Source organism: Nonomuraea sp. NPDC050540 (assembly GCF_044457485.1).
Classification (GTDB): Bacteria; Actinomycetota; Actinomycetes; order Streptosporangiales; family Streptosporangiaceae; genus Nonomuraea.
The window spans coordinates 168,769-282,013 of sequence record NZ_JBITHA010000014.1 but is presented as its reverse complement, the minus strand read 5'-3'; the positions used below and the strand labels follow the sequence as shown (position 1 = coordinate 282,013).

Below are 113,245 nucleotides of genomic sequence, written 5' to 3'. Positions count from 1 at the left end.
TCACCACCCTCAACAAGTGGTTCGACCACGAACTGATGGGCGTCTCCAACGACATCATGCGCCGGCCGCGCGTCGACGTGCAGCTCGGCCCCGACCGGTGGATCAGCCAGGCCGACTGGCCGGCGCCGGCGCGGGAGACGACCCTGCGACCGCGGCGGGACGGCTCACTGGGCCGCGAATCCTCGACCGGAACCGGCGCCTACGTCGACCTCGCCAAGACCGAGATCGCGATGGCCGCCGACCCCGCCACCGCCAACCCGAACCGGCTGGCCTACCTGACCCCGCCGCTGAAGAAGGCGATGAGAGTGTCCGGAACGCCGACGGTGAGCCTGCGCCTCAAGCTGGACAAGCCGACCGCCAACCTGGGCGTCCTGCTGGTCGACTACGGTCAGGACACCCGGATCAACCACCGCGAACGCGGCGCGACGTCCGGGGAAGGCCTCAAGATCATCGGCGGCGAGGACTGCGTCGGCCAGAGCACGGCCGATGACGACGGCTGCTACTTCAAGGCCGCCGACAACACGGCGGTCTCCGGCTTCCACGTGGTCACCCGCGGCGTCCTGGACGCGCAGAACCACAAGTCGCTCAGCCGCCAGACGCCGCTGACGCCGGGCAAGCCGTACCAGATCACCTGGAAGATGCTGCCGCAGGACTACGAGTTCAAGGCAGGACACCGGCTCGGCCTGGTCCTGACCGGAGCCAACGACGACTTCAACCTCGACACCTCCGGCAACGGCTCCGGAACCGACGTCGAACCCGGCACCGGGGCCCGGGTCACCGTCGATCTGGCCGGCACGTCGGTGTCGCTGCCGCTGGTCACCGGCACGTCCGTCAAGTGACGGCAAGACGTGACGCCTACGGCCGCGACCGCAGGCGTCACGTCCTGTGCCCCGGGCAAGAACCAACCCGGTGCCGCGCGCATCTGATCAGGCATGAGTGAGATCGATGTCGAGCGGGCGCCCGCCGATCGAAACCTCGACTGGGACGGCTGCTTCAACGCCCGTGACCTTGGCGGCATCCCCGTGCCCGGAGGCGGACAGATCCGGTGGCGGGCCGTCATCCGCTCGGACAATCCCGAGCGGCTCACCCCTTCCGGCTGGTCGGCGCTCATCGCGTATGGCGTCCGGACCGTCGTCGACCTGCGCAACCACAACGAGCGCGAAGGCGACCGCTGGGCGCGCCCCTCAGGCCTGACCACGGTGCACGTGCCGCTGGACGACGCGGACGACACCCGGTTCTGGACCTACCTGTGGGACAACGAGCTGGACGGTTCGCCGCTCTACTACCGGCTCTTCCTCGAACGCAAGGCGCGGCAGTGCGCCGCCGCCATCGCCGCCGTCGCGCGGGCTCGACCCGGTGGCGTCCTCATCCACTGCGGCCTCGGCCGCGACCGCACCGGGCTCATCGCCATACTGCTCCTCGCCCTGGCCGGAGCCGGACCCGACCACATCGCCGCCGACTATGAACAGAGCATCCCGCGCCTGCCCCGGTTGTTCGCCGCTCTGGGAACCGACGACCAGACAGCCGGCATCCAGAACATCCTGACCCGCAAGAACACCACAGCCCGAGCCGCCATCCACGACGCCCTGGACGGACTCGACGTGGACGACCATCTGCGGGCCGCGGGCCTCTCCACGCAAGACGTCCAAGCCGTCCGCGATCGCCTTCTCCGCGCGTGACCTTCCCCGACGAGCTCGGGAGGTACGGCAGGTGCGCCACCCTGCCCGATGGCCGGCTTCCCCTCGAACCCCGTGATCGTCCGCTGGATGCCGTGCGGGACGACGAAGTCGAGGAAGGTGGTCGGGACGAAGTCGAGGAAGGTGGTCGGGCGGTAGGCCTGGGCGGGTGTGAGTACTCCCGGCTTGGCGGGGTCGGCGACGAGGCGCCGGGTCACGCCTCCAGGGGTGCCGGTTTCAGCAGTTCCTCGCCGCGCCGCAGGGAACGCAGCCAGTTGGCGCGGGCCGCTTCGGCCGCGGCCTTGGCGTCGCCGGCGCGCAGTGCGGCGAGCAGGACGCGGTGTTCCTCGTAGGCTTCCTCGTGAACGGGGACGTAGCCCCATATATGGCGCTCTATCCGGCGTAGCTGCTCGTCGAGTGATTCGAGCAGCTCGATCAGTACCGGGTTGCCGGCTCTTCGGTAGTAGACCCGGTGGAACTCCTCGTCGAGGGCGCTGAGCCGGTCGGGCGCCGTGGTGCGGGCCATCGAGTCGAGCAGGCCCTGCATGAGGTTCAGATCGGCTTCGGTCATCAGCGGGGTGGCCAGCTCGGCGGCCAGCGCGTCGAGTGGCGCGCCGGCCTGGAACAGGTGTGGCGCCCGGTCGAGGGGCAGCCCGGCGACCCGGGTCATCCGGCTGGCGCTGGCCTCGATGAGTCCTTCCTGGCCGAGCCTGATGAGCGCCTCGCGTACCGGCGTGCGGCTCACGCCGAGGAACTGGGCGATCTCGACGTCGCGTACGACCTCGTGGGGCTGCAGGACTGCGTTGAGTATCCAGCTGCGCAGCTCCTCGTAGGCGAACTGCTGAGCGCTCGTGTAGCGCCTTGCTGACTTCACTAGCGGGAGGGGCACCGCTCAAATATATCGGCTACCGCCTCCGGCCGCGATCCCTGGGGCAAATGAACACGATGAGCGGTTGATAACAGGAGTCTTGTCCTAATTTGGCTGACCGATATACTGGCCGCCATTCCGCGACGAACCCCGGTGATCCCCCAGGTCGGCACGGCCACCGCCGGGGCGCGGCCTGGTCCACGCCCGCGAACCCGCGTGCGGCCAGAGCCTCGCGTGGGCACGGAGAAAGAAGGCAAGACGGTGAAACCTCAGACTCGGATCGCCGCGTTGTCCCTGGTCGGTCTGCTGGCCGCGGGGTGCTCCAGTGGTCAGGGCACGGCTTCCCCCGCCGCGGGGAAGGGGGGCGGCGTGCTGCGGATCGGCACCACGTTCACCTGTAACTCGATCAACCCGTTCGCGTCCACGGGGACGACCTGCGCGATGATCTTCCGGTACAACTACCCGTTCCTTGTCCAGTACATCAGTTCCGGCGCCGTGGAAGGCGACCTGGCGACGAAGTGGACCACCTCACCCGACGGCCTCACGTGGACGTTCGACCTGCGTCCGGGCGCGAAGTGGTCGGACGGCAAGCCCCTCACCGCCGCCGACGTGGCCTTCACCATCAACACGATCGTGAAATACCGCAAGGGCGCGACCGCCTCGGAAGCCGCGTCGGTGAAGAACGTCAAGAACGCCTCCGCCACCAGCCCGACCCAGGTGGCCGTCACCTACGACAAGCCGACCGCCAACGTGCTCGGCCGCCTGGTGAAGATCCCCGTGCTCCCCGCCCACGTGTGGCAGCAGTACGCCACCGGCGACGGGATGCGGCTCAAGCAGACCCCGAACGCCGCGCCGCTGGTCGCCGGTGGACCGTTCCGGCTGGCCAAGTACACCAAGGACCAGATCGCGCTCATGGAGCCCAACCCCCACTGGTACGGCGACAAACCCAAGCCGGCCGGCTTCGGCCTGCAGTTCTTCAGCAGCCCCGACGCCATGGTGAACGCGCTCAAGACCAACAGGATCGACTACGCGGCGCCGTTGCCCATCACCGCGGCCAAGCCCGTCGAGCAGGCGGGATTCACCGTGACCCGGCAGCCCGGCTTCCGCATGCACAACCTGATCATCAACCAGTCACCCCACCAGAAGGCCCACCCCGAGCTGCGCGAGCCGAAGGTGCGTGAGGCGTTCGAGGCCGCGGTCGACAGGAAGCGCATCATCGAGGTCGCCTACCTCGGCTTCGGCACGCCCGGCAGCTCCATCATCCCGCCGGTGAGCGGCGACTGGTACGACCCGTCGGTCAAGCCCGACGCCTTCGACCTCACCCGCGCGGCCGCCCTGCTCGACGAGGCCGGATACAAGCCGGGTCCGGACGGCATCCGCGTCGCCGGAGGCGCGACCATGTCGTACGAGGTGATCATCCCCGACGTCGAGGGCGGCGAGGGAGAGCGCGCCCTGCAGATCGTCACCGAGGACTTCAAGAAGATCGGCGTCCAGCTCAAGCCGCGACCCGCCGACAACGCCACCGCCTTCGACCAGATGACCGGCACGGACAAGAAGTACGACCAGTACACCGTCGCGCAGTGGGGCTGGATCGCCCAGCGCGACCCCGACTTCCTGCTCAACGCCATGACCTGCGACCAGTGGGGCAGCTGGAACGACAGCGCCTACTGCGACAAGAAGTACGACGAGATGTACGAGCGGCAGGCGGGCACGGTCGAGGACAGGGCGCGCAAGAAGCTCGTCTGGGAGATGCAGAAGACGGTCAAGGACGCCCGGCCGTACGTCGTCACGCACTACGACGACGTCGTCGAGGCCCACACCAAGAGCTGGAGCGGGTTCGCCACCTCCGCGCTCGGCATTCTCGACTCGCAGTCCCGTTTCGGCCTGTTGTCGTCGAGTTCCGGATCCTGAGGATCGCCCGTGTCGCGTACCAGCCATCTGATCAGGCGCCTGCTGGCGGCCCTGGTAACCGTCTACGCGGTGGTGACGCTGAACTTCCTGCTCTTCCGCGTGCTGCCGGGGGACGCCGTGGCGAACATGTCACGTGTCCCCGGCGGCTCGCCGGAGCTGACCGCCGCGCTGCGCCGGCAGTTCGGTCTCGACCTGCCGCTCTGGGACCAGTACTGGATCTATCTCGGCCGCCTGGCGAGCGGTGACCTCGGCGTCTCCTTCGCCACGCAGGAACCGGTCGGCGTCCGCCTGGCCGAGGCGTTCGCCAACACGCTGCCCCTGGTCACCGTCGGGCTGCTGCTGGCCCTGGTGCTCGGCCTGGTCAGTGGCGCGCTGGCGGCCTGGTACCGGGGCGGATGGGTGGACAAGCTCAGCACCAACACCGCGATCGCCTTCTACTCGGTCCCGACGCACTTCCTCGGGCTGCTGCTGATCATGATGTTCGGCGGCTACCTGCCCGCGCAGGGGATGCGCGACGAGTTCCTGGTCGACCCGACGGGGGCCGAACTCGTGGCCGACCTGGTCAAGCACATGACGCTGCCGGCCATGACGATCGCGCTCATCGTGTTCGGCCAGTACACGCTCGTGGTGCGCTCCTCGATGATGGAGACGCTCGGCGACGACCACGTGCTGACCGCGCGGGCGCTCGGCGCCGGACCCGTCCGCATGCTGGCCAGGCACGTGCTGCCCAACGCCATGCTCCCCATCACCACCCTCGTCGCGCTCTCACTCGGCGGCCTCATCGGCGGCTCGATCCTGGTGGAGAGCGTGTTCTCCTGGCCGGGCGTCGGCCGGGCCATGTACGAAGCGGTGGTCCAGCGCGACTACCCGATGCTGCAGGGAGTCTTCCTCGTGCTCACCGTCTCCGTGGTCACCCTCAACCTGCTGGCCGACCTGCTCTACGTCCGGCTCGACCCGCGGGTGGCCCGATGAGACGCCTGCGCGCCAACCCCAGGGCCACCGCGGGCGTGGCCGTCCTGCTGCTGCTCACCGCCGTCGCCCTGCTGGCGGGATGGCTCGCACCGTACGGCCCGGCGGAGCAGGTGGGCCCCGTCTTCGGCCCGCCGGAACCCGCCCACCCGCTGGGTCTGGACGACGGCGGCCACGACGTCCTCAGCCTTCTGCTGTACGGCACCCGCCCCACGCTGTTCGTCGGCGCGGCGGCGGCCCTGGTCGCCATCCTGGTCGGCGGCGTCATCGGCGTGGTGGCCGGATACTTCGGCGGCTGGATCGACGGTCTGCTCATGAGAATCACCGACTACGCCATCGTGATCCCGGCCCTGCCGCTGGGCATCGTCATCGCGGCGGTGTGGGGCAGCAGCATCGGCCATCTCGTGGTCGTGATCGCGCTGCTGCTGTGGACGACCACCGCCCGCGTCATCAGGGCGGAGACCGCCTCCCTCAGGAACCGGCCCGCCATCCAGCGCGTTCTCGGGCTCGGCGCGAGCCATCTCCGCGTCATCGTCCGCTTCCTGGTGCCGCAGCTCGCGCCGCTGCTCAGCGCCATGGCCGCGCTCACCATCGCGCTGGCCGTCTTCACCGAGACCGCGCTCACCTTCCTCGGCCTCGGCGACCCCGACACCGTCACCTGGGGGACCATGATCCGCTTCGCGTTCCAGCGGACGGCGATGACGCAGGGCGCCTGGTGGGCCTTCGCGCCGCCCGGCGTCGCCATCTCGCTCGTCGTCATGTGCTGCTACTGGGTGTCCCAGTCGATCGAGGACACCCTCAACCCCAGGCTCAAGGTCGCGCACGCGTCCCGGACGTACTTCCAGGTGGTGAACAGATGAGCCTGCTCGGCATCCGCGACCTGGAGGTCGCCTTCTCCACCGGCGGCGCGGAGGTACGCGCGGTGCGCTCGGTCAGTCTCGACCTCGCCCCGGGCGAGCGGATCGCCCTCGTCGGCGAGTCGGGCTGCGGCAAGACCACGACCATGCTGGCCATGATGGGCCTGCTGCCCGCGAGCGCCACCGTCTCCGGGCAGGTGCTGCTCGACGGCACGGACATCCTGGCCGGCGGCGAGAGCACGATGCGGCCGCACCGCTGGACCGACATCGCGATGGTCTTCCAGGGCGCGATGAACGCGCTCAACCCGGTCCGCCGGGTGGGCGCCCAGATCGTCGAGGCGGTCCGCATCAACGGCGGCTCCCGGCAGGAGGGGAAGCTGCGCGCCCGCGAGGTGCTCGACCTGGTCGGCCTGCCGCAGGACGCCGTCTCCCGCTACCCGCACGAGCTGTCGGGCGGCCAGCGGCAGCGGGCGGTCATCGCGCTCGCGCTGTCGTGCCGGCCCAGGATCCTGCTGGCCGACGAGCCGACCACCGCGCTCGACGTGATCGTGCAGGACCAGATCGTCACCCTGCTGAAGGAGCTGAGCGACTCGCTCGGGCTGGCCGTCGTGCTCGTCACCCACGACCTGGCGCTGGTCCCTCGCCTGTGCGACCGGGCCGCCGTGATGTACGCGGGCTCGGTCGTGGAGAACGCGCCGTGCGCCGACATCGTACGCGGCCCGCGCCATCCGTACACCAGGCGCCTGGTCGAGGCGACCCCCGACCTGGCCGGCGAGCGCCCGCTGACCTCCATCCCCGGCGCGCCGCCCAGGCTCGACGGGCCGCTGCCCGGCTGCGCCTTCCAGCCTCGCTGCGGGGAGGCGCTGGAGCGGTGCGCGACCGCCGCGCCGCCGCTGCTCCCACTGGCCGGCGGCAGATCCTGCGCCTGTCATCTGACGGAGGTGCCCGCGTGAGTCTCGTCGCCGACGACGTCGTCGTCACCTACGGCCGCAAGGGGCGGGCCCCGGCACTGGACGGGGTCGGTCTCACCCTCGGCAAGGGGTCCATCGTCGCGCTGGTCGGCGAGTCGGGCTCGGGCAAGAGCACGCTGGCCCGCTGCTTCGTCCGCATGCAGGAGCCGGCCGCCGGCCGGGTCAGCCTGGACGGCACCGACCTGCTCACCCTGCGGGGCAGGCGGCTCAAGGACTTCCGGCGCCGTGTCCAGATGATCTACCAGGACCCCTACGAGTCGCTGATCCCACGCCAGCGGGTCAGCGACATCGTCGCCGAGGGCCTGGCCATCCACGGCGTCCCGAAGGGCGAACGGGACGAACGGGTTCGCGAGGCGCTGATGGCGGTCGGGCTCACCCCGGTCGAGTCCTTCCTCGACCGCAGGCCGTTCGAGCTGTCCGGCGGGCAGCGACAGCGGGTCGCCATCGCCGGGAGCCTCGTGCTGGAACCCGCCTACCTGATCGCCGACGAGCCGGTCTCGATGCTGGACGTCTCGGTCAGAGCGGGCGTGCTCAGCCTGTTCGGCGAACTGCGCCGCACCAGGGAACTGGGCATTCTGCTCATCACCCACGACCTTGCCACCGCCGTCCACGTCGCCGACCGGATCGTGGTCATGCACCGGGGAAAGATCGTGGAGGAGGGCCCGGCCAGGCAGGTGACGGCGGAACCCGCCCACGACTACACCCGTGCGCTCCTCGCGGCCACGCCGGACCTCGGCCGCCCGTGAAGCCACGTCAAGAACGGAGATCCATGCGCATCGCCATGGCCCAGATGTCCTCGGGGGACGACCGGGCCGACAACCTCCGCCGGATGGCGGCCACGATCGACCGGGTGGCCGGCGAGGGGGCGGAGCTCGTCCTGTTCCCCGAGGCGTGCTCCTACCGGGGCGCGCTCGCGGCCGAGCACGTCGAGGACAGGACGGGGCCCACCCTGTCGCTGCTGTCGGAGAAGGCGGCAGGGCACGGGATCGCCGTCCTGGCCGGGGGGCTCTGGCTCGCCTCCGGTGATCCCGGCCGGCCGTACAACGCCTGCGTCTTCGTCGGTCCCGGCGGCGAGCTCGCCGCGGAGTACCGCAAGGTGCACCTGTTCCGGCTGCGGGCCGCCGAGGTGAACGAGGACGAGGGCGCCTACACCACCCCCGGCGAGCACCTGGTCAACGTCTCCTACCGAGGGTTCAGCTTCGGTCTGTCGATCTGTTACGACCTGCGCTTCCCCGAGCTGTACCGGGCGCTGGCACGCTCGGGCGCCGACGTGCTGTGCGTGCCGTCGAACTTCTCCGCCGTCACCGGCGCCGTCCACTGGGAGCCCCTGCTGCGCGCGCGGGCCATCGAGAACCTCTGCTACGTGCTGGCCCCGGCCCAGGAGGGCGTCAGCCCCGACGGGTTCGTCACCCACGGCCACAGCCTGGCCGCCGACCCCTGGGGCCGCGTGCTCGCGTGCGCCCGGGACGGTGCGGGGCCGCTCATGGTCGAGCTCGACCGCGCCGCGCTCGACCAGGCGCGCGGCGCGCTCAACGCGCCGAACGAAACCGTTCCTTCCGTGTACGGCGGGCCGGTCGCGCAGGAGCGGGTCCATGGGTGAGACGGTGAAGGCGGTGCGGGTTCCGGCGGGTCCACGCCGGTTCGCCTACGACAGCGGCGTGCCCGCCGTGGCCGAGGTCGACAGCGGGACCAGCCTGGTCTTCGAGACTCTCGACTGCTTTTCCAACCTGCTGACCTCGCCCGAGCAGCGCTTCCGCACCGAGGCCGAGCTGATCGAGCTGGTCGGCGCGTTCAACCCGGTCGCCGGGCCCGTGGCCGTCCGCGGCGCCGTACCCGGGGACGCGCTGGCGGTCACCGTCGAGCGTGTCAGCCTCGGCGCGCAGGCCGTGACGGTGCTCCACGCCGATCCCGAGCTCGACCTGCCGTCCGGTGACACCCGCGTCTGCCCCGTCGAGGGCGACACGGTGTGGTTCCCGACCTCGCGGGGGCGCCTGGCGCTGCCGGCCAGGCCCATGATCGGCACCCTCGGCGTGGCCCCCGCGGGTCCCGCGTTCCCGTCGCTGCTGTCGAACGCCCGCTGCGGCGGCAACATGGACTGCCAGGCGCTGCGACCGGGAAGCGTGCTCGTGCTCCCGGTCGAGGTGCCGGGCGGGCTGGTGTCACTCGGGGACGTGCACGCGCTCATGGGCGACGCCGAGATCACCGGCACCGCGCTGGAGGCCCCGGCCGAGGTCACCGTGACGGTCGAGCTGCTGCCGGGGCTGGGCCGGGCGATGGCCGGGCCGTACCTCGACGAGCCCCATCGGATCGGCGTCGTGGGCTGTGCCCACGGCGTGAGCGTCGACCACAACCTGCGCTCGGCGATGACCGAGCTCCGGCGCAGGCTGGTCGAGGAGTGCGGCTACCTTCCCGGCGAGGCCTACGAACTGCTCGGCGCGGTCGCCGAGGTCACCGTGAACCAGTGCGTGCACGGCGGCTGGTCGTCGGTCCACGCGGCCGTACCTCGCTACGTCACTTCCTGATACGAGGGATCATGCACCGATCGCGCAAACTCTCCGTGTGGGACATAGGCCGTACCCCGCTGTACGCGTGCCAGTACGACCAGCGCTTCTCCTACTGCCTGTACGTCCCGGACGACTACGCGCCGGAGGGGGACAAGGTCTACTCCCTCGTCGTGCTCGTCCACGGCACCGAACGGGACGTCCAGTCGTACCGGGACAGCTTCGTGGACTTCGGCGGGGCCAACGACTGCATCGTGCTCGCCCCGCTGTTCCCCGCGGGCATCCCCGACCCCGGCGAGCTCGACGGCTACAAGTATCTCGAACACCGGGGCATCCGCTTCGACGAGATCCTGCTGTCCATGGTCGAGGAGATCTCCGCCTGCTACCGGGTCGAGGGGGCCAGGTTCCTGCTGTTCGGCTACTCGGGCGGCGGACAGTTCGCGCACCGGTTCGTCTACCTGCATCCGGAGCGGGTCCGCGCGGCCTCGATCGGCGCGCCGGGCGCGGTGACCCTGCTCGACGAGGATCTGCCATGGCCCGCGGGCTTCGCCGGGGCCGAGGCGGCGCTGGGCAGGAACGTGGATCCGGCCGCGCTCAGCGGTACGGCCATGCACCTGGTGATCGGCGCCGACGACACGGGAACCCAGTCGAACAGCGTGCCCGCGGGCCATCCCGCCTGGATCCCCGGCGTCAACGACGAGGGGGTCCCGCGCACCGCACGGCTGCGGGCGCTGCGGCGCAGCCTGGAACGACACGGCATCCCGGTGCGTTACGACGTCGTGCCGGGCGTCGGCCACTACGGTCCCGGCGTGGTGAGCAAGGTGAAGGACTTCTTCACCCACGTGCTCACCGTCGACGCCGAGCACGGGGTGACCTCTTGAACACAGGCCGCTCACAAAAGGTCACGAACGGTAGCGGACAATGGCTCTATGACACGACTGAGCGCGAACCTGCCGGCCCTCCTGGTTTGCCTGGTGCTGGTCAGTTGTGGTGCGCCCGTCGGGCGGGAGGCCGAGCCGCCCGCCGGGAGCGCGAACCCCACCAGGGAGGAGGCCGAGCCGCCCGCCGGTGGCGTGAACCCCACCAGGGAGGAGGCCGAGGCGCCTGGCGCCCCTACCGGTGGGGGAGGCGATGCGGAGGCGTACGGGGCCCCGATCGAGATCCCCGCGAAAGCGGAGGATTCTGGCAAGACTCTCGATTACATGATGAAGGTGATCAAGGACGGCATACGGCGGCAGTGCCCTCGGCACAACCTGTGCGTCAAGGTGAGGGTCGAGGCGCGCGACAGGGGTTCTCTCTCGGCCTGTCAGTTCGACCAGACGGAGCCCAAGCAGGGGAGCAAGGTCAGGCAGGGCTCCACCGTCGTGATCGTCACCGGCAGAGAGCCGTGCTCGACGCCGTCGACCCCTGACACCGGCGACTCGTCCCCGCCGGCCGTTCAGTCTCCCGCCCCAAGTTCACCCGACGTTCCAGAGCCGACGGTCAGCCCGTGACGAAGGGCTCGCCAGGATCCGGCCCCGCCGCCGATGAGACGGCGAGCCGGCTCGGGATCGACTCCCCGATCATCAGAGTCCTCGGGGCGGTCGTGGCTCCCGCCACCGCGCTCACCGCGATCTTCTTCTACTTCGGCTGGTCCCGCGCGTTCTGGTTCTACGACTACCTCGGCGTGGACTCGACACTGCTGGGCCTGACCACCCAGGACTACGTGTTCCTCAGCGTGGACGGCCTGTTCGTGCCGCTGGTCACGGCCGCCTGCGTCGGGCTGGCCGTACTCGTCCTCCGGTGGGCGCGGACCCGGCTGGGCATCCGCGTCACCCCCGCCCCCAGGGTGCTGATCCCGTTGATGGTCACGGCGGGGCTCTTGCTGTTCCTCAACGGAGTCTCACGCATCTTCGGCGAAACGATCTTCAACAGGCAGCTGGCGGTCGCTCCGCTGAGCCTGGCCGCCGGGGTGCTGCTTCTGGTGTACGCGCCCCGGCTGACCCAGATCGCCCGCCCGCGCTGGGTCACCATCCTGGAACTGGCGACCGTGCTGGTGCTGGTCGGCATGAGCCTCTTCTGGGCCGCCAACGACTACTCCGCCGCCGTCGGCCGTTCCCGGGCCCGCGAGTTCGTCTCCCAGCTCCCGAGAGCGCCGGCGGTCGTGGTCTACAGCGCCCACGGCCTGAGCCTGCAGCACGTGCCCGGTATCCGGCGGTCCCGCTGCGGGGACCCTGACTCCGCCTACCGGTTCCGATACGACGGCCTGAAGCTCGTGCTGCGCGCCGGCGAGCAGTATCTGCTGGTCCCGGCGGACTGGTCACGCGCGGAAGGCGTCGCCCTGCTGCTTTCCCAGAGCGACACGCTCCGCTTCGAGTTCAGCCCGGCCTCCGCCCGCGCCGCCACCCGGCCACCGTCCTGCTGACCCGGCGACGCGCGTCAAGCCTGAGCGACGCAGATGCCGGGCGGACCGCCACCCACGCGCGCGGCATGGATCTCAGAGTCCAGCCGGGGCACGGGTGCCGGCCGGGACCTGAGGACGGCCCGAAGCGGGTCGGGTGGGTGTACCTCGGGTAGTGCTCCATCCGGCCGGGGGGCTCCAGGGGACGCCCTTGACGTGCGACGCCGGGTTGAGCAGGCGGGCGTTCGTGTCGTACCCGCCGGCGTCGAAGTCGCCGAGGTCGCGGGCCGCGCCGCCCGGCTCAGCAGGAGCTGCCGAGCACCCGCCCGTCGAGGATCGAGGCCATCCGGCAGGAGAAGGTCGCCGGTGGATTCATCACTCCGGACAGCAGGGTGATGGTGGCGGGCCCGGTTCCCGACGGGCCGGTGCATCCGCCCGCCATGATGTTCATGGTGCTGGCCAGGGGGTTGAAGTAGTAGATGCCCCAGTCGCACACGTAGGCCCGTTCGGCGGGCGGCGGTGTGGGCGCTCCCGCCGAGATCGTGGCGGCGGCGAGGGCCGCGATCAACGTCTTCACGGCGTCGCCTCCGGCCGGCAGCCGTCGGCTCCGAGGAAGCCGTTCCAGGAGAAGGCGGAGTGGCAGCGGTAGGTGCCCGCGTCCCGTCCGAACCGGAGCACGACGATGACATCGGCGCCGCCCCAGCCGTCGCAGGGGTTGGCCGAGATGTGGCCGCCGTACTGCCCCTGGGTGAGCGTGCCGCTGAAGCAGGTGTGGGTGCCCGCGGCGTGGGCGGTGCCGGCGAGGAGCGGTGAGGCGGCGAGGGCCGCCGCGGCCAGGGCGGCGACGGCGGCGCGCCGGATGAGTGGCACGGTGTTCCCTCCTAGGTATGCTGCGGTTTCCGCCCCACACGCTAGGAAGGCCGCCCGGCACCGCCCAGAGGCATGCGTCACCGGTTGGCATGGATATTTCCCCGCCGGCCACTCATGTCATCACACCCCGGGAATTCGCCCAGGTCCGGGCGGTGCTGACCGCGGATCGCGACTCCCGATGCGAGACGACCTGGATCTCTACGGCGACCTCGACCCGCCTGAGTGGCCGGGTGAGTAGGTAGTGGTCGTCGTCAGAAGGCCACCGGCCGGATCGCCGCTCTCCGATCGCCTTCAGCGCGGGCCGCGCCTGCCGAAGGCGGGCCACCGTCCGGCCGCCCGCCCCGGGCCCTCTGCCATCGCGCTGCGTCTCCGGTCCGGAGGGCGTTGGTGAGCCGTGGCCGCCTATTTCTCTCGTGCGTTCTGACTGGTTGCCGGGCGTCAGATCGTGCACGTTCTCCGGAATGAGTTGCCCAACTGGAAGACCGGCCGATCCCTTTCTTGAGTCGTATTCTTCCGCGCCATGAATGGCGGCTCCACGTCGCGCGTGTCTGAGCTGCGCCGGAGCGCCGCTTGACACTGCGCTGCCTGCGGCAGAGTGTAGAGGTGAAACAGTTAACCACTGAGACCGAAGGAAAAGAAAATGAGAGCGATGTCCGTGGTCATGGCCACATTACTTTCGGCGGGAACCGTGGTCGGCGGCTCAGGCGCGGCCGTGGCGAAGATCGCGGAAGACCGTGCTGTGCCATGGGGAAGCGTGTCCGCCACATGTAGCATCGCCGGCAAACGAGGAAGCATCAGAGCTTATTATCAAATCCTTCGGACAAAGGACTACTTCAACCGATTCAACTGGCATCTGAGCGGCGGCGGCCTCGGGAACAGAAGCAACATCGAAATACGAGTGGTGCACAATCGAGCGCACGCGCCTGACAGAATCCTCTTCGATTGGAACTCGTCGGACAGCGTGCGTAAGGGGTCAGGTGGTATTTCGAAGACCGTGCGTGTGCTGCGCCGAGACCGGATCTACATCACCGCCCGGTTCGTCTTCGATCGCTGGGGACCTGATGTGCGGTGCAAGGCACGATCGAAAGACATCTAGGGCGACAGCACTCCACACGGAAAAGCACGTCGCGGTTGCACAGCGGAATGTCCCGGCTCTGCTGGCGTGAGCACGTCTCGAAGTCGCCGAGGGATGCCGCGAGACGACCGCCATTGCTTCTAGGGCAACGCGCACTTGAGCCCTGTCTTACGTCAAACAGCCTGCTTGTCCTGACGTGCCGCGCCTACCCGGCCTTCCCACGGGCGAGTGAGCCGACGAACGTCTCGGCTTCGACGGGGCTGAGCTGCTTCTGGTCGCGTACGACGAAGACGACCGCTGGAGACGGATCATGAGAATCCGACGCCCGGGGACCGGCGACACGCAGCCGAGGTCGGGAGCGCGCCATGCCGCGGCGCCGGCACCGCGCGGTCACGGGGACCAGGCCTGGGTGACCGCGCGGCCTCACGTCTACAGCGGCCAGCGAACTTCCCATGAGCGACTCCGGAATCGCATCGGCTTGCCGGACGTCAGGTATTCGTCACGCGGCCCCCGGGCGGATGTCGTCAAGCATCTGTGGTCATCGCCGCACTCACCATCGGCTCCGCCGACGGCCGCCTGAACCCCGCGGACCAGCAGGCCCCTCCTGCCTGTCCGAGGGTGGCCGCACGGTGGTCGACTTCGGCCGAGTCTGTCCGAGGACCTGTTGGACACCTCCGCCACCCGGCTTTGCTCATGCCATGCAGCGGTGATCGAACGGACACCCCACCGCAAGCAGAGGTGCGGCGAATCGCCCACCTGCCGACGCACCCCCTCACGCGCCTGAGCCACGGCGCCGGCACCCCTCACACACCGATCACGAGTAGGAGAACTCCCGTGCGCACTCAGCTCAAGGCGGCCCTGCTGGCCGCGACCGCCCTGCTGGCCCTCGGCCCCGCCACCATCTCGCTCCCCGCCGCTGCCACCACCGGCACACCGGCGACCGCACTCCAAGCACCCGTGTGCGGCCACTTCACCAACGCGGGAACGGAGTACTACCGCAACTGCCGGAACGTGAGCGAAAGGATCTGGGTGACCAGGCGATTCAGTCGTAACGAGCACTACTGCGTCCAGCCGGGAACGCAGGTGCAGCTGGGCAACTTCGCGAACGTCTACGGCGTCTATCACGACGGCTGGAACTGCTGACGGTTCAGATCGTCCGATCCGGTGCTCACGGTCCCCGTGAGCACCGGGCCGGTCGGGGCCGCGGGTCAGTATCGGATCCAGAGCGAGCTGGTCCGGTCGTTCATGCGGTCGCCGACGTAACCCACGTTGGGCCCGTCGCCCGTGCCGTCGAACCAGTACTGCCCGTCGCCGTTCAGGTTGTAGCCGTCGTGGATGGTCACGGAACGGCAGTTGCTGTACGTGTAGAAGCCGGAGATTTCGTTGTCCCAGATGAGGTTCGGCCGCAGGCGGTAGCCGGACGAGTCGCAGGGCCCCTCCTCCGCCGACACGATGATGCGCGTGATGTTCGGCGGGTTGTTGTGCGCGTTCCAGAACCACTCCATGAGCAGCACGTCGGGCGCGGCCGCCGCCGTGAAGGCCGGCGAGGCCGGGTCGTCGCTGCACGTCTCCGACTTCACCGGCGAGAAGCCCCCGTCGACCGACTTGCCGACCTTGACCACGCAGAACTTCCCGTCGTGCGCACCGGCTGCCGTGGCGGCCCCGGTCGTGAGACCTGTGATGAGCAGGGCCGAGGCGATCACCGCCGACAGCCTGCGGGCCCCGGCGGCGGCATTTCCCCGTAAGTTGCGGTTCACGATGTCCTCCCTGATCGGATTGCTGTTCGGACCTCCCCGTCGTGAGCGCTGGCACGGGTCGCGAAGGCCTTTCAGCTCCGATCTAGCACGGGGGAGTTTGATCGGGCTCAGAGCCGAGCGCCCGATCAATCAATGGTGAACAACCGGCTCGTTCCTGACGAGCCCGCCTCATATTTGGGTCACTCTGACCAAAAATGACGAACCCCTTCAGGTCACGATGACCTTTTGTTACGGTGGGAAGCCTCCTGAGAGAGGCGTGACCCTCATGAGGCAACACTCACGACCGCCGGCGGCACGCTGATGCCGACCCGGTGGACGGCACATTCGCGGGTCCTTCCGTTACGGGCCGCGAGGCGTGCGGCGGTGACGGTCCGGCGTTCGGAGCTGGGACGAGAGGCCGCGGCCGGGCTGCGGCCCAGGGGGATATACGGCATGCTCAGGGAGCGCGCGCCGCTCTCGCTGATTCTCTACGCGGCGGCTCGGGACGGGCGGCTGGTGTGGCACGGGCCTGAGGCCTTCGCGCTCCTGGAGCCCCCGTACGGCTCCCGCGCCCGGGGCCGCCCGGCGGGCCTGAGCAGGATCGCCGATCGGCACTGGGAACTGCTGACGATGATGGTTCCCCCGGCGGCACTTCTGGGGCTGTCCTTGCTGCTGGTGGCGTTCCGTCAATGGTCCCCGGTGGCGTTGTGGGCGGCCCTTCTGGTGGTCCTGCTGGCGATGTTGCACGTGAGCGTGCTGATGACCGCGATGGTCGTCACGATCCTCGTCCGGTGGGCGGCGGGGCTTCCGCTGCGCCGGGAGCGGGAGTGGCGGGCGGCGGGGGATCTGCGGTTCCTGCACTGGTCCATGCCGTTGTTCCACTGTGCGGACCCCGAGGAGGCGCCGATCTTGCTGGAGCGTGCCAAGGAACGGCTGAGGGACCTGGTCAGGGCCCAGGTGGTCCAGGCCACGGAGGACGTGGCGGCGCGGACGCGCACGGTGGAGGTCAACGAACTGCTGTTGTGCCTGCCGGGTGGCGCGACGAGCGCCGCGGCCCGCGATGAGGTGGTCAGGGCGAGCGTGAACGCCGCGGCGCCCGGCGGCACCGGGGTGCGGTTCATGGCCACCGGGTCGCGGCCGGCCATCAGGCTGGCCAAGCCGTTCGAGTCGGGGTCTTTTCTCGGCCTGTACCTGGTGGGGCTCGCCGTGATCGTGCTGGCCGAGGCGGTGCTGGTGGCGGATGCGGAGCGGGACGCGTGCGGGACGGACTGCGCGGGCCGCCCGGCCGGCTATCCGGAGGCGGTGCGATGGCTGGCCTGGCGGCTGATCGGCGGCAATCCCGCGGATCTGATCCCGGTCACGGCGCAGGCGTGGACGGTGGGCTGGCTGACCACGATCGCCGCGTGGATGGTCCCGCTGATCCTGCTCGTCACGGCCGTGCGGATGGCGGCGGCGCACAAGGAACGGATGGCACGATTCGTGGAGAGGATGAATCCCGTGCTGGGTACGACGACGGTTCTCGTCATGGTGGCCACTCCGGTGGAGAGACAGGCCATGCTGGAGGCGATCGGCCAGGTCACGGGTGAGGCGCCGCGGCGCCGTAACCTGCGCTGGCACACCGCGTTCGAGCTGGGGGTGGTGGGCGGCGCCCAGGTGCTGCTCGCGCAGACCCGGCCCGGTTCGACGGAGCCCGGCGCCGCGACGCTCACCGCGCAGTCCCTCATCGACCAGCTCGACCCGGACTACCTGCTCCTCACCGGCATCTGCTACGGCCTGGTGACGAAGAAGCAGAAGCTCGGCGACATCCTGGTCTGCACCCAGCTGCGGGTCATGGATCACAAGAAGATCGCCGAGCCGGCGCTGGGCAGGCCGGTCGAGCGCCTGCGTGGCGACCGGGTCACGCCGTCGGTGACGTTGCTGGACAAGTGCCAGAACGCCCGCCTGACGCAGGAGGGACCGGCGGTGCACTTCGGTCCGCTGCTGTCGGGCAACGTCCTGCTGGACTCGCCCACCGAGCGCCTGCGCATGATCGAGGCCGAGCCGGAGGCGATCGGCGGCGAGATGGAAGGGCTGGGGGTCTACGCGGCGGCGGCCAAGGACAAGGTCGACTGGATCGTCGTGAAGGCCATCGCGGACTGGGGGATGGACAAGGACGACACGTGGCAGCCGATCGCCGCCAGGAACGCCGCCCAGTTCATCGTCGACGTTCTGCAGACCGGCGGCCTGAATCATCCACCTATATCACGATAAATCCGGGCAAAATATAGCGCGATAAACGCCACCCGGCATATATGGATCTCATTCCGATAACCGTGGTTGCCAATGCGAATAACTGGCATATTCTACTGATCCTTGGCACGTTCCAAAGGAGGCGAAGCGGATGGATCGCCCAAGGCTGCCGGGCAATTCCACCGGGTCCCTTCCGGGCAGGCCGGCCGGCTCCGGCCGGTTAGCCGGCGTGGCGATCGCCGCCGTCCTGCTCCTGGCACTCGGCGCCGCCGGAGTGATCTGGTACCTGAACAGCCGCCAGGACACGCTGGCCGAGGCGGCGCTGGCCGGCGCCAGGCAGACGCCGGGCATCGTCTGCCTGGACGTGGCCGGTGACTTCTCCACCTCGATGAACGACAACATCGAGACCAGGGACGAGGCGCTGGCGCTGCTGCGGCCGTTCATGACACGTGAGATGCGCCCCGACGACCTGCTGACGACGGCCAAGTTCGCCAGTACGGCGGCGCTCACCCTGGCCCCCACCCGCGCCGAGAACCTGGCCGGTGCGGCCGAATCCGATGCCGGCGTCGAACAGAACGACTACACCTTCCTGGCGCCCGCGATCAAGGCCCTCGACCGCGGCCATCGCCAGGCCCGCGCGAAATGCGCGCGGCGGATCCTGGTCGCGGTCACCGATGGCGAGGTAGCCGATCAGGATTCCGACCTCGTGCCTTTGCTTCAACATTATGACCGCGTCTATTTGGCTATTCCCGATGAGGCAGCCGATTACCGGCCGGCCGAATTCTCGCATGCGCAACGAGCCTCTGTCGTTTCCGAGGGGTTCGACGGCGCCGGCGCCCTGAGCCTGCTGTACGGCAAAGCGCTGGCGGCGGCCACCGGCCAGAAACTCATTCGGAAGACCCCGCCTCCCCCTTGAGGAGCGTGCATGGATCAGGAGAACACCTCGGACGTGGCGGCCGCCCTGGCCGCCCTCACCGAGGAGATCAAGCGCGAGCACGACCGCGCCGCCCACCGCGAAGAGATCATCGACCGGCTGCAGGAGGACAACCAGCGGCTTCGCCACAGCCTGCTCCAGGAGGCGCTGCTGCCGATACGCGCCGGCCTCTATCGCCTGCACGACCAGGTGAGCCGCGAAGTGGCCCGGCTGTGCGCCGATCCGCAGGCCGACGGTCACCACGGCGCGCTGATGGCGGCCATCGCCGCGGAAGTGGCCGAGGTGCTGGCCCGTACGGGAGTCGAGCTGATGGAGGTCGAGGCCGGCCAGCCGTACGACCGAGCCAGGCATCGCGCGATCGACGTGGCCGACGGCCCGGACGGCCTGGTGGTGGCGGTGGCGGCGGCCGGTTTCGAGCAGGACGGGCGCACCGTCCGCAAGGCCGACGTGGTGCTCGGCAGGGCGCCGCTCCAGGAGGAGGACAGGTAGATGGCGGTTTACGGAATCGATCTCGGCACCACCTACTCGTGCATCGCGGGCATCAACGAGGCCGGACGGGCCGAGGTGTACCGCAACCAGGACGGCGCGGACACCACGCCCTCCGTGGTCTACTTCGAGACCCCGGGCAACATCGTGGTGGGGCAGGCCGCCAAGGACAGCGCCGTCATCGAGCCCAAGCTGGTGGTCAGCCGGATAAAGCGCGACATGGGGCAGGCCGTCCCCCGGCCGATGCACGGCCGTGACTACAGTCCCGAGGAGATCTCGGCGTTCGTGCTGCGCAAGCTGGCCGAGGACGTGCAGGCGGACGTCGGTCAGGTGGTCTCCGACGTCGTCATCACCGTGCCCGCCTACTTCGGCGCGGCCGAGCGCGACGCCACGCGCAAGGCCGGGAAGATCGCCGGGCTCAACGTCATCGACATCATCTCCGAGCCGATCGCCGCCGCGATCACCTACGGCGTGCTCAACCCTTCCGAGGACTGCCACATCCTCGTCTACGACCTCGGCGGCGGCACCTTCGACACCACCGTCATCACCCTGCGCGGTGGCAACATCGAGGTGGTCTGCACGGACGGCGACCACAGCCTCGGCGGGGCGGACTGGGACGACGTCCTGGTGGAGTACCTGGCCGAGCGGTTCCGGCAGGAACACCCGGACGTGAGCGATCCGCTGGAGAGCGACACGACGGAGCAGGACCTGTGCAAGATCGCGGAGGATCTGAAGAAGACGCTCTCCAGCAAGCTCAAGCACACCGCCCGCGTGATGCACGAAGGCCGCGTGACCACGATCGAGCTGACCCGTGAGTCGTTCGAGGCACTGACGCGGCACCTGATCGACCGCACCGTCTCCATCACCCACCGCACCATCGCGACCGCGCGCGACAAGGGGGCCGCCTCCTTCGACCACGTGGTCCTGGTCGGCGGCTCCTCCAGGATGCCCGTGGTCGCCGAGACCATCCAGAAGGAGTTCGGGATGGAGGCCAAGCCGAAGGACCCGGACCTCGCCGTGGCCAAGGGCGCGGCGCTGTACGCCTTCGAGGAGACGTACCGGCGGCTGATCAGCTCGGGGCAGCAGGCCGAGGCGGAGGCCATGGCCCTGGGGGCGGGCCTGTCCACCACCCAGCAGCAGCAGATCAAGGACCGCACGATCAAGACGGTCGCCTCGCGCTCCTTCGGCATCATCACCACGAACCCACACAACCGCCAGGACTACGTCGCCCACCTCGTCCACGCCAACGACCCCCTGCCCGCCGCGGTGACCAAGGGGTTCGCCACCCTCGACGACAACCAGGACGCCGTGGCCATCCAGGTGATGGAGCAGGCGGGCAGCAGCGAGTCGAGGAACGTCGAGGACAACAGCGAGATCGGCGCGGGCGACCTGCGCATCCCGCCCGGCAAGCCGGCCGGCTTCCCCATCGAGGTGACCTTCTCCCTGGATACCTCCGGGCTCCTCCACGTCACCGCGCGGGAGAACGAACGCGGCCAGCAGCTCGACCTGGACATCCAGATCGGCGGCATGTCCGAGGAGGAGGCCGCCGCCTCGCGCGACTCCCTGGCCGAGATCAACGTGAGCTGACCCATGCCCTTCGAAGAGAGCGGCTACCTCCGGCAGGTGCTCGAACCCGCCCGCCTGTCGGGCGGCGTGCCCCCGCCCGACCTGCGCGAGCGCTACCAGCTGAACGAGTCCATGAGCGCCGCCGAGGTCACCGCGACCGTACGGCAGGTGCGGCAGTGCTGGCGGCGCTCACGCGGGCAGCTGAAGTACCGCAAGCTGATCGACGCGCTGGAGGCCGAGCACGGCAGCAGGTTCAGCGCGATCTTCCAGGCGGCGGCGGAGGGCGACCTCGGCCCGTTACGGGCGGAGATCGAGCAGTCGGCGGAGCGGGCCGGAAAGCGTCTGAGCGACCTGCGGCGGCGCCTGGACGACGCCGCGGGGAAGCTGCGCCTGCTGCCTCCCGACGTCGTGGCCGGGATCGCCAGGTCCGTCGGGCTCGGCGAGGGGGAGGCCAGGCGTCAGGCCGGGGAGCTGGGCATCGAGATCCGCGAGCCGGACCAGCTGCCGCAGGCCCCGCCGTACGCCGCCTACGCCAAGGTGCGCGAGGCGCTCGACACGATGATCCAGCCGAACCTGGCCGTGTACGTCTTCGGCGAAGAGGCCGCCGCCATCAAGGTGCTGGGCCGGATGCCGGAGATCATGAGCAGGGTCGAGCGCCTGGAGCAGGAGGCGCACTCCCGGACGCGCGGGCCGTGGACGGTGGGCGCGGAAACCGTGCTGACCGCGCTGCGTCACGTCACCGACGCGGCCGACCTGGTGCGCTTCGACGTGATCACGCGGCTGCGCGAGCGCGTGCGCGAGCATCCCTACGACGACACGCTCATGCGGTACGCCACCGACGAGCTCAGGCTGGACGAGGGAGACGCCAAAGCGCTGATCTTCGCCATCCGCCAGGAGAGCGGTGTCCTGGGCGGGCCGGGGAGCAGGCTGCGCGAGCTGGTCGAGGCGGGCCAGATCCAGGCGGCCGCCGAGTTCGCCGAGGCGCTGCCTCCGGAGGCGCTGGCCGATGAGGCGGCCGAGCTGGCCATGGACGTGCGTGTCCGGCTGGCCAACGCGATCCGCCTCCGGGACGCCGCCCGCTCCGAACACGATCCGGATCAGGCCTGGATCATGCTGGAGGAAGCTCTTGGCCGGGTGCCCGACCTGGCCGGGGCGACGGCCATGCTCGCCGGGCTCGCCCCGCACCCTGCTGCCGGTGTGCGGGCGGCCGTCAGCGAACGGGCCGTGGTGATCACCTGGCAGCCGTCCGCGTCCCGCGCGGGGGAGATCTCGTACGAGGTGCTGCGCGACGGCTTGACCTGTGCCGAGACCGGACGGGCCAGTGCCCGCGACGAGAACCCGCCGGTGAACACGCCGGTGACGTACGCGGTCGTGGCCAGACGCGGGCAGGCCGCCTCCACCCCCGTGGCCGCGCTTCCGCTGACCCTTCGCCCGGAGCCGGACGAGGTGCGCCTGTCCGGCTCCGACGGTGTCGTCACCGGCAGCTGGCGATCCCCGGCCGAGGCCGTGCGCGTGATGGTCACCCGCGACGGCAGGCCGGTTCACGCAGAGGGCTCGGGCTTCCGCGAGCGCGGGCTGCGCGATGGCGCGACGTACGAGTACGTGATCGCCGCCGTCTACCAGGACGGACCCAGACAGGTCACCACGCCCGGCGTGCGCCGCTCGGTGGTCCCGGCGGCCCGCCCCGAGCCGGTCGCGCGCTTCACGCTCGAATCCGCGCCCGGCGCTCCGGGCGAGGTGCTGATCCGCTGCGCGGAGCCGGCGGCCGGGGTGGTGGAGTTCTTGGCGCTGGCCGCCGAGCCGCGCTGGCCGTACGAGACGGAGGTGCGCCTGGAGGAGATCCGGGCGGCGGGCAGGACGCTGCCCGCCCGGCCCGTGCGTGGCGGGTACGTGGTGCGCCCCGGGGACGGCTCGCAGTTTCTGCTGGCCGTCACCGTCGCGGGTGACCGCGCCGTCGTCGGGGCCTGGCGTGAGCACGTCAACCTGGGCGCGCCCCAGCGGGTGAGCGCCGTCCGCCGGGGGACGGCGGTTCTCATCGGGCTGGAGTGGCCGCCGGACGTCCCGGAGATCGAGGTGCGCTGGAGTTCACGCCGGTTGCTGGTGAGCGCCGCGGCCTACCGCAGCCAGGGCGGCATCCGGCTGGACATCCCCGAACAGGAGGCTCCCGCCATCGAGCTCGTGCCGACGACCGTCGTGAAGGGGACGCGCGTGCACGGCCCCGCGGTGCCGGCGCCCCTCGCCTCGGCTCCGCCGGTCCGCTACGACCTGCGCAGACAGGGCTGGCCGTGGCGACGGGAGCTCCAGGTCGAGGTGACCTCCGACGTCCCGGCGCGGCTGGAGCGGCTCGTGCTGGTCATCAAGGCGGGGCGGATCCAGCCCGCCTCCGCCGCCGAGGGGCGGGTGGTCGGGGAGTGGTCGGCCGTCACCACCCCGGCACTGCTGACGGTGCCCTGTCCACGACAGCGCCGGCCGTACTGGCTGCGCTGTTTCGCCGAAGGGCCGGTCGAGCTCGTCGATCCGCCCGTCCGTGTTCTGAAGGCGGGATGAGCCCGTGATCACGTGCCCCTACTGCTTCACCAAGGTGGCCCCCGGCCGCATCGCCTTCCGTTGCCTGGGCGCCGGCGGGCGGGCGAAAGGGTGCGCGCCCCAGCCCGACACGGTGCTCGGCGCGTTCCGCGGCGGGGCCAACGCCCCCGCGCTGCCGCCGGTCTTCACCGCCAGGCGCGCGGGCCGGCGCGCCACCTGCCCCTCCTGTTCCCGCGAGTCGGCCTGGCGGGTCTGCCCGTCCTGCCACAACCGGCTGCCGGCGGAGTACTGTGCGAACCCTGGCAAGATCGTCGCGCTGGTGGGCGCCAAGCACGCGGGCAAGAGCACCTACATCGCCGTGCTCGTCCACGAGCTGATGAACAGGGTGGGGGAGGAACTGCACTCCTCGATCGTGCCCTGCGACGACCGCACGATCGAGCGCTACAAACAGGACTTCGCCGGTCCCCTGTACGGCGAGCGCAAGCTGCTGCTCAGCACCCAGTCCGCGTCGGCCAGTCCGCGTGACCCGCTGGTCTACCTGTTCACCCGCACGGTGGGGCGGCTGCGGCGGCGTACGGCCTCGCTGACCCTGGTCCTGTTCGACACCGCGGGCGAGGACCTGCGCCAGCGCGAGATGAGTGAGTTGCACCTGCGCTATCTGAGCGCGGCCGACGCCGTCATCTTCCTGCTCGATCCCCTGGAGTTGCCGGGCGCTCACGCCGCGCTCACCGGCGCGGCCAGGGCGCGCTCGGGCACGCTCGCGAGCGACCTGATGAGCGACCAGATGGACGTGGTGGCCCGGGTGACGGAGCTGCTGCGCGGCAAGAGCGGCAAGCTGACGATCCCGGCCGCGGTCGCCCTCAGCAAGATCGACGAGTTGCGGGAGTCCATGGAACGCCAGTCGGCGCTCCACCGCGCCCGCGAGCCGATCGGCGCCCTCGACCTGGACGACAGGGACGCCGTCGACGAGCAGGTCCGATCGTTGCTGCACCAGTGGGAGGCGGGAATGATCGACCGCTACCTGGAGCAGCACTACACCACCTACGCGTTGTTCGGCCTGTCGGCGCTCGGCTCCGTGCCGGAGGGCGAGGCCGTCGCCCGCAGCGGCATCCGGCCCTACCGGGTCGAGGACCCGTTGCTGTGGCTGCTGTACCGCTTCAAAATGCTCAACGGCGTCCGGAGGTAGCCCGATGGCCTGGCAACTCCACTACACCTCGGCAGAGAACGGGCCGTCAGGACGGGCCGGGTTCCAGATCGTCGCCCGGAGCCCGGGCCTTCCTCCCGAGCTCGACGCCCAGGTGACCCCGTACTTCACCTATCGCCCGCCGCCCACCACCCCGACCGCGCCCACCGGCGAGGAAATCGCGGCCATGCCCATCGCCATGTCCTACGGCCCGGCCGGCGACCGACTCACCCTGACCCGCTGCGTCTACCTCGGGCAGGACTACTCGGGCCGCTACGGCAACTTCCTCGGCCAGGCCGTCGTGGCCGACGAGGTCGAGCTGGTGGGCGTGCGGCCCGTCGAGTTCTGGCAGGCGTCCCTGTGGGCCGGGCGTCCCGCGCCGTCAGGCGCCGAGCTGCCCCACCTGGACGATCTGCTGCCGGGCACGGCGCTGGACCCCGAGTCGCTGGGCGAGTGGCTGAACGAGCACGGCGGGCTCGCCTTCGAGTGGCTCGGCGTCCTGCTTGAGCTGGTACGGCGCAGCCTTTCCACCGGCCACGGCCGGATCGTCCTGGTGCACCCCGACGCCGGCGAGATCGTCCGATGGATCGCGGTGATCTCCTACTCGCTGCCCTGGGAGACGGTGCTCCGCCTGTCGTTCGTCACCTACAGCGGCGATCCGGCCGCCAACGCCCAGCTCATCGTCGGCACCACGCCGGACGTGTGGATCCCCGCTGACCTGGACGCCACGGTGCTCCAGCTGACCGGGCCGCCGGAGCCGATCGAGGCGGGCCGCTTCTCCACGACGATGCGCGAGTTGTGGCGTGCCGCCGACTTCGGCGGTATCGACGAGCTCGCGGACTTCGGCCCGGCCGACCCGGAAACGGCGGCGGCCGTGGTCGCGCTCTGCCTGGCGGGCGCCACCCTGTCCGCCGAGGAGCAGTCGGCGGTGGCCGCACTGGCGGCCGGCGGCCTTCCCGACTGGGTGTGGCCGCTGCTGGGCCGGCGGGCCGATCTGCTCGATCACCCGCTCGCCCGGACGGTCGCGGCCCATGGACCCGCGGAGGCGGCGGCGCCGTGCGCGGCCCGTTGCGCCGTCCTGGCGTTGCGCGAGCCGTGCCTGCAGCCGCCGGGCCCGCTGACCGAGGCGTTCCGGCATCGGGTGAGCGAGGTGGCGCGGGCCGAGCTGACGAGCTCGCGCGACCTCGCGCACCTGGTCGGCGTGCTGCGGGTGGCCAGGGAGTGCGCGTTGTCCCTGCCCGGCGCTGAGGTGGAGGTGGCGGTCGCCGGGCTGGCCCGGATGGGGGTGGGCGACGGGCAGGCGTTGCTGGAACGCGTGCCGTACGGCTGGCACGAAGCGGTCTTCGCCGGGCTGCTGGCGGGGCTGGAGGCGGCGCCTCGCCGCACGCGTGAGGCGGCGCTGACGCCGGAGTTCTGCCGGGATCTGGCGGGCCGGGACCTGAGTGCGGCGCCGTCGCTCGCGGCGGCCGTGCTGGCCTGGCAGGTGAGCGCGGGCGAGCTGGACCGGGCCGAGGCGAGCGTGCGGATCCTGTCCCTGGGCGGTGACGGACAGTCGGCGGAGCGGGAGGCGTCGCTGGCGGCGATCTGGAGCGCCGAGCCCACCGCCGCCGAACTGCACCGGCTGCTGCAGGCGCTGGGCAAGCGGCTGGAGGACTTCTACACGCTGGCGGAGTTGCCCGGACGCTTCTTCGTGCGCGCCGGGCTGAAGGACAAGGACGTCAGGGAGGTCGCCGCCCTGACCTCGCGGGCCGGCCTGCGCGGAAGCACCGCCGACGACGCCCACGCGGTGCTGCTGGCCGTGGGAATGGCCGCGGAACGGCCGTTCGCCCGCCTGCTCGCCGACGTCGAGCGGCTGAGCGAGCTGTCGGTGTACGCGCCGCTGCGGGAGCAGGTGCTGAAGTGGGCCGCCAAGCAACTGGCGAGGCACCCGACCGAGGTCCGGATCGACCTGCTGCGGCGCGGCTCGGACCGGGTCAGGCACTGGCTGCTCGCCGTCTGGCTCAACCCCAAGGCCGATCGCGGGGAACAGGCCGCCCTGCTGGAGATCGCCATCCGCCTGCACCGGCACAAGCTGGTGATCGGCGTCCTGGAGGAGTGGGCGCGAGCGCTGGTCAACAGCCGCTCCCGGTTCGGGGCGCTGGAGAGCCGGTTCAAAGCCGACCGCGACCTGTGGGCGGGGGTGCAGCGCCTCGTGGAGCCGCGCCGCCGTACCCTCCTCCCCTGGTGGGGAGGCCGCTGATGTGGGGGTTCCTCTTCCTGGCCGCCCTGTGGCTGGCGGCCGTCATGCTGGCCGTCTTCGTGGCCGTCATGATCTTTCCGGTCGTCCTGCTCGCCGGTACGGTGATCGCCGTCGGCATCCATCTGCTGTACGTGCACGCCACCCTCTTCCCCGACCATGCCGACGGCCCCTCGCCGGTGATGCGGCCCGACGGCAGGGCCGGTCGCGACCCCGCCTACCGGCACTACCTGGTCGGCCAGGTGTGGAAGGACTGGCGGGCGATCGTACGCGGGACCATGCCACGCGTCGTCGCGCGGGCCGAGAAGGCGGTGAGCACCGCCACCCGCGTGCTGGTCGGCGGGGAGCAGGCCTGGTTCCTGTTCCCCCTCTGGATCGGCGTCGTCGCCGGGATCGTGGCGGCCTTCGTGCCCGCCGGGCTGATCGCCCTGTTCGTCGTCGCGATGTACCTCGTGGCGATCGTGCTCGGCCTGCTGGGCTGGCTGGCCTGCGTCGCGGTCCTGCGCGCCCTTGAACAGGTCTTCATGGTGATCCGCCGCATCCTGCAGACCTGCCCCTATCCGGGCTGCTACGCGCGGTTCACCTTGCCGGTGTACGCCTGCTCCACCTGCGGGGCACGGCACGCGCGGCTGACGCCCGACACCAACGGCGCCGCCCGGCACGTGTGCCGGTGCGGAACGCGCCTGCCGACGACCATCCTGCTCGGCCGCTACCGCCTCCAGGCCCTCTGCCCGGTCTGTGACCGGCAGCTGCCCACCAGGGTGGGCAGGGTCAGGATCGAGCCGCTGCCCTTCGCCGGTGGGCCGGACGCGGGCAAGACGACGTTCATGGCGCTGGCCGTGGACGCCGTGCACAGCGCGGTGAACACCGCCGGAGGCAGCGTACTGTTCGCCCAGAAGAGCGACGAGCAGGCCTTCAGAAACCTGCGGAGGGAGCTGTCCGCGGGCCGGGTCAGCAAGACCCTGCCTGATCTGCCCAAGGCGGTGATGCTGGACGTGGCGCTGCCCGGAAGGACGGGCGGCAAGCGCATTCTCTACCTGTTCGACCCCTCGGGCGAGCACTACACCGGCGCCAGCAAGATCGAGGAAATGCGCTACCTCTCGCACGGCGAGGCGCTCATCCTGATCATCGATCCGTTCGCGCTGCCGGAGGTCCAGGACCACCTCCTGGAGAGCGAACGCAAGGCGCTCACCGCCAAGGGCGTCATGTTGTCGCGAGAAGACCCGGCCGACACCTTCAACCGGCTGCGCAATGAGCTGGCCGGCCGCGCCGACGGCGGCAAGCAGCGCCGGGTCGCGGTCGTCCTCACCAAGGCCGACCTGCTGAAGCAGACCACCTCCGGCCGCGGGATCGAAGAAGTGCGGGCGTGGCTCACGCTCATGGGGCTCGGCAATCTGGTCCGTGAACTCGACCACCAGGGCGCTCAGGTCCGCTACCTGTCCTCGGGGCTGCCGCCGGACTCGGGCCGGATCGCCGAGATGCTCGGCTGGCTGACCGGCCTGCGGCTCAGCGCCGACCTCGGTGACGCCTCCGCCCAGGAGCTGACCACGGGCGACGCCCGCCGTCCCTGGGACGTCAGACCGCGACTGGAGGGCCGGCCGCCGCTCAGCTATCTCGTCTTCCGCCGCGCCCTCGCCGTCGCCACGATCGCCGCCTCGATGCTCATGGTGCTCATCTTCAGCGTCCAGATCCTGGCGCAGTGGCTTCCGAGCAGCAGGCCGGTACGGCTGGGCAGCACGTCGGCCGTCGAGTCCGGTACCCCGATCCCGATCACCAAGTCGATGGCGGGACGGTGGGGCGGAACCGTCCAGCAAGGTTCGGGGCGGTATCGGGTGCGACTCACCCTCACCAGGGGAGCGCTGCCGGGAAGCCGGGCGGGCACCGTTTCCTACCCCAAACTCGGCTGCTCCGGCACCCTCACCCGCGAGCCCGACCGGGGTGTGGCCGGCTGGATCGTGGTACGCGAGAACATCACCGACGACCCGAAGAGCTCCTGCGTGCGCATCGGATGGATCAGCCTGGAGCGCCACTCCGGTACGACCCTCGCCTACCGCTGGTACGGCACCGCCGACCTGACGGCCCCGGAAGCCACCGCCGCCCTCACGAAGTAGGCAAGCCGCCGCACGCGGGAGGCTCCCGGCCGATCGTCACCGCCTCCGTGCCGAGCCGGTCGTGGCCGCGCAGGCCGCCACCGGTGGCAGCGGCCTGCGCTTGTGTCCCCGCACCCGCGTCAGGGCCTAAATGCGAGAGCGGCGCACGAAATCGTGGTCAATTAGCGGGCGAAAGCGGCTGAATGTCGACTACCTGTGTGCCCCAGGGACAGAAGCGGTCGCCGGACAGCGTGCCGTTTTCCACATCGGACGGTTTGCCGTCGCAAAGTTCCATCGATATGTCGACGAACTCCACGTCGCTGGGATCCAAGTGCCAGCTCCACCCGACATTGACATCGGTCCCCGTCAGGATCTTTCCATTGATGTGCTGACGGTTTCCCTGGCCGGACAGGTTGCGGTATGCCGCCTCGACGTCGTTGGGCTCCACGAGGCGCACGCGGAAGCTCTCCCCGCCCGTGTTGATGGTCGCCACGTACTGCGCGGCCGCGGTTCCGGCCTGAACCGGGCTGCCGGCGGCGATAAGACCGACGGCGCTGACCGCGACTGCGGCAGCCATGCGAACAGCGTTGAACATGGATTCTCCAATCTTCTGGCTCGGCAGTGAGTAAAGGGATATCGCCCGTCCATCTAACGATGAGATTTACTGGATGTGAATGCCCGGGAGCATGACAAAGATCACAACGCTCAGCGGGTTTGCAAAAGCACGAACGGCGATCGCAACGGAATGTACCCGACCTGTTTCAGCGGACGTGTTTCGCCCGTACTCCAGAATTCTCCGACCAGACGCTGTAGGGGAGGCTCATGGCCGGGCGAACTCGTGGGGCCGGGACCGCCTCAGCGGGCTGATCAAGGAATCTCCGGCCCGGCCGCGCACCTGGTGAGGAGTCAGTCCGAGAAGATCGCTCGGCGCAGTGGAGGGAGTACGCCGCACAGCCGGAAGAACGTCCGTGCGATGGCCCGGACCGCGCGGCTGCGCAGCGTGGCCAGGCGCAGGTACATGGTCGCGGCTCGCACGGCGGCGAAGCCGTTCCTCAGCATCGTGCGCTCGTACCCGGCGACGGCGGGGAGCAGGTCGTCCTCACCCCGGCCGACCGCGATCAACGCGCGGCGCAGCGCGTTGGCGTCGTACAGCGCGGCGTTGCCGCCGAGCCCGCCGACCGGTGGCATGGAGTGGATGGCATCGCCCAGCACGGTCACGTTCGTGGTCGGCCACGGCTTCACCCGCTCGGCGGTGGCGAAGTCGAATCGCTCGATGGTGCCGGCGGGTGTCTGGGCGATCAGCTCGCGCAGGCCGGGATGCCAGCCGGTCAGGCGAGAGGCGACGAGCTCGCGCAGCCGTCCCCCGCGCCCGGCCGCGGGGGCGTCGAGGAGTGCGCGCTTATGGGCGACGTAGGCCCACATGACGTAGTCGTCGTCCTTGGCGTTCTGGACGAGGAGATCCGGGTCCAGGCCGATGGCCCGCATCTGGTCGCCGATACGCTCGATCGTGGCCCGATCGGTCTCCCTGCGGCGGAACACCGCCGTGAACAGGAAGTCCCGTTTCGGCAGGAACATGTTCTTCCCGCTGATCACCTCCTCGGGCAGCCACGACGCGCCTTTACCGAGCGGGAGTTTGCCGCCGATCCCGACGCCGGGTGCGGGGGAGCGCCGCGCGTGCGGCAGCAGTTGCCGGCGTACGCGCGAGTTGGCGCCATCCGCGCCGACCAGCAGGTCACCGGTGGCGGTGGTGTCGTCGGCGAAAAGGGCGGTGACGGTGCCGTCGGCGTTGTGCCGGTAGCCGGTGAACTCCTTGCCGAAGTGGACGATGTCGTCCAGTCCGGCAAGCAGCAGCCGCCGCAACGTGATCCGGCTGACCGCGTGCGTCTGGTCGGACGGGTCACGCTCCGCGGGCGGGGCGTCCTCGCGCATCAGCAGCCGCATCCGCTCGGTGAACACCCCCATCCCGGGGCCGGAATCACCGGCGGTGGCCACCAGGATGTGCCAGAGGTGCGCGGGAAGGCAGTCGTGCAGCGCCCGGCTGCCGACCGGTTCGATGTTGAGCCGGTATCCCTGTAACCGGGCATCGGGCGCGGCGTCGCGTTCGTGGACCGTGACGTCGATCCCGGCGGCGTGCAGGCCCTGGGCCAGGCACAGGCCGCCGATGCCGGCGCCGACGATGACGACGCGGAGCGGATGTGCGGACATGAGGTTCCTCCTGAGAGGGCAGGCTGGGTCAGGCGCGGATCAGCAGCCGGTCGAGAAGGTTGAGGACGTCGCCGGCGTGGCCGGACGCAAGGCTCGCCCCCTTGACGGTGGCGATGACCAACTCCGCTCCCGTCGCCGGGCCGACGCCCGGGGCCAGCACTCCGGCAGCGGCGGCATCGCTCAGCAGGGCGCGCAGCGAGTTCCGCCAGCCCTCCTCCCGGCCGGCGATGATCTCCTGCAGTTGGGGATCGCGCCGGGCCCGCAGATCCAGCTCGCGCAGGACGATGTGGAGCTCGGGCTGGTCGATGATCTTCTGGCGGAGCGTGGCCAGGTGCTGCCGCAGGCGCTCCACCGGGCCGCCGTCCGGCGGTGTGGTCGACCAGAACTGCCGGGTGGCGTGGTCCACGACCGCCACCACCAGATCCTGCTTGGTGGGGAAGTGGTGATGAATCGAGGAGTGGTCGATGCCCACCCGGGCGGCCACGTCCCGCAGTCGCAACCGCTCGAACCCGCCTTCGGCCAGACATTGATACGCCGCCTGCACCAGCGCGTTCCAACGTTCCGGACCGGCGGGCGGCCTGCCTCGTCGCGTCGCCGTCATGTCCACCTCAATTAATTCACCAATCAGTTGGTGAATTAATATCAAGCGTGTGATGGCACGTCAACGATTCTTCTCGTTCAGCGCATCGATCTAGAGATCGACTGCATCGCCCGCCGAGATGTGGGCGTAGTCGGTCTCCTCCTCGAGCCACCCGTCGAAGTACTCCAGGCCGATCTCGCTGAGCTGGATGTCGTGGATCGGGAACGCGCGGGCCGGCCGTACGGCACGGACGAAAATGATGGCCTCGCCGATCTTCAGCCAGGGGCCGGCCGCCGGGACCAGCAGGGTGTCGACCTCGTCCGTGGGGACGAACAGGGAGTCGCCCGGGTGGTAGAGGCCGTCCACGATGTACCCGAGGTTCGGGCAGCCGGGCAGTCCGTCGATGACCTCGGCGTGCACGCCGCCCACGGCCTTCACGGTGAAGCCGGCGGCGGTGAAGCTCTCGCCCGCGGCGACCGCGACGGATCCCTCGCCGAGCTCGGCGGCCAGCGCCGCATGGGTGTGCACGGTCAGCGCCGGATTGCCCGCACGGGCGGCCTTGAGCGCCTCGACGTCGATGTGGTCGGGGTGCTCGTGGGAGATGAGGACGGCCGTGGCTCCGGACAGAGCCGCCTCCGCGTCGGAGAAGGTGCCCGGATCGATCACCAGCACCCGATCGCCGTCCTGGACGCGCACACACGCGTGCCCGAAATGCGTAAGCCTCACCGGATCACCCTATCGACCACCCCCGGCGTCGACGCCAGGATCGGGCTTCAGGTGCCGGAGGCGTCACAGGCGGCACACGCCGCGGGCATCGTGCACCGCGACGTCAACCCGGCCGGCATCCTCCTGGCCGACGCCGGCCGGCACCCGGTGCTGACCGACGTCGGCCTGGCACTTCGTCACGGGGGATCCGGTACGGCCGGCCGACTAGGCCTGATCTGGCTGGGTAGGCGAGACCGTCATGAAACAGGTCATCGCGAAGCCGGCACGGATCGCCGGCGGTGTGCTCGGCGGTCTGGTCGCCGGCACGGTGTTCAAGCATGCGTGGAAGCTCGCCTCCGGCAAGGACGAACCGCCCGAGGCGGACTCGACCCGCTACGGCTGGGGCGAGGTGCTGGTGGCCGCAGCGCTGCAGGGAGCGATCTTCGGCGTGGTGAGGGCGGTCATCGAGCGAGCGGCGGCGCGGGACGACTGAACCGCAAGATCGGCGCGCGACGGCCGGCGGTGGTGCCCGTGGTCCACAACTGCACGAAACTGTCAAACCTGGCAGCAGCCGTCGCATCCACCTGAACCCACGAACGCCTGCCGGGGACCTGTCCATGACGTTCAGCCAAGGGCGAAGGGCGGGCGCCGGGCCGGGTTCGTTCACCTGGCCGCACGGCAGCCGCGGGGATACGAGCAGGTCGGCCGGTGAGGCACACGCGGCTAGCCGGGTGTGTCGGCGAGGGCCGCCTCGACGCGGGCCTCTGCCCATGGCCACATCAGGTAGCCGCGCTTGACCGCCAGCACCTGCACGTTCGCCGTCCACGACTGGATGCCGGGGATGGAGGCGAGGGTCCGCGAGGTGAAGTGGTGGATGTCGGCGGTCGTCGGCATGATCACCTCGCACATCAGCGACGCCTGCCCCAGCGTCGCCGTGATGAGCCGGACTCCGCGCTCGGCGTTGAGCCGTTCGGCGACGCTGTCCAGCATGGCCGGCTCGACCGACAGCCAGAAGAGGATCTCCGCCTCGAATCCCAGCGCGGCCGCCGGGATGAAGGTCGCCACGGTCGCGCAGCCCCGTTCGAGCATCGCCTCCAGCCGCCGCCTGGCCGTGCTCTCGCTGATGCCGAGGCCGTCGGCGATCGACTGGAAGCCGGCGCGGCCGTCGACGCGGGTGGCCGCGAGGATGCCGCGGTCGACCTCGTCGAGGTGGCCGGGCTCGCACGACTGCGGTTTCGGCGGTACGGCCAGCGTCTTGTCGGCCTGGTCCAGCAGTTGCAGGCTCCAGTCGTAGGTCACCTTGTAGGTGTGCAGGACCAGGTCGGCGCTGCTGTTGAGCGTGCCCGGGATGTGGTGGACGTAGTCGACGAGCATGGAGTACAGGTCGCGGGCCTTGGGCGCGACGAGCTCGAAGACGATGTCGTGGGCGCCGGTGACGATGGCGACGAACCGGATGTCGGGGTTGCGTGCCAGCAGCCCCGCCACCTGGAGCTGGCTGCCGGGGGCGCAGCTGACGCGCACCATGAAGACGTGCACCGGGCCGTCGTGCTCCAGGTTCGGCACGACCGCCACGCGGACGGCCCCGGAGGCGAACAGCTGCTGGGCACGCCGGGCCACCGTGGTGGTCGAGGTGCCGATCACCTGCGCGATGTCGGTCCAGCTGGCTCTGCCGTTCACGTGCAGTGCCGCGAGGATCCTGCGGTCGAGCTCGTCGAGATCATTCATCGGAGGCATCATCGCGCGTTCACCGCCCCGCGGGCACCTTCTGGCTGAGGCGAGTTCACCGGGCGCCGAGCGCCTTGCCCAGGAACGGGCGGACGGTCGCCTCCCACAGCTCGGCCTCCTCGACCTGGGGGGAGTGCCCGGAGTGTTCGAAGACGCGCAGTTCGGCGCCGGGTATCAGCGCGGCGATGGTCTCGCTGCACGAGACGGGGGTGATCCAGTCATGGCGGCCCACGGTGACGAGGGCGGGCGCGGTGATGCCCGGCAGCAGGTGCTTGATGTCGTAGTTCGGCTGGTTGTGGGCGAAGGCGTAGTTGTGGGTGCGGTAGTGGTACGGCGTGGCCTCGGCCCGCGCGCGCACGGCGGCCGGGTCGTAGTCGTGGTCGTACAGTGGCAGGATCTCCAGCCAGCACTCACGCAGGTCGGCGTCGTCGCGCACGGTGCCCGCCATGATCCGGTCGAGTTTGGCCCGGTCGATGCTGACGCGCGCGGAGGCGGCGGCGTTGCGGGTGGCGAGCTCCTGGTTGGCGTTGTCGGCCGAGGTGTCGCGCAGCACCATGGCGCTGACGCGCGAGGGGTGCCTGGCCGCGTACTCCATCGCGATGAACCCGCCGTAGGAGCCGCCCGCGATCACGATCCGCTCGGCGCCCGCCCACGCGCGCAGCGCCTCGACGTCGGCGACCCACTGCTCATGCGTGTACGGCCCGGCCTCGCCGCTGGCCCCCGAGCCGCGGGCGTCGAAGACCACGACCCGGTAGGTGTCGGCCAGCCGGCCGAAGCTGGAGCGCGGCTCGGCCAGCGAGCCGAGTCCCGGCGCGCCGTGATGCGCGATGATCGTGTGCTCCCCGTCCCCGAGCACCTCGACGTTGAGCGGGTTTCCGTTGATCTCGACGAACACGTGACTCCTTCAGATGACGACGTCGGACAGCTCGCGCGGGTACGAGGTGAGGCGGCGCGGCGCCCCCTCGGTGACCAGCACGGTGTCCGAGATGCGGTACCCGGCGTGCCCCGGCACGTAGATCCCGGGCTCGCTGGACAGGATCATGCCGGGGGCCAGCACGGTCGGGTCGCCGTCCTCCAGCCAGGGCGGCTCGTGGAAGCCGAGGCCGATGCCGTGGCCCTGGCGGTGCCTGAGGTGGTCGCCCAGCCCGGCGTCCCGGATCACCGACAGGCAGCGCCCGTTGGCCTGCGCGCAGGTGCCGCCCGCGAGCAGCGCCTGGGTGCCGACCTCCTGGGCCTCGCGGACGGTCTCGTAGTAGAGGATCTGCTCGGCGGTGGGCTCGCCGATCACGAAGGTGCGCTCGCTCTCGACGAACCGGCCGCCGACGGCGCAGCCGAGCGAGAGCATGAAGGTCTCACCGCGGCGCAGCCGCTCGCCGCCGGGCAGGCGGTGGGGCTGGGCGGAGTTGGGGCCGCCGTAGACGAGGCCGCCGGTGAGCATGGGCACGACGACGACGTCGGTGTGCTCGGCGTACATGAGGCGGGAGCCGTACCCGATGACGTGGGCGGCCAGTTCGGTCTCCGCGGGCAGCTCGCCGCCGGCGGCCAGGGCGTCGCGCACCAGCTCCACGCCCGCCGCGATCATCGCGTCGGCGATCCTGGCGGCCTCCTCGTGCAGGACGACCTCCTCGGGCAGCTTGCGCTGCCGTACCGGGCCGAGCACGTCGGCCGGCCGCCAGCGGGTGCCGGGGAAGGCCCGCGCGAGCGCGTCGGCGCGGCCGACGCTCGTGGAGGACGCGTACGCGGCCGCACCGGGCGCGGGCACCTGGGCGGCCAGCACCTCGAACGGCGAGCGCACGCCGGGAAACTCCGGGTAGACCGCGATCTCGGCCTGTGCTCCCTGGTCGGCGGCGTACTCGCGCTCCAGGTCGGGCACCAGCAGCACCGCGGGGCCGTCGAGCGGCAGCCAGCAGGCGACGGGCCGCTCGTTCGGGAAGTGCGTGAACCCGGTCAGGTAGGCGACGTCGAGCGGGTCGTCGAGCAGCAGGGCGTCCAGGCCCAGGTCGTACATGGCGGTCCTGACCCGCTCGCGCGCCGTGTCGTAGAAGGAGACGGGCAGGCGCTGGGAGAAGCTCATGAGGCGCTCCGGTGGTTACGCGCGTCGTTGTAGGCCACCGACAGCAGCGTGGTCGACAGGACGAGCAGGAGGATGGCGAGAGAGGGGAAGAGCGTGGTCCACCACGCGGAGGCCAGCGCGCCCGACTGCTGCGCCTTGTGCAGAATGGTTCCCCAGGACCAGCTGTTCGGGTCGCCCAGACCGAGGAAGGAGAGCCCGGCCTCGGCGAGCACCGCCCGCGAGGTGGTCAGCACCACGGAGACGCCGACCACGGGGACGACCCCGGGCACCAGGTGCTTGCGCACGATCCAGAACGCCGACCCGCCGATCACCTTCGCCGCCGAGACGAACGGCATGGGCACGATCGCCATCGCCGACGAGCGCACCACGCGGGCCACCTCGGGCCAGCTGAACAGCGCGATCACCACGACCAGCGTCCGCACGCTGGGCCCGGCCAGCGCCGCCACCAGGATCATCAGCGGCAGCACGGGCAGCGACAACGACAGGTCGACCAGCACGCCGAGCGGGGTGTCGAGGCGGCGGAAGTAGGCGGCGCAGATGCCGACCACCAGGCCGATCACGATGGCGAGCACGGAGGCGCTGAGGCCGACCGCCATGCTCACCCTGGTGCCCCAGATGACCTGGGCGAAGACGTCCTGGCCGATGTCGTCGGTGCCGAACCAGTGCTCGGCGGAGGGCGGCTGGAAGGTGTCCTCGCCGTACCCCTCGGGGAAGGGCGCGATGAGCGGCGCGCACAGCGCGATGACCGCCAGCGCGAGCAGGATCGCGGCGCTGGCCAGGCCGAGCGGGTTGCTCCGGAAGGCGGTCCAGGTCCGCCGGCGGGGAGTGAGGTCGGTGACGACGGCCGTCATGAGGTGCGCACCCGGGGGTCGAGGATTCCGTAGGCCACGTCGGTCAGCAGGTTCGCGGCCACCACGGCCGCCGCCAGCAGCACGAACGCGCCCTGGAGGACGGGGAAGTCGAGCTGGCCGACCGCCTCGTAGATGGCCCGGCCGATGCCGGGATAGGCGTAGATCGTCTCGGTCAGCACGGCGCCGCCGACGAGCGTGCCGAGCTGGAGGCCGGCGATGGTGGTGGTCGGCAGCAGCGCGTTGCGCAGGGCGTGCTTCCACACCACCGCGCGCGGTCTGACCCCCTTGGCCTTGGCCAGCGCGACGTAGTCCTCGCCGAGCGCCTCGATGAGCGTCGAGCGCATGGTCAGCACGTAGCCGCCGAGCTGGATCAGGACCAGCGACAGGCAGGGCAGTACCAGATGGTGCAGCATGCTGAGCCAGGCGGCCGGGCCGGTGGCGTCGAGGTCGACGGCGCCGCCGATCGGGAACCAGCCGAGCGTGACGCCCATGACGTACATGAGGAAGATGCCGACGCTCGGCACGAACAACGACTGGGCGGTGATGCCGGTCAGCTGGATCACGCGGTCCACCCAGCCCTTGGCCCGGGTGGCGGCCAGCACGCCCAGCGGGATGCCGAGCACGATCGTCACCAGCATCGCCGAGCCGGTGAGGATCAGCGTCCACGGCAGCCGGTCCATGAGCACCGTGGTGACCGGGATCGACTGCCTGAAGGACATCCCGAGGTTGCCCTGGACGAGCTGGGCCAGATAGTTGAGGTACTGCACACCGAGCGGCTGGTCCAGGCCGAAGTCGGCCAGCAGCTTGGCGCGCAGTTCCTCGGTCATGTTCGGGTCGGCCACGGCCAGCACGGGATCGCCGGGCAGCAGGCGCACCAGGAAGAAGGTCACGGTGACCGCGAACCACAGGGTGAGCAGGCCGCGCAGCAGCCGGGTGACGACGAACCGCATCGGGATCAGCTCGCCGGCTTCACTGCGGCCAGCGAGAGCGGGTTGACGATGGACAGCAGCTCGCTGGGCATCGGCTTGAACCCGGTCCACTTGATCGAATGGGCGATGTTGAAGGTCTCCACGTACAGGACGTTGTCGTAGACCTGGTCGTGGATGATCTTCGCGGCCTCCTGGATGGGCGCCTTGGCCTCCTGCCGGGTCAGCGCGCGCTGGCCCTCATCGATCAGCTTGTCCAGCTTGGGGTCGCTGACCTGGGCGTAGTTGATGAACCCGCCGGTCTTGAAGGCCAGGCCGAGGTTGGCGGGAGGGTTGTCCATGATCGCCCAGGAGCCGGCGTAGATGTCGAAGTCGCGCTTGAGGGTCTTGTCCAGGTAGGTGTTGCGCTCCAGGCCCTGCAGCTTGATCTCGATCCCGGCCTGCTTGGCCGCGTCCCTGACCATGGGCGCCCAGCGGGCGATGTTCGGGTCGGCCTGGTCGTAGATCATGCTCAGGCTCAGGTTCGTGACTCCGGCCTCCTGCAGGAGCTGCTTGGACTTGGCCGGGTCGAAGGCGTACTCCGTCACGCTCGGGTCGGCGTAGTCGGGCTGGGAGGGGGTGAGCACGCTGGAGTTGGCCGACTTGGCGTAGCCCTTGAGGGCGATCTTCCTGATCGCCTCGTAGTCCACGGCGTGGGCCAGCGCCTGACGGACGCGTACGTCGTCCATGGGCTTGCGCTTGGTGTTGTACTGCAGGTGCGCCCAGCCGAGCGAGGGCACCTGCACCAGCCTGAGCTTCGGGTCGTTCTTCAGGTCGGCGGCCGTCGAGGGCGGCAGCACGTTGCCGATCAGGTCGATCTCGCCGTTGCGCAGCGCCAGCACCTCGGTGTTGACGTCGGGGAAGACCCGGAAGACGATCTCCTTCACGGTCGGCTGTCCCGGCCCGAAGGGCGCCACGCGCTCCATGATGTAGCGCTGCCCGCGCTCGACCTTGGTCAGCTTGTACGGCCCCGCGCTCACCCAGTTGGCGTCGTTGGCGAACTTCTGCACGCTGGGCGCCTTCTCGAAGACGTGCTTGGGCACGATCGGCAGCCAGAAGCCGACGTTGTCCAGGAAGGTGCCGTCCGGCCGGCTGAGCGTGAACCTGACCTCGGTCGGGGAGACCGCCTCCGCCTTCTCCATGGCGGTGATGAGCCCGGCGACCACGCCGAACTTCTCCTTCTGCACGGCCGTCACGGCGAACACCACGTCGTCGGCGGTGACCGGCTTGCCGTCCGACCACTTCATGTCGTCGCGCAGCCTGACCGTGGCGGTCTTGCCGTCCTCGGAGTAGGACCACTCGGTGGCCAGGTACGGGATGCGCTTGCCCGCCTCGTCCATCTGCGTCAGGTGCGGGTACATCAGGTTCGTCACCCACGAGTCGGTACGGCTGTTGCCGACCAGCGGGTTGTAGTTGACCACGTCGGCGGTGGTGCCGATGGTCAGGCGGTCACCCGTCGCCGGCGCCTGGGATCCGCCCTGGCCGGTGGAGCCGGGCACGCTGGGGGTGCTGCACGCGGTGAGCAGGGCGATCGCGGCCGCGGCCGCCAGGAGGAATCCACGTCGCATCAGATCCAGACCTCCTCGAGGACGCGCATGACGTTCCCGCCGACCACCTTGGTGATCTCCTCGTCGGAGTAACCGTGGGTGACCAGCCAGCCGATGATGTTCCAGAAGCACTCGGTCGGGTTCTCCAGGCCGTCGACGTACTCGACCTTGGGGTAGGTCGTGCCCGCGTGCGCCTCGTTGATCGACAGGTGCTGGGCGAAGGCGTCGTGCAGCCCGACGTGGTCGCCGAAGAGGGTGTCGGGGCCGAAGGCCACGTGGTCGATGCCGACCAGGTCCACGCAGTAGGTGAAGTGGTCCATGACCGACTCCAGCGAGTGCCTGGGGTGGTCGGGCGAGAGCGTGGTGTGGGGGGCCGCCTCCAGGCCGATGACGCCGCCGCGCTCGGCCGCCGCCTTGATGACCGAGTCCGGCTTCATCCGGTTGGTCGGCCAGACGGAGCGGGCGCCGGCGTGGGTGATCAGGATCGGCTTGGTGGAGTGGCTGATGGTGTCGAGTGAGGTCTGGTCGCCGGAGTGGGAGACGTCGATGGCGATGCCGAGCTTGTTCATGCGGCGCACGGCCCGCTCGCCGAAGGTGGTCAGGCCGCCGTCACGGCGTTCCTTCAGGCCGCTGCCCAGGGTGTTGGCCTCGCTGTAGGCGATGCCCATCTGCCGTACGCCGAAGCCGTACAGCATGTCGATCCGGTCCACCTCGTTCTCGATCATGGTCGCCGCCTCCAGGGCGAGCACCAGGCCCATCCGGCCGCTCTCGTGCGCCTCGCGCACGTGGGCCAGGCGCTCGACCTTGAGGAGGTAGTCCTGGTGGGCGAGGTCGGACAGGCGCATGCCGATGTCCGCCACCACGTCGGTCCACTTCCAGCCGGCCTGGCTGGTGATGCAGCAGGTGCCGTCCATGAGGTTGTCGAACACGACCGTAATGCCGGAGTGGGCCAGACCCTTGTATCCGGTGTGGTGGCGCGCCGTCCGGTTGTAGTCGACGGTCTGGCCGATGTCCTCGGGGAAGACCGAGGGGTGGTCGTGCAGGGAGACGACGAGGCTGTCGGTCAGCAGGCGGCGTACGCGTGTCTCCTGTTCCGCGCTCAGCTCCAGCCCCTGGTAGGCCGGGACGCGGCCGAGCTCGGGTGCGAGGTCGAAGACCCGGTAATCGGGACCCGCCTCCAGATATTCGTACGAACGGTAGCCGGTGTACCCCTTTGCCGCTTCTAGCACCCTTTGTCTCCTCTCGGCATTTTTCTTGGAGCTTGCCAGAATCATTCATAGAGGTCAATACTGAAGGTGTTTTCGTGCATGAAGCGTCGTTGACATGCAAAGTTTCGTCACTGGACAGAGGAGGCGTTGTGAGCGACACGGTTCTTGAGGTGCGTGACCTCCAGGTCACGTTCACCGCCTCGGGACGCCTGCTCCCCGCGGTGCGCGGCGTCGACCTGGTGATCGAGCGCGGCCAGACCCTCGCCCTGCTGGGCGAGTCCGGATCGGGAAAATCCGTCACGGCCAAGGCGATCATGGGGTTGCTCGACCACCCCGGGGTCCAGGTCGGCTCGCGGGTGGCCCGCCTCGGAGAGCACGACCTGCTGACCATGAGCGCCGAGCAACGGCGCGCGCTGCGCGGCAACGACATGACGATGGTCTTCCAGGACGCGCTGTCCGCGCTCAACCCCGTCCTGAGCATCGGCGACCAGCTCGGCGAGCTGTTCCGGGTCCACGTCGGCGCCACGCGCGCCGAAGCCAGGGCACGCTCGATCGAAATGCTGGAGCTCGTCGGCATCCCCGCTCCCGGCAAGCGGATCGACGACTACCCCCACCAGTTCTCCGGCGGCATGCGCCAGCGCATCCTCATCGCCATGGCCGTCGCCCTCGAACCCGACCTGATCATCGCCGACGAGCCCACCACCGCCCTCGACGTGACCGTCCAGGCGCAGATCCTCGAGCTCATCGAACGGCTGCGCCGCGAGCTCGGCACCGCCGTCCTGCTCATCACCCACGACCTCGGCGTAGCCGCTGAGGTCAGCGACCGCGTCGCGGTCATGTACGCCGGGCGGATCGTGGAGACCGGCGACGTCTACGAGCTGTTCGAACGGCCCGCGCACCCCTACACCCGGGCCCTGCTCGGCGCCATCCCCGACCTGGAACGCCCCGCCAGCGAGCTGCGCGCCATCCCCGGCCAGCCGCCCAGCCCGTCCTCGCTGCCCGCCGGCTGCGCCTTCGCGCCCCGCTGCGACCGGGTCACCGCGCTGTGCACCGGGACCCGCCCGGAGCTCACCCTCCTGGACGGCGGCTCCGACCGGGCCGCCGCCTGTCACCACACCAAGGAGCTGCTCGATGTCGGCTGAGCCCGTGCTGCGCGCGGTGAACCTGCACAAGACCTACCGCGGCGGCCTGCTGTCCAAGGGCGGCGCCGTACACGCGGTGTCAGGGGTGAGCCTGGAGCTGCACGCCGGTGAGACGCTCGGCACCGTCGGCGAGTCGGGATGCGGCAAGTCCACGCTGGCCAGGATGCTCGTCGGGCTGGAGAAGCCCGACAGCGGCGAGGTCACCTTCCGCGGCCGCCCCTTCCCCGCCCGCGACGTGCGGCGCAGCGTCCAGATGGTCTTCCAGGACCCGCTCACCTCGCTCAACCCGCGCATGACCGTCCAGGACCTCGTCGCCGAGCCCCTGCAGGTGCACCGGCTGGCCGGCGGAGCCTCCGGCAGGCGGGCGCGGGTCGGCGAGCTGCTCGACCTCGTCGGCCTCGACCCCGACCGCATGAACCGTTTCCCCCACGAGTTCTCCGGCGGCCAGCGTCAGCGCATCGGCATCGCCCGCGCGCTGGCCACGGAGCCCGACGTCATCGTCTGCGACGAGCCCGTCTCCGCGCTCGACATGTCCGTCCAGGCGCAGGTCGTGAACCTCCTCGCCGAGCTCCAGCGCACCCTCGGCGTGGCGCTGGTCTTCATCGCCCACGACCTCGCCGTCGTCAGGCACGTCTCGCACCGCGTCGGCGTGATGTACCTCGGCCGCGTGGCCGAGATCGGGCCCGCCGCCAAGGTGTACGGCACGCCGGCACACCCCTACACCAGCGCCCTGCTGTCGGCCGCGCCGGTGCCCCGGCCGACGTTGAGGGGGCGTAAGCGCATCATGCTCGGCGGCGACCCGCCCAGCCCCGTCGCGCCGCCGCCCGGATGCCGCTTCCACACCCGCTGCTGGAAGGCCACCGACGAGTGCTCAAGCCGGGAACCCGTCCTGGAACCCGCCGGCGACCACTTCGCCGCCTGCCACCACGCCACCCGGCCCGCCTAGAAGATCTCGGCCTCTATGGCCTGGGCGTGTTCGCGAGAGGGCGACCTCAACCCCCGGGGCTCGAGCGGAAGGTTTCTGATCTTCATCGTCTCGCCGCAGACGATCTCGTTCGCCCGGCTCGCGAAGTCGAGCAGGACCGGGTTGCTCATCATGACCGCGGCGGTCGTCACGCTGATCGTGCTCCAGCTCGGTGCGGCCGACGGCTCCGCGAGAAGCCGGGACCCGAGTACGGCTCTGACCCAGGCCGGGCCTCCGCTCAGCGCTCGCCCGGGGTGACGACGCCCGATTCGTAGGCCAGAACCACCGCCTGGACCCGGTCGCGCAGTCCAAGCTTGGTCAGGATGCGCCCCACGTGGGTCTTGACCGTGGTCTCCGACAGGAACAACCTGACCCCGATCTCGGCGTTGGACGCGCCACTGGCCAGGTTGAGGAAGACTTCACGCTCGCGCTCGGTGAGGACCTTGAGCACGGCCTCCGGGTCGGTGTCGGTCTTCGCGACGAGCCGTCCGATGAGCCGCCGGGTCGTGGCGGGCGCGATGATCGAGTCGCCGCGGTGCACGTGCCGGATCGCGGCGATGATCTCCTCTCCCGGCGCGTCCTTCAGCATGAACCCGCTCGCACCGGCCCGCAGCGCGGCCAGGGCGTGCTCGTCGAGGTCGAACGTGGTCAGCGCCAGCACCTTCGGCGGGTCGTTCAGCCGCTGGATCTCCCGGGTGGCGGTGACACCGTCCATCCGGGGCATGCGGATGTCCATCACCACCACGTCGACGCGCCGCGACTCCAGCGCCTTCAGGGCCGCCAGGCCGTCGGCGGCCTCGGCGGCCACCTCCATGTCGGGCTGGGACCTGACGACCATGGTCAGGCCGTTGCGCAGCAGCTCCTGATCGTCGACGATCATGATCCTGATGATGGGAGACTCCTCGGCTCATAGGGCACGGTGGCCGACAGGACGAAGCCGGCGCCGGTGCGTCTACCGGCCTCCAGGGTGCCTCCCACCATGCCGAGCCGTTCGCGCATCCCGGTCAGCCCGACGCCGGCCCCTTCGGCTGGCGGGCCGTCGCCATCGTCGGTGATGGTGATGTGCAGTCCGTCCGGGCGCCACGCCAGCGTCAGGTCGGCCGCGGCCGTCGCCCCCGCGTGCTTGATCACGTTGGTCAGCCCCTCTTGGACGACGCGATAGGCGGTCAGGTCCGCCGCGGGTCGCAGCGGGTGGGCGTCCCCGATCTCGTGTACGGCGACGCGTACCCCTGTATCGCGCACGTGGCCGAGCAGGTCGGGCAGATCGCCGAGGCCCGGTTGCGGAGCGGTGCCGCCGTCGGCGCGCAGCACGCCCAGGAGCCCGCGCATGTCGCGCAGGGCCTCGCGCCCGACCCCGGCGATGGTGGCGAACACCTCCGCCCTGGGCGCGTCCGGAGCCGACAGCCTGCCACCCTCCGCCTGACTGACCATGACGGCGAGCGAGTGGGACACCACGTCGTGCATCTCGCGGCTGATGCGGTCGCGCTCGGCCCGCGCCGCCTCCTCCCGCTCCCGCGCACGGTCGGCCTCGGCCCGCTCGGCCTTGGCTCGCAGCTCGGACAGGAACAACACCCGCATCCGGCTGAGGCGGCCCAGCGACCACAGGCACGCCGTCACGGCGACCAGGCCGGCCGACAGCCCGATCCGCCAGGCGGCCAGCTCGGAGGAACCGGACGATCCATCCCACGAGGCCGGATTCCACAGCCGCGCCAGAAGCAGGCCCACACCCGCCAGGGCGACGGCCAGGCAGACCAGGCCGGGCAGCAGGCCGAGCCGGCCGGCCGCCGTGTAGAGCAGCAGCCCGAAGACCAGCGTGCTCGGCAGTAGCACCGCCGGATAGTAGGCGCCGCCCGGATCGTGCAGGGGGGGCAGCGCCACCAGCAGCAGCATCGCCGCCGCGGCCAGCCCGTACGCCGCCAGCGGGCGCAGGCGGCGCGCGACGACGCAACCATGCAGCACCAGGACGCAGAGACCCGCGAGCAGGCGGAGCGGCAGGGGACTGTCCGAGGCCTGGAGCAGGCCCCACGAGACCAGGCCGAGCGGCAGGAGGAGCAGGACGGCGAGCACGGCATCGGCGCTCACCTGATGCCGGTTGAGAAGGGAGTCCACCGCGGCGCCGGTGGACCGGGACTCTGGCACGCCCACCATTATGGTCGGAGCGCGTGAGCGGGGTGCCGGCGGCGTGCGAGGTAGGCCAGCGCGGCCACCGCCAGGGCCACACCCCACAGTGGCCACAACATCTCCGGAAGCCAGGCGCCCAGCTCGTCGGCGGCGCCCGCCGGGCCGACCTGCTCGCCGGTGAGCTTCTTGCGCGCGTACATCAGTCCGGCGGAGGTGATGGGGAGGGCAGCGGCCAGAGCCGCGCAGACCGGGAGCCGCGCCGGAATCGGACGCCCGCGCAGGAACGGCACCCAGCGCGGCCAGTTCTCACCCCACGGCCGTACCAAGCCGACGGTCAGGAACGCGCCGAGGAGACCGAGCGTGCTGAGACCGGCGCCGATCGGGGTGATCTCGGCGATGTGGGCCAGGAACTGGTCGCTGATGCCGACGGGCACGCCCAGAAGCCAGCCGAAACGGGTGACGGCGTAGACGACGGGGACGGCGACCGCGACGGCGGTCGCGTACCGCCCGATCCGCAGCGCTCCGGCGCCGCCGCCGGGCCGGCCGAACCCTCCGATCAGCGCGCGTGTCCCCAGAAACATCAGGCTGACGCCGGCCGCCATCAGAATGAGCAGGTTGACGGTCGGCCACGTCAGCATGGTCGCGATCATCGAGAACTCGGCCTGACCGGCGAGCGCGGCGACCAGCATCACCGGCAGGTAGCCGGCGGTCATCATGACGCGCACGTCCGGCAGGAGGACCGCCAGGCCGACGCCGGCCACGACGGCCACGACGGCGAGGGCCCGGTGGAGCGGACCTCTGGTGGCGAGCACGGCCACGGCGCCCGCCACCAGCGCCGACATCGCCAGCAGCCCCCCGCCGGCCGCCGCCGGAAGGGGATCGAGCAGGATGTCGCCCGCCCCCGCACGTCCGGCGTCGAACGGATATCCGGGCCCGCCGAAGGCCCAGAGCAGGCCGAGGGCCAGATAGCTCACGGACCAGACGACGAGGATCAGGACCGGCACGATCGTCCGGCGGCTTCCTGGAGGAAAGGTGTTCACCCGCCCCAATCTGCCGCCGCGGCGATGCCCCGCACATCGTCACCGGGTCTCACCCGCCTCCTCCGGAGGTCGCGAGGCCGTCGTCCCGGCGGAGGACCTCTCAGTTCGGTAGGTCAGAGAGGGTAGGGGCCGAATCGGCCCCACGCGACGAACGCGGCCATCGCCAGGAGCACCAGATTGACGGCGAGGGCCGCCGGCTCCTTGCGCCGCGTGTGCGTGGCGGCGGCGCCGAGCATGGTGAGGGCCAGGCCGACGGCGGCCGCCGGGGTCAGGATCGGGACGACGCCGGTGACGGAGGGCAGGATCAGACCGAGGGCGCCGAGCAGTTCGGCCGCGCCGATCAGGCGGATCCGGAGCAGGGGGAAGTCGTCCACCCAGGGCGCCATGGGGCGTAGCTTCTCCTTCGGCTGGGTGGCATGCATGATCCCGGCCAGTCCGAAGACGGCGGCCAGCACGGCCTGCAGTACCCACAAGAACACATTCACGTCGGTTGCTCTCTTTCTTTCTGTCAGTAGCGGCCGAGGGTGCCGCGGCGCCGGGCGAGGTGTTCGAGCCGGTTGAACAGGATCACCCCGGCGGACACGATGAGCAGCGGCTGGGCGAGCAGCCAGGACAGTCCCCAGCCGGTGGGCAGGGCGGCGAGTGAGTGTCCGCCGAGCAGGATGTCGCGCATCGCCTCGATGCCCGGCGCGATGGGGACGATCAGGCGGCTGAGGAAGGCGATCGGGTCGGGCATGGCGGTGAGGGGGACCAGGGTGCCGCCGGCGATGGCGTAGAGGGCGACGGACAGCTGAGTGATGATCTCGATGCGTTTGAACACCAGGGTCAGGCCGCACAGGATGAGCGCGAGTCCGCAGGTGCCCAGCACGATGGCGGTCAGCGGCACGATCACCTGCGCGTCGAAGGGCACTCGCCCGCCCTGGACGACGATGGCGGTGGCCCCGGTGGCCAGGACCGCCAGCGCGGTGGGCGCGGCGGAGATCACGGCGGCGACCTGCCGGCCGAGGATGCTCGCGGCCGAGGGCAGCGGGGTCAGATACGTCTGCTCCAGTACGCCGGACTGGATGTCGCCCAGGTAGCTCCAGAACACCCGGTTGACCTGCTCGTGGATGAAGGTCAGCGCCACCATGCCGAGCAAAACAGGCAGCAGCAGGTACGCGTGCAGCTGGCCTCGTCCCATGAAGAGCACGACGAGCAGATAGAACAGCGGAAAGGTGATCATCTGGATCAGGCCTTCGCGCCATCCGGCGAGCAGGTTGAGCAGGCCTTTGCGGACTTCGGCGGCGAACCCGCGGGCGAAGATCAAGACGACTCCAGGGCTCGGCGGTGGTTGCGCGCGAACAGCAGGCCGGCGACGGCGGTGAGAACAAGGGTGTGGGCGATCAGCCAGGGCAGGGTGCCGCCGCTCCAGAGCCGGGACAACGTGCGGCCCTCGAACAGCGTCTGGGTGAGCGCCTCGACGCCGAGCGTGGTGGGCAGGGCTCTGGCCGCCGTGGCCAGCCACTCCGGGTACAGGGCGAGCGGCAGGAACGAGCCGTTGAGCAGCAGCACCAGCGAGGAGAACAACGACTGCAGGGCGCCGACCATCGGGGACACCAAGGCGAGGGCGGCCAGCAGGAACGTGAAGGCCAACGCGTTGATCCCCAGGAGCGCTGCGGGCAGGATCGCCGCCCAGCGCACGGGGATCGTGATCCCGGCGACCAGCATCGGGACGATGGCGGCGACGGCGGCCACGGCCAGCCCGAACAACGACGCGGTGATCAGCCGGCCGAGCATCGGCAGCCAGGGCGGCGCCGTGGCCATCTGGGCCTGGGCGAAGGTGCCCGCGCGCTTCTCCTCGATGAGGTCGGCCACCATCACCAGGCCGGCGTACTGCAGGAACCAGTAGCCGCCGATCGCGACCAAGGTCTGCGGCAGCAGGTCCTGCCGGAGTTCGCCCTGGCCCAGGACGAACTGCAGGCCGAGGTACATCATGGTGCTGATCAGCAGCGTGATCACATGTCCGGCCGGGTGGGCGAGCTGGACGCGCAGGCCCTTGCCGATCTCCGCGCGCAGGATGTCAAGCGACATGGGACGGCTCGTTCACCAAGGCGAGGAACACGTCCTGCAGGTCGGGCTGGACCTGGGTGAGCGATTCGAGAACGGCTCCGTGCGCGCGCAGCCGCTCGACCACGTCGTAGATCTCGCGCGGACCGCCCACCCGCGCGCTGATGGTGGTGACGCCATCACGGGTGACGGCGTCGAAGCCCGGCGGCGCCGCGCCCTCCAGGCGGATTTCGTAGCGGTCGCGTTCGCGGAAGCGTGCCAGCAGGTCGCGCGTGGGCAGGTCGGCCACGAGCCTGCCCTGGCGTATCACGGCCACCCGGTCGCACAGTTCCTGGGCCACGTCGAGCTGGTGCGTGGTGAGCAGGACGGTGGTGCCCAGCTCGCGGGCCTGCTCGGCGATCCAGTTCTTGACGGTGCGTACGGCCTCGACGTCCAGGCCGAGCGTCGGCTCGTCCAGCAGCACGATCGGCGGGCCGGCGATCAGGGCGGCGGCGATCGCGACCTTCTGCTGCATGCCGCGGGAGAAGCCGCCGACCTTCTCGTGGCGCCGCTCCCACAGGCCCAGATCGGTCAGCAGGTCCGTGGCCCGTTCGGCGACCCGGGACTTGCGCAGGCCCTTGAGCCGTCCGAAGTACATCAGGTTCTGCCAGGCCGACAGGCTCCAGTAGACGTTGCGCGAGCCTTCGAGCACGGCGCCGAACTGCGCCATCGCGGACGGACGCTGCCGGGCCACGTCGAAGCCGCCCAGCAGGACCCGGCCGGAGGTGGGGGTCAGCAGCCCGGCCAGCATCTTGATGGTCGTGGTCTTGCCGGCGCCGTTGGGGCCCAGGAATCCGAAGACCGATCCGGCGGGTATGCGCAGGGACACCTCGTCGACCGCCCGGCTCTGGGCCGTGCCGTACACCTTGGTCAGCGCGTCAAGTTCGATCATGTCACTTCCTCGTTCCGGTGGTTCCCGTCAGTGCTCGTCCAGGACGTGAGTGAGTCCGGGGAAGGCCGGTCCGGGAGCACCGACATAGTTAGATCTGCTCTCTAGAGTTGACTTCTAGTGAATGAATCTAGAGATAGACTCTAGCCATGAGCGATGTCAAGCCACCCAGCAAGCGGACGCAGAAGGCGCGGGAGACGCGCGGGCGCATCCTCCAAGCAGCGCTGGAACTGTTCGTCCTGGACGGCTACGGTGCGACGAACCTGCAGGACGTGGCCGCGAAGGCCGGGGTCGCGGTGCAGACGATCTACTTCGTCTTCGGCAACAAGCGCGCTCTGCTGAAGGAACTGGTCGACGTGACGATCGCGGGCGACGACGAGCCGGTCGCCACGATGGACCGGCCGTGGTACGTCAATGCCCTCAGTGCCGGGACCGCCCAGGACATGCTGCGCGCGTACGTCGCGGGCACGGCCTCGGTCCTGGAGCGTGTCGCGCCGATCGGCAAGGTGCTGGACGGAGCGTGCGCGAGCGACCCCGAGGTCGCCGCCTTGTGGCCCCACGACGTCGATCCGCGCTACGTGGTCCAGGAGAGGGCGGCCAAGGCCCTCGCCGGCAAGCCGGGCGCGCGGGCGGAGGTATCGGCCGAGGAGGCCGCCGACGTGCTGTACGGCCTGCTCAGCCCCGAGCTCTACCTGCTGTTCGTGCACGAGCGCGGCTGGCCGCGCGACCGCTGGGAGCGGTGGGTTCTTCGGACTCTGATCGCGCGACTCTGCGCGGAGTAGCAGTGCTGCCGCTTCATGAGCGTGCCCCGCCGCTACGGCTCGTGACTCATCCTCTGGAGAGGTCAGACGCCGAACGGCGCTGGGTAGACGATGGTGCCGCTGGGCACGGGGATCGTGTCGTCGAAGACGAATGCCATCATCGCCTCGTCGGGCACCTCGAAAGACGGACGGATCCCCAAGGTTGACGCAGGGATGAAACCGAAGCGGGGGTAGTACTCGGGATGGCCGAGAACGAGGTTCGCGCCCTTGTCGCGAGCGGCGAGTCGAGCCGCGTGGATGGCGGCCCCGCGGGTGGCCCGGGTGGAAGACATGGCGGGTCAGCCCGATCGCCGTGGTGAGTGGATGGCCCAGGCCGGCTGGGCGAGCCGGCTCCGCCACTCGTCCGGGTTGTCTTCCAGGGCGTCGGGCTTCAGGCGGTGACCGGAAGGGAACAGAAGCCGCGGATCGATGCCGACGACCGTCGTCGCGGGTCGCCCGTCTGGCGCAGCCGGGGCAGCCGTTCGGCGAGAGCCCGCAGGGCGATCTCTCCTTCGATGCGGGCGAGCTGAGCCCCCAGGCAGTAGTGGATCCCGCTGGAGAAGGCGAAGTGCTCGGGGCCGCCGGTACGGGTGATGTCGAACCTGTCCGGTTCGGCGTAGACCTCCGGATCGCGGCTGGCCGCGGCCAGGACCGTCAGCACCTGCGTGTCCTTGCGCAGTAGCCTGCCGCCCAGCTCCACCTCATGCTGGGCGACACGCCCGGTGACCGGTACGGGCGGGTCGTACCGGAGGATCTCCTCCACCGCCCCGGCGGCCAGGTCCGGGTTCTCCCGCAGTGTCCGCCACTGTTCTGGATGGCGCGCGAGCTGGTACGCCCCGTTGCCGATCAGGTTCACCGTCGTCTCGAATCCGGCGATGAGCAGCAGCAGGCAGGTGGCGATCACCTCTCCGACGGTGACCTGCTCGCCGTCGACCGCGTTGACCAGCACACTGATCACGTCGGCGCCCGGCTCTCGCCTGCGCTCGTTCATCAGCTCGGTGAACAGCTGGGTCATCGCCGCGAGGGCCGCTTCCCACTCGGCCCGCTGGCGCGAGGTCAGCTGCCCGTCCAGCGCCTGGCCGGTGAGGGTGCCGTAGCGGGCGAACTCCCCGCGCCGGTTCTCGGGGATGTCGAGCAGCTCGCTGATCACCGTGATCGGCAACGGCGTGGCGAACTCCCCGATCAGGTCGAACGGCCCGTCACCGATCCGGTCCAGCAGGCGCGCCGTGGCCTCTTCGATCCGGGGGCGGTACTCATTGATCAGCTTGGGGCGGAAGGCGGGCGCGACCAGGCGCCGCAGCCGGCTGTGGTCCGGCGGATCCAGCTCCAGCAGTGAGGGCGCCAGCCCCAGAGGAAGTTGCTGCTCGCTCGGCAACCGGCCCGCGGAGTCCCGCATTCCGAAGCCCTGGCCGCGCAACACCTGGCTGCACAGCTCGTAGGACGTAACCGCCGCATAACCCATCATGCTCCGATAGACCGGTCCGTGCCGCCGGATTCTGCCGTAGACCGGCCACGGATCCTCCCTCGGCAGGTACAACTGGGCGACGTGATCGCCACACGCCGCCAGCGTGCGGGTCGCCGCGCGGACGGCCAGACCTCTGATCGCGGACATGCTTCCTCCTCGATGAGTGGTTCTTCGGTACGGCGGAGCCCGCGGCCTCTACGACGGCGTGACGCCGATGCCGCCCAGCAGAGTCGCCATCACCAGGCCCGGCGCGTCCAGTGGAGCCAGCCGTCCCAGCGAGATCGCTTCCCAGGCGCTGTAGATGAGGCCGTTGAAGGTGAGGTTCGCCCACCACATGGGCACCTCGGCGCGGAAGATCCCGGCCTGCTGACCGCGCCGGATCAGCTCGTCGAGTGGCTCGTCTATGGCGGCGACCCGGGCCACGAGTTCCTCGTCCAGGTCCAGCGATGGCTGCCGCACCAGGAACTCGATCCGCGGGCCGAGCGGGATCACCAGGGTGACCAGTCGGCGCAGCGCGTCGAGCACCTGATCGCCGGGAACGTCCAGCTGCGCCTCGGCGATGGCCTTGTCCAGGCGATCGACCGCGTCATGGGCGATCGCGACCAGCATCGCCTGACGGGTCGGATAGCGCTTGGTCAACGTGGTCCGCCCCACCCCCGCGGCGGCCGCGACGTCGGCCATGGAGGCGGACGGGTTGGACAGGAGCACCTCGGTCGCGACATCCAAGATCGACTGCCTGGTCCGGTACGCGCGCGGCCCTTCATGACCTCTCACGCTCATAAGAGTACATCGATGTCCATATAAGAACGCAAGAGTCCCTATACGGATTCCGCGGTACGCCAGGCAAGGCGCCCCTCCCGGCGGACGAAGCAGCGGGGTCGAGAGGGGCGGCGGCCTCCGGATCGGGGACGAGCCCCTGATCCCGGATGCCCGTCACACCGGATCAAGCCCGGGGATCACCGGCAGGATCAGCCGGGAGGGACGCTCCGGACCGTGCCAGATCTCGTTGTGAGCCACCCGCGGCTCGGCGCCGTGGACGATCGATCCGCCGGTGTTCTGGTTCCGGTCGTACTTCGGGAAGGCACTCGACGAGATCTCCAGCCCTACCCTGTGCCCGACGCTGAACTCGTGCGCGGTGCTCCACATGTCGACCTCGACGCGGTACACCACGCCCGGCCGCAGAGCGAGCTCCATGGCGAAGCCCTCCCGGTAACGTGCGCGGACGATGCCGTCGCAGAGCCGGCGCCGTACACCGTCGGGCCCGACGTCGACGAGCTTCGCGGTGAAGTCGGTGTCGGGCGCGTCGCTGCCGACGAACAGCTCGGCGCGTACGGGACCGATCACCGTCAGCGGCTCCCCGAGCTCCGGCCCGAGATAGACGAGCACATCGTCGCGATCTTCGACCTCGGCGTAGTCGTCGGGACCGCCGATCTGCATCGACGTCGGCTCGGTGAGGAACGGCACCGGATCGGCGGGGTCGTATCGGTACGTGTCCGTCGGCTCCTCCGACGCAGGGGCGTCGATGGTCAGCCGCCCGCCGCCGCCACGAGTATTGGCGTCACCCGCGCTGCGCAGGTACAGCGATGTCCACACGGTTTCCGGCAGCGGCCATTCATCGGCGTCACGCCACTCCCCGCGACCCATCAGGAACAACCGTGCGCGCGCCTCCCGGTCGACGCCGTTGTCGATACCCCGCAGGTGGTGGTCAAGGAAGCGCAACTCCAGGTCGGTCACTTCGACGTCCTCGGCATGGTCGCCGAAGTCGACGTCGCCGATCCTCCGGCCGCCCGCGCGACCGGCGTCGTGCCCCCAGGGGCCCATCACCAGCCGTTGCGCGCGCCGCGCCTTCTCCGTGGGTGCCTTCGAGACCATAGCCGCGAAGTTCCGCAGCGTTCCCGGTTGGACGTCGTCGTACCACCCGGTGATGTGCAGCGCCGGAACGTCCACTACGGACAGTTTCTGCTGGTAGGCGAGCGGGGCCCAGTACTCGGTGTCGCCGGGGGCGTGTCCGATGTCCGCCCGCCAGGCGGCGCTGACGAATCCGGCGGCCTCGTCCATGGTGTACAGCGGAAGGTGGCTGTAAACGGCGTTCCAATCGATTCCGGCCACATTCTGCAGGGCACGACGATCGACCATCCGGTACCAGCAGACCTCCTGCGGAAGCCGCGTTCCGGTCGGGAAGTCCACGAAAGGATCCGAGGGTGTCGCGTACGCGACGATCGCCCGCAGGTGCGGAGGCTTCTCCAGCGCGGTCAGCCATTGGGCGTGGCCGGAGTAGGAACCACCCCAGCTCGCGACGTTGCCATCGCACCAGTCCTGCGCGGCCACCCACTCGATCACGTCATAGCCATCCCGGCCTTCGTTCCGGTACGGCTCGAACACGCCGTCGGAATCGCCGCGGCCGCGGACGTCGTAGATCACGACCGCGTAGCCCCGCTCCGCCATGAGTGCCGCCTGCGCGGGCCGCCTCGGGTCGTTCTTGCCGTAAGGGGTGCCGAGAACGATCGCGGGCGCCGGTGCGTCGCCGGCCGGGCCGTACCGGTCGGCCGCGAGGGTGATGCCGTCACGCAGCGGGACCGTCAGGTTGTACAGGTTCTTCACGTGAGCTCCCCGAGTACTCGGACCAGGGTCCCGCCGACGTGGTGAAGGCCGGTCATCTCGCCTCCTTCAGAATCCGCCGCAGGGCGACCAGTCCGGCGCCCACCTGCACGGCGACCACCTCACGCAGCGGAAAGGGATTCCCCTCCGACACCATGCCCGCGGCCTGGCAGGCCTGGTCGAACAACGCATCGGCTTTCCGGACGGTCGCCCGGAGGACCGGCGCCTGGTTGCCGGTGGCGAGTTCGGCCCGGAGCAGCCGTCGCAACTGCCCGAGACCGCGCATCCGGATCATGTGCGGGGTTATCGCGCCGACGAAGGCTTCGCCGACCGCGGCGGGCCGCTCGTCCATCGCTTCGGCCGCGGCCCGCATCCCCTGCCCCAGCAAGGGAGCGAGCCGGACGAGTGACTCGGCCGAGGCGGCGAGGGGTGACCCGCAGCGCAGCGCCGGGCGGACCGCCGCCATCAGGTCGGCGAGCAGGTCCGACGCCTCGGCCATCTCCGTGGCCGCCTGACCGAACACCTCACCCACCGTCCGGCCGGAATCGGCATCGTCCGCCGCACACGGGTCGTTCCACATCGGAATCTCGGTGACCAGGGTGGTGGTCCCGTACTGGGCGGCCCAGTGCCCGCTGGTCGCGCCGGCTTCGGCGATCCCGCCATCGATCAACTCCGCGGGCGGGAGGAGGTAGACCCCCTTACCGGGGGTGTCGAGCCCCGCCACGGCCGCGGAGTCCATCGCCAGGGGAACGGCGGTCTGGCCGGTGAACGCCAGCAGATCCTCGGCGAGCCCCGGTACGTCATGGTCGAGGACGTAGAAGACGCCGCCGAAATCGCAGTTGTGCAGGGAGTACTGGAACACCGGACGCAGGTCTTCCAGGATCCGCATCACCGCCTGGGTTTCCGGCAACGGCCTGTCGTAGTAACCATTCTCGGAGAAATGGGGGAACGTGAAGTCGACGTCGTCCACCGGCGCCGGGCGGTGGAGATGCTGGTGATAGTCCCGAATGGAGCGTGGCCCCGCGAACCACCCTTCGTTCATCCTGGCGGCGTCGGGGTTGGCCCAGGGCAGGAAATGCCAGGTCAAGTCGTCGCGTAGTTCGGCGTGCTCGATCACGAGCCGGGCGAGGTGGCTGACCGTCAGAGCGCCATACGGCTCGTTCGCGTGCGGGCCGCCCAGGATCAGGACGTTCCGCTCACCGTGCCCGATCGACAGGACGCGGAGTGGATCGCCCAAACGGCTCGTCCCGTAACGGCGCCACCGGCACAGGTCTCCGTTCGCGGCCCGCAGCTTCTCGAGTTGGTCAATCAGGCCGTCGACCGTGGGGATCTCCGTCCAGTCCGGGATCGTGGTGAGGTATTTCGTGAGGTCGTCGGGGATCATGTGTCTCCCTGTGAATGGTTGGTGGTCCAGGAAGGCTGAGGGCGGCTGCCCCTCAGGGAGAAGAAGGTCACAGAATGCGGGAAGACGTGCCGGCATCGCCTTTCCACGCGGACGCCGGAAGCCGCGCGACGATCCGGCCGGTGGCCGGGGCGAGGGTCATTCCGAGCGTTCCGCAGAACCCCGGGGTTGGACATGGCCAGGCTGTAGCTCGGCACGACCAGCCCGGCACTCCCCGCCGACGCGCCGCGCCCCGGAGCCGGGTCCACCACCAGGACGTCGGCGCCGGAGCGGGCGAGGTAGGAGGCAGCCGCGCTGCCGATGACCCCACCACCCACGAGGGCGACGTCCACCTGATTCGAACCCATGCCCCACCTCACTTGGCGTTGCGGGTTAGGTGTAATACCTTACACCTCAGGTGTCAAGCATTTACGTGGCCTTCGGCAGCTCCACGACGAGAAGGGACATCGGAACGCGATACCTTATACCTCAGACAGGCGGCTTCGACGATCAGGGAGTCCTCTATGTCCCGTCCCGGCCCCACGGTCGCACCCGGCACCGGGTTGCGGCGACAAAGTCTTCGCGACGATGCCGGCCAGGTGATCCGCGCCCAGATCGTAGCGGGCGAGATCCGCCCGGGGGCGCTGTACGCGATCGGCCAGCTGGCCGAACAGCTACAGGTGTCGATCACCCCGGTGCGGGAGGCGCTGCTCGACCTGGCCAAGGAAGGCTTGATCGAAATGGTGCGCAACCGGGGCTTCAGGATCCGAGTCATGACCGAAGCCGATCTCGATCAGATCATCCAGATCCGGTTGATGCTCGAGGTCCCGGCCGTCCGTGAGATCGCCGCTCGCGGGCTCGTCGACGACTTCGCTCCCTTGCGCGACCTGGCCGCGCGTACCGAAGAGGCCGCGATGACGGGGGACTGGGTCGGTTTCCTCGGCACCGACCGGGAGCTCCACCTCACCCTGCTCGGCCATCTGGGAAATCCCCGGCTGGTCGACATCGTCGCCCAGCTACGCGACCAAGGCCGCCTGTACGGCCTGGACCACGTCGCGGGCACGCAGGACTTCATCGAGTCCACACGAGAGCACGATGCGCTGCTCGACGCCGTCGAGTCCGGAAGGGCGGACGAGGCGGCGGAGCTGATGAGCACGCACCTCAAACACGCGCGGGGGATCTGGGCGGGTACCGCGGAAGCACGCTCGGAGCTTTAGGAGTACGTCGTCGGTTCGCCATGGCGACGTTCTGGGCAGGTGGCCCAACAGCACCCGGTCGCTGTTGGGCTGGTCCAGCGCAGCTCGGTGGGGCGCCGTGACGATGCCGGCCGGTCTTGAGTTCGCGTTGATGGCTGTCAATGCTCATGTGCTGAGCAGGAAGCCGGTCAGCAGCGGCGCCAGCACCTGCGGTGCGGCGACGTGGGGCTGGCCCGGCATGACGTGATGGCGTCCGTCGGGCATGGCGGCGGCGAGCTGGGCGCCGGTTTCGACCATCCAGGCGAAGCTGTCGCCGCCGCACAGCAGCAGCGCGGGGATCGTCACCGTGGCGGCCTGTTCTGCCGGGGTGGCGCCGCCTCTGCTGCTCGCGCTGACCACGTCGAACGGATCATGGGGCAGGGTGTGGGCGACGGCCTGCACGGCGGGGTCGTTGCTCATCTGCTCGACCATCTGCCGCGGCATCCCGGTGGGCGTCAGGAACGCGGCGACGGCCTCGGCCCTGCGGTCCTGGGCGAGCAGGGCGCGGATGGCGGTGGCTTGCTCGCGTCCGGCCCGCTCCTCGGCGGCCTGCCGCTCGCGCTGGTCTTCGCCGTCCTGGGCGGGGGTGAAGGGCGGCTCGTGCAGGACGAGCTTGGTGATGGGCAGGCCGGCGGCGGCCGCGTGCAGGGCGAGGGCCGCTCCGGAGGAATGGCCGTAGACCGCGGCGCTGCCACCGGCTCCGTCGATGAGGGCGGCGAGGTCCTCGATCTCCCGCTGGACGCTCCAACCGGCGATGCCTCCGCTGCCGCCGCGCCCGCGCCGGTCGTAGGCGATCGCGGGAAGGCGGGGCGCGAGCTGCTCGGCCAGCGCGGTGACCGAGGTGCGGTCGCACAACGCCGCGGTGATCAGGATGAGCGGCGGGCCGTCGCCGCCGAAGCGCTGGTAGGCGATGGGTGTGCCGTCTGCCGAGATCACCTTGGTCATCATGATCCTCTGGTGTCGATGGGGTTCGGGACATGGGGATGCACTGATCAGGAGCGCTGTCACTGCGAACGGTCACCGGCGCCCGGCGTTCCGGCCGGCCTGCTGGGCCGGCTCACGCCGTAGGCGGCCAGGAACACCCGGGTTCCCTCGTCGGCGTAGTGCTCGAGGGTGGCGGGGGTGAGGTGGTCGTCTGTGTGGAACATGGCCTGGTTCAGCGGGATCGAAAGGATCAGCCAGTTGAAGTGCTGGGCCGCCAGTGCCGGGTCGTCCGCTCGCAGCAGGCCGCGCCCGGCCAGGGTGGTGAACACCCGTGCCAGGGTGGTGTGGCCGCGTCCTGGGCCGTTGGCGTACCAGGTGCTCGCCAGGTCGGGGAAGCGCTCGGCCTCGCCGATGACCAGGCGGCGCAGCCGCATGAGGTGCGGCTGGATGACGTTCACGACATGCCGTCGGGCGAAGGCGCGCAGGTCCGTGGCGAGGTCCTGACTGGCCGCCAGCGCCTCGACGCTGTCGTGCGAGCGGTGTTCGGCGGCCTCGATGTCCTCGGTGATCACCGCGGTGAACAGCCCCTTCTTGTCGCCGAAGAGCCCGTAGACGGTGCGTTTGGAGGTGGAGGCGAGCGCCGCCACCTCATCCACACTGGCCCCGGCGAAACCGCCCGCGAGGAACACCGACCGCGCGGCGTCGATGATCGCCTGACGCTTGGCGGCCGACCTGAGCTCCGCCGGGCTGACCATGGGCATCTCCTTCGCCAGCGAAAGGGAAACGGCTACTCTGGTACGGTACCGTACCGTACCAGACAATGCGAGCCAGGAGATGCCCACGCCCGAAACGGTCGTCCACCACACGCACCTGCTGACCCACGCCGAGCCCGGCCGCAGGAACGGACCATCGAAACGACAAGATCCCGCCTGACCACCAAGATCAGACGGGATCTCTCGACTCCAGCCCGGCCGGCATGCGGCGCTGTGGGGCTTCACGACGAGCGGCAGGCGTCACTTTCCGCGGGCTCCCGCCGGCCTGGGCGCTTCGCCGGCTCCGGGCCCGCCCAGATCCGCACCTCGCCAAGGGCATGCGGCGTGACGTCCTGGACGAACCAGTTGTCCGGCACCTGCATAGCCGTGACCTTCCGCGACTCCCCGCCGACCATGATCCTGAAGTCGGTGATCGAGCCGTCGCGCTTGGCCAGCACCTTCCGCAGTTCACCGACCGTGATGTTCTCGAAGGCGACACAGTGCAGCAACTCGCCGGGAGCGTTCACGAAGCCCATCGTGTCGTACTTCTCGCCCGCCCTGGCAGGCCGCGCCAATACGATGGCCGCCTTTTCCGACAGCTTCGCGGGGATGCGCAGCGAGATCGTGCAGCCTGTCGGGTCTGCCGCGCACGCATTCGTCAGGGAGACGATTTCCGTGGTCGACAGGTAGACGACTGACCCGACCACGCTGGGCGAGCCCGGGGTGAAAGACAGCTCGATGTCCAATCCTCGTGCGCGGAACTCCTCCCGATACCGTTCAGGATCGGCGTAGAGGTCGCTGACGGTGACGATCCAGTCGTCGCCCGACCGCTGGAACGCCAGCGCGGCACTGGGGGCGATCGGCGCCTTCTTCGGCAGGAACGCCACCCCGACGACGGCGGCCAACGCGATGACCGCGGCCAGGGGCAGCAGGACGGGCCAGCTCCACCGCCTGCGTACCTCGGCGGGCGTCGCCACGATCTCCTCCATGAGCTCCCGCGCGCCCCGCCCCTCCTGCGGCGCGATGGGAGCGGGATCGATGGTCCTCAGCATGCGGTCGATCTTGCTCACAGGTTCTCTCCCCTCAGTTCCGCGGTCGGGTTTCCCTCTTCGGCCACGCCCAGCTCTCTGGCCAGCCGTTTGCGTGCCCGGTGCAGGCGGATGCGGACGGCTGTCGCCGTACAGCCGAGGACCTTGCCGATCTGCTGCCCGGTCAGACCTTCCCAGCAGGTCAGCGCGAGCACTTCACGGTCACGCGCGGACAGGCGGTCGAACACGTCCCTCACGTGGTCGAGGTCCGCGGGGGCCGCGCGGCGCTCGGCTGTCAGTTCCTCACGAAGCCGCTCGGCCAGTACGGCCCGGCGGGAGGCGCCGCGGCGCTGGTTGGACAGCACGCGGCGGGCCACGCCGTACAGCCACAGGCGCGCCCCATCGCCCTCGGGCACATCGCCGATGCGCCGCCACGCGGTGAGGAACGTCTCGGAGATGGCGTCCGCGGTGTCGTCAGGTGAGTCGGTACGGCGGGCGACGTATTGATGGATGGCCGGGTAATACGCATGGTAGATCGTCTCGAAACGATCCCGCGCCCCCAGTGGACGGGTCACGGATGGGTCTCCTCAAGCCGAAGGTGCCAGACATAGGAGTACATGTCCGGCCCCGGTGGCGACTGTTTCACCCCTCCAGACCCTTCACCGGAACGCCATCCACCGGCCAGAGCAGGCCGCCCAACCGCAAACTCCGGCCCGCCGTGGGACATACCTGGCGGTCCGCTTCACCGAGCAGCCGGCGACGCCTGTTAGGTGACGGACTCGCCCGCCGGGAGCTCATCCTGCCGTGCCGCGCGGACACCACCGCCACTTTCCGGGGGCAACGTCAGCGCACGCGGTTCCGCTCAGTCCATCCTGCGGTGCTTGGTGTACTCGACCTTGGCCGGTCCCTCCGCCTCCAGCCGTCGGCCAGGTGACCAGCCGCATGCCTCGTAGAAGGCGTTGGCCGCGGTGTTGCCGGCGAAGCTCTCCAGCCGGATGGCTGCATGATGCGCGAACAGGGTCGACTCCGCATGCCGGAGCAGGACTCGGCCCAGCCCTCGACGGTGATGGTCGGGGTCGACCATCATCACGTCGATGGTGGGGCCGTCGAGGATGGAAACTCCGACGATCCGCCCATCGTGGCTCAGGTGGTACACCTTGCCCTGCTCCAGATAGGTCTTCACGTGGGCGTCCGACGCACCGCTACCCAGGAACCAGTCCACCGCCTCATCTCCCAGAAACGCGCGGTAACAGGCGTCGATCGTCCGGCGGGCAAGGGCTTGAAGGGCGTCAAGGTCCTCTGCGGCCGCGACTCGGATGACGTGCTGATGTCCTGCCGACATGGTGGTTCCCGGTGCGAAAAGGGGGTGTCTCCTTCACCTTAGCCGCTCCACACGTCCTTGCCCGCCAGCCACGGCGCCCCTGCTCAAGGCCACGCTCGCCGACGGCGGTCCGTTGCTGAGGATGGCTGATGTGCCGGCCGTAGGGTGCAGAGGCTAAAGCCTGACCGGCTTCGGCGGCTAGCCCGCGCTGGGTTGAGACGGTTGTACCTCGTCCTTCACCGCCAGTAGCTCCGCGTGGCGCTGCAGCTCGGTCAAGATGGTGTCGGGCCGGGCGGTGAGGGCCGGATTCCGGCGTAGCGCTTCGACTTCAAGCTGGCTCAGCTCACGACGTACCACCGACCCGCCGTACTTGACCACGAGCAGCGTCCCGTGGTGGATGATCGCCGAGTCCATATCCGCGATGGCTTCCATCACCTTGGCGAAGGCTTCGGCTTCCTGGACGTTCACCTCGGCCTGGCGAGTGTCGAGCCCGTACAGTCCTGCGGCGCGGGCGGCGATGGCCATACCGTCGTCGAGATGATCCTTCTTCGCCCGGGTCAGGAAGGTCTTCCAGAGGGACCCGATGATGGGAATGCCCTCGTAGATGACCTCTGCGCCTTGCGCGGCGAGCCACTCGGTCACCGCCGATTCGACGTACTCCTGCTGGTGCTCATGGCTGAGGAAGATCGTAAGAACTTGCGCCTGCGGCTCCTCCTCAGCCGAACGATCGCGCAGCGCCGCCTGCTGAGCGATGTTGAAGCGCATCCGTTCCTCGTTGGCCGTGACGACGGCGTGCACGGTTCTGCTGTACCCGGACGGGAGGGGAGGCTCGTGCTGGGCTGGAGGGGAGAACGGTGAGCGAGGATCCACCCAAGAGTCCGGTGGCGCTGGAACACCGTCCTCGCCGGCCACCCGCAGGAGCTGACGTGCGAAGTCATGAGCCATGCGCCATGGCGCACGCCGCCAACCGGGCTCGAACCTTCGCCGTAGAAAGAGCTCAAGATCCGGCAAATCAGGAAGGCCGGCCTCGGGCCGGAGCAGAGTGTGCCCCACTCCCCGTCCAGAAGCCAGGTCCTCCAAGGGATGCAGGATGCGCAGAACCTCTTTCACCGGATCGCCCCGATAGCCGGTTGGGCTCATCAGCGCGCCCACGAATCGCAAACAGGTCTGCCAGGCGGCGATCTCGGCCCCTGTGATGAGCGGGTCGAGCGTGACCAGCAGCACCGTGAGTTCCGCAGGGTCTGGTGGGGCTTGCCCGGTGAAGATCTCGTGCACCCGGCTCTCGGAGGTCTCCAGCCGGCCCGCCAGCGACTTGAGCGGAGCAGCCTTTTCCCCCGAGACCCTTCCCAGCTCCAGGGCGAACTCCTGAAGGGGCCGGATGCGGTCGAGGGCGGACATGGTTCCGGGCATGACTGGCTCCTGCCGTCTGGAGGTGTCCACCCATCTTGAACCGCCACACATCGGCGTGCCATCGAAAGTTCCTCAGGCGACGCGAAGGGCTGGTCGGTCTGCGGAAACGGGCCCAATGCACACCGTAGCGTTCAAGCCGTGCCAATCCGGACCTGCTGGAGGGGTGGCGCATCTCGTCATACGGCCGCCTGGTGACGATGGCGGCCGTGAACGGCGATGCCGTCTAGTGCCACGCGTAGATTCTCCAGTACGCCCGCTCGTCAACCCCGGCCTTGATCGCGTCCATCTGTGGTCTGCTGAGGAGTAGCCCGACGTACTCCACCATGTAGCTGGTTATGTTGATCGTCCATTTCTCATAGGTCATGGTCGTATGGTCGCCGGGGGCGGCGGCGTCCATGCAATATTTGGCTCTTTTGAGCGCGTGTCCCAGTTCTCGGTCGCCTGCGATTCCCGCTCGCCTTTCCAGTGATTTGCATGCGTCGAGCATCGATTCGACGCGGCTGTAGAACTCGCGATGGGCTGTCATGTACTTGCGGGGCAGGGCGCGATTCTGTGCATGCCATCGGAGCGCACTGGTGAGATTTTCGTGTCCGTCTCCTCTCAGGTCGATGGCTGTTGTGAACCGGCCCAGCTGAACCTTTGAGGCCGTTCTCCAAAACTCCTCCGGGACTTCTCGAAGGAGGCCCATCATCGAGCCGGTGACGAAGCAGTAGGCTTTTTCTTGCCGTGCGGATCGATGAACGTCCGTGTACCAATTGATTCCAACGACCACGCATCCGCCGAGAAACGAGTATCCAATGACGCCCGAGAGAAGATTGACCATTATCGGATGCTTCTGAAGAAGCTCTAGATAGTACATCTCCATATAGCAGGCGATGGTGATGCTGGCTAAGAACGTTGCGATGAGGACGGCGACCACGGTCTTCGGCAGGCGCGGCATCAACCTTCTCCAATCGTGCCTCAGCATCGCCAGGGGTGAGTATTCCCAGGACACGATAACGACCCGCAGCGCACCCGCGTTCCCGATTGGCGCTGGTTGTTCCGAGGGGATTTGTCCTACTGGGCTGCACAATCCACTCAGGTGGGCATTGGAATGGCAAACCGTACGAAAGGAGTGGCTGTGGGTCGCGTCTTAATGGGGAATTTCGATGACCCAATACGCCCGATTCGCGAATCAGTCTCACGTTCAGATCGGAGAGTGCACTCGGCGTCGAGGCCGCCCTCTCCGACGAGCCCATTGCTCACGGCGCGAGGTGCCGCTGGGCCTCCTCGAAGCCCGCCGCCTGAAGGGCGGGTTCGATCTCGAGCTTGCTCAGGACGAGTCGCGGATCAGCGAAGTAGCTGGGGTTTCTCTGCATCCGCGCCACCTGCTCAGGTGTCAGTTCGCGTACGAGAGGCACGCCGTCGACCTTCACGATCAGGATGTTGCTGAACGTGAGAAGCGCGTTGTCGGTCCCCTTCAGCGTCTCCAGCAGCGCGGCGATCGCTTCCCCCTGTGCTTTGGTGATCTGGGACTGGGGCTCGCCGTACCACCGTGCTGTGGCGCCGGCGGTGAGGGCGTCGGCGGTGGTGTTCAGGTTGCCGGGTTCTCCCTGCCGTTTGACCGCTGAGACGAACGCCTGCCAAATGGACCCGATGACGACGTTGCTCGCGAGAATGATCTTTTGGCCGAATGCGTCGAGGACCGCGCCCAGGGCCGTTCGGACTTCCTCGAAGTCGGCTGGATTCTCCAGGTAGATGACCACCGGATTGGGGGCTACATCCGAATCGGGTGTTCGCATGGCGATGATGCGTTGCATCTCGACGATCTGTGACTCGGGAGAGACTACTTGTTGCTGGCTGTGAAGGTGGATCGTGTCGCCGTGGATGTTCGCCGCTTGCACGAAGTACCCACCTTGACTGACGTCCACTGGTCCGCGTTCGCTGCTCATGGTGGCTCCTTCTGTGTGAGACGCTGCCAGTGCGGATCGCGCCCGCCGCCTGCTCGATGGGCGCGGAAGCGTAGCCGGTCAGCTGTCACTGATGGCGAAGTCTGCGGCTGTATAGACTTTTTGGGCTTGCGCGAGCCTATTGGTCGATTCGTCGTATTTGACGAGTTCCAACCGGTGAGTACGCGCGACAGGCCATGCTATCGCGGGACTTATGGACGTCCCGCTAGCGTGTCGGCCCTCTCACCCTGAAGTGAGGACTTGCGAGCGAACCGTCCGGTGCTGACGACAACCAGGACGGCGACAGGCTGACACCTCGTTCCATGCGGAAACACACCCCGCCGTATGTGAGAGTCACAACTTTCGTGATGTGCGCATGCTTCACCGTGGGCATCATCGGCGATTCCCAGAAGTGCCGGCCCCGGCGGAATGCCGCCTGAGGTCAGGGAACGGATCTCTCCGTACCATGCGCGTGATATCCAGATGAGCTTGTCGCGGTTACGCGGAAACCAGACCTTCGCCAAGACGGCCGAGCCAGCCCGACTGGTCAGGGTGATTCAGCACGGAACCGTGTTCCCGAACGGCAGAGGATCACCTCCACGGGCGTGGAACGGCTTCGCGCGGCGGGGACCGGTCTACTTGGCGGCGGGCACGATGGGCGGTACGGGCGTGTCGGACGAGCGGACCAGGCGGGGTCCGGCGGGCCCGAACACCTCGCGGGGTTCGGGGAACCACGACAGCAGCGCCAGGTAGAGCAGTGCGGCCAGGGCCAGGCCGATGGGCAGGGAGACGTCCACGCCTCCGGCCAGGCCACCGAGCGGGCCGACGAACTGGCCGGGCAGGTTGACCGACAGCAGCGCCACCAGGGCCGAGACGAGCCAGGCGGTCATGGCCCGCCAGTTCCAGCCGTGGGTGAACCAGTAGCGCCCGCCCCGCTGGCGGCGGTTGAAGACCTGCAGCGCCTCGGGGTCGTACCAGCCGCGGCGGGTGACGTAGCCGATCATCATGATCACCATCCAGGGAGCGGTGCAGGTGATGATCAGGGTGGCGAAGGTGGAGATGCTGGCGGTCAGGTTGGCGGCGAAGCGGCCGATGAAGATGAAGACGATCGACAGGGTGCCGATGAACACCGTCGCGCGCACCCGGGAGAAGCGCGGGAAGACGCTGGAGAAGTCCAGGCCGGTGCCGTACAGGGCGGTCGTGCCCGTGGACATGCCGCCGACGAGCGCGATGAGGCAGACGGGGACGAAGAACCAGCCGGGGGAGACGGCCAGCAGCCCGCCGACGTAGTTGGGGGCGGCGGGGTCGACGTACGGCGCGGCCTTGACGGCGATGATCGAGGCGGTGGCCAGGCCGAAGGTGAAGGGCAGGAGGGTGGCGATCTGCGACAGGAACGCCGCGGCCATCACGCGGCTCTTGGGCGCGGAGGCCGGGATGTAGCGTGACCAGTCGCCCAGGAAGGCGCCGAACGAGACCGGGTTGGACAGCACGATCAGCGCCGCGCCGATGAACGAGGGCCAGAACAAGGGGTCGCCGGAGGCGATGGGGCCGACGTACCCGGAGTCGAAGTCCCCGGCGAAGGCGACGGCTCCCACGGCGAACAGCAGGGACGCGGCCACCACGGCGATCTTGTTGACGAACAGCATGAAGCGGAAGCCGTACACGCAGACGACCAGGACGAGACCGGCGAAGATCGCGTAGGCCAGCCCGCGCATGGTGTTGTTCTCCGGCAGCCCGGCCAGGCGGTGGGCGCCGCCGACGAGCGCGTCGCCGGAGGACCACACGGAGATCGAGAAGAAGGCGATGGCCGTCAGCAGCGACAGGAACGACCCGATGATGCGGCCGTGCACGCCGAGGTGGGCGCTGGAGGAGACGGCGTTGTTGGTGCCGTTGAGCGGGCCGAACAACGACAGCGGCGCCAGGATGAGCGAGCCGACGACCAGGCCGAGCACCGTCGCGGCCAGGCCGTCCCGGAAGGACAGGCCGAACAGGATGGGGAAGGCGCCGAGCACGCAGGTGGAGAAGGTGTTCGCGCCGCCGAAGGCCAGCCGGAACAGGTCGAAGGGTGTGGCGCTGCGATCGGCGTCGGGGATGCGGTCGACGCCGTAGGTCTCGATCTCGGTGATGGTGCTCACGGCGACTCCCGGGGGGTGTTCAGGGCGAGGAGGCTGACCAGGTCGTAGGCGACGTGGGCCGCGGCCACGGAGGTGATCTCGGCGTGGTCGTAGGCGGGGGCCACCTCGACGACGTCGGCGCCGACGATCGCGCGGTCGGCCAGGCCGCGCAGGATCTCCAGCAGTTCCCTGCTGGTCAGGCCGCCCGCCTCGGGGGTGCCGGTGCCGGGCGCGTGGGCGGGGTCGAGCACGTCGATGTCGACCGAGATGTACAGCGGGCGGTCGCCTACGCGCTGGCGCAGGATGTCGACGACCTCGTCGACGCCGCGGCGCATGACGTCGGAGGAGGTCAGGATGCCGAAGCCGAGGCGCCGGTCCTCTTCCAGGTCGCGCTTGCCGTACAGGGGACCGCGGATGCCGACGTGGCTGAGGGCGGAGGTGTCGAGCAGGCCCTCCTCGACGGCGCGGCGGAACGGGGTGCCGTGGGTGTAGGCGGCGCCGAAGTAGGTGTCCCAGGTGTCGAGGTGGGCGTCGAAGTGCAGCAGCGCGATCGGGCCGTGCCGCTCGGCGGCGGCGCGTAGCAGCGGCAGCGCGATCGTGTGGTCGCCGCCGATGGTCACCAGGCGGGCGTCGAGGGCGGCGGCCGAGGCGGCGATGGTTTCCACGGCCTCGCCGATGTCGAAGGGGTTGCAGGCGATGTCGCCGGCGTCGGCGACCTGGACCGTCTCGAAGGGGGAGAGGTCCAGGGCCGGGTGGTAGGGGCGCAGCAGGCGCGAGGCCTCGCGGACGGCGGCCGGCCCGAATCGCGCGCCGGGCCGGTAGGAGACGCCGCCGTCGAACGGCACGCCGATCACGGCGACGTCGGCGCGGCCGACCTCGTCCAGGCGGGGCAGCCGGGCGAAGGTGGCGGGTCCGGCGAAACGCGGGATCTTCGAGGAGTCGAGCGGCCCCCGGGGCATGTGGTGGTCCTTTCGCGTGACAGGTTCTTTCCGCAGAGTGTGCAAGCCCCGCGCCGGACCGGGCAATTGTGGCCGCCATGGAATGGCTGCCTATGCTTTGTGGGTGACCACAAAAGTCTCCGTGGAGGATCTGGTCCGCTCGCCCGCCCTTCAGCTGCGGGTGCTGGCCGGGCGGGCGGGCCTGTCGCGGTCGGTGTCGTGGGCGCACGTCAGCGAGCTCGATGACCCGACGCCGTGGCTGCTGGGGGCCGAGGTCATCATGACCGCCGGGATCGGCGTGCCGCGCGGGGCCGCCGAGCAGAGGGCCTACCTGGAACGGCTGGACGACGCGGGGGTGTCGGCGCTGGCGTTGTCGGCCCAGCTGCATGTGCCGCCGTTGCGTCCGGAGTTCGTGGCCGCGGCCGAGGAGCGCGGGATGCCGGTGCTGGAGGTGCCGCTGGCGGTGCCGTTCATCGCCATCGCGCAGGAAGTGGCGGCCGCCGTGCAGGAGGACGCGCGCCAGCGGCTGGGCGCCCAGTTGCAGGTGTTCGGAGCGCTGCGCTGGCTGGCGGCCGAAGATCTCGACAGCGCGACCCTTGTGCGGCGGCTGGAGCGCCTATCGGGCTACGACGTGTACGCCTGCACGCCGCAGGGACGGCCGCTGCTGGACGGCGTGCCCGTCCCCGACCTGGGGGTCATCCCCGCCGAGCCCGACGCCCCGCCGACGATCGCCGGCGGGTTCGTGTTGCCGGTGCCCGCGCCCGGTGGGCCCGCCGGCTTCATCGTCGCCTTCGAGCGGGAGGGCGCGCGGCCCGCCGGGCTGGCCGTCGCCCAGCACATCGCCACCGTCGCGGCCCTGCGGGTGGCGATGGAGCGCCACGACCGCGAGACCCTGCGCCGCGAAGGCGCGGAGACGCTGGCCGAGCTGCTGCAGGACGTTCTCGATCCGGCGACCGCGCGCCGTCGCCTGGCCAGGCTGGGGCTGACGGGCGAGATGGTCCTGCTCGTGGTGCGCGGCGTGCCGGGCGAGTCGCTGCTGCGCGCCCTCGACGAGGTCCCGCACCTGCTGCTGCGCCGCGGAGAGGACCACCACGTGCTCGGTCCGGCAGATGTCTGTACGGCGGTGGCCGCGCTGCCGGGCCTGTCCGCGGGAGCCTCCCGGCCCTTCCCGGCGGGGGAGTCAACCCGCGTGGCGCAGCGGGAGGCGGGCTGGGCGGCCTCCCGCTCCGGCGAGTCCGGCAAGCCGCTCGTGCACTATGGCGAGGACACCACCGGCCGGTGGCTGCCCGACGACCCCTGGACACTGAACGCCCTGGTCGAGCATGTGCTGGGGCAGGCGCTTGCCTACGACGCGGCGCACGGCTCGCAGCTGGTCACCTCGGTGCGTACATGGATGGAGCGGGACAGGCGTACCGAGGAGGCGGCCCAGGTGCTGCACATCCATCCGAACACGCTGGCCTACCGGCTGCGCCGGTTCGCCGATCTGACCGGGCGCGACCTGTCGTCCAGCGCCGCGTTCACCGAGGTGTGGATGGCGATCCGGGCGGCGCGGGAACTGGACATGTGACCGCCTGGGTCGTCATGGACGCGGGATCTCCACCAGGCCGGCGCACACGATCCCGGCCTCCGTTGGTACAGAGGCCGGGATCGCGTCGTATCTCGCAGTGAACTGCCGGGCCGGCTCTAGAGGGGCAGGCCGCCGCCCGCCGCGCCGCCGAGCAGGCCGCCCAGCAGGCCCAGGAGCACGTTGGAAGCGGGCGCGTCCGCCGAGGACGTCGGTGCGGGCTTCTGCGCATCGGCGTGCGCCGACATCGCCGGCATCACTGCGATGGCGGTGCCGAGCAGCCCGATGGCCGTCAGCCGCGCTGTAGCCTGCATGATCGTCATGTGTTCTCCTCATGGTGTTGTGCATGGAGGCGCTGATCTGGCGACCCACAGTTCAGCTCAGAATGTGGTCGCCGGGCTCTCCTGCAACGCCCGCGTTGATACGACCCAGGCCAAACACCGACCTTCCACTGACCCCAGCGCCCAGATCGAACATCGGCTAGTTGAAACAGTCCTGCTTGTTGAGGGCGATGCCGTACTCGGTGACCTTGCCGCGCGTGAGGCCGAAGGTGTAGTAGGCCTTCTTGTTGCCGGGCACCGTGGTCACATAGAAGCCGTGGACGTCCTTCTTGACGCGTGGGTAGGCCGCCTTCACCTGCTTGGTGGTGGAGCCGATCCTGATGCCTTCCGGGGTTTTCATGCCCTTGGCGGCGAAGATGGCGGCCAGTCCCACCTTCGGTGAGATGTAGACGCCCACCGAGTCCTTGGGCGTCGGGAAGCTCTTCAGGTCCCAGCCGGAGCAGCCGCCGTTGCCCGGCAGCTTCTTGACGACGGCGCCCGTCGCCGTGGCCTGCTTGAGGGTCATGCCGAGCTTGACACTGCCATATCCGTGGGGGCCCAGCGCCGGCCTCGTCTGGGCGTCCGCCGCGGTGGCGCCGGCGATCAGCAGGGAACCGGCAAGCAGCGAGGCCGCAGTCATCGTCTTCATCATGTTCTGCTTTGACTGCGTGTCGCCGGAAAATGTTGCGCGTAGAGCGATCTTTCTCGGCTCGGCGACGAGTCATGGCTTGGACCCCGAGCATCTGGTCACATGGGCGGACGACCTGCCCGGGTTGTCCGCCCACGTGGCCTGAACCGAGGCTTTGGGCCTCAGCCGACCGGCAGCCCGTTGATCGGCAGTCCTTGGGTCAGTCCGGCGAGCAGGGTGCCGGGCATGCTGTGGCTCTCGCCGGGCGGTGCCGGTGCGGCTTGGGCGGGAGAGGCCAGAAACAGGCCCGCGGCGGCAACGGGGATCAGGACCAGGTAGCGCATCGTGCTCCTTCAAAGGTCGGCATGGACCTCTGCATCCTGGGCCACGACCTGGGCGGCTGCCATCCGCCTAGCGCGACCTTGACCAACCCCAGACTGGCGGCCGCCCCTTGCCCGACGCTCTCACGGCTCCGTCGTCGTGATGTCGGATGGCCGGGCGGGGCGGCGTTCCAGAACCTCGATCGAAGCCAGGTAGCCCGCCCCGGTCACCCGCGCCCGCACCAGGTCCCCGTCGGCGACGCCGGTCAGCCGGCTCGCGAGCGCGCGAATCGCCCGTACGCGCCGCGGTCCGTGGTCGATGGCCAGGTAGTGCAGTTCGCCGGTGATCCCGGCCGGGTGCAGTCTGATCACCCGGCCCTCCAGCGTCCGGCGCGGCTTGGCGTTCCTCGCCCGGCTCTTCCACACCGCCCTGGTGACCAGCCCGATCGGCAGGATCACGATCAGCATGAACACGACGGTGACGAGCCCACCCCCGACGATCATGATCATCGAGATGACGAACGGCGCCGGGTCGTCGGGAGCCAGGGTACGCAGGCCGTACCAGATGCTCACCCCCAGCGCGCTCCCCACCCAGACGCAGAAGATCAGAGAGAGCAGCAGCCCGGTGATCACCTTGCTCTGGCCGGGGTAGGTGACCCGGACCCGGTGCCAGAGCCCGCCGTGGTCGGACCAGGCGTGCTCCTGATCGCGCGGCAGCAGCACCGGAAGGCTGGCCAGCGCGGCGCGGGTGAGCCCGAACGCGGCGGCGTAGGCGAGTTGCCTGCCCCAGATCGTCACCGCGGCCGACGGCAGGCTGTCCACGTGCGCGATCCCGCGCAGGTGCGCGCGCACGCCCAGCCAATGCCCGGCGGCGGCCCGGCCGCGCCCGGTCAGTCGTTCGCCGCCCAGGCGCTTGTCGAAGGCGGTCGTCGCGACGAGCCCGATCAGGAGGATGTGCGGCGTGAGCGCGCCCACCGGCCTGGGCATCAGCGTCAGGTCGGCCAGCACGCCCCACAGGAGGAAGGCGAGCAGCCCGGTGATCGACATACCGGTGCCGGGGCCGCCCGCCTTCCCGGTCAGGCCCAGCGCACGCGCCTCCGCGATCACGCTCTTCTCGAATCCGTCCTGCCATCGCCGCAGGTCGCGGCTGCCCTCGGCGATCGCCTCGGTGGCGACCACGCCGGTGCCGCCCAGCGTGGTGAGATGGTCCAGGACCATCGTCTCGTACGGCTTGAGCCCGTCCCTGGCACGATCCCGGCGCAGCCGTACCAGGCAGAGGTGGGGCCCGACCTCCTCGATCCCGGCGTATCCCCGCGCCGCCAGATCCAGCACGGTGGCCGCGGCCGCCTCGTGGGTGAGCGTGCCGTTCTCGGTGATCAGGTCGACCACGGCGGGCGAGAGCTCCTCGAACTCCGGCGCCGCCGCGCCCCGTCCCACGCGTGGCCCCTTGGCGGCACGGATGCGCCGGATGACCTGCAGCGACCACAGCAGGGTGAAGGCGGCCGCCGCGATCGCGAGCGCCGGAGCCAGCGTGACGAGCTTGTCCTCGACCGCCACGCTCAGAACCTGACCTCGACCGGCCCGCGCTCGGGGTCGGCGGTGCGGAAGTATTCGCGTTCCCGGTGCCCGGTCAGCCCGGCCACGAGGTTGGACGGGACCGTGTGCAGCGCGTTGTTGTAGGCGAGCACGGCGTCGTTGTAGTACTGCCGGGCGTAGGCGATGCGGTTCTCGCCGGTGGCCAGTTCCTCCTGCAATGCGGCGAAGTTCTCGCCGGCCCGCAGCTGGGGGTATGCCTCCGCGATCGCCATGACGCCGCCGATGGCCGCGCTGAGCGCGGACTCGGCCTGCGCCCGTCGCTCCGGACCGGCCGGCCGCACGGCTTCGCTTCTGGCCGCGAGCACCGCCTCCAGCGTCCGGCGTTCGTGCGCGGCGTAACCCTGGACCGCGCGCACAAGGTTGGGGATGAGGTCGTGGCGGCGTTTGAGCTGCACGTCGATCTGCGACCAGGCGTTGTCGACGGCGTTGCGCTTGACCACGAGGCTGTTGTAGATCAGGACGACCAGGAGCACGCTCAGCAGGAGCAGGGCGAGCAGCGTCAGGTAGAGGGCCACTTTCTTCATTTACCGCCCGTCGCTTGCAGGCGGCATGACGATTTCATAAAGCGACCACACCGGCGTACGGCGTAAACCATCATGGTTTACTGTGTACACCATGAGCCTTCCGACTACGGCGGAGAAGATCGCCGACGCCGCGCGGGGCATTCTCGTGAGTGAGGGAGCCGCGGCCGTCACCATGCGGCGAGTGGCCGTCCTGGCCGGAGTGTCGCCGATGGCGGCCTACAAGCATTTCCCCAGCCGTCAGGCGCTGCTCGACGCGGTGGCCGAACGGGCCTTTCGCGAACTGGCCGGAGGGTGGGGGGCCAGAGCCCCGAGCGGTTCCTGGGAGGACCGGGCGTTCGGTCTGCTGGAGGACTTTCTCGATTTCGCCCTGGGGCGGCCCCATCTGTACACGTTCCTCATGACCGACCGCCGTGAGCGGGCCCGGCGTTTTCCCGAGGACTTCGAAGGTGGCGCGCCGCCGTTCGGGCTGCTCGTCGAGCTGGTGAAGGAGGGCATGCGCGAGCGGGTGCTGCGTCAGGACGATCCGCTGGAGGTGACGCTGGCGCTGACGGCGCCCGTCCAAGGGCTCGTGCAGCTCTACCTCGGCGGCCGCATCGGCCTGGAGGAGGACGGCTTTCGCGAGCTGTGTAAGCGTACGGTGCGGAGGCTTTTCGATGGCGTCCAATAGCTGGAGGCGGCGGGCCTGGATCGCGGGCGCGGCCGTCCTGGTCCTCGTGGTCGCGGCGGCGGGAGCCGGAGCCTGGTACGGCAGCGATCAATCGATCAAGGTCGTGCACTACGGCACGAGCGACACCCGGGTGCTCGCCGTCCAGGGCGACACGGTGACGCTGACGCGGACGCCGCAGTCGGCCAAGCCGGGCACGTACTGGCTGGAGTGGAGCGGCGCGTACTCGATGCTCGGAGACGTCGTGTCCGACGCGCCGGGCGGGGTCACGCGCAAGGTGCTGCGCGGTCCGGTCCCCTCCGTGGGAACCCCCGGCTTCTTCGGCAACGTGCCTCCCGGCGATCCGAAGGTCGCCTGGGGAATCGGCTACACCGAGATCATGGTCCCCACCGAACTCGGACCCGCCCCGGCCTGGTACGTGCCGGGCGACGGCACCACGTGGGTCGTCGCCGTGCACGGGCAGAACGGGCGGCGCAAGGCCGAGCTGAAGATCCTGCCCGTCGTGCACCGGCTGGGGCTCCCCTTCCTGGACATCACCTACCGCAACGACGAAGGCGCCCCGCCCTCACCCGACGGCCTGCTGCACCTGGGCGACGCGGAGTGGCGCGACCTGGAGGCGTCCCTGCGTCAGGCGCGGACCATGGGAGCGCGCCGATTCATCCTGTACGGCACGTCGATGGGCGGCCAGATCGTCGGGCAGTTCCTCGGCCGCTCGCCGCTCGCGAACCTGGTCGACCGCGTCATCATGGACGCGCCCATGATCGACGTGCGGATGACCGCGGAACAGGGCGCCAGAAACCTCCACCTGCCCACCGTCACGGCAGGGCTGGCCGGCCAGGTCACCGAGTGGCGCACTGGCGTCGACACCGACCGGCTCAGCCTGATCCGCCATCCGCCGCGGATCAGGCCGCCCCTCCTGCTGATCCACACCGTCCCCGACACCGAACACCCGATCCAGGAGGCACACGGCCTCGTCGCCACGGGCGCGCGCCTGGGCTGGAAGATCCAGTTCGAGCCGTTCGCGCAGGGCGGGCACACCGAGGCCTGGAACGTGGACCGCGCCCGCTACGACCGGCTCGTACGTGACTTCCTGTCTCCGGCCACAACCGCACCCTAGCGGCGCGTTGTCCGGGGCTCACGGACTCGTGCCCTGCCGTTCGGGCAGGGACCAGCTCGCCAGCAACCGCAGCGCCTCCTGCGAGGGCGAGCCGGGCTCGGCGGCATAGGCCACCAGCACCTGGTCGGCCTCCCCGGTCACCGTGAACGACTGGAAGCTCAGCGACAGCTCGCCCACCACCGGATGGCGAAGCAGCTTGGTCCCGCGCGTCTTCTCCAGCACGTTGTGATCGGCCCACCAGCGGCGGAAGTGCGCGTTCTTCACCGACAACTCGCCCACCAGCGCCGCCAGCCGGGCGTCGTCCGGATACTGGGCCGCCTTCAACCGCAGGTAGGCGACGATCTCCCTGGCCTTCTTCGTCCAGTCGACGAAGACCTCCTTGCTCGCCTCGTCGAGGAAGCAGAAGCGCGCCCAGTTACGGTGCCCGTCCAGGCCGGTGTAAAGCGCGGAGGCCAGGCGGTTCCAGGCCAGCACCTCGCTCCTGTGGTCGATCACGTAGGCGGGCACGCCCTCCATGGCGTCGAGCAGGTGCCGTAGCCGGGGGCCGACCGTGCGCCGGACGTGCCGCGGGCGCTGGGGCGCGCGCACCGGCCTGGCCAGGCTGAACAGGTAGGTGCGCTCGTCCTGGTCCAGGCCGAGCGTCCTGGCCAGCGCGTTGAGCACCTCTTCCGACACCCCGCCGCCGCGTCCCTGCTCCAGCCGCGTGTAGTAGTCGGCGCTCATCCCCGCGAGCTGCGCGAGCTCCTCCCTGCGCAGGCCGGGCACGCGACGGCGTCCGCCGTACGACGGCAGGCCCGTCTCCTCGGGACGGACGCGCGCGCGACGCGACTTGAGGAATTCGCCCAGTTCGTTCACCCCGCCATTATCGGCCCGCCCGGCCGCGCGAGCCTGGCCCTGTCAGACCCAGGAAAAGCAGGTCCCTGGGTACGGCATGCGGCGGGCGGCAGAGTCGGCGCCATGACCAACAACCTCGCGGGCCGTACCGCCGTCGTCACCGGAGCTTCCAGCGGCATCGGAGCGGCGACCGCCGCGCTGCTGGCCGCCAGGGGCGCCAGGGTCGCGCTGCTGGCCCGGCGCGAAGAGCGGCTGACCGGCCTCGTCCAGGAGATCAAGCGGGCCGGAGGGGAGGCGATCGCCGTCGCCGCCGACGTGGCCGGCTCCGCTTCGGTGGCCACGGCCGTCCGGCGGGTGCTCGGTGTCTTCGGCGGAGTGGACCTCGTCGTCAACAACGCCGGGATCATGCTGCCCGCCCCCGCCGAACAGGCCGACCTCGCCGACTGGGAGCGCCAGATCGACGTCAACGTCACCGGCGCGCTGCGCGTCGTCCACGCGCTCACGCCCTCCCTGCTGCGGGCGGCGGCCACCGGACCCGCCGACCTGATCAACATCTCCTCGATCGCCTCGCACGTGCCCTTCCCCAGCTTCGCCGCCTACACCGCGAGCAAGGCCGCCGTCACCCACCTGTCCACGACCCTGCGCGCCGAACTCGGCGGCCGCGGGGTGCGGGTCACCGCCGTCGAACCGGGGGTGGTCGCCACCGAGTTGCAGGGGCACGTCACCGATCCCGCGGCCAACGAGTGGCTCGACGGGCTGATCGGCAGCATCGAGGTGCTGACGGCCCAGGACGTGGCGGAGGTGATCGCGTTCACGGCGGCTCGGCCGGCACATGTCAATCTCTCGCGCATCACCCTGTATCCGACTCGGCAGACGTAACTCCCAGGAGGCCGTCTCGGAGCTGATGGCGGTCGAGGCGTTGATCTTCCTCGTGGCCGGCATCTCGGTGATCTCGGTGCTGGCCGACGCCTTCACCGGCTCGTACGCGCGGTCGTTCGCGTTGGTGAAGGTCAGGGTCGCCGCGTCGGTGATCTCGGCGCCCGGCAGGAACAGCAGGCTCGGCGGGCCCAGCAGGTCCGGCTCCTGAACAGCGTTGGCTCCGGTGCCCGCACCGGGTCTGAACTCTGCCTGCCAAAGCGCGCACCGGTCAGAGGGTGAGGCTCCAGGACATAAGGGTTCCCGTATCTCCCTTGTAGGCGTCGCGCACCCTCAACCGCCACGTCCCGCTCCTGGTCTCCGCGCTCAGGTCGACGGGGAAGTCGGCGACCAGGTCGGCGGCGGAGTCGTCCGGGCCGGCGCCCTTGAGCGAGTAGACCGTGCCGTCCGGCGCGATCAGGTCAAGGACCAGGTCGCCGCGGTAGCTGTGCCGGATGTTGACCGAGACCTTGGAGGTGGGGGAACCGTTCCCCGCACAGCCCGTCACCTCCAGGCTGCGTTCGACGGTCGTGCGGTCGGGTAGCTCGGCGCCTTGGCCGTCGGTGAACGGACCACAGGGCGGCGTCGCGGGCGGGATGTGCAACAGCCGGTTGGGCGATCCGGAGCCGGCATCGGTCACCTTGCCGGTGGTCGCGGAACTCACAAGGGACTCCTGAATCTGCGCGGGCGTGATGCCCGGATCGGCGCTGAGGAGCAGCGCGGCGGCGCCGGCCACGTGGGGCGAGGCCATCGAGGTGCCACTGATGGTGTTCGTCGCGTTGTCGGAGGTGTGCCAGGCCGAGGTGATGCCGCCTCCCGGCGCGAACAGGTCCAGGCAACGTCCCCAGTTGGAGGTGCCGCGCCGGCTGTCGTCGGAGTTCGCCGCACCCGCCGTGATCACCTCGGGCACGGAAGGAGGCCCGACTCCGCACGCGTCGGCGTTGTCGTTCGCCGCGGCCGCGACATAGGTGTAGCCGCGGCGGATCGAGGACTGGATCGCGGTGGTCAGCGCCGAGCTGACCGCGGTCTTCACGCTCACGTTGACCACCGCGGGCGCGGTGCCGTTGGCCGCGATCCAGTCGACCCCCGACAGGACGCCGGAGCCGGGCCCCCTGCCGTCGCAGCCCAGCACGCGCACGGCGATCAGCGACGCCTTCTTGGCCACCCCGTGCAGGGTTCCTCCGATGGTGCCGGCGACGTGGGTGCCGTGGCCGTTGCAGTCACTCGCCACGTCGTCGCCGTCGTAGAGGTCGCGCCCGTATGCGGCTCTGCCGCCGAAGTCGGCATGGCTGATCCGGATGCCGGTGTCGATCACGTAGGCGCGGACCCCTTCGGCCGTGCCCGCATAGGTGTAGGAGCGCGACAGCGGCAGGTCACGCTGATCGATGCGGTCCAGGCCCCAGCTCGGCGGGTTGTCCTGGCGGTCGGCGACGGTCGTCATCTGGTCCTGCTCGACGTAGGCGACGGCGGGGTCGGCCGCCAGGCGCCGCGCGTCCCGCTCGCTCATCGCGGTGGAGAAGCCCGTGATGGCGGTGGTGTAGGTACGCTCGACCCGGCCGCCGTAGCGCTCGGCCAGCCGCCTGGCCGCCGGTGGCACGCCGCCGCGCAGGTCCGCGGTGTTCTTGAGGATGACGATGTACTGGTCGGGGATGGCCACGGCGGGGTCGGCCGCGACGAGCCGGCCCGGTGGTGGATCTGCGTGGGCGACGCCAGATGGTACGGCTGCCGCGGCCACGGCCAGGCCGAAGGCGCTCGTCGCGCGTAAGGCCAGGGTGCGGATGCGTCGTCTCATGGCCACAACGTCGCGCCAAACACCGCACTTGTGGGACATCCAGTGCCGCTGGCACTAATGCGCCACGATCAAGAGATTAAATATGGGCAAATCCGGATAAATCAGGACCAGGTGGGCCATGCCGGAGGCGTCAAATCACGGAACGGCCAGTGTTGAGCCGGGCAGGACCCCGGCCTCACCTTGGCGAAGGGCATCCAGCCTGGTCGCGGCATTCACTGAATGAGGTCACGCGCCATTGACTCGGCTGTCATGGCGGGTAGTTTCCGTACCGCCGTGGGCCTACGGAGTCACACCCCCCATCCGAGAGGACCCATTCCGTGATTCATCACAAGCATCGGCGCCGGCTCATGGCCGGCGCGACATGCCTGGTGATGCTGGTGGCGCTCGGCGCGGGCACCGCGCACGCCGAGTCCCGCATCCCCGCGACGGCACCCGCGCAAGCCGTGCCCGTACAAGCCGTGCCCGTACAAGCCGTGCCCGTACAAGCAGAGGCCGTACAAGCAGAGGCCGGCCACGTGCCGCAGCTGGCGGAGGTCGGCGCGGTCATCCAACCCGCCTCGGTGTCGGGCAAGACGGCACGCGAGGTGTGCGGCCGCGGTGCCACCTGGCTGCGCCTCCGCTTCACCGAGCTGGATCTGCGCGGCGACGACAGCCTGACCATCACCGGCGCGAAAGGCGGCGGCTTCCGTTTCACCGGCCGCCAATGGCGCGGACGGGCCTTCACGACACGCGCGTTCCCCGGCGAGTGCGTCAAGGTCGAGCCGCGTTTCGCCGACCCGGCCAGCACGTACGCCGTGGACGGCGTCCAGACCGGCACCCAGCCGCTCGAGTCGGCCGAGGTGGTCGTCGCGGGCGCGGGCGACATCTGCGGCAGCGCCTGCTCAGAAACCGGCAAACTGATCACCGCCATCAACCCCGCGGCCGTGTTCACCACCGGCGACAACGCCTACGACAGCGGCACGCTCAGCGAGTACCGCGGTGCCTACCATCGCACCTGGGGCCCCTTCTTCGGCAAGACCTACCCCACGGCGGGCAACCACGAGTACAACACCAGCGGCGCCTCCGGATACTTCGACTACTTCGGCGCACGTGCGGGAGCCCGCGGGAAGGGCTACTACAGCTGGGACATCGGCGACTGGCACTTCATCGCCCTCAACAGCAACATCTCGATGAGCGCGGGCTCGGCCCAGGAGCAGTGGCTACGCGCGGACCTGGCCGCCAACACGAAGCCGTGCACGGCCGCGTACCTGCACCACCCGCTCTACAACGTCGGCAACCACAGCCCCTCCACCGGCACCCGCCCGCTGTGGAAGGCGTTGTACGACCACAAGGCCGACCTGATGCTGGCCGGTCACGACCACAACTATCAACGCTGGGCCCTTCAGGACCACCAAGGCAACGCCAAGGCGGACGGCGTCAGAGAGATCCTGGTCGGCACCGGCGGCAAGAGCTTCTACGGCCTCAGCTCGAGCAACCCCGCCAACCTCCAGGCCAAGAACGCCAACACGCACGGCGTGCTCAAGCTGACGCTCTCGGCCACCGGCTACAAGTTCGACTTCGTGCCGATCGCCGGCCGTACCTTCACCGACTCCGGTTCGGCCACCTGCCACAAGGCCGGCTCGACCGAGCCTGGCTTCACGATGAGCGCCGACCCGGCCACGCTCACCGTCGCGCCCGGCGCCTCCGGCAGTTCCAGCGTCAACGTGGCCGGAGTCAATGGGTTCTCGGGCACCACCAACCTGACGGTCACCGCGCCGTCCGGTGTGAGCGCGAGCCTGTCGCCGTCATCGGTGACGGTCCCGAATGGAGGTACGGCAAGCGCCGCCCTCACCATCTCGGTGGCGCAGTCCGCCCCGGCGGGCACCCACACGCTGACCGTGACCGGCACGTCCGGCACGATCACCCGCACCACCACCGTCCGGCTGGTGATCGGGATCCCCCCGGCCTTCGCCGATGACTTCGAGCAAGACCATGGCTGGACCGTCAACCCCGCGGGCACCGACACCGCCACCGGCGGACGATGGGAGCGCGGCGACCCCGAGGAGACCGCAGAATCCGGCATCAAGCAACTCGGCAACGCGGTCAGCGGCGCCAATGTGCTGGTCACCGGCAGGCTGGCCGGGTCGGGGCCTGGCGCGCACGACGTCGACGGCGGCCTCACCAGCGTGCGGTCACCCGCGATCGAACTGCCTTCCGGAGCCTCCACGCTGAAGCTGTCCTACACCTTCGCCCACCGAGACAACTCCTCCACCAGCGACTACCTGCGTATCAAGGTGATCGGCTCGACCACCGTCACGGTCCTGGAAAGGCTCGGCACCGCATCCACCGACCTTGACGGCGCGTGGACGCCGGTCACCGCGGACCTGTCGGCCCTCGCGGGACAGAGCGTGCGGATCCTCGTCGAAGCGGCCGACGCCGGCACAGCCAGCCTCATCGAGGCGGCCGTCGACGACGTGAGCGTCACATCGGCGGTCTCGGGCGGGACGACGTTCGGCAACGATACCGACATGCCCGTCGCGGACCAGGCCACGGTGGAGAGCCCCATCGAGGTCACCGGCCGCGAAGGCAACGCCCCCGCCGCGCTGCGAGTCACGGCGCGGATCACCCACCCCTACCGCGGCGATCTCGCCGTGGAGCTGGTCGCCCCCGGCGGGCGCGTCTTCCCGCTCAAGGCGGCACGCAACAAGGAGGACGGCGCCGACGTGGCCATCGACACCACCGTGGACGCCTCATCGGTGATGGCCAACGGGACGTGGCGGTTACGCGTCAAGGACACTCTCGCGCAGGACAACGGCGTCCTGACCGCGTGGAGCCTGACCTTCTGACCGACACGCGGGGTGCGGGGAGCATCGGCCCCGCACCCCTTCCCGGAGGTGTGCTGTGTATCTGTCCTCGACGTACGTGTCCTCCACGGGACCCCGGCGGCGGCTACGCGTGGGCGGCGTGCCCGCGACGGTGTTCGCGCTCGGCCTGGTCAGCTTCTTCACCGACGTGTCAGCGGAGATGGTGGCCGCGTTTCTGCCCATGTACGTGATGTACGGGCTGGGCGCGGGCCTGCTTCAGCTCGGCCTGCTCGACGGCCTCTACACCGGGGCGAGCGCACTGCTGCGGGTGGCCGGCGGCCACCTGGCCGATCGGTGGTCGCGGCCCAAGGCGGTGGCGTTATGCGGCTACGGCCTGTCGGCGCTGAGCAAGCTGGCCTTCCCACTGGCAGGCGGCGCGCTCGGCGGGATCGGCGCGGCGATCGCGGTGGACAGGGCCGGCAAAGGGCTGCGTGCCGCCCCGCGCGACGCCCTCATCACCGCCGCCACCCCGCCGCGGTTGCTCGGCGCCGCCTTCGGCGTGCACCGGGCCTTGGACACGGCCGGCGCGCTGCTGGGCCCCATCGCGGTTTTCGCGCTGGTGGGCGCGGTCGGCGACGCCTACGACGCGGTGTTCGTCGTCAGCTTCTGCCTGGCGCTGGTCGGCATCGTGATCCTTGCCGCCTTCGTGCGGAATCATCCGATACGGCCTGCCGTACCGGCGGAGGCTCACCTGCCCGGACGGCAAGCCGCACGGGCAGGGGCCGGTGTGCGTGAGGGGCTGCGGCTGCTGGCCGAGCGCCCCCTCCGCCGGGTGACGCTCTTCGCGTCGCTCCTGGGCCTGGCCACCGCGGGCGACGCGATCCTCTTCGTCGCGGTACAGCGTCAAGCCGGGCTCCCGGCCTCCGCGCTGCCTCTTCTCCCTCTGGCCACCTCGCTGGTCTTCCTGGCCGCCGCGGTCCCGCTGGGCAGGCTGGCCGACAAGGTCGGCGGATGGCGGATCTTCCTGATGGGCCACGCATTCCTCGCACTGTCGTACCTCTTCGTGGCCCATCCGGGCACCGCCGCCGCCGCCCTCCTCCTGCACGGCCTGTTCTACGCCTCGACCGACGGCGTGCTGATGGCCCACCTCGCCGGCATGCTCCCCGCACATCTGCGTGCCACCGGCCTGGCCGTCACCCAGACCGGGCAGGCGTTGGCCCGCATGGCAGGAGCGATCGGCTTCGGGTTCCTGGCCACCGGACTCGACCTGCGCTGGTGCTTCCTGATCTGCGCCACGCTCCTCCTGTCAACCCTGCTCGCCGCCTGGAGGTCGGGCACATGAGACGCATCCTCGTCGCGATCGCCTCGATCGCTACCATCCTCCTGGCCGGCGGGGGCTATGTCGCCTGGGCGATCAGAGGCGATGACCGCCTGGCCGAACCGGCCGCCGCGGCGCCAAGACAGCCCCTGCTGGTCTTCCTCGACGGCGGGCGCACCCTGGCGGAGGTCCCGCTCAGCCGGCCGGACGCCACCCCGGTTCGCCGCGGGCCGAGTTGCCTGCGATCCCACACCTCGGGCGGAACCACCATCTGCCTGCGTCCTGTCGCCATACCCGCCGGATTCGAGGCGGTGATCCTGCGAGGTGGCGAGCCGGTGGCCGGGCCGATCCACGTCGACGGCACGCCCAGCCGGGCCCGTGTCTCACCCAGCGGGCGGCTGGCCGCCTGGACCGTCTTTCGCACCGGCGACTCCTATGATCCAGGCGCCTTCGCCACCACCACCGGCATCTACGACACCGTGACCGGCGCGCACCACGGTTCGCTCGAGGACTTCTCCGTGGTCGTGAACGGCAGGCCGTACACGCGAGAGGATCGCAACTTCTGGGGCGTGACCTTCGCCGACGACGAAGCCTTCTACGTCACGATGAGCTCGGCCGGGCGAATCTGGCTGATGCGTGGCCGGTTGTCCAGCCGGGTACTCACCGCCATACGGTCAGGCGTGGAGTGCCCCTCGCTCTCTCCCGACGGCACCCGCCTGGCCTTCAAGAAGCGGGCCGGCGACCGGTGGCGGCTCCATGTCCTCGACCTCGCGAGCGGCAAGGAGATCCCGCTCGCCGAGCGAGCCGGCATCGACGATCAGGCGGCCTGGCTCGACAACGGCACCGTCGCGTACGCGCGGCCGGTCCGCGGCGAGCGCCCCTCGCTGTTCGCCGTCCCGGCCGACGGCAGCGGCGCACCCCGTCTGCTGCGCGCCGACGCCACCTCCCCGGCGCCGGTCAGTCCCACTCCCAGATGACGCTGTGGATACCGGGCTCCGGATCGAACACGATGTGGGCGGCGACCAGCGTGCCACCGATCCACAGCTCATCGCCGGCCGGCCGCGGGCGATCGATCGACGGCTGGAAGCAAGCCCGGCATTTCGCCGGCCGTGCCTCCCTGTCGAACTCGACCTCCATGGTCAGCTCGCGCATGCCGGGTTCCACCCGAAAGCTCGCGTAGGGGTCCAGATGTCCGGGTGGGAAGGCGAGGGTGTACTCCATCACCGCCATCCCACCCTCGGGCAGCACCCGGTCCAGGATCATCTCGTGCACCTCGAAGCCCGTCTCATGGTCGCTCCTGATCCTGCCGGGGCGCCAGCCGCGGGCGCGCTCGACGACCGGGCCCTGCACGCCCGCCATGTAGGAGCGATGCACCATCAGGTCCCGGCCCACCCGCGCCGCGCGAGCGCGTACCACCACCTGTTTGGTGATCGTGCGGATCTGCCGGTGTGCGTCGAGCTGAACCAGCATGCTGTGGCGCAGCCGTACCAGCTGAGAGAGGTCGTCGGGGGTGGCCTCGACCTGGGCCAGCACGCGCCGCAGCCCCTCGGGTCTGGCCCAGCTCTGGTCGGGCCTTCGCGAGGCCGCGGCCTGCTGCCCGATCCACCGGCCCCTGGGCCGAGGCGGGCCGAGCAGCCCGACCAGCGAATCCGGCGGTACGGCGAGCACCTCCTCCAGCACGTGCACCGCACGAAGCGAGTCGGCTCGCTCCGGCTGAGTACGTCCAGACTGCCAATAGCTCAGCGCGGTCCTGCTCACCGAGAGACCCTGCTCGCGCAGGTGGTGCTGGAGCCGGTCAAGGCTCAGCCCACTCTCCTGTACGGCCAGCCGTAACGCCGCGCTGAACGGACCGTTCGCCAGCGCCCCACGTAACTCCTCCCGCATCGCTACAGCCACCCTCTGCGCGCGGCCGCGGCCGCCAGCTGAAAGCGGCTGGTCGTGGCCGTCCGCGCCATGAGCTGCTCAAGGCGGCGGTAGAAGGTCCGGCGGCTCAGCCCCAGCGTCTCCGCCGCCCTGTTGTCGCTCACGCCCGCGTTGAGCAGGACGAGCAGCTTGCGATCCGCGGGGTTGATGGACCCGCTTCCGCCGTCCGACAGGTGCAACGGCACGGACATGGTCCAGCACGTCTCGAAAAGCCCGATCAGCGCCTCCAGCAGACCTCCCGCATAGACAATGGTGAGCGTGGCCGCAGGTCCCTCGGCCGGCCTGGCGAGCCAGGCCAGGTCGTTGTCCAGGATGGTCATGTTGACCGGCAGCACGGTCGTCACCCGCGCCTGCTCGCCCGCCTCCATACAGGGGTTGACGTTGTCCTCCAGATAGCCGGGCAGTTCGAGACACTCACGTGAGTAGACCACCCGGTAGCGCATCCCGCGGCCGAGCTGCTCGATCTCGGTCCTGTTGGCGGCGCCGAACAGATGCGGCGGCCGGTCGAGCCGGCGGATCTCGTGCCGGGCACTGTTCACAAGCTGCCTGATGCGAACTTTGACCGCCACGCCTGTGACCACTTCGACCGGCGATTCGACGTCAGCCTTACGTGCGGATCTGCGGTGCGTCTCGAACGCCTGGCTCACGGCGATCCTCGCCTGTTCCAGGTCGGCCTGGTGCCGATGCACCAGCGCTTCCAACCCGGTTTCCGGAACGACCGCGCGCACCACCCTGTCGGTGCCTTGGATGTCGTGCCGGGCCACCAGGCCCCAGGTGATCAGGTCCTTCAGCGCGACGCGCACGGCCTCGTGGCCCATGCGCAGTGCCGCGGCCAGCTCTCCTTCACTCGCCTGCTGGACCCAGAGCAGCCGCTCGTAGACCTGGGCGGTTTCAGCCCGTAGGCCTAAGAGCAGGAGCTGATGGCGCAGATCACTCTGTTCCACTCCGTCACTATAGACAGCCGGATGACCCCTTCCTAGGAGCCCGCAGGCGGCCGGGCAGCGCGCCCGCTCCACGATGACCAGGTGCCGTGCGGACCGTATGGGCGCCCTCCAGGACCGGACGCGCTTGACCAGCCGGCTCGCCGTCCGCCCGGCTTCCCGTGAAAGCGCGACCGCACCCACCTCAAGGCCGCTCCGTGTAGGCGGGGGAGCGGCCGATTCGCGGCCGCGCTCGGCGCGCCGGCCCATCCATGCGCTATAAATGTAGCGATACATGTGTAGCGAATGGAGAAGCGTCATGCACGACGTCGTCATCGTGGGAGCCGGTCCCACCGGGCTCATGGCCGCCTGCGAGCTCGCACTGGCCGGCATTCCCTGCACGATCGTGGACAAGCGCGGCAGCGAGTCCAACGTCACGCGGGCTTTCGGTCTGCACGCCCGAGCCCTGGAACTGCTCGACGCCCGAGGCATGGGCGACCAACTGGTCGCGGCAGGCAACCCGCTCAAGACGGTGTATCCCGCCTACGCCTCACGGGTCGACTTCGGGCGGCTCGACACGCGGTACCCGATGCTGCTGCTCGTGCCCCAGAACGGCACCGAGAAGCTCTTGCGGCGGCGTGCAGCCGAACTCGGCGTACAGATCCGCCGCGACGCCCACGTGGCCGGCCTGACCCAGGACGCCGAATCCGTCCGGCTGAGACTTCAGGACGGAGGCGAACTGGAGGCCAGATACGTCATCGGAGCCGACGGCGCCCACAGCACCGTCCGCGACCTGGTCGACGTGGGCTTCGCCGGCGCGGCCTACAGCCTGCCCATGCTGCTGGCCGATGTGCGCATTCCCACCTCAGAACCGCCGCCCATCACCCAGGTCGGCACGCGGGGCGTGGTGGTGACCCTCCCGTTCGGCGACGGATGGTTCCGCGTCGGCGCATGGCTGCGCGACGGACAGGAGAACGCGGGCTTCGCCCAGATCCGCGAGGCCTTCCGCCGGATCGCCGGCACCGACTACGACATGAGCGAGCCGCGCTGGTTCTCCCGCTTCACCGCCGAACGCCGCCAGGCCCGCACGTACCGATCGGGGCGGGTGTTCCTGGCCGGAGACGCCGCCCACGTGAACTCGCCCATCGGCGGCCAGGGCATGAACACCGGCATCCAGGACGCCATCAACCTGGGCTGGAAGCTCGCCGCCACGCTGCACGGCTGGGGGCCGCCCCGTCTGCTCGACACCTACCACGCCGAACGGCACCCCGTCGGCTCCGCCGTCCTGGCCATGACCGACCACCTCACCGGGCTGGTGCTCAGCGGTTCACGCGTGCGCCTGGAACTCAACCGGCGCATCATGGCGACCCTGCTCCACACCGCTCCCGGCCGCCGCCATATCCTCGGCAGGCTGTCCGGCCTGGAGTTCGCCTACGCGCCCGGCGAGCCGGACGCCCACCCGCTGGCCGGGCGCCGCGCGGCCGACGGCCCGACAGACGCGGGCCGCCTCTACGAGGTGCTGCGCGCCGGCGCCTTCGTCCTGCTCTCCGGCAAGGACGTGCCGGCCCCCTGGCGCCATCGCGTACGGCACGCCAGACCCCTGGGCGGCACCAGACCCGAGGCCACGCTGATCCGCCCGGACGGCTACGTTGCCTGGGCCGGGGATCACACCGGCATCGAACCGGCTCTGGTGAAATGGTGTGGCCCCGCCGACCACACCGACAGGAAACGAAATCGTGCCACCGCCTAACCCACAGCGCCGCGACCACCTGGCAGACGCGGCCATCACGGTGCTGGCCGAGCAAGGCTCACGCGGACTGACCCACAGAGCCGTCGACACCGCCGCCGCCGTACCGGCCGGCACGACCTCTCGCTACTTCCGCACCCGCGACGCGCTGCTCAACGGAGTCATCGAGCGGATCACCCGCCGGCTCGGCGAACACGTGGACGCCCACACCATCCGGCCGATCTCGCCCGCCGATCTGGAGGAAGCGCTGGTCGCCGTCCTGACGACGATGCTGACCGACGACCAGCACGACCCGCTGGCCCTGTTCGAGCTGCACCTGGAGAGCACCAGGAACCCCCGCCTGCGGCACACGCTGACCGACGCCCTGCACGGCCGAAGCGACCTCATCATCCGCCAATGCCGCGCCGCCGGAATCGACATCAGCCAGGACGACGCCATGCTCCTGGAGATGAGCGTGCTGGGCATTCTCTTCACCGCCCTCACCACCGGCGTGCCCGAATCCCCCGGCGAGCTGATCCGCACCGCCGTACGGGCTCTCCTGGCCCACCACCCAAAGCCGACGGCGACATAGCCCACTTCGGGGGCGCTCACACGAACCCGATGCCCCCATAGGGCCTTGTCCCGTATGGGTCTGGCCTTCCCGCGGCCCTGTGTGGGCTTCTTGCGGGGCTCTCCCCGGTCGCCGGGAAGGTGCCCCTGAAGCGGTGGTGCTCAGCGCCTGTCCAGCGGGCCGTCGCCTGGTCGCGGCTCATTCGTCTGACGCGGTACCGCTCCTCCGGAAGGCGCGGGTCGCCGCACCTGGCCTTCGCGGGGGACGATGAGATATGGGCCTTCGCATAGTGGTGGGCATGGAACGCGGCGCCGTCCCAGATGAACTGGCCGGCGCATTGCGGCGGGAGGGGGCGGTGGTGCTGCCACCGCGCCCGGAACTGCCGGATGTCCTGATAGCGCTGTTCCCCGACACGATGAGCGCCCCGGAGGCGGCCGAGCGGGCCGCGCGCCTGCGCGGCGTGGCCTACGCGGAACCGGAGGAGTTCCGCTTTGGCGGCTGAGGCGTCACGACCAGCTGACCGGCGACAACGGGATCGCGTCGCGTGGGTCGTGGAGGCGAAGCAGGGTCAGGCCGATCCCGGCGGTGCCCAGGAACAGGTCGGGCGTCTCGCCCCGATGGAGCTCGTGGGGCAGGCCGCACGGCCAGGTACCCATCCGGTCCCGGTGTTCGATCATCAGCGTGCCGATCTTCCGCGCCGCCCGTAGATGCGCGTCTTCCTTCAGGACGGTCGCGGCCGTGATGAGCAGCTCCGCGGCTCCGGACAGGCCGTGGCAGAGGGACAGATCGACGGGCTGGTGCTCGCGGGAGGCCGTTCCAGCGCGGATGGTCAAGTCCCGGACGGCCTGGATCGCGAGGGAGGCTTCGGCCAGGGCCGTGGTGTCCCGGGTCAGTTCGTGGGCGCGGAGTCTGCTCAGGCCGATCCCTACCGCGCCGTGACACCAGAAGGCGGGATAGCCGGGAGGCCGCGCGCGCAGGTCGGGCCAGTTGCCGTGGAAGGGCGAGCACCAGGAACGTTCGTAGCGCATGGCGGCGGTGGCCGCCTCGATGTCGCCGGTCTCCAGCAGGGCGAGGGCGGGCCCGGAGGCGCCATGGGCCAGGCCGGTCAGGTGAGGCGGCCAGGATCGGCCCCAGGGCTCCGGGGCCGAGGCGGCTTTGAGGTCACGTGCCAGGGACAGGGTGGCGTCGCGGAGGACGGGGTTTCCGGTGATCCGATGGGCGTGGGTGAGCCCGATGATGATCCCGGCGGTTCCGCTGATCAGGTCGTGGCCGCCGGAGGGGCAGGGCGTCCGGGTGATCGACAGGCAGAGTTTCTCGCCCTCGGTGACCAAGCCGTCGTCGCCCAGGAGCCGCCCGGCGAGCAGTGCTGCGAGGGCGATGCCGGTGGCGCCGTCGTACAGGCCCAGCCGGCTCTGCCGTACCAGGTCAGGGGCTTGAGTGAGGGAGCGGGTGATCGCTTCCGCGGCCAGGTTCGCGAAGCGGCCGGTGGGGTCGTGCCGCGCGGCGCAGCTCAGGAACAGGCCGATGCCGGCCGACCCGCTGTACAGGTCGTCGCCGGTGTCGCCGATCCGCACGTGTGGGTCGTCGTCCGTGCCGCCGACGATGGCGCCGTGCCAGTGGCCGCCTGGGCGCGCGCTCTCGGCCAGGTCGTGGGCGATGGCGATCGCGCTGTGCAGGAGCGCGCTCACGCCGCCGCCCATGGCCGGTGGAGAGCGATGCCCGCGGCGCTCAGGCCGTTCAGGAGGCTAGCGCGCAGATCCTTCCGATCGGTGTCCGCGCGCAAGGCCGCCACCAGCGCGGCCGCCAGCACCCGGCAGCGGCTCTGCCCGAAACTCTCGCCGCCTGCGGGTTGCTCGGCGTGGGCGAGGCCGGGAGCCAAGCGCAGGCTCAGCGGGGGAACGGCGGGCCGCAGCAGGGAGCCGATGTCCAGGTGGACCTCCTGGAGCGCGGTGTGCGCCTGTTCCTCGCGTTCGCGTTCGTAGTAGATGACGAGGCTGTCGACACGGGCGTAGCCGTCCGCGGCCGACGGGCACTTGAGCGAATGCCGCAGCCCCTCTCGTTCCAGGCACGCGGTGACCGCGTGCAGCACCGGCGCGGCGGCGCCGGCGGGCAGGTTCAGGTAGGCCCGGTTGATGGGAGGTTCGGGCTCGTCGGGGGAGCGGGCGCACCAGAATCCGCTGTCCTGATCCGTCCAGTCTTGGCGGCGTACGACGTCGAGCAGGTCACCGGGAGCCGGCGGTACGGCCGGGCGCAGCGGCAGGACGTAGTCCCCCGGCTGGACGGCCCGCGAGCGCCCCTGCCGGGACACCACGCAGCGCCCGTCGGGCGAGGCGGCTGTGACGAGCCAGCCACCGTCGAACCGCTCGGCTCCCGCGTGCGCGGCGCGCAACAGCGCGGTGAGGTCGCCCATTCTGGCCGGGGGGTCGACACCGAAGGGCGGCAGGTACCAGCCGGTGTAGAGGGCGTCGGTCACGCGTTCGCAGGCGTCGGCGGCGGCCGGATCGCACCGTTCGCCCGCCACGCGCACACCGTCGTCGTCCGCGATCTCCACGAGGTTCACCAGCCGGTCCAGCGCGATCAGCACGGAATGCCTCATGCGGGTCTCCGCGTCGTGGCCAGGCGCAGGGCCAGCTCGACAGCCGGCTCGGCGGCGCGGGGGTCGGCCGTGTGCTCGGCCTGTTCCAGGGCGAGGTGCGCGAGCCGGGCGATCGTGAACAGCTCGCGACGCCGGGTGGAGTCTCCCGACGCTCCATAAGCGTCGACGAACGCCGGGATATGGGCACCTGTGTGGAAAGCGAGTTGGTCGGCGATGACGCAGGCGACGTCCCAGGCCGGATCGCCCAGCCCGGACAACTCCCAGTCGATCACACGAATCCGATCGCCGGCCACCACGCAGTTGTCGGCCTTGAGATCCCCGTGCACCAGGCAGCCGGCCCGCCACGCGGCGGCGCCTTCCCGGAGGACGTCGCTCAGTAGCGGGTCCGCAGCCAGACGGGCGCCGAGATCGCGCGCGGCGTCGGTGGTCAGCGCCCACTCCTCGGGCGAGGTGTCCGGCAGCCGCAGGATTCCCGCCGACCTGGTCGGCGGGATCGGCAGCCCGGACGTCGCGCGATGCCAGCCCGAACACAGCTCTCCCAGCGACGCGGCGCTCTGGGCGGTGAAAGCCGTCAGCGGCCGCCCGGCCGCGCCGATCACGAGGACCTGCGCGCGCTCGTCGAGGAGGACGGCCCGCGGAACGGCGGCCGCCAGCGCGTCGTTCCATCCGGCCAGCCGGTAGGCCAGCAGTTCGGCCGCCAGATCCCGCCCGCTGTCCCGGGCGCTTCTGCTCAGCCGTTTGACCACGTGCCCGGCGGCCAGCCGTACGTCATGGAAGCGCGACAGATCGACGATCTCGGCGCCCGCGGCGTCGATCCCCGCCGCCGCGAGCGCCTGAACCGCGGACGGCGGATCACGCCAGGCCGCAGCCGTCACTGTCCGTAGTCGATTCCGTAGGGGTCATCGCCATATGGGTCATAGCTCTCATAATCCTCGCCCATACCCAGCGGCGATCCTGGTCCCGTCGGACAGCGGATCTGGACCGACCTGCACGGAATCTGGATGGATGGGCAGGGAAGCTGAACGGTGACCCGGCAGATCACCTCACGGGTCAGGGGTACGCACGGAATTCGGATGGACGGGCAGGTGAAGATGGGCAGGGACGGGCGGCACGGGACGGGCGTCAGCGTCCTCCTCGGCGGGCAGGCGCGATCCAGCGCGGCCCTGGCATCGACCAGACCCGAGCCGTACTGCTCGTTCGGCAGCGGATCACCGGGATTGTCCCGCAGCGGCCGTGCGGTGTCCCGGATGATCTGCCCGACCTGCGCGCCCGGCAGTCCGGGGTTGCAGGAAAGGATCAGCGCCGCGACGCCCGCGACATGCGGGGCGGCCATCGACGTGCCGTTCGAGATGGCGTAGGTGTCGTCCCAGTAGGTGCTGAGCACGTTGACCCCGGGCGCCGCCACGTCGATGTGCGGTCCCGTTTGCGAGAAGGCGGCCCGGCGATCGGTGGCCTCGATCGCGCCGACGGCGATCACATCGGGGAAGGCTGCCGGGAAACTGGGATTGTTCGTCCCGTCGTTGCCCATGGCCGCGACCACGACGACGCCCCGGCCGATGGCGTAGGCGACGGCGTCGCGCTCCACGAACGTGTTGGCGCTCCCGCCCAGGCTCAGATTGATCACGTGGGCGCCGTGGTCGGCCGCCCACCGGATGCCGGCCGCGATATCGGCCGAACTGCCCATGCCCCTGATACGGCCCGTCGGCGTGTGCCTGACACGGGCCAGCACCCGGACCGGCAGCAGGCGGCAATTCCAGGTGACCCCGGCCACGCCGACGCCGTCGTTGCTCAGGCAGGCGATCGTGCCCGCCACGTGGGTGCCGTGCCCCACTTCGTCCTGCGGGTCGTTGTCCCTGCCGAAGAAGTCGCCTTCCAGTACGAAGCCCGGGGGAAGGCCGGCCGGTGTGGGATTGGGTCCCAGATCGACCAGGTCACTCCCGGGCAGCAGCAGCGGGGCCAGCTGAGGATGATTCAGATCCACGCCCGAGTCGACGACCGCGACGGTGACGTTCGCACTGCCCGTGCTGCGGTCCCACGCCGCCGGACAGTTGATCTTCGCCAGTCCCCACTGCTGCGCGTAGTCCGGATCATTCGGTACGGCGAAGCTCTCGCGATACCGGTTCGGTTCGGCCGCCTCGACCTCCCCCAGCGCGGCGAGCCGGTCGACCACGTCGCCGACCTCGTTGGCGGGATCGAAGCGCACCTTGTACGTCGCGGTCATCGGGGTGAGCTCCGCCGCGACCGCGAACCCCCGCTCGACCCGCGGGGGAGGCGGCGGATGCACCGCGGTGACGGAGGTGACGCCAATGCCATTGAGGACGCCGTCCAGGTCGTCGACGCCGAAGCCGGCGGAGAAGCCCGTCAGGCCACGGGAGGGTCCCGCCGGGATGCTCACCGTGAGGCCGGCCGCCACTTCCGTCCGGAGCTGCACCACCACCTCCCCGGGGACGACGTTGCCGGCGTCCGGGCCGAAGATCGGAAGGTAGTCGTCGCCTGAACCGTGCATGGCGCCTCCGTTTCCGGATGAACGGCCCTCAGCGTCTCACCGCGTCAGGGCGTCAACAAGGCGCGGAGGGTGTCCTGATGCGGCCATGACCAGGACAAACGGGCTCTTGGCCGGGATACTGCAGCTCCGGCGTCGACTCGGATGCCGGTCGCGACCGGCTCTGGTTCGCGGCCTTCGCCGTGACTGATGCAGCGCGGCCGACGTGCTTCCGGGATCGGCTACTTCAAACTCTTCACGCACCCGGCGAAACGCGCGGTGGCGGATCCACGGCTAAGGTGCAGTGCGTCTCCGCCTGGAAGCCCTCCAGGTAGGCGATGGCGGTCACACTCCAGGCGTACACGCGAACGGTCCGGAGGAATCTGATCTGGAATGAACGCACCCAATGACCCTGCCGGCTCCGCCAGGTCCTCCCGGGATCCGGCGTCGGCCGGCGCGTCACCTCCCCGCATCGCGGAACCCACCCAGGAAGAACTGGACGGGTTGCCAGTCGAAAAGCGACTGGAACTACTGGAGGCCCAACGGCAGCGCGATGACCAGGAGCGCGAACGCCGACGGCTGAACCGCCACCAGTGGTTCAACAGCGTAGGGATCCTGCTGGGCGCCCTCTTCACCGCCGGCAGCCTGATCGTGACCGCAGTTACGTTGCGCAACGGGCAGGAGGAGCTGCGAACCGCACGCGAGGGACAAATCACCGATCGGTACACCAAAGCAGTCGAACAACTTGCTTCGCCCGCGACCGATGTGCGGTTCGGTGGGATCTACGCCTTACAGCGGATCGCCGCCGATTCCCCTAGGGACCGCCTCACCGTGCGCAGCGTGCTGGCGGCGTTCGTCCGCAACCACGATCTGTGCGCGCCACGGCCCGCGCCGCAATGTACCGCCTCAATCGCCGAACTCGCCGTGGTCCGGAACATCGCGGACGTGCCGCCAGATGTCCACGCGGCCCTCACCATCGCCTCTGGCCTGACTGTCCCGGGGGACCCGCTCACCGACTTCTCCCAGGTCCGCTTCCCCCGCGCGGCGCTCGAGGGCATCCGGCTGAGCCGTGCGGACCTGGAGGGGGCCGATCTGACGTGGGCCGGGTTGCGGGGCGCGGACCTGAGTGGTGTGAACGCGCCGGAGGCGTGCCTCACCTACGCGCGGCTACGTGGCGCAGACCTGAGCAAGGCGAACCTGAGACTCGCCGAACTGTCCGGAGCCGATCTGACAGGAGCGAACCTGTCCGGCGCCGATCTGCGCGGTGCCGATCTGCAGGGCGTGACCGGGATGACCCCAGACCAGATCCGGGCCGCCGCCAGCACCGACTCAGCCACCCGGTTTGGCGAGAAACGGGTCGGACCACAATCATGCGGACCGCCCAACAAGCTCGGCGGACCGCTCGAAGGAGACCCCGAACCTCTCCACTCCGGGTAACGCCGGAGAGCGGACCATGCCTCAACGCCGCACCCATCCACCTCCCGCCACCTCACGGAGGGGGCCAACGTCGCCGAGCCGGTCTGGGGCGGGTGAAGGCTTCACCATGGGCATGCGGTTCTGCGGCCGAGGCGTAACGCCCCTTCGATCATGGCCACGTGTCATCAAGATCATGGCCAAGTACAGCCAGGACATCGGCCCGAATCCGTTGATGCGCGGGGAGACCGCCGTCCACGTGCTGAGTGCGCCGGTGCTCTTGGGAATGCCGACACCTATCGTGTCGTCATTTCGGAACGTTTTCTGATCTTGCCGAGGGTGAGCTGGCTGGCCCGGATGTCGGAGATCAGCACGTACGCGACCAGCAGGAGGCCGAGACACAGGGCGGCGGCGCCCCACCAGGGGATCTCGGCGAGCAGCAGGTTGCCGTCGCGGTCGCTCAGCGACCTGATCACCATCGTGACCGCGGCCACCACCACGGTGCCCATCAGCCAGCTTCGCAGGCGTGGCAGGCTTTCCATGTTCCACAACCGGACCCGCCACGTCATGAACACGGCCAGGACGCCGAGCAGCGCGCAGAATCCGATCAGCCACCAGGGCAGCGCGAACGACTGCTGTTCGGCGATCTGTGCCTGGGCGGCGCGCAACCGGGCCTCGGCCTTGCGCTGGGCCGTGACGGCGGCGTCGAGCTGCTTCTGGAGCTGCGCCACGCTCTTGTCCTGACGCGCAGGCGGCGTGGCGGCCTCGGTCGGCAACATGCGTGCCACGACGGTCAGCATGATCGCGACGAATGCCAGCGCCAGCACGATGGCCATGAACAGGTCGATGAAGCGCAGGTCGAGCGGCGGCGCGAACGACCTGGCCGGGCGCCTTCTCACGGCTCCCTCACCAGCGTGTACTTCTGCGGCCTGCTCTCGGCGGCGCTCAGTCGTTCCACCGCCGTGCGCAGCGCGTCGAGGCCCTTGACCAGCTCCTCCGTCCTGCCTCTGGACTGGGCCAGCTCCTGCGTCAGCCCCTGCATCGCCGGGGCCGCCTGTTTCGCGGGCAGCCGCGCGACATAGGTCAGGAACACCTCGTCCGCGGCCACCACGCCGGCCCGCTCGGCCCGCTCGACCAGCGCCATCGCGCCGAACGCGAGCACGCTCAGGAACAACGCGATCAGCGTGACGCCGAAGGCCGACGCCAACTCCGGCAGCACGTGCTGCTTGAGCGCGGTGATCAGCACGGAGGGGTCGCCCTGGCTGTCCAGGGCGCTGGAGAACGAGCTGACCATCTCGGCCATCGTCAGCGCGGTGCCGATGAATCCGAAGACCGGCAGCGCCCAGATCAGCGTGTGGTCAAGGTGATGCTTGTTGGCCATCTCGCCGTCGTCCAGAGCCGAGCGCGCGCTCAGCACCGCCTCGCAGTCGTTGCCGGCCTCGGCCGCCTCACGGAACAGCTTGAGCCGCCGCGCCACGAGCGTGTCCTCGTTCGCCTTCACGGCCTGAACGTTCACCCTGGCCCGGGTGATGGCGGCGTTCTCCCGCCGGATGTCCGGCACCGCCCGCGCGATCCTGAGCACGGTGGTCAAGAACACCCCGATGATCACCGTGACCACCAGCTCCGCCGCCGCCGGGGCGGTGGCCGCCCCCACGGACACCAGCACCGCTTCCACCGCTCCGGCCACCATCAGCAGCACGGAGACGATCAGGGCGACCACCGGCGCGAACACCGAGTGATGCCAGTCGTACCTTGACACTCGTCAACCTCACTCCGGCACAAGAATTGTCAAAGCAATACCCAAGCACACGTAAAGCGATTAAAGGTGACGGTGAGGCATCGGATCTCTGGGAGTTCGGCGATGGGACGCCGGTCGGTGAAGCGCCTGGAACTCCGCTTCGGACAGGACCCGCATGTCGCGGCCCTGGGTGGATCCCCTCCGCGAGGAGCTGCGTGATCAGTGGGTACGCGTCTTGCGGCTCCTCGATCCAAAGCCGCGACGCCACGATGAAGACCTTGGTCCGGAGAATGATCCTGCGCAGCGTCATCCGCGCTCGAGTCGCGTGACGTGACCTCCAAGGATGGAAGCCGAGCACTCGGACGAGGGCGGTCGCCACGTGAATGGCTCCTGGCCGGACTTGGCGGATGGATTCGGCCCTCACGGGATCCACGGAGAGGTGGCAGCCATGGGTAGGAGGGGTCAGGCCAGTCCGCCGGTGACCATCAGCCTGGGGGTGGCCGCGTGGTTGGGGGAGGGGGCGTGCAGGAGGTGGGGGTGCATGAAGACCACGTCGCCCGGCTCGCCCGTCAGCTCGACCACCCGCACGGGGATGCCGGAGATCCGCGCTCCCCGCTCGACGAACCGCGCGACGCGTTCGGTCGCGGGCCCGGGGCGGCGGATGCCGTCCAGCCAAGGATGTGCGTTGAGGATCGCGTCGCGGACGGTTGGTGAACGGCCGAGCTCCGCCTCTCCTGCCCGCCGGAGGAAGTTCGCGACCAGCCGGTGTGAACCGGCCAGGACCACGGTGCCGCCTCCCGCCGGCTCGACGGGGGCGAGGTAGCCCAGCCACTTCAGCAGCAGGGCGCCTCTGGCGGGGAAGTCGATGTGCCAGCCGCCGAGCGGCACGTCCCACACGCCCGGCGTCGGGAACGTGACGAGTGGGTCACCCCAACTGAACGGCTGAGGCCAGTCCGCGCGCCCCAGCAGCGCGTCGATCGCGGCTACGACCGCTGGGGAGGCGAGCCGGTCGAAGGCTCCGGCTTTCCGCAGCGCGCCCAAGCCGCGAGGTTCCGCGATGGTCCATGTGCCGGGCCGTTCGCGGAAGATGCCGTGCTTGCGCGCGAGCTCGGACCACAGGGCCCGCGCCATGTCGTCGACGGCATCGGCGAAGGCGCGAGCTTGGGCGCCTCACGGGTGTCTGGAGGGCTCGTCCCGGGCGGAGAGTGTGCCGCGGACGGTGCGCAGCATCCGGGTCAGTGCTTCGGCGTCCTGGCCGGACAGGCCGATCGCCTGTGGAGCGTTGAAGGCCACCACCGCGGGAAGGACGCGGTCCAGAACCGCCTGGCCGGCCGGGGTGATCCGCAGCCTCGCGCGCCGGCCGCGGCCGCCCGGCCCCTCGCGTTCGACGAGGCCCCGCTCGATCAGCGTCACCGCCACCTCGCCGAGGCTCTGTGGCCGCACCATGATCACTCGGGCGAGTTCGGCCTGGTTGAGGTCTTCGCCTGTGGCGAGCGAGGCCAGCACGCCGAACTGGACCGGGGTGAGCCCGACCGTTCCGAAGACCTCGGTGAAGCCTCGGGCGACGACGTAGGAGGTCTGGATCAGTTCCCAGAGCGGCAGGTCCGGCGCACCCGCCTGTTTATCGGCGTGCGTCTCGGAGTGCTCAGGCACCGCGGGCTCCGGCCAGGGTACGGCCCAGCCGGGCGGCCGAGGCGAGGACCGGCAGGCCGAGGCGGGCCGCCCGCGTCCCCACGGGGGTGGCGAGCAGGTTCATCCAGCCCAGAGGCCTCAGCGACGTGCGTACGGCCTCGGGGGCGTAGCCGGCCATGCGGGTCTGGAAGCGGCGCACCGCCAGCGGGATCGTGGACGTGCCCTCGCGTACCTGGATCAGTTCTTGCGCGAGGATGTCGGCGTCGCGGATCGCCGTGGCCGCGGCCATGCCGCCGGTGGGTGGCATGGCGTGCACCGCGTCGCCGAGCGCGGTCACGGCGCCGGCCGGCCACGGGGTGAGATCGGTGTCCGCGGTCGCGGCGTGGAAGCCGAAGAAAGCAGCCGTGGCGGGGTCGGCGGCGCGCACCAGCGCCCGTACCGGCGCGCTCCAGCCGCGCAGCAGCCCGTCGGTGAGCCGGATCAGCCCGGCGCCGGCGAGTTCGCGCGGGCGCCCAGGATAGATCCCATCCGGCGCCATCAGCCCCCAGACGAGCGCGGGCGGCTCGATGATCGGCTTGACCCGCGCGCAGGCCGCCGGATCGACCATGGAACCGGCGCCGGGGTCGTGGAGACTGAGGAAGAGCCCGGTGCCGCCGGGACCGAACGCCAGCGCCGGGCCCTGCGCCAACAGTGCCGGAACCAGGGGCCTGGTATCGGCGCTCAGCGGCGTGCGAGCGGCGATGCCGCTCACCCCCACGGGGGCGGACGTCGGGCGCCCGGCAAGCGCCGCCGCGACCCGCGACCCCACGCCATCCGCGCCGACCAGCAGGTCAGCGGTCTCCGTGCGGCCGTCGGCGAAGGACACGGTGAGCGTGCCGCCGGGGTTGGCGCGGTACCCGGTGAACTCCGAGCCCAGCCGCAGCGCCTCCCCCAGGCCGTGCGCCAGCAGCCGGCGCAGCGGGATCCGGCCGATCATCAGCGTGTCCGTGGCCCCGTCGCGCGACTCCTGAAACAGCAGCCGCATCCGGTGGTCGGTGACCGCGAACCGAGTGAACGACCGCGACCCCGCTGAGCTCGCGAGCAGCGCCTGGTAGAGATCTGGCGCGAGGCGGCGGCGCAGCGCCCGGCAGGCGCGCTCGTCCAGATGGAGCCGATAGCCGCCGGTGGATTCCACAGTCTGATCCCGCTCGTGCACGACCACGTCGATCCCCTCGCCACGCAGCGCCTGGGCCAGCGTCAGCCCGCCCATCCCGGCTCCGATGATCACGACTCTCACGGCTCACCTCGAATCAGGAACCTGATACTTAAGAATAAGGTACCTGATTGTGGGTGCTGCCGGACATCGTGTGTGGTCCCGCGTGGACACTCGGCGTCCGCGCCCCGGCGGGCCGCGCGGCGAGGAGAGCGCCGCTCAGGCGACGCTGATCAGCTTGATCAGCTGCCGTCTGAACTGCTCGTAGTCGTCCACGGCGCCGAGCAGTTGCTCCGAGGTGCGTTCGGCCTCGTGGGCGAGTGCCAGGGTCGCGGTGCCCGGTTCGGTGATGGTCACCGAGACGCGCCGGCGGTCCCGCTGGTCCGCGTGCTTGCCGACGTACCCGGCGCGCCGCAGGTGCTCGATCGTGCGGCTCATCGTCTGGTCGGTCACGCGGCACAGCCCCGCCAGTTCGCGCTGGGTGAGCGGCCCCTCGGCCAGGTGATGCAGGGCGATCAGGCCGGCGTGCGTCAGTCCGTGCGCGGCGAGGAACTCATGGAAGCGCCCCTCCACCAGGCGTGCGGCCACCGACAGCAGCCGGCCGGTGGGCCAGGAGTCGATGTCGGCCACCCGTTCATTGTCCCACCTCGCGATCGTGAACCGGCTCAGGAGATCGCAGCCTTTTCGCGATCGCCAGGCCGAGCCAGATCATCCCGGCGAGCACGGCCACCACGAGGTATTCGATGGCCGGGATCCGGCCCACGGCCAGCACGCCGGACAGGTCGTGGCGCAAGCCGTACACCAGCAGGGAGCCGAAGGCGTAGGCCAGCCCCAGCGACCAGCGCACCCCGCGCGGCAGGCCCAGGCCGTGCATCTGGGTGATGACGAAGACGCCGAGGAAACCGAACAGGAACATCGGCCAGATCCCGTCCGGCCCGCCGCTCATCACGGCGACGAGCGTGCCGTGGACGGCGACGGCCAGTTCCAGGGTGAGCGTCCACCAGCGGTTGGTGTGGGCGCGGGTGAGGAACAGGCTGCCCTGCAACAGCAGCAGGAACATGTAGAAGAAGCCGATCAGGTGGCCGCTGGTGGCCTCCATGGGGTGGTACCAGAAGGTGTAGACGGCGGCCCAGCTGAACAGGTAGCCGTGATAGCGGCGGGCGAACCGCACCACCTGTGCGCCGATCGGGGCCGGTTTGCCGAAGAACATGCCGCGCCGGCGGTTCTCCATGAGCAGGACGACCACCAGCAGCAAGATCACCGAGCCCTGGGAGCTGAAGATCGACACGTCCTGGGCCAGGCCGTCGTAGAACAGCTGCGTCTGGGCCATGTGCAGGGCGATGAAGACGGCGTTGACGCCGAGCGCGACGACGTTGACCGGATGCAGGCCGGGCGTGTGGCGGCCCACCCTGGTCTGCGCGTAGTAGATGAGGCCCCATAGGGCGAGTTGGTGGGCCGCGTAGGGGAGCCAGGCCGACAGCCGGGTCCACAGGGTCGGCTCAGGAAGCTTCCAGTAGTACCAGGACGCGCCCTGGTCGGGCAGGAGCGTGACGCCGTGCATGCGCTGGCCGAGCAGCCAGACCAGGGCGGTGATGATCGCGCCGGCCAGCACGCCCGCGGCGAGGGTCCGGCCTGGGCCCCAATTGTTCAGCATGCTGACTATTGTGCTTATGCTCAGCCTGCTGAACAAATTTCTCCAGGAGGGCAACCGCCGGCCCGTCGGCTCCGAATAGGCGTATGTGGAGCTGTTCGACCGGTTTCCTTTCTGGGGAAGTGATCATGGAACGACGCAGGATCGCGGTGATCGGCAGCGGCATCGCCGGTCTCACCGCGGCCTACGTGCTGCAACGAGACCACGACGTGACCCTGTTCGAGGCCGACGAGCGGCTCGGCGGCCACGCGCACACCCACGACGTGCCGACCGGGGCCGTGGACAGCGGCTTCATCGTGCACAACCGCCGGACCTATCCGCTGCTGACGCGGCTGTTCGCCGAGCTCGGCGTCGAGACCCGCGCATCGCAGATGAGCCTGTCCGTTTCGTGCGCGGGCTGCGGGCTGGAGTACGCGGGCGGCAAGGGACTGACCGGGCTTCTGGCCCAGGGCCGGGTACGGCCGGCGTACCTGCGCATGCTGGGTGAGGTGCCGCGCTTCCGCCGGGCGGCGCGGCAGGCCCTGGCCTCGGGCCAGGATCGGACGCTCGGTGAGTTCGCCAGCGGCTTCACCCCCTACTTCGGCACGCACTTCCTCGCGCCGCTGATCTCGGCGGTCTGGTCGTGCACACCGGCCAGGGCCTTGCAGTATCCGGCCCGCCACCTGTTCACCTTCCTGCGTAACCACGGGATGCTGGCGGTGGGCGGATCTCCGCGCTGGCGCACCGTCGTCGGCGGCTCGCGCGCCTATGTGGAGCGCATCGCCAAGCACCTGCCGGCCGTGCGCACAAGCTGTCCGGTGATCCGGCTGCGCCGCTCGGGCGACGGCGTGGAGCTGGTCGCCGATGGCCGGCACACCTTCGCGGCCGCGGTCGTGGCCACCCATCCCGACCAGGCGCTGCGCCTGCTGGCCGCGCCTACGGAGGCCGAGCGTGAGGTGCTCGGCGCCTTCACCTACTCGCGCAATGAAGCCGTCCTGCACACCGACACCACGGTCCTTCCGCGGGCCGCCGGGGCGCGGGCGTCGTGGAATCTGCGCATGGACTGCCGTGCCGCCGCCGTGCCGAGTGTGCGGGTGAGCTACGACATGAACCGCCTGCAGGGCCAGCCGTACCTGGTCAGCCTGGGTGAACCGATCGCCGCGCACCATGAGATCGCGCGCATGGTCTACCGGCATCCGGCATACACCCCCGAGTCGGTCGCGGCGCAACGGCGCCTGCCCTGGCTCAACGATCGGCGCATCGCCTTCGCCGGCGCCTACCACGGTTGGGGATTCCACGAAGACGGCTGCCGCTCCGGGCTGCTGGCCGCCCAGGCGCTGGGCGGTGACTGGTGATCCTCTACGAGTGCGTGATCACCCACGCCAGGGCCGAGCCGGTGCGCAACACCTTCCGCTACCGCACGGCACTGTGCCTGGCCGATGCCGACGAACCACCACGCGGATCGCTGGTCGCGCCGCCCGCGGGCCGTGGTGACCTCGACGCGTTCCTTGCCCGCCATGAGCTGGCCGCCGACCGGGTGCTGACCCTGGCCCACCACCGGCTGCTGGGCTGGGCCTTCGACCCCTTGCGGGTGCACTGGTGCTTTTCCGGCGGCCGGCTCGCGGCCACGGTCGCCGAGGTGCGCAACACCTACGGCGGGCGCCACCGCTACCTTCTGCGGCCGGGCGCGCGCGAGGCCGCCAAGGAGTTTCACGTCTCGCCCTTCAACGAGGTCGACGGCTTCTACCGCATCGATCTGCCGATCCCCGATGAACGGCTCCGCCTGACGGTCACCCTGCACCGGCAGGGCAGGCCCCCTTTCGCCGCCAGTGTGCGCGGACGCAGGGTGCCGGCCATGAAGGCGCGTCACGTCCTGGCTCCGGTCTTCACCAGCGCCCGCATCCGCCGCCAGGGGATCGGCCTGTATCTGCGTGGGCTCACGATCCAGCCGCCTGGAGTGGACCGATGACCGCCTGGTTGCGGGCCCAGCTGGCCCGGCAGCTGTTCCTGCACGTCGCCCGCCGCATGGGCCCCGCCTTGACCGGACTTCGACTCCATCGGCCCGACGCGTTCTTCCGCCGGGTGGGCGCTGATGGGCTGATCGGGTTCGGCGAGTCCTACACGGCGGGAGACTGGGACGCCGACGACCTCGTCGGCGTGCTGACCGCGCTGGCCGGCGAGGTCGGCACGCTCGTGCCGCCGTCACTGCAGCGGCTGCGGCGGCTGGCCCTGCCGAGGGCTCCGCTGGCCGTACGCGGCAGCCCGGAGGGGGCGCGCCGAAACATCGCGCGGCACTACGACCTGTCCAACGAGCTGTTCGCCGCCTTCCTCGATGAGGGCATGACCTACTCGGCGGCCTGGTTCGCCGACCCGGCCGCCGCGACGTGGGCCGACCTGGCGCCCGCGCAGCACCGCAAGATCGACCGCCTGCTGACGCAGGCCAGGGTCGGGCCGGGCACGCGCCTGCTGGAGATCGGCAGCGGATGGGGCGAACTGGCCATCCGCGCCGCCCGGCGAGGCGCCGACGTGGTCTCGATCACCCTGTCCGAGGAGCAGGCGCAACGGGCCCGCGAACGAGCGAGCGCCACCCGCTTCCCGGGAAAGCCGGACTTCCGGCTCTGCGACTACCGCGAAGTCGACGGAAGCTACGACGCGATCGTCAGCGCCGAGATGATCGAGGCCGTCGGCGCCCGGCATTGGCCGGACTACTTCGCGGTGCTCCGGCGGCGCCTGGCCCCGGGCGGCCGGATCGCGCTGCAGGCCATCACGATGCCGCACGATCGCATGCTGGCCACACTCGGCACGCACACCTGGGTGCAGAAGCACATCTTCCCCGGCGGCATGCTGCCCTCTGTCCCCGCGATCGAGAGCCTGCTCGGGCCGCTGCGCATCGTGGAACGGCTGTCGCTACGCGAGCACTACGCCCACACCCTGAGACTGTGGCGCGAACGCTACACGCAGCAGCACGACCTCATCACCAAACTCGGCTTCGATGAGACCTTCCACCGCATGTGGAGGTTCTATCTCGCCTACTCCGAAGCCGGATTCCGCTCCGGCTACCTCGACGTCTGGCAGCTCACCATGGAAAGGGGACGCCCTTGACGACGATCGCGGCCCGAGCGGGACACTCGATCGACGCGCTCTTCGGCGGAAGGCCGCCGGTGACGATCCGGTTCTGGGACGGCAGCACACACGGCGACGGCCCGGCGCTCGAACTGCGCAGCCCCGTCGCCGCCCGGCACCTGCTGTGGAGTCCGGGCGAGCTCGGCCTGGCCAGGGCCTACATCAGCGGCCACCTCCGTTTCCACGGTGACCTCACCCAGACCCTGCGCCGGGTACGCGCCGCGCCCGCCTTCCGCCCACGCCCGCGCGACCTGCTGGCGCTGATCCGGTTGCCGGGCGTGCTCGGCCCCCGGCCCGCGGTCCCGGCCGCGGAGGCACGGCTGCGCGGCCGGTTGCACACCCGCGGACGCGACCGCGCCGCCATCGCCCACCACTACGACCTGTCCAACGCGTTCTACCAGCTCCTCCTGGATGATTCGATGGCCTACTCGTGCGCCGTCTTCGGACCCGGCGACGATCTGGAGCGGGCGCAACGCCGCAAACTCGACCGCATCTGCGACGACCTGAACCTGCGGCCCGGCATGCGCATCCTCGACGTCGGCTGCGGCTGGGGATCACTGGCCCTGCACGCGGCGCGCGAGCGGGGTGTGGCGGTCGTCGGCGTCACGCTCTCGGCCGCCCAGCGGCGGTTCGCCCTCGACCGGGCCGCAGGACTACCGGTGGACATCAGGTCGCAGGACTACCGCGACCTCGCCGACGGCCCCTACGACGCGATCAGCTCCATCGAGATGGGCGAGCACGTCGGCCAGGCCGGCTACCCCGGCTACGCGGCCGCGCTGTACCGGCTGCTGCGCCCCGGCGGCAGAGCGCTCATCCAGCAGATGTCGCGCGATCGCCGGCCCGGCGGCGGGCCGTTCATCGAACGCTACATCGCCCCCGACATGCACATGAGACCCCTGGCGCGGACCACCGCCATGCTGTCGCGCGCCGGATTCGTGGTGGATCACACCCGCTCGCTCGGGCACCACTACGTGCGGACCGTCCAAGCCTGGCAGGACCGGTTCAATCAACGCCTGGCGGAGGTCAGGACACTGATCGGCGAGGAGCGCGCCCGCGTGTGGCAGCTGTACCTGGCCGGCGGCCTGCTCGCCTTCGAGCAGGGCCGCATGGACGTTCATCAGATCGTGCTGAGGAGACCACGGTGAACGTCTTCCTGTCCTGCGCGGCCACGGTGGCCTTCCTCATGGTGATCACCTTTGGAGTGGCGATCAAGGTGGGCAAGCACGCCGTGATCGACGCGGCCTGGGGCCTCGGCTTCGCCGTCATCGCGCTGGCCGCCTTCCTTCAGGGCGGCGGCGATCCGCTGCGCGGTTCGCTGCTGCTCGCCCTGACCTGCCTGTGGGGGCTACGACTGGCCCTGCACCTCGGCCGGCGGGTCGCCGGCGGCGGCGAAGACCCCCGCTACGAGACCCTCCTGGCCAAGGCCCCGGGCAGCCGCGACGCCTACGCCTTCCGGACGATCTACCTCACCCAGGGCCTGATCATGTTGTTCGTCTCGCTGCCCGTCCAGGTCGGCATGACCACGACCGGGCCGGTCGGCCGGCTGGGCTGGGCGGGCGTGGCGCTGTGGCTGGTCGGGTTCGTCTTCGAGACCGTCGGCGACCGGCAACTGGCCCGCTTCCGCGCCGACCCCGCCAACAAGGAACGCGTGCTGGACACCGGTCTGTGGCGCTACACACGCCACCCCAACTACTTCGGCGACGCCGCCATCTGGTGGGGACTCTTCCTCATCGCCGCCGAACGCCGGCCCGGCGTCCTGACCCTCCTCTCTCCGCTCGTCATGACGTACTTCCTGCTCGCCAAGACCGGCAAGCCCCTGCTGGAACGGCGGCTGTCGGCCACCCGGCCGGGATATGCCGACTACGTCCGCCGCACCAGCGGCTTCATTCCTCTGCCGCCCAAGCGCCGATGAGCGTGCGCCAGGCGAGCGCTCGGCGTCTGCCGTGAGGTCATGCGTCGTTGGTCCCCTTTGACGCGGTACGCTCTTGCCGCCCTCCCCGGATCGGGTTGCTGCGACGGCCCAGCGGAGAAAGGTGGCGGACCCGTGAGTGCTCCGCCACCTGGTAGCCATCCGGCAGACCATGACCCGGCCCCGATGAGAGGGCACGAAGTCACGCGGGCGTGAGGCGTACCTGCAAGGGGCGTCCGTCGACGGTCTCGAAGGTGATGATCGTGCGATCGCCGTGCGCGCGGGCGGTGCAGGGCTGGTCGTCGTCCGCGCGCCACCGGCCCGCCACGGTGACCCGCAGCAGGTGGGGGTGGCTCGCGCTGGTCAGCCACCGCCGCGACCACGGGCTGAAGTGGCCGACGTAGCGCCCGCGCTCGTACTGGTCGTGGTCGATCCCGGAGTAGAGCCGCAGGTCGGGGTCGCTCACGGCGACCACCAGAGCCTCGCCGTCCCGGCGGGTGAGCAGCAGCGCCGGGGTGTCGACGCGGCGGATCACCCCGTCCAGGCCGGTCGGCTCGAAGACGGCGTAGCCGGTGATCCCGGTCTGCCGGTCGGTGACCACGTGGGCGCGGGTGTCGGCCCGCTCCACCGTGTACGGCGCCCGCTGCGCCTCCGCCATCCCGGCGGCGAACGCGGCCATCCCCTCGGCGGTCGCGCCGACGACCATGGCGTAGTGGTAGGCCCCCTGCCGCGGCGCGGTCCCATGTTTGATCCAGGCGGTGGAGAAGTCGCCGGCGGTGGCCGCCTCCGTGGCGTTGTGCCGGGAGGACTGGGGCCCGCGCGACACCCCGACCCGCTGGCCGGGGGGCAGGTAGTAGCCGATTCCCTTGTCGTCCAGCAGCCACCGCGCCCCCGTCTCGGCGGCCGGATGGGGATACGGCAGCGCGGTCCCGTCGGCCAGCACGTCGCCCACGTGCCGGGTCTGGAAGAGCGTGGTCTCGGTGTCGTTGACCGCGTCGTCGTTGGTGATGCCGGTGCCGAGCGCGACCACTCGCTCGTCGAACAGGAACACCGACTTGCGGGCCCGGTGCGAGCCCTCGTACCTGGGGTGCTCGCGCAGGTCCATGGCGAACAGGCCGTGCTTGTCGTCGATGCTGCACGAACCGGCGAAACGCGAGTCGGTGAGCAGCATCTCCTCGATCGCCCCGGTGAGATCCCCGCGGAGCCGGTCGAGCGGCTTGTGGATGGTGGTGGTGCCCGGCCGCCGGTTCCAGTCGTAGCCGTTGTGCGCGTAGCCGCTGTCGAGGTTGGTCACCGGCTCGCCGCGGTGCAGCACCTGGATCTGGCCGTAGGTGTTGTAACGGCCGTACCAGTTCGCGCCGACGTAGATCTCGGTGCTCCACAGGTAGCGGTTGTGCCCGCGCACGCTGACCTGCCAGTCGCCTCGCCGGTGCACGTTCAGCGCGGCGTAGTTGAGCGTCCAGTTGCCGGTCGGCGACGCCTCCGCGGTGATGCCGCGCGCGGCCAGCCGGGCGGCCAGCGCCTTCTGCGCGCCGCTGGGGGAGGCGGGCAGCAGTCGCAGGAACGCCGCCGCCAGTTCCGGGTCGGGCTCCCCGGCGGCGTCGACGGCCAGCCACTGGTACGGCACGACGGACAGCCCGGTGGTGCCGATCGGGTTGCGCCCGCTGATCGAGATCGGCCAGTGGTTCTTGTTGGCGTAGACGCGCATGGTGAGCAGCGCCTTCTTCAGCCAGCCGTACGCCTCGGCGGACAGGGCGAAGGCGCCGCCGCTCATCACGTGCACGATCGGGGCCAGCCCGCCGAACCCGTCGCGGACGTAGTCGGGGAAGAAGCCGACGTGGTGGAAGGCCGTCCCGTCGGCCTTGAGCCCGTCCTGGATGCCGGTCGTCGGCAGCAGCGACTCGCTCAGCCAGTCGCGCAGCACCCGCAGGTAGGCCACCTGTTCGGCCTCGGTGTCGCGCAGCAGCACGGCGGCCAGCATGCCGCGCGCGGTGGTGTTGTGGATGTCCATCGTGCTGCCGTGCGCCATCCGGTGCTTCCAGCCGCGGAAGATCCGGCCCAGGCCGGTCAGCCAGTCCAGGTCGGCGCGGATCTCCTCCAGCATCCCGGCCTGGCGCAGCGCCTCGCGCATCAGGTACACCGAGTCGTAGTAGCCGCGCGCGTCGTAGCCCAGGTGATGGATGGTGCCCTGGCAGCTTCCCCTGGTCCAGCCCTGCTCGCGCAGGTGGCCGACGATCCTCAGGTAGAGCGCGGCCAGCGCGGGCCGGTCGGCGGGGCCGGCCTGGTGGGCCTGGGCGACGCTCTTCATCAGGTCGGTGCAGACGCGCAGGGTGACCGGGTTGACGAACGCCTTGAGCTCGGCGGCGATCTCCACCGGGTAGATCTGCGCCTGGTAGGAGTGCACCGGGCGGCCCATCAGCGCCTCGGTCTGCGCGGTGAGCGCGGCCACGTCCACCTTGACCGGCGCGATCAGGTAGCCGTCGTGGTAGCGGGTGTGCAGTGCCCGCAGCGAGGCGGTCTCCTCCGCCGTGGGCGGGGCCGAGTCCGGTTCCGCCTCGGACAGCAGCTTGTCGAACAGGTAGAGCGCCTGCCAGTGCTGGTTGTCGTAGTCCGGGCCCTCCTTCGCGATGCCGGGCACCTGCGCGTCGCCGCACGGCGCGTCCGGCCGCAGCGGCACGTTGAGCATCAGCTGGTCGAGGTGCAGGACGCCCGCCCGCTTGGGCGCCACGATGCGCAGCGTGTCCATGTCCCGGTGCGGGCGGCCGTGCATGTCGTAGGCGTAGCGCACCCATGCCGTACGCCAGCCGGTGAAGCCGAGCCTGAACGCGAACCAGGCGTCGGTCCGTTCGCCGCGCCCGAACTCGAAGCGGACCACGTCGTCGACGGGCGTCTCGTTGTGGATCCACACCGCGAACGCGTCCACCAGCCCCTGCCAGGCCTGGTCGTCTCCCGGCCGGTAGGGGTCGGGGGCCCAGCGCAGCGGCGCCTTCACGGTGATCGTCGAGCGCTCGCCGTACTCCCAGCGCAGGGATCGGGTGCCGCACACCGCCACCTGTTCGCTGATCGTCAGCGTCGAGCCGCGGCCCGCGGTGAAGTGCGGCGGCACGGCGGACTCCAGCAGGAACACGGGCGGCCGCATGGCCATCGCCCGCTGCTCCAGGTCGCCGTCGACCACGGCGCCCGCCCGCCCAGGCGGCAGCAGTACGGCTCCCGCGGCTCCCGCCGCCCCCGCCATGAGCGCGGTCCTACGAGTGATCTCCGGCATGCGGCCTCCCTCGGCTCGGTTGGCCGTATCCAACGGGACGACTAAGGGATGAATAAAGACGTAATCCCGAGCAGTTCCACGAGAAGGTGGCAGCATTCGCGCAGGTCCGCAGATTCATTCCTAATTCATGGTGTTGACTCTGTAATGAACGGGCGAGCAGGATGACCGAAACCCCTCCCCACCCTCCCGGAGTGTTCGATGAACGCATCCCTGCTGAAAACCGTGACCGCGGTGGGCGCGCTCGCTCTCGGCCTCGCGGCCTGCGGCGGCTCGTCCAAGGAGGCCGCCGACGAGCTCGTCTACTGGTCCATGTGGAAGGCCGGCGAACCCCAGGCCAAGGTGCTGGAGTCGGCGATCGCCTCGTTCACCAAGGAAACGGGCGTCAAGGTCAAGGTCGAATGGAAGGGCCGCGACGTCGCCAAGCAGCTCGCCCCGACCCTCAACACCAGGAACGTGCCCGCCGACCTGGTCGACTCCGCCGACCGGTTCGTCAAGTCCACCTTCGTCGCCACCGGGCAGGGCCGCGACCTGACCGGCGTGTACGCGCGGGAGATCCCCGGGGAGACGGGCAAGAAGGTGGGGGACGTCATCGACCAGAAGTACCGGGACTACGCCACCCAGGACGGCAAGGCGTGGCTGGTGCCGTACGAGGTGCTGGCCGAGCAGATCTGGTACGACGGCAACGCCCTCAAGGACGTGGCCGCCGCGCCGCCGCAGAACTGGGCGGATTTCGTCGCCCTGCTGGACAAGCGCAAGGCCGCGCGCGGCGGAGGACCGCTGGCGCTGGACGCCGACATCGCCGACTACTCCGCCTTCTGGACCTACCACGCGGTGCTGCGCGACCTCGGGCCCGGCGCGTTCGGCGCCGCCGCCACCGACAAGACGGGCGCGAAGTTCGACGACCCCGCGTTCGTGACCGCGATCCAGAAGATCGAGCAGATCGTCAAGGGCGGCTACTTCGTCAAGGGCTACGACGGCAGCAAGTTCCCCGCCATCCAGCAGAAGTGGGCCGGCGGCGACGCCGACTTCCTGCTGCTGGGCACGTTCGCGCCGAGCGAGACCAAACCGTCGGCCAAGGAAGGCTTCGAGTACCGCTCCTTCCCCTTCCCCAAGGGCGCCACCGGGCAGCAGACCCAGGAGATCTCGCTGATCGGCTTCGCCATCCCGGCCCAGGCCCGAAACGCCGACGCGGCGGAACGGTTCATCGCTCACTTCATGAACAAGGACCGCCTGTCCAAGATCGCCTCTGAGGCGAACAACATCACCCCGCGCGCCGACATCGACGTGCCCTCCGTCCTCGCCGACGTCAAGAAGACTCTGGACACCGCCGAGACGCACGCCGCGCTCGACGGGGTGAAGATGGACCACGCCGACTGGTACACCAAGGTCTTCCAACCGGTGAACACCGACCTGATCACCGGGAAGCTCTCCGCCGCCGAGTTCGTCGCCAAGCTCAAGAGCACCTCCGTCGACTTCTGGAAGCTCAACGCCTGATGACCGTCACCGCAGTCAGGCGATCCAAGACCACCGGTCCCGCGCCCGCCGCCCCCGCCGAGCGGACCAGCCCGCTCGCCCGCCGGCGGCGCCGCCTGTTCTGGCCGTTCGTCGCGCCCGCGCTCGTCCTGTACGTCGTCTTCTACATCCTGCCCACCCTCGCCACCGCCTGGATCAGCCTGAACACCTGGGCGGGCGCGGGCCCGATGGAGTTCGCCGGGATCGACAACTACCGGCGGCTGCTGCTCGACCCGATCTTCCACGACTCCTTCCTGAACACGCTGACCATCCTGTTCGTGGTCGGCGGCGCCACCTTCGCGCTCAGCTTCCTGCTGACGATCATCCTGCGCGAGATGACGGGCCGTAAGGCGGTCCGGGCGATCATCTTCTTCCCGAACATCGTCTCCGGCGTCGTGCTGTCCATCCTGTGGGGCTTCCTGTTCCAGGCCGAAGGCGTCGTCAACCAGGCGCTGCGGGCCTTCGGCGTGGACCAGCCACCCAACTGGCTGGGCACCGAGAACCTCTTCACCGTCATCATGATCGGCCTGGTATGGGTGCAGACCGGCTTCTTCACCACGATCCTGATGGCCGCCGTCGACCGCATCCCCAAGGACCTGTACGAGGCGTGCGACCTGGAGGGCGCCAACGCCTGGCAGCGCTTCAGGCACGTGACCTTCCCGCTGATGTGGGACGTCGTCGGAGTCTGCGCGGTGCTCTGGAGCATCAGCGCGATCAAGATCTTCGAGTTCATCTACGCGTTCGCCGGAGCCGCCGGGCAACTCCCCCCGACCAAGGTCTGGAACACCGCGCTGTACGCCTACGCCGAGGCCTTCTCCAGCGGCGTACCCAAGTACGGCTCCGCCGCCGCCACCGGCATGGTCATGCTCGCCCTGGTCGGCGTGCTGGTCGTGGTCCTGCGCCGGCTGTTCCGCCGCGACACGGTCCAGTTCTGAAAGCAGGCCCCGATGAACGCACTCCGCCGGCTCCCCGGCCCGGCCAAACTGCTCGGCTCGCCCTTCGCCTGGCTGTTCGCCCTGTTCAGCGTGGCCGTAGCGATCTGGATGCTGCTGACCTCGCTCAAGTCCACCCGCGACATCTTCGCCGCCCCCTGGGCGCTGCCCACCGACCCTCACTGGGACAACTACTCGCGCGCCTGGACGGCCAGCGACTTCGGCGGCGCCACCGTCAACACGCTGCTGCTGACCGTCGGCACCGCCGTGGCCACCATCGCTCTGGCCGCCCCCGCCGCCTACGCCCTGAGCCGCATCCTGACCCGCTGGAACAGCGGCATCACCGCCTTCTTCGCCCTCGGCCTCGGCATCCCGTCCCAGGTCATCGTGCTGCCGCTGTACGTCATGATGAACCAGCTCTACCTTGTGGACAGCCTCACCGGACTCTGGATCCTCTACGTCGCCACCTCGATGCCGTTCACCGTCTTCTTCCTCACCGGCTTCTTCGGCTCGCTGCCCAAGGAACTGGAGGAGGCGGCGGCCCTCGACGGGGCCACGCCCAACCGCACGTTCTGGCAGATCATGCTGCCGCTCGCGCGCAGCGGCATCATCACCGCGATGATCCTCAACATCATTCAGCACTGGGGTGAGACCCTGTTCGGGTTGATCTTCCTGCAGAGCGAGGAGAACGCCACCCTCTCCCTCGCCCTGCTCGGCTTCCTGCAGCGCATGCAGTACAACGGAGCCGACTGGGGCGGCCTGTTCGCCGGAGTCTGCACGGTTGTGCTGCCCGTTCTCGCCTGCTACGTCTGGCTGGGCAGAAGGATCATCGAGGGCATGACCCTGGGGTCGGTGAAATGAGGACGGACGTCGTGCACATGGCTCGTGAGCTCAAGTTCCAGCGGCTGGCCGCCGAGCTGCGCGCGGAGATCCGCTCCGGCGTCTGGCCCACCGGCGCGAAACTGCCCACCGAGCAGGAGCTCGCCCGCACCCACGAGGTCAGCCTCACCACTGTCCGGCGGGCGGTCGACGAGCTCGTCGGCGAGGGTCTGGTGATCAGGCGGCAGGGCGCGGGCACCTTCGTCGTCGAGCACGCCTCCGCCGTCAGAGGCGAGGCCGCGCTGGTCGGCGTCATCGTCCCCGACACCACGCTGTACTACCCGCGCGTGCTCGAGGGCATCGAGGAGACGCTCACCGGCGCGGGCGCCAGGCTGATGCTGGCCTGTTCCCGCTACGAGCCGACCGAGGAGGAGGCGGCGCTGCGCCGCATGCTCGACTCCGGCGTCGACGGCCTGCTGGTCGTGCCCACCCTCATCGGGCGGGGCGATCCGGCGGCCGTGGTCGGCAGGCTCACCGCGCTGCCCGTGCCGGTCGTGCTGATGGAACGCGGCCTCGACGACGGCGACGACCCCAGCGAGCACGTCCGCACCGACCACGAGGCCGGCGGCCACCTGGCCGTACGCCACCTCGCCGCCCTCGGCCACACCCGCCTGGCCCTGCTCACCCGGTCGGGCAACCCGACCGCCGCCCCCGTCACCAGAGGGTTCACCACCGCGGTCGCCGCACTCGGGCTGGGCGCCGCCGAGCCGTTCGCCGCGCCGCAGAGCGAGTGGAATCCGCGCGTCGCCGACGAGCACGTGCGGCGGATCACCGCCGACGGCGTCACCGCGGTCGTATGCTTCGGCGACCGCGAGGCCACCTTCGTGGCCTCGGCCGCCCGGCGGCTTGGCCTCGACGTGCCCGGCGACCTGGCGATCGTCGCCTACGACGACGAGATCGCCGACCTGGCGGAGATCCCGCTCACCGCGGTCTCCCCGCCCAAGCGCCACCTCGGCCGCCATGCGGCCGAACTCCTGCTACGCCGCCTGCGCGAACCCGGCCTGCCCCGCCACCAGGTACGGCTTCGCCCCGGCATCGTCGTGCGCCGCTCCTGCGGCGCCTCCTCGGGGGAGACCACCATTGACTGAACTCCGTCTCGGACTGGTCGGCGCGGGCGCCGTCGGCGCTCTGCACGCCGAGGCCGCGACCGCCGTGCCCGGCGTCCGGGTGAACGCCGTCTGCGACCCGAACCTGGAGGCGGCCCACCGCCTGGCCGCCCCGCACGGCGCCCGCGTACACGCCACCCACCACGACCTGATCGCCTCCGGCGAGGTGGACGCGGTCCTCGTCAACACCCCGCACGCCCTGCACACCGCGATCGTCCGCGACGCGGCGGCGGCGGGCCTGCACGTGCTCGTCGAGAAGCCGATGGCCACCACGCTCGCCGACACCGACCTGATGATCGACGCCTGCGCCCGCGCCGGGGTACGCCTGGCCGTCGGCCACATCCAGCGCTTCCTGCCCGCCAAGGCCGCCGCCATGGCCGCCCTCGCCGAGGGCGAGATCGGCGCACCGCTGCTGCTCTCCGACCGGCGCGGCTCCGACTACCGTCCCGGCTCACGCCCCGCCTGGTTCCTCGACCCGGCCGTCTCCGGCGGCGGCGTGCTGATCAACATCGGCGCGCACTGCGTGGACCGGCTCCTCTGGCTGACCGGCCGCCGAGCCGAACAGGTCGAGGCCACCGTGCACGGCTCACCCATCGAGACCGACGCCCTGGTACGGCTCTCGCTCACCGGCGGCCTCACCGCCCAGATCACGGTGACCAGCACCGGCCCGCCCCCCGCGCACGACGAACTCACCGTCGTCGGCGAGCGCGGCTCCCTGGTCGTCTCCGCCTCGGCCGGCGCCGCCCTGCACCGCGACGGCGCCACCACCTGGCTGCACCGGACCGCCCCCGGCGACATCGCCGCCGCCTTCGCCGCCCAGCTCACCGACTTCGCGCACGCCGTACGGCACGGCGTCGAGCCCGCCGTGACCGGCGCGCACGGGCGGCACGTCGTGCAGGTCGTGCTGGCCGCCTACGCCTCGGCCGCCGAGGGCCGCCCGGTCGCCACGGAGGTGCTCGTTGGCCAGCCGTGACCCGCTCCGGCCCAATGTCCTGTTCATCCTCAGCGACGACCAGGGGCCGTGGGCGCTCGGCTGCGCGGGCAACCCGGAGATCAGCACCCCCCACCTCGACGCGCTGGCCGCCGAGGGGGTGCGGTTGCCGAACTTCTTCTGCGCCTCCCCCGTCTGCTCGCCCGCCCGCGCCTCGCTGTTCAGCGGGGAGATCCCGTCGCGGCACGGCGTGCACGACTGGATCAGCCGGGGGCACGCGGGGCCGGACGGGGTGGACTTCCTGGCCGGGCGGCGGCTGTTCACCGACGAC

General features: G+C 70.1%; 110 protein-coding genes (2 of these 110 running past the window's edge). 50 read left to right on the top strand and 60 right to left on the bottom strand.

Annotation, left to right across the window (positions count from 1 at the left end; all coding sequences use genetic code 11):
• Together ACIBI5_RS38540 and ACIBI5_RS38535 are read left to right on the top strand one after the other, a co-directional pair.
• A protein-coding gene (locus ACIBI5_RS38540) for a CocE/NonD family hydrolase (protein ID WP_397254232.1) crosses the window boundary here: on the top strand, positions 1-839 show its 3' portion. Its footprint begins 1,054 nt before the window's first position; 839 of the gene's 1,893 nt are visible here — the last part of the coding sequence; the start codon falls outside the window, past its left edge; it ends in the stop codon at positions 837-839.
• Between the two features lie 93 nt (positions 840-932).
• A complete protein-coding gene (locus tag ACIBI5_RS38535; RefSeq protein WP_397254230.1) occupies positions 933-1,679 on the top strand; it encodes a tyrosine-protein phosphatase in 747 nt (248 codons plus the stop codon).
• A 211-nt stretch (positions 1,680-1,890) separates the two neighbouring features.
• On the opposite strand, the gene ACIBI5_RS38530 is transcribed toward ACIBI5_RS38535, so the two are convergent.
• A complete protein-coding gene (locus ACIBI5_RS38530; protein ID WP_397254228.1) occupies positions 1,891-2,565 on the bottom strand; it encodes a GntR family transcriptional regulator in 675 nt (224 codons plus the stop codon).
• Positions 2,566-2,805: 240 nt separating this feature from the next.
• Between ACIBI5_RS38530 and ACIBI5_RS38525 the strand changes: the two genes are divergently transcribed.
• The 10 genes from ACIBI5_RS38525 to ACIBI5_RS38480 are packed head-to-tail and all read left to right on the top strand — an operon-like array spanning position 2,806 to position 12,157.
• Positions 2,806-4,455, top strand: a complete 1,650-nt coding sequence (locus ACIBI5_RS38525; RefSeq protein WP_397254226.1) for an ABC transporter substrate-binding protein — start codon at positions 2,806-2,808, stop codon at positions 4,453-4,455.
• Between the two features lie 9 nt (positions 4,456-4,464).
• The gene (locus ACIBI5_RS38520) at positions 4,465-5,427 is read left to right on the top strand and encodes an ABC transporter permease (protein ID WP_397254224.1); all 963 of its coding nucleotides are present in this window, start codon (positions 4,465-4,467) and stop codon (positions 5,425-5,427) included.
• A complete protein-coding gene (locus tag ACIBI5_RS38515) occupies positions 5,424-6,284 on the top strand; it encodes an ABC transporter permease (protein WP_397254222.1) in 861 nt (286 codons plus the stop codon). Before ACIBI5_RS38520 ends, ACIBI5_RS38515 begins: the two co-directional genes overlap by 4 nt.
• Positions 6,281-7,234 (top strand): ABC transporter ATP-binding protein, encoded by a 954-nt coding sequence (locus ACIBI5_RS38510; protein WP_397254220.1) that lies wholly within the window; start codon positions 6,281-6,283, stop codon positions 7,232-7,234. The genes ACIBI5_RS38515 and ACIBI5_RS38510 overlap by 4 nt, the downstream gene beginning before the upstream one ends.
• Positions 7,231-7,998 (top strand): ABC transporter ATP-binding protein, encoded by a 768-nt coding sequence (locus ACIBI5_RS38505; protein WP_397254218.1) that lies wholly within the window; start codon positions 7,231-7,233, stop codon positions 7,996-7,998. Before ACIBI5_RS38510 ends, ACIBI5_RS38505 begins: the two co-directional genes overlap by 4 nt.
• A gap of 23 nt (positions 7,999-8,021) precedes the next feature.
• Positions 8,022-8,852 carry a nitrilase-related carbon-nitrogen hydrolase gene (locus ACIBI5_RS38500; RefSeq protein ID WP_397254216.1) on the top strand — a complete coding sequence of 277 codons (831 nt, stop codon included), beginning with the start codon at positions 8,022-8,024 and terminating at the stop codon, positions 8,850-8,852.
• Positions 8,845-9,774: an acetamidase/formamidase family protein gene (locus ACIBI5_RS38495; protein WP_397254214.1), complete on the top strand. Its 930-nt coding sequence runs from the start codon at positions 8,845-8,847 to the stop codon at positions 9,772-9,774. The genes ACIBI5_RS38500 and ACIBI5_RS38495 overlap by 8 nt, the downstream gene beginning before the upstream one ends.
• Before the next feature lie 11 nt (positions 9,775-9,785).
• Entirely contained in the window at positions 9,786-10,634 is an 849-nt protein-coding gene (locus tag ACIBI5_RS38490) for a hypothetical protein (protein ID WP_397254212.1), read from the top strand.
• A 48-nt stretch (positions 10,635-10,682) separates the two neighbouring features.
• Entirely contained in the window at positions 10,683-11,246 is a 564-nt protein-coding gene (locus ACIBI5_RS38485; RefSeq protein WP_397254210.1) for a hypothetical protein, read from the top strand.
• Entirely contained in the window at positions 11,243-12,157 is a 915-nt protein-coding gene (locus ACIBI5_RS38480) for a hypothetical protein (RefSeq protein WP_397254208.1), read from the top strand. Before ACIBI5_RS38485 ends, ACIBI5_RS38480 begins: the two co-directional genes overlap by 4 nt.
• Before the next feature lie 277 nt (positions 12,158-12,434).
• On the opposite strand, the gene ACIBI5_RS38475 is transcribed toward ACIBI5_RS38480, so the two are convergent.
• On the bottom strand, positions 12,435-12,710 hold the full coding sequence (locus ACIBI5_RS38475; RefSeq protein WP_397254206.1) for a hypothetical protein: 276 nt from the start codon (positions 12,708-12,710) through the stop codon (positions 12,435-12,437).
• On the bottom strand, positions 12,707-13,003 hold the full coding sequence (locus tag ACIBI5_RS38470; protein ID WP_397254205.1) for a hypothetical protein: 297 nt from the start codon (positions 13,001-13,003) through the stop codon (positions 12,707-12,709). The genes ACIBI5_RS38475 and ACIBI5_RS38470 overlap by 4 nt, the downstream gene beginning before the upstream one ends.
• Before the next feature lie 649 nt (positions 13,004-13,652).
• Here ACIBI5_RS38470 and ACIBI5_RS38465 point away from each other — a divergent pair.
• Positions 13,653-14,099, top strand: a complete 447-nt coding sequence (locus ACIBI5_RS38465) for a hypothetical protein (RefSeq protein WP_397254203.1) — start codon at positions 13,653-13,655, stop codon at positions 14,097-14,099.
• A gap of 813 nt (positions 14,100-14,912) precedes the next feature.
• On the top strand, positions 14,913-15,221 hold the full coding sequence (locus tag ACIBI5_RS38460; RefSeq protein ID WP_397254201.1) for a DUF6355 family natural product biosynthesis protein: 309 nt from the start codon (positions 14,913-14,915) through the stop codon (positions 15,219-15,221).
• A 65-nt stretch (positions 15,222-15,286) separates the two neighbouring features.
• Here the strand turns inward: ACIBI5_RS38460 and ACIBI5_RS38455 are convergent, their stop codons facing one another.
• Positions 15,287-15,835 carry a hypothetical protein gene (locus ACIBI5_RS38455; protein WP_397254199.1) on the bottom strand — a complete coding sequence of 183 codons (549 nt, stop codon included), beginning with the start codon at positions 15,833-15,835 and terminating at the stop codon, positions 15,287-15,289.
• Between the two features lie 432 nt (positions 15,836-16,267).
• On the opposite strand from ACIBI5_RS38455, the gene ACIBI5_RS38450 reads away from it, so the two are divergent.
• The 8 genes from ACIBI5_RS38450 (at position 16,268) to ACIBI5_RS38415 (ending at position 29,085) form a co-directional block, all read left to right on the top strand.
• Complete coding sequence (locus ACIBI5_RS38450; RefSeq protein WP_397254197.1) at positions 16,268-18,064, top strand: hypothetical protein; 1,797 nt, start codon at positions 16,268-16,270, stop codon at positions 18,062-18,064.
• 208 nt (positions 18,065-18,272) lie between these two features.
• Complete coding sequence (locus tag ACIBI5_RS38445; protein ID WP_397254195.1) at positions 18,273-18,959, top strand: hypothetical protein; 687 nt, start codon at positions 18,273-18,275, stop codon at positions 18,957-18,959.
• Positions 18,960-18,968: 9 nt separating this feature from the next.
• Entirely contained in the window at positions 18,969-19,466 is a 498-nt protein-coding gene (gene grpE / locus ACIBI5_RS38440) for a nucleotide exchange factor GrpE (RefSeq protein ID WP_397254194.1), read from the top strand.
• On the top strand, positions 19,467-21,050 hold the full coding sequence (locus tag ACIBI5_RS38435) for an Hsp70 family protein (protein WP_397254192.1): 1,584 nt from the start codon (positions 19,467-19,469) through the stop codon (positions 21,048-21,050). It begins immediately after the preceding gene.
• 3 nt (positions 21,051-21,053) lie between these two features.
• The gene (locus ACIBI5_RS38430; protein WP_397254190.1) at positions 21,054-23,576 is read left to right on the top strand and encodes a hypothetical protein; all 2,523 of its coding nucleotides are present in this window, start codon (positions 21,054-21,056) and stop codon (positions 23,574-23,576) included.
• A gap of 4 nt (positions 23,577-23,580) precedes the next feature.
• On the top strand, positions 23,581-24,741 hold the full coding sequence (locus ACIBI5_RS38425; protein WP_397254188.1) for a hypothetical protein: 1,161 nt from the start codon (positions 23,581-23,583) through the stop codon (positions 24,739-24,741).
• Positions 24,742-24,745: 4 nt separating this feature from the next.
• Positions 24,746-26,977, top strand: coding sequence for a hypothetical protein (locus ACIBI5_RS38420; protein WP_397254186.1), 2,232 nt, complete (start codon positions 24,746-24,748; stop codon positions 26,975-26,977).
• On the top strand, positions 26,977-29,085 hold the full coding sequence (locus ACIBI5_RS38415; RefSeq protein ID WP_397254184.1) for a hypothetical protein: 2,109 nt from the start codon (positions 26,977-26,979) through the stop codon (positions 29,083-29,085). The genes ACIBI5_RS38420 and ACIBI5_RS38415 overlap by 1 nt, the downstream gene beginning before the upstream one ends.
• A gap of 157 nt (positions 29,086-29,242) precedes the next feature.
• Here ACIBI5_RS38415 and ACIBI5_RS38410 read toward each other — a convergent pair whose 3' ends face one another.
• The 4 genes from ACIBI5_RS38410 to ACIBI5_RS38395 form a co-directional block, all read right to left on the bottom strand.
• Positions 29,243-29,659 carry a hypothetical protein gene (locus tag ACIBI5_RS38410; RefSeq protein WP_397254182.1) on the bottom strand — a complete coding sequence of 139 codons (417 nt, stop codon included), beginning with the start codon at positions 29,657-29,659 and terminating at the stop codon, positions 29,243-29,245.
• A 311-nt stretch (positions 29,660-29,970) separates the two neighbouring features.
• Entirely contained in the window at positions 29,971-31,269 is a 1,299-nt protein-coding gene (locus ACIBI5_RS38405) for an FAD-dependent oxidoreductase (protein WP_397254180.1), read from the bottom strand.
• Between the two features lie 28 nt (positions 31,270-31,297).
• Positions 31,298-31,870 carry a TetR/AcrR family transcriptional regulator gene (locus ACIBI5_RS38400; protein WP_397254178.1) on the bottom strand — a complete coding sequence of 191 codons (573 nt, stop codon included), beginning with the start codon at positions 31,868-31,870 and terminating at the stop codon, positions 31,298-31,300.
• 90 nt (positions 31,871-31,960) lie between these two features.
• Positions 31,961-32,575, bottom strand: a complete 615-nt coding sequence (locus tag ACIBI5_RS38395; RefSeq protein ID WP_397254176.1) for an MBL fold metallo-hydrolase — start codon at positions 32,573-32,575, stop codon at positions 31,961-31,963.
• 238 nt (positions 32,576-32,813) lie between these two features.
• On the opposite strand from ACIBI5_RS38395, the gene ACIBI5_RS38390 reads away from it, so the two are divergent.
• Positions 32,814-33,047 (top strand): DUF4235 domain-containing protein, encoded by a 234-nt coding sequence (locus ACIBI5_RS38390; RefSeq protein WP_397254173.1) that lies wholly within the window; start codon positions 32,814-32,816, stop codon positions 33,045-33,047.
• A 230-nt stretch (positions 33,048-33,277) separates the two neighbouring features.
• On the opposite strand, the gene ACIBI5_RS38385 is transcribed toward ACIBI5_RS38390, so the two are convergent.
• The 7 genes from ACIBI5_RS38385 to ACIBI5_RS38355 are packed head-to-tail and all read right to left on the bottom strand — an operon-like array spanning position 33,278 to position 40,945.
• On the bottom strand, positions 33,278-34,279 hold the full coding sequence (locus tag ACIBI5_RS38385) for an Lrp/AsnC family transcriptional regulator (protein ID WP_397254171.1): 1,002 nt from the start codon (positions 34,277-34,279) through the stop codon (positions 33,278-33,280).
• A 55-nt stretch (positions 34,280-34,334) separates the two neighbouring features.
• Positions 34,335-35,174, bottom strand: coding sequence for an alpha/beta fold hydrolase (locus ACIBI5_RS38380; RefSeq protein WP_397254169.1), 840 nt, complete (start codon positions 35,172-35,174; stop codon positions 34,335-34,337).
• Positions 35,175-35,183: 9 nt separating this feature from the next.
• Positions 35,184-36,353, bottom strand: a complete 1,170-nt coding sequence (locus ACIBI5_RS38375; protein WP_397254167.1) for a M24 family metallopeptidase — start codon at positions 36,351-36,353, stop codon at positions 35,184-35,186.
• A complete protein-coding gene (locus ACIBI5_RS38370) occupies positions 36,350-37,204 on the bottom strand; it encodes an ABC transporter permease (RefSeq protein WP_397254165.1) in 855 nt (284 codons plus the stop codon). Before ACIBI5_RS38370 ends, ACIBI5_RS38375 begins: the two co-directional genes overlap by 4 nt.
• Positions 37,201-38,154 carry an ABC transporter permease gene (locus tag ACIBI5_RS38365; RefSeq protein WP_397254163.1) on the bottom strand — a complete coding sequence of 318 codons (954 nt, stop codon included), beginning with the start codon at positions 38,152-38,154 and terminating at the stop codon, positions 37,201-37,203. Before ACIBI5_RS38365 ends, ACIBI5_RS38370 begins: the two co-directional genes overlap by 4 nt.
• Positions 38,155-38,159: 5 nt before the next feature.
• A complete protein-coding gene (locus ACIBI5_RS38360; protein WP_397254161.1) occupies positions 38,160-39,737 on the bottom strand; it encodes an ABC transporter substrate-binding protein in 1,578 nt (525 codons plus the stop codon).
• Positions 39,737-40,945, bottom strand: coding sequence for a dipeptidase (locus tag ACIBI5_RS38355; protein ID WP_379615983.1), 1,209 nt, complete (start codon positions 40,943-40,945; stop codon positions 39,737-39,739). Before ACIBI5_RS38355 ends, ACIBI5_RS38360 begins: the two co-directional genes overlap by 1 nt.
• Positions 40,946-41,073: 128 nt before the next feature.
• Here ACIBI5_RS38355 and ACIBI5_RS38350 point away from each other — a divergent pair, with 128 nt between their 5' ends.
• Entirely contained in the window at positions 41,074-42,066 is a 993-nt protein-coding gene (locus ACIBI5_RS38350; RefSeq protein WP_397254159.1) for an ABC transporter ATP-binding protein, read from the top strand.
• A complete protein-coding gene (locus tag ACIBI5_RS38345) occupies positions 42,056-43,012 on the top strand; it encodes an ABC transporter ATP-binding protein (protein ID WP_397254157.1) in 957 nt (318 codons plus the stop codon). The genes ACIBI5_RS38350 and ACIBI5_RS38345 overlap by 11 nt, the downstream gene beginning before the upstream one ends.
• Here ACIBI5_RS38345 and ACIBI5_RS38340 read toward each other — a convergent pair.
• The 8 genes from ACIBI5_RS38340 to ACIBI5_RS38305 all read right to left on the bottom strand — a co-directional run bounded on the left by ACIBI5_RS38340 (position 43,009) and on the right by ACIBI5_RS38305 (position 49,168).
• Entirely contained in the window at positions 43,009-43,182 is a 174-nt protein-coding gene (locus ACIBI5_RS38340; protein ID WP_397254155.1) for a hypothetical protein, read from the bottom strand. The two genes, ACIBI5_RS38345 and ACIBI5_RS38340, sit on opposite strands and share 4 nt — an antisense overlap.
• A gap of 86 nt (positions 43,183-43,268) precedes the next feature.
• A complete protein-coding gene (locus tag ACIBI5_RS38335) occupies positions 43,269-43,910 on the bottom strand; it encodes a response regulator (protein WP_397254153.1) in 642 nt (213 codons plus the stop codon).
• Complete coding sequence (locus ACIBI5_RS38330) at positions 43,907-45,169, bottom strand: sensor histidine kinase (protein WP_397254151.1); 1,263 nt, start codon at positions 45,167-45,169, stop codon at positions 43,907-43,909. Before ACIBI5_RS38330 ends, ACIBI5_RS38335 begins: the two co-directional genes overlap by 4 nt.
• An 8-nt stretch (positions 45,170-45,177) precedes the next feature.
• The gene (locus ACIBI5_RS38325; RefSeq protein ID WP_397254149.1) at positions 45,178-46,191 is read right to left on the bottom strand and encodes a hypothetical protein; all 1,014 of its coding nucleotides are present in this window, start codon (positions 46,189-46,191) and stop codon (positions 45,178-45,180) included.
• Positions 46,192-46,304: 113 nt separating this feature from the next.
• A complete protein-coding gene (locus ACIBI5_RS38320) occupies positions 46,305-46,676 on the bottom strand; it encodes a DoxX family protein (RefSeq protein WP_397254147.1) in 372 nt (123 codons plus the stop codon).
• Positions 46,677-46,699: 23 nt separating this feature from the next.
• Complete coding sequence (locus tag ACIBI5_RS38315) at positions 46,700-47,497, bottom strand: ABC transporter permease (RefSeq protein WP_397254145.1); 798 nt, start codon at positions 47,495-47,497, stop codon at positions 46,700-46,702.
• The gene (locus ACIBI5_RS38310; protein WP_397254142.1) at positions 47,494-48,261 is read right to left on the bottom strand and encodes an ABC transporter permease; all 768 of its coding nucleotides are present in this window, start codon (positions 48,259-48,261) and stop codon (positions 47,494-47,496) included. The genes ACIBI5_RS38315 and ACIBI5_RS38310 overlap by 4 nt, the downstream gene beginning before the upstream one ends.
• Positions 48,251-49,168 (bottom strand): ABC transporter ATP-binding protein, encoded by a 918-nt coding sequence (locus ACIBI5_RS38305; RefSeq protein ID WP_397254140.1) that lies wholly within the window; start codon positions 49,166-49,168, stop codon positions 48,251-48,253. Before ACIBI5_RS38305 ends, ACIBI5_RS38310 begins: the two co-directional genes overlap by 11 nt.
• Before the next feature lie 146 nt (positions 49,169-49,314).
• Between ACIBI5_RS38305 and ACIBI5_RS38300 the strand changes: the two genes are divergently transcribed.
• Positions 49,315-49,947, top strand: coding sequence for a TetR/AcrR family transcriptional regulator (locus ACIBI5_RS38300; protein ID WP_397254138.1), 633 nt, complete (start codon positions 49,315-49,317; stop codon positions 49,945-49,947).
• 62 nt (positions 49,948-50,009) lie between these two features.
• On the opposite strand, the gene ACIBI5_RS38295 is transcribed toward ACIBI5_RS38300, so the two are convergent.
• The 6 genes from ACIBI5_RS38295 to ACIBI5_RS38270 all read right to left on the bottom strand — a co-directional run bounded on the left by ACIBI5_RS38295 (position 50,010) and on the right by ACIBI5_RS38270 (position 55,777).
• A complete protein-coding gene (locus ACIBI5_RS38295) occupies positions 50,010-50,258 on the bottom strand; it encodes a hypothetical protein (RefSeq protein WP_397254136.1) in 249 nt (82 codons plus the stop codon).
• 98 nt (positions 50,259-50,356) lie between these two features.
• The gene (locus ACIBI5_RS38290) at positions 50,357-51,577 is read right to left on the bottom strand and encodes a cytochrome P450 (protein ID WP_397254134.1); all 1,221 of its coding nucleotides are present in this window, start codon (positions 51,575-51,577) and stop codon (positions 50,357-50,359) included.
• A 48-nt stretch (positions 51,578-51,625) separates the two neighbouring features.
• Entirely contained in the window at positions 51,626-52,204 is a 579-nt protein-coding gene (locus ACIBI5_RS38285; protein WP_397254132.1) for a hypothetical protein, read from the bottom strand.
• Positions 52,205-52,363: 159 nt separating this feature from the next.
• Entirely contained in the window at positions 52,364-54,031 is a 1,668-nt protein-coding gene (locus ACIBI5_RS38280; protein WP_397254130.1) for a CocE/NonD family hydrolase, read from the bottom strand.
• 52 nt (positions 54,032-54,083) lie between these two features.
• On the bottom strand, positions 54,084-55,412 hold the full coding sequence (locus ACIBI5_RS38275; protein WP_397254128.1) for a M14 family zinc carboxypeptidase: 1,329 nt from the start codon (positions 55,410-55,412) through the stop codon (positions 54,084-54,086).
• Positions 55,409-55,777, bottom strand: a complete 369-nt coding sequence (locus ACIBI5_RS38270) for an FAD-dependent oxidoreductase (RefSeq protein ID WP_397254127.1) — start codon at positions 55,775-55,777, stop codon at positions 55,409-55,411. Before ACIBI5_RS38270 ends, ACIBI5_RS38275 begins: the two co-directional genes overlap by 4 nt.
• A 156-nt stretch (positions 55,778-55,933) precedes the next feature.
• Between ACIBI5_RS38270 and ACIBI5_RS38265 the strand changes: the two genes are divergently transcribed.
• Positions 55,934-56,626, top strand: coding sequence for a GntR family transcriptional regulator (locus tag ACIBI5_RS38265; RefSeq protein WP_397254125.1), 693 nt, complete (start codon positions 55,934-55,936; stop codon positions 56,624-56,626).
• A 144-nt stretch (positions 56,627-56,770) separates the two neighbouring features.
• Here the strand turns inward: ACIBI5_RS38265 and ACIBI5_RS38260 are convergent, their stop codons facing one another.
• From ACIBI5_RS38260 to speB, 10 genes are all read right to left on the bottom strand, one after another.
• Positions 56,771-57,580: an alpha/beta fold hydrolase gene (locus tag ACIBI5_RS38260; protein WP_397254123.1), complete on the bottom strand. Its 810-nt coding sequence runs from the start codon at positions 57,578-57,580 to the stop codon at positions 56,771-56,773.
• A 68-nt stretch (positions 57,581-57,648) separates the two neighbouring features.
• A complete protein-coding gene (locus ACIBI5_RS38255; protein ID WP_397254121.1) occupies positions 57,649-58,323 on the bottom strand; it encodes a TetR/AcrR family transcriptional regulator in 675 nt (224 codons plus the stop codon).
• Positions 58,324-58,562: 239 nt separating this feature from the next.
• Entirely contained in the window at positions 58,563-59,390 is an 828-nt protein-coding gene (locus ACIBI5_RS38250; protein ID WP_397254119.1) for a hypothetical protein, read from the bottom strand.
• Complete coding sequence (locus tag ACIBI5_RS38245; protein WP_397254117.1) at positions 59,387-59,923, bottom strand: RNA polymerase sigma factor; 537 nt, start codon at positions 59,921-59,923, stop codon at positions 59,387-59,389. The genes ACIBI5_RS38250 and ACIBI5_RS38245 overlap by 4 nt, the downstream gene beginning before the upstream one ends.
• A gap of 287 nt (positions 59,924-60,210) precedes the next feature.
• Entirely contained in the window at positions 60,211-60,570 is a 360-nt protein-coding gene (locus ACIBI5_RS38240) for a GNAT family N-acetyltransferase (RefSeq protein ID WP_397254116.1), read from the bottom strand.
• Between the two features lie 297 nt (positions 60,571-60,867).
• On the bottom strand, positions 60,868-62,079 hold the full coding sequence (locus ACIBI5_RS38235) for a hypothetical protein (protein ID WP_397254115.1): 1,212 nt from the start codon (positions 62,077-62,079) through the stop codon (positions 60,868-60,870).
• Between the two features lie 223 nt (positions 62,080-62,302).
• Positions 62,303-63,019, bottom strand: coding sequence for a hypothetical protein (locus ACIBI5_RS38230; RefSeq protein WP_397254114.1), 717 nt, complete (start codon positions 63,017-63,019; stop codon positions 62,303-62,305).
• Between the two features lie 301 nt (positions 63,020-63,320).
• A complete protein-coding gene (locus tag ACIBI5_RS38225; protein ID WP_397254112.1) occupies positions 63,321-64,010 on the bottom strand; it encodes a hypothetical protein in 690 nt (229 codons plus the stop codon).
• Positions 64,011-64,642: 632 nt separating this feature from the next.
• Positions 64,643-66,142 carry a purine-cytosine permease family protein gene (locus ACIBI5_RS38220; protein ID WP_397254110.1) on the bottom strand — a complete coding sequence of 500 codons (1,500 nt, stop codon included), beginning with the start codon at positions 66,140-66,142 and terminating at the stop codon, positions 64,643-64,645.
• Complete coding sequence (gene speB / locus ACIBI5_RS38215) at positions 66,139-67,080, bottom strand: agmatinase (protein ID WP_397254108.1); 942 nt, start codon at positions 67,078-67,080, stop codon at positions 66,139-66,141. The genes ACIBI5_RS38220 and speB overlap by 4 nt, the downstream gene beginning before the upstream one ends.
• A 103-nt stretch (positions 67,081-67,183) precedes the next feature.
• On the opposite strand from speB, the gene ACIBI5_RS38210 reads away from it, so the two are divergent.
• Positions 67,184-68,626, top strand: a complete 1,443-nt coding sequence (locus tag ACIBI5_RS38210) for a PucR family transcriptional regulator (RefSeq protein WP_397254106.1) — start codon at positions 67,184-67,186, stop codon at positions 68,624-68,626.
• Between the two features lie 116 nt (positions 68,627-68,742).
• Here ACIBI5_RS38210 and ACIBI5_RS38205 read toward each other — a convergent pair whose 3' ends face one another.
• The 5 genes from ACIBI5_RS38205 to ACIBI5_RS38185 all read right to left on the bottom strand — a co-directional run bounded on the left by ACIBI5_RS38205 (position 68,743) and on the right by ACIBI5_RS38185 (position 72,011).
• Positions 68,743-68,946 carry a hypothetical protein gene (locus ACIBI5_RS38205; RefSeq protein WP_397254105.1) on the bottom strand — a complete coding sequence of 68 codons (204 nt, stop codon included), beginning with the start codon at positions 68,944-68,946 and terminating at the stop codon, positions 68,743-68,745.
• A gap of 157 nt (positions 68,947-69,103) precedes the next feature.
• Positions 69,104-69,583, bottom strand: coding sequence for a hypothetical protein (locus ACIBI5_RS38200; protein ID WP_397254103.1), 480 nt, complete (start codon positions 69,581-69,583; stop codon positions 69,104-69,106).
• Between the two features lie 170 nt (positions 69,584-69,753).
• On the bottom strand, positions 69,754-69,915 hold the full coding sequence (locus tag ACIBI5_RS38195) for a hypothetical protein (protein WP_184963816.1): 162 nt from the start codon (positions 69,913-69,915) through the stop codon (positions 69,754-69,756).
• A 120-nt stretch (positions 69,916-70,035) separates the two neighbouring features.
• The gene (locus ACIBI5_RS38190) at positions 70,036-71,448 is read right to left on the bottom strand and encodes a DUF2207 family protein (RefSeq protein WP_397254101.1); all 1,413 of its coding nucleotides are present in this window, start codon (positions 71,446-71,448) and stop codon (positions 70,036-70,038) included.
• A 2-nt stretch (positions 71,449-71,450) separates the two neighbouring features.
• Entirely contained in the window at positions 71,451-72,011 is a 561-nt protein-coding gene (locus ACIBI5_RS38185) for a LemA family protein (RefSeq protein WP_397254099.1), read from the bottom strand.
• Between the two features lie 91 nt (positions 72,012-72,102).
• On the opposite strand from ACIBI5_RS38185, the gene ACIBI5_RS38180 reads away from it, so the two are divergent.
• Positions 72,103-72,678, top strand: a complete 576-nt coding sequence (locus tag ACIBI5_RS38180) for a TetR/AcrR family transcriptional regulator (RefSeq protein ID WP_397254097.1) — start codon at positions 72,103-72,105, stop codon at positions 72,676-72,678.
• Positions 72,665-73,792: an alpha/beta hydrolase family protein gene (locus ACIBI5_RS38175; protein ID WP_397254095.1), complete on the top strand. Its 1,128-nt coding sequence runs from the start codon at positions 72,665-72,667 to the stop codon at positions 73,790-73,792. Before ACIBI5_RS38180 ends, ACIBI5_RS38175 begins: the two co-directional genes overlap by 14 nt.
• 18 nt (positions 73,793-73,810) lie before the next feature.
• Here the strand turns inward: ACIBI5_RS38175 and ACIBI5_RS38170 are convergent, their stop codons facing one another.
• The gene (locus tag ACIBI5_RS38170; RefSeq protein ID WP_397254093.1) at positions 73,811-74,647 is read right to left on the bottom strand and encodes a helix-turn-helix transcriptional regulator; all 837 of its coding nucleotides are present in this window, start codon (positions 74,645-74,647) and stop codon (positions 73,811-73,813) included.
• 102 nt (positions 74,648-74,749) lie between these two features.
• Here ACIBI5_RS38170 and ACIBI5_RS38165 point away from each other — a divergent pair, with 102 nt between their 5' ends.
• Positions 74,750-75,505: an SDR family oxidoreductase gene (locus tag ACIBI5_RS38165; RefSeq protein ID WP_397254091.1), complete on the top strand. Its 756-nt coding sequence runs from the start codon at positions 74,750-74,752 to the stop codon at positions 75,503-75,505.
• 25 nt (positions 75,506-75,530) lie between these two features.
• Entirely contained in the window at positions 75,531-75,713 is a 183-nt protein-coding gene (locus ACIBI5_RS38160; RefSeq protein ID WP_397254089.1) for a hypothetical protein, read from the top strand.
• A gap of 60 nt (positions 75,714-75,773) precedes the next feature.
• Here the strand turns inward: ACIBI5_RS38160 and ACIBI5_RS38155 are convergent, their stop codons facing one another.
• Positions 75,774-77,333 (bottom strand): S8 family serine peptidase, encoded by a 1,560-nt coding sequence (locus tag ACIBI5_RS38155; RefSeq protein ID WP_397254087.1) that lies wholly within the window; start codon positions 77,331-77,333, stop codon positions 75,774-75,776.
• Positions 77,334-77,650: 317 nt separating this feature from the next.
• Here ACIBI5_RS38155 and ACIBI5_RS38150 point away from each other — a divergent pair, with 317 nt between their 5' ends.
• Genes ACIBI5_RS38150 through ACIBI5_RS38140 form a run of 3 tightly spaced genes read left to right on the top strand, consistent with a single transcriptional unit; the run spans position 77,651 to position 82,411 of the window.
• Entirely contained in the window at positions 77,651-80,158 is a 2,508-nt protein-coding gene (locus ACIBI5_RS38150) for a proprotein convertase P-domain-containing protein (protein WP_397254085.1), read from the top strand.
• A gap of 55 nt (positions 80,159-80,213) precedes the next feature.
• Complete coding sequence (locus ACIBI5_RS38145) at positions 80,214-81,458, top strand: MFS transporter (RefSeq protein ID WP_397254083.1); 1,245 nt, start codon at positions 80,214-80,216, stop codon at positions 81,456-81,458.
• Entirely contained in the window at positions 81,455-82,411 is a 957-nt protein-coding gene (locus ACIBI5_RS38140; protein WP_397254081.1) for a TolB family protein, read from the top strand. Before ACIBI5_RS38145 ends, ACIBI5_RS38140 begins: the two co-directional genes overlap by 4 nt.
• On the opposite strand, the gene ACIBI5_RS38135 is transcribed toward ACIBI5_RS38140, so the two are convergent.
• Together ACIBI5_RS38135 and ACIBI5_RS38130 are read right to left on the bottom strand one after the other, a co-directional pair.
• Positions 82,392-83,318 carry a hypothetical protein gene (locus ACIBI5_RS38135; protein ID WP_397254079.1) on the bottom strand — a complete coding sequence of 309 codons (927 nt, stop codon included), beginning with the start codon at positions 83,316-83,318 and terminating at the stop codon, positions 82,392-82,394. The genes ACIBI5_RS38140 and ACIBI5_RS38135 overlap by 20 nt on opposite strands.
• Before the next feature lie 2 nt (positions 83,319-83,320).
• Complete coding sequence (locus tag ACIBI5_RS38130; protein WP_397254077.1) at positions 83,321-84,301, bottom strand: helix-turn-helix domain-containing protein; 981 nt, start codon at positions 84,299-84,301, stop codon at positions 83,321-83,323.
• A 295-nt stretch (positions 84,302-84,596) separates the two neighbouring features.
• Between ACIBI5_RS38130 and ACIBI5_RS38125 the strand changes: the two genes are divergently transcribed.
• The 3 genes from ACIBI5_RS38125 (at position 84,597) to ACIBI5_RS38115 (ending at position 87,076) form a co-directional block, all read left to right on the top strand.
• On the top strand, positions 84,597-86,027 hold the full coding sequence (locus tag ACIBI5_RS38125; protein WP_397254075.1) for an FAD-dependent monooxygenase: 1,431 nt from the start codon (positions 84,597-84,599) through the stop codon (positions 86,025-86,027).
• On the top strand, positions 86,014-86,595 hold the full coding sequence (locus tag ACIBI5_RS38120; RefSeq protein WP_397254073.1) for a TetR/AcrR family transcriptional regulator: 582 nt from the start codon (positions 86,014-86,016) through the stop codon (positions 86,593-86,595). Before ACIBI5_RS38125 ends, ACIBI5_RS38120 begins: the two co-directional genes overlap by 14 nt.
• 277 nt (positions 86,596-86,872) lie before the next feature.
• Positions 86,873-87,076 (top strand): hypothetical protein, encoded by a 204-nt coding sequence (locus tag ACIBI5_RS38115; protein ID WP_397254071.1) that lies wholly within the window; start codon positions 86,873-86,875, stop codon positions 87,074-87,076.
• Positions 87,077-87,080: 4 nt separating this feature from the next.
• On the opposite strand, the gene ACIBI5_RS38110 is transcribed toward ACIBI5_RS38115, so the two are convergent.
• Genes ACIBI5_RS38110 through ACIBI5_RS38095 form a run of 4 tightly spaced genes read right to left on the bottom strand, consistent with a single transcriptional unit; the run spans position 87,081 to position 91,676 of the window.
• Positions 87,081-88,262 (bottom strand): lanthionine synthetase LanC family protein, encoded by a 1,182-nt coding sequence (locus tag ACIBI5_RS38110; RefSeq protein ID WP_397254069.1) that lies wholly within the window; start codon positions 88,260-88,262, stop codon positions 87,081-87,083.
• On the bottom strand, positions 88,259-89,170 hold the full coding sequence (locus tag ACIBI5_RS38105) for a T3SS effector HopA1 family protein (protein WP_397254067.1): 912 nt from the start codon (positions 89,168-89,170) through the stop codon (positions 88,259-88,261). The genes ACIBI5_RS38110 and ACIBI5_RS38105 overlap by 4 nt, the downstream gene beginning before the upstream one ends.
• Positions 89,167-90,045 carry a phosphotransferase family protein gene (locus ACIBI5_RS38100; RefSeq protein WP_397254065.1) on the bottom strand — a complete coding sequence of 293 codons (879 nt, stop codon included), beginning with the start codon at positions 90,043-90,045 and terminating at the stop codon, positions 89,167-89,169. The genes ACIBI5_RS38105 and ACIBI5_RS38100 overlap by 4 nt, the downstream gene beginning before the upstream one ends.
• Positions 90,042-91,676, bottom strand: a complete 1,635-nt coding sequence (locus tag ACIBI5_RS38095) for a S8 family serine peptidase (RefSeq protein ID WP_397254063.1) — start codon at positions 91,674-91,676, stop codon at positions 90,042-90,044. Before ACIBI5_RS38095 ends, ACIBI5_RS38100 begins: the two co-directional genes overlap by 4 nt.
• A gap of 369 nt (positions 91,677-92,045) precedes the next feature.
• Here ACIBI5_RS38095 and ACIBI5_RS38090 point away from each other — a divergent pair, with 369 nt between their 5' ends.
• The gene (locus tag ACIBI5_RS38090) at positions 92,046-93,089 is read left to right on the top strand and encodes a pentapeptide repeat-containing protein (protein ID WP_397254061.1); all 1,044 of its coding nucleotides are present in this window, start codon (positions 92,046-92,048) and stop codon (positions 93,087-93,089) included.
• Between the two features lie 272 nt (positions 93,090-93,361).
• Here the strand turns inward: ACIBI5_RS38090 and ACIBI5_RS38085 are convergent, their stop codons facing one another.
• The 7 genes from ACIBI5_RS38085 to ACIBI5_RS38055 all read right to left on the bottom strand — a co-directional run bounded on the left by ACIBI5_RS38085 (position 93,362) and on the right by ACIBI5_RS38055 (position 99,281).
• Entirely contained in the window at positions 93,362-93,964 is a 603-nt protein-coding gene (locus ACIBI5_RS38085; protein WP_397254059.1) for a hypothetical protein, read from the bottom strand.
• Positions 93,961-94,824 carry a hypothetical protein gene (locus ACIBI5_RS38080; protein WP_397254057.1) on the bottom strand — a complete coding sequence of 288 codons (864 nt, stop codon included), beginning with the start codon at positions 94,822-94,824 and terminating at the stop codon, positions 93,961-93,963. Before ACIBI5_RS38080 ends, ACIBI5_RS38085 begins: the two co-directional genes overlap by 4 nt.
• Before the next feature lie 441 nt (positions 94,825-95,265).
• Positions 95,266-95,934 carry a hypothetical protein gene (locus tag ACIBI5_RS38075; protein ID WP_397254055.1) on the bottom strand — a complete coding sequence of 223 codons (669 nt, stop codon included), beginning with the start codon at positions 95,932-95,934 and terminating at the stop codon, positions 95,266-95,268.
• A 39-nt stretch (positions 95,935-95,973) separates the two neighbouring features.
• Positions 95,974-96,456, bottom strand: a complete 483-nt coding sequence (locus ACIBI5_RS38070; RefSeq protein WP_397254052.1) for a MarR family winged helix-turn-helix transcriptional regulator — start codon at positions 96,454-96,456, stop codon at positions 95,974-95,976.
• Positions 96,449-97,711 carry an FAD-dependent oxidoreductase gene (locus tag ACIBI5_RS38065; protein ID WP_397254050.1) on the bottom strand — a complete coding sequence of 421 codons (1,263 nt, stop codon included), beginning with the start codon at positions 97,709-97,711 and terminating at the stop codon, positions 96,449-96,451. Before ACIBI5_RS38065 ends, ACIBI5_RS38070 begins: the two co-directional genes overlap by 8 nt.
• A gap of 135 nt (positions 97,712-97,846) precedes the next feature.
• The gene (locus ACIBI5_RS38060) at positions 97,847-98,257 is read right to left on the bottom strand and encodes a MarR family winged helix-turn-helix transcriptional regulator (protein ID WP_397254048.1); all 411 of its coding nucleotides are present in this window, start codon (positions 98,255-98,257) and stop codon (positions 97,847-97,849) included.
• Positions 98,258-98,261: 4 nt separating this feature from the next.
• On the bottom strand, positions 98,262-99,281 hold the full coding sequence (locus tag ACIBI5_RS38055) for a hypothetical protein (RefSeq protein ID WP_397254046.1): 1,020 nt from the start codon (positions 99,279-99,281) through the stop codon (positions 98,262-98,264).
• A 125-nt stretch (positions 99,282-99,406) separates the two neighbouring features.
• Here ACIBI5_RS38055 and ACIBI5_RS38050 point away from each other — a divergent pair, with 125 nt between their 5' ends.
• Genes ACIBI5_RS38050 through ACIBI5_RS38030 form a run of 5 tightly spaced genes read left to right on the top strand, consistent with a single transcriptional unit; the run spans position 99,407 to position 104,292 of the window.
• On the top strand, positions 99,407-100,612 hold the full coding sequence (locus ACIBI5_RS38050; protein ID WP_397254044.1) for an NAD(P)/FAD-dependent oxidoreductase: 1,206 nt from the start codon (positions 99,407-99,409) through the stop codon (positions 100,610-100,612).
• Positions 100,609-101,226, top strand: coding sequence for a DUF1365 domain-containing protein (locus ACIBI5_RS38045; protein WP_397254042.1), 618 nt, complete (start codon positions 100,609-100,611; stop codon positions 101,224-101,226). The genes ACIBI5_RS38050 and ACIBI5_RS38045 overlap by 4 nt, the downstream gene beginning before the upstream one ends.
• Complete coding sequence (locus ACIBI5_RS38040) at positions 101,223-102,359, top strand: class I SAM-dependent methyltransferase (RefSeq protein ID WP_397254040.1); 1,137 nt, start codon at positions 101,223-101,225, stop codon at positions 102,357-102,359. Before ACIBI5_RS38045 ends, ACIBI5_RS38040 begins: the two co-directional genes overlap by 4 nt.
• Complete coding sequence (locus ACIBI5_RS38035) at positions 102,356-103,525, top strand: class I SAM-dependent methyltransferase (RefSeq protein ID WP_397254038.1); 1,170 nt, start codon at positions 102,356-102,358, stop codon at positions 103,523-103,525. Before ACIBI5_RS38040 ends, ACIBI5_RS38035 begins: the two co-directional genes overlap by 4 nt.
• Positions 103,522-104,292 carry a DUF1295 domain-containing protein gene (locus ACIBI5_RS38030; protein ID WP_397254036.1) on the top strand — a complete coding sequence of 257 codons (771 nt, stop codon included), beginning with the start codon at positions 103,522-103,524 and terminating at the stop codon, positions 104,290-104,292. The genes ACIBI5_RS38035 and ACIBI5_RS38030 overlap by 4 nt, the downstream gene beginning before the upstream one ends.
• A gap of 199 nt (positions 104,293-104,491) precedes the next feature.
• Here ACIBI5_RS38030 and ACIBI5_RS38025 read toward each other — a convergent pair whose 3' ends face one another.
• Complete coding sequence (locus ACIBI5_RS38025) at positions 104,492-107,554, bottom strand: chondroitinase family polysaccharide lyase (RefSeq protein WP_397254034.1); 3,063 nt, start codon at positions 107,552-107,554, stop codon at positions 104,492-104,494.
• Between the two features lie 198 nt (positions 107,555-107,752).
• Between ACIBI5_RS38025 and ACIBI5_RS38020 the strand changes: the two genes are divergently transcribed.
• The 6 genes in view from ACIBI5_RS38020 to ACIBI5_RS37995 are tightly spaced (at most 12 nt apart) and all read left to right on the top strand, a layout consistent with a single transcriptional unit that may run on beyond the window.
• Positions 107,753-109,048 carry an ABC transporter substrate-binding protein gene (locus ACIBI5_RS38020; protein ID WP_397254032.1) on the top strand — a complete coding sequence of 432 codons (1,296 nt, stop codon included), beginning with the start codon at positions 107,753-107,755 and terminating at the stop codon, positions 109,046-109,048.
• Entirely contained in the window at positions 109,048-110,001 is a 954-nt protein-coding gene (locus ACIBI5_RS38015) for a carbohydrate ABC transporter permease (protein WP_397254030.1), read from the top strand. The genes ACIBI5_RS38020 and ACIBI5_RS38015 overlap by 1 nt, the downstream gene beginning before the upstream one ends.
• Before the next feature lie 12 nt (positions 110,002-110,013).
• Positions 110,014-110,859 carry a carbohydrate ABC transporter permease gene (locus ACIBI5_RS38010; RefSeq protein ID WP_397254028.1) on the top strand — a complete coding sequence of 282 codons (846 nt, stop codon included), beginning with the start codon at positions 110,014-110,016 and terminating at the stop codon, positions 110,857-110,859.
• Complete coding sequence (locus ACIBI5_RS38005; RefSeq protein ID WP_397254026.1) at positions 110,856-111,965, top strand: substrate-binding domain-containing protein; 1,110 nt, start codon at positions 110,856-110,858, stop codon at positions 111,963-111,965. The genes ACIBI5_RS38010 and ACIBI5_RS38005 overlap by 4 nt, the downstream gene beginning before the upstream one ends.
• Positions 111,958-112,956, top strand: coding sequence for a Gfo/Idh/MocA family protein (locus ACIBI5_RS38000; RefSeq protein ID WP_397254024.1), 999 nt, complete (start codon positions 111,958-111,960; stop codon positions 112,954-112,956). The genes ACIBI5_RS38005 and ACIBI5_RS38000 overlap by 8 nt, the downstream gene beginning before the upstream one ends.
• A protein-coding gene (locus ACIBI5_RS37995; RefSeq protein ID WP_397254022.1) for a sulfatase-like hydrolase/transferase crosses the window boundary here: on the top strand, positions 112,943-113,245 show its 5' end (the start). The gene runs 1,125 nt beyond the window's last position; only the first 303 of its 1,428 coding nucleotides appear in the window; its start codon is at positions 112,943-112,945; its stop codon lies beyond the right edge, outside the window. Before ACIBI5_RS38000 ends, ACIBI5_RS37995 begins: the two co-directional genes overlap by 14 nt.

What these genes read in the sequence shown, in the direction of transcription:
- ACIBI5_RS38535 (WP_397254230.1), top strand. Translation starts at nt 933, where the DNA reads ATGAGTGAGATCGATGTCGAGCGGGCGCCCGCCGATCGAAACCTCGAC.
- ACIBI5_RS38515 (WP_397254222.1), top strand. Translation starts at nt 5,424, where the DNA reads ATGAGACGCCTGCGCGCCAACCCCAGGGCCACCGCGGGCGTGGCCGTC.
- ACIBI5_RS38510 (WP_397254220.1), top strand. Translation starts at nt 6,281, where the DNA reads ATGAGCCTGCTCGGCATCCGCGACCTGGAGGTCGCCTTCTCCACCGGC.
- ACIBI5_RS38500 (WP_397254216.1), top strand. Translation starts at nt 8,022, where the DNA reads ATGCGCATCGCCATGGCCCAGATGTCCTCGGGGGACGACCGGGCCGAC.
- ACIBI5_RS38495 (WP_397254214.1), top strand. Translation starts at nt 8,845, where the DNA reads ATGGGTGAGACGGTGAAGGCGGTGCGGGTTCCGGCGGGTCCACGCCGG.
- ACIBI5_RS38490 (WP_397254212.1), top strand. Translation starts at nt 9,786, where the DNA reads ATGCACCGATCGCGCAAACTCTCCGTGTGGGACATAGGCCGTACCCCG.
- ACIBI5_RS38485 (WP_397254210.1), top strand. Translation starts at nt 10,683, where the DNA reads ATGACACGACTGAGCGCGAACCTGCCGGCCCTCCTGGTTTGCCTGGTG.
- ACIBI5_RS38465 (WP_397254203.1), top strand. Translation starts at nt 13,653, where the DNA reads ATGTCCGTGGTCATGGCCACATTACTTTCGGCGGGAACCGTGGTCGGC.
- ACIBI5_RS38450 (WP_397254197.1), top strand. Translation starts at nt 16,268, where the DNA reads ATGCTCAGGGAGCGCGCGCCGCTCTCGCTGATTCTCTACGCGGCGGCT.
- grpE (WP_397254194.1), top strand. Translation starts at nt 18,969, where the DNA reads ATGGATCAGGAGAACACCTCGGACGTGGCGGCCGCCCTGGCCGCCCTC.
- ACIBI5_RS38435 (WP_397254192.1), top strand. Translation starts at nt 19,467, where the DNA reads ATGGCGGTTTACGGAATCGATCTCGGCACCACCTACTCGTGCATCGCG.
- ACIBI5_RS38430 (WP_397254190.1), top strand. Translation starts at nt 21,054, where the DNA reads ATGCCCTTCGAAGAGAGCGGCTACCTCCGGCAGGTGCTCGAACCCGCC.
- ACIBI5_RS38420 (WP_397254186.1), top strand. Translation starts at nt 24,746, where the DNA reads ATGGCCTGGCAACTCCACTACACCTCGGCAGAGAACGGGCCGTCAGGA.
- ACIBI5_RS38415 (WP_397254184.1), top strand. Translation starts at nt 26,977, where the DNA reads ATGTGGGGGTTCCTCTTCCTGGCCGCCCTGTGGCTGGCGGCCGTCATG.
- ACIBI5_RS38410 (WP_397254182.1), bottom strand. Translation starts at nt 29,659, where the DNA reads ATGTTCAACGCTGTTCGCATGGCTGCCGCAGTCGCGGTCAGCGCCGTC.
- ACIBI5_RS38405 (WP_397254180.1), bottom strand. Translation starts at nt 31,269, where the DNA reads ATGTCCGCACATCCGCTCCGCGTCGTCATCGTCGGCGCCGGCATCGGC.
- ACIBI5_RS38400 (WP_397254178.1), bottom strand. Translation starts at nt 31,870, where the DNA reads ATGACGGCGACGCGACGAGGCAGGCCGCCCGCCGGTCCGGAACGTTGG.
- ACIBI5_RS38390 (WP_397254173.1), top strand. Translation starts at nt 32,814, where the DNA reads ATGAAACAGGTCATCGCGAAGCCGGCACGGATCGCCGGCGGTGTGCTC.
- ACIBI5_RS38385 (WP_397254171.1), bottom strand. Translation starts at nt 34,279, where the DNA reads ATGAATGATCTCGACGAGCTCGACCGCAGGATCCTCGCGGCACTGCAC.
- ACIBI5_RS38375 (WP_397254167.1), bottom strand. Translation starts at nt 36,353, where the DNA reads ATGAGCTTCTCCCAGCGCCTGCCCGTCTCCTTCTACGACACGGCGCGC.
- ACIBI5_RS38370 (WP_397254165.1), bottom strand. Translation starts at nt 37,204, where the DNA reads ATGACGGCCGTCGTCACCGACCTCACTCCCCGCCGGCGGACCTGGACC.
- ACIBI5_RS38365 (WP_397254163.1), bottom strand. Translation starts at nt 38,154, where the DNA reads ATGCGGTTCGTCGTCACCCGGCTGCTGCGCGGCCTGCTCACCCTGTGG.
- ACIBI5_RS38360 (WP_397254161.1), bottom strand. Translation starts at nt 39,737, where the DNA reads ATGCGACGTGGATTCCTCCTGGCGGCCGCGGCCGCGATCGCCCTGCTC.
- ACIBI5_RS38345 (WP_397254157.1), top strand. Translation starts at nt 42,056, where the DNA reads ATGTCGGCTGAGCCCGTGCTGCGCGCGGTGAACCTGCACAAGACCTAC.
- ACIBI5_RS38335 (WP_397254153.1), bottom strand. Translation starts at nt 43,910, where the DNA reads ATGATCGTCGACGATCAGGAGCTGCTGCGCAACGGCCTGACCATGGTC.
- ACIBI5_RS38310 (WP_397254142.1), bottom strand. Translation starts at nt 48,261, where the DNA reads ATGTCGCTTGACATCCTGCGCGCGGAGATCGGCAAGGGCCTGCGCGTC.
- ACIBI5_RS38305 (WP_397254140.1), bottom strand. Translation starts at nt 49,168, where the DNA reads ATGATCGAACTTGACGCGCTGACCAAGGTGTACGGCACGGCCCAGAGC.
- ACIBI5_RS38300 (WP_397254138.1), top strand. Translation starts at nt 49,315, where the DNA reads ATGAGCGATGTCAAGCCACCCAGCAAGCGGACGCAGAAGGCGCGGGAG.
- ACIBI5_RS38295 (WP_397254136.1), bottom strand. Translation starts at nt 50,258, where the DNA reads ATGTCTTCCACCCGGGCCACCCGCGGGGCCGCCATCCACGCGGCTCGA.
- ACIBI5_RS38290 (WP_397254134.1), bottom strand. Translation starts at nt 51,577, where the DNA reads ATGTCCGCGATCAGAGGTCTGGCCGTCCGCGCGGCGACCCGCACGCTG.
- ACIBI5_RS38275 (WP_397254128.1), bottom strand. Translation starts at nt 55,412, where the DNA reads ATGATCCCCGACGACCTCACGAAATACCTCACCACGATCCCGGACTGG.
- ACIBI5_RS38270 (WP_397254127.1), bottom strand. Translation starts at nt 55,777, where the DNA reads ATGGGTTCGAATCAGGTGGACGTCGCCCTCGTGGGTGGTGGGGTCATC.
- ACIBI5_RS38265 (WP_397254125.1), top strand. Translation starts at nt 55,934, where the DNA reads ATGTCCCGTCCCGGCCCCACGGTCGCACCCGGCACCGGGTTGCGGCGA.
- ACIBI5_RS38255 (WP_397254121.1), bottom strand. Translation starts at nt 58,323, where the DNA reads ATGGTCAGCCCGGCGGAGCTCAGGTCGGCCGCCAAGCGTCAGGCGATC.
- ACIBI5_RS38235 (WP_397254115.1), bottom strand. Translation starts at nt 62,079, where the DNA reads ATGCCCGGAACCATGTCCGCCCTCGACCGCATCCGGCCCCTTCAGGAG.
- ACIBI5_RS38230 (WP_397254114.1), bottom strand. Translation starts at nt 63,019, where the DNA reads ATGCCGCGCCTGCCGAAGACCGTGGTCGCCGTCCTCATCGCAACGTTC.
- ACIBI5_RS38225 (WP_397254112.1), bottom strand. Translation starts at nt 64,010, where the DNA reads ATGAGCAGCGAACGCGGACCAGTGGACGTCAGTCAAGGTGGGTACTTC.
- speB (WP_397254108.1), bottom strand. Translation starts at nt 67,080, where the DNA reads ATGCCCCGGGGGCCGCTCGACTCCTCGAAGATCCCGCGTTTCGCCGGA.
- ACIBI5_RS38205 (WP_397254105.1), bottom strand. Translation starts at nt 68,946, where the DNA reads ATGACGATCATGCAGGCTACAGCGCGGCTGACGGCCATCGGGCTGCTC.
- ACIBI5_RS38200 (WP_397254103.1), bottom strand. Translation starts at nt 69,583, where the DNA reads ATGACTGCGGCCTCGCTGCTTGCCGGTTCCCTGCTGATCGCCGGCGCC.
- ACIBI5_RS38195 (WP_184963816.1), bottom strand. Translation starts at nt 69,915, where the DNA reads ATGCGCTACCTGGTCCTGATCCCCGTTGCCGCCGCGGGCCTGTTTCTG.
- ACIBI5_RS38185 (WP_397254099.1), bottom strand. Translation starts at nt 72,011, where the DNA reads ATGAAGAAAGTGGCCCTCTACCTGACGCTGCTCGCCCTGCTCCTGCTG.
- ACIBI5_RS38180 (WP_397254097.1), top strand. Translation starts at nt 72,103, where the DNA reads ATGAGCCTTCCGACTACGGCGGAGAAGATCGCCGACGCCGCGCGGGGC.
- ACIBI5_RS38175 (WP_397254095.1), top strand. Translation starts at nt 72,665, where the DNA reads ATGGCGTCCAATAGCTGGAGGCGGCGGGCCTGGATCGCGGGCGCGGCC.
- ACIBI5_RS38165 (WP_397254091.1), top strand. Translation starts at nt 74,750, where the DNA reads ATGACCAACAACCTCGCGGGCCGTACCGCCGTCGTCACCGGAGCTTCC.
- ACIBI5_RS38160 (WP_397254089.1), top strand. Translation starts at nt 75,531, where the DNA reads ATGGCGGTCGAGGCGTTGATCTTCCTCGTGGCCGGCATCTCGGTGATC.
- ACIBI5_RS38155 (WP_397254087.1), bottom strand. Translation starts at nt 77,333, where the DNA reads ATGAGACGACGCATCCGCACCCTGGCCTTACGCGCGACGAGCGCCTTC.
- ACIBI5_RS38140 (WP_397254081.1), top strand. Translation starts at nt 81,455, where the DNA reads ATGAGACGCATCCTCGTCGCGATCGCCTCGATCGCTACCATCCTCCTG.
- ACIBI5_RS38135 (WP_397254079.1), bottom strand. Translation starts at nt 83,318, where the DNA reads ATGCGGGAGGAGTTACGTGGGGCGCTGGCGAACGGTCCGTTCAGCGCG.
- ACIBI5_RS38125 (WP_397254075.1), top strand. Translation starts at nt 84,597, where the DNA reads ATGCACGACGTCGTCATCGTGGGAGCCGGTCCCACCGGGCTCATGGCC.
- ACIBI5_RS38115 (WP_397254071.1), top strand. Translation starts at nt 86,873, where the DNA reads ATGGAACGCGGCGCCGTCCCAGATGAACTGGCCGGCGCATTGCGGCGG.
- ACIBI5_RS38105 (WP_397254067.1), bottom strand. Translation starts at nt 89,170, where the DNA reads ATGAGGCATTCCGTGCTGATCGCGCTGGACCGGCTGGTGAACCTCGTG.
- ACIBI5_RS38095 (WP_397254063.1), bottom strand. Translation starts at nt 91,676, where the DNA reads ATGCACGGTTCAGGCGACGACTACCTTCCGATCTTCGGCCCGGACGCC.
- ACIBI5_RS38090 (WP_397254061.1), top strand. Translation starts at nt 92,046, where the DNA reads ATGAACGCACCCAATGACCCTGCCGGCTCCGCCAGGTCCTCCCGGGAT.
- ACIBI5_RS38075 (WP_397254055.1), bottom strand. Translation starts at nt 95,934, where the DNA reads ATGGCGCGGGCCCTGTGGTCCGAGCTCGCGCGCAAGCACGGCATCTTC.
- ACIBI5_RS38055 (WP_397254046.1), bottom strand. Translation starts at nt 99,281, where the DNA reads ATGCTGAACAATTGGGGCCCAGGCCGGACCCTCGCCGCGGGCGTGCTG.
- ACIBI5_RS38050 (WP_397254044.1), top strand. Translation starts at nt 99,407, where the DNA reads ATGGAACGACGCAGGATCGCGGTGATCGGCAGCGGCATCGCCGGTCTC.
- ACIBI5_RS38040 (WP_397254040.1), top strand. Translation starts at nt 101,223, where the DNA reads ATGACCGCCTGGTTGCGGGCCCAGCTGGCCCGGCAGCTGTTCCTGCAC.
- ACIBI5_RS38025 (WP_397254034.1), bottom strand. Translation starts at nt 107,554, where the DNA reads ATGCCGGAGATCACTCGTAGGACCGCGCTCATGGCGGGGGCGGCGGGA.
- ACIBI5_RS38020 (WP_397254032.1), top strand. Translation starts at nt 107,753, where the DNA reads ATGAACGCATCCCTGCTGAAAACCGTGACCGCGGTGGGCGCGCTCGCT.
- ACIBI5_RS38015 (WP_397254030.1), top strand. Translation starts at nt 109,048, where the DNA reads ATGACCGTCACCGCAGTCAGGCGATCCAAGACCACCGGTCCCGCGCCC.
- ACIBI5_RS38010 (WP_397254028.1), top strand. Translation starts at nt 110,014, where the DNA reads ATGAACGCACTCCGCCGGCTCCCCGGCCCGGCCAAACTGCTCGGCTCG.
- ACIBI5_RS38005 (WP_397254026.1), top strand. Translation starts at nt 110,856, where the DNA reads ATGAGGACGGACGTCGTGCACATGGCTCGTGAGCTCAAGTTCCAGCGG.